Source organism: Arthrobacter sp. OV608 (assembly GCA_900110595.1).
Lineage (GTDB): Bacteria > Actinomycetota > Actinomycetes > Actinomycetales > Micrococcaceae > Arthrobacter.
In genome coordinates, this window is the sequence record FOEZ01000001.1 from 1 (window position 1) to 112,219 (window position 112,219).

Here is a 112,219-nt window from a genome sequence, read left to right on the forward strand (position 1 = left end):
TTCTTCTTTGCGTAGGTGCGGTGCTTGAGAAATGACTCCCAGCGGGCTTCCCAGGACGCGAACTCGCCCATCCACGATGCTGCCTCATCAAGGTCTGTCACGTGCGTCAGGGCCTTGGCCAGGGCCAGCAGTTCCTTGCCCGCTTCCAGTTTCGGGCGCAGCGTCAGATGCGTGCGGATGTTCTGGCGGATATGAAACAGGCACCGCTGGACCTTCGTTTCGGGCCAGTGTTCCCGCAGGGCGCTCTCGAGGCCTTTGTGCCCGTCCACGATGGCCACGCCCGGTGCCGGGATCTGCTGCAGGAGCGCTGACCAGGAGGCGTGCTTTTCCCGGTCGCACCACTGCCACGCGATGACGTGGGAACCGCTGTAAGCCACCAGCACGCACCAGCCGTTGAAGTACGTGCCGTCGAGCATGAGCACCGGATGAATCTCCCCGGTCACCGGCGCCTGCGGGACCACATTCCAGCACCAGGCACTGCGGCGCCGGAAAGTCCGTTCGGAGCCCGCATACCCGCCCTGGCGCTGCTTTCCAATGAGCCAGGACAGGAACGCCGTGAACTCAGCCTTCCTCGTGACATCAACCCGGGCCTGAGTGCTCGAAGCACCACACGATTTACACCGCCACCTCGTCCGGCCCGAACTGGTGGTCCCGTTCTTCACAAGCTTCCGAGCACATACACCACACCTGGGTTGATTCGATGGAACCGTCACTCCACATGCTTTCAAAGCATGTGCAAACCCCTACAACCCCTGTGAACACTGACAACCAAGGCCATCGCGTACACACATTTTGGCCGCTAACCCACAAAACGTGTGTAATTCGCGGGTGTGTCATGTGCGGCCTGCCCATCCTTTGCGGTGCCAGAGGCCTTCGTCTGCGCTGAGTCCGGTGCTGTAGAGCTCGGGTCCGAGTTTCTGCTCGATCATGGTCCCGGCTTCGGTCTTGGTTGGACGGTAATGCTCGGTTTTGATGAGTTTGGCCGGTGGCAGGGGTTGTTCGCTGTGGAGGTAGAGGTACCACTCGATCGCGCGTTTGCGGTGCTCTTCGCTCATGCCGCGGTGGGCCCGGAGCAGCAACCGGAGTTGGGCGTTGGTGCCGCCTTCGATGCGGTTGGTCGTTGAGGCGATCTGCAGCCCGGCGAACTCAGCGCGCAGGTAGGTGAAAAGTGTGCCGGCTTGGCTGAGTCGTTCCAGCAGCCGGTAGGCCTTACGGAGCCTGTCGTGGGTGTACCACCAGGCCTGATTCGCCCTGACCCAGCCCGGCACAATGGCACTGCCGCTCCGGTAGGTGCGGGCTTTGACCAGGTGTCCGTAACTCTGATGCCAGTCGTTCAACCCGCCCAGCCACGCGGCGGCCTCGTCCGCGGTCGTGATCCTCGTCAGGGCCCTTGCTAGCCGCAGTAGCGCCTTGCCCGCTTCAGTCCTGGGACGGCCTGTCAGGTAGGTCCGGACGTTCCGTTGGACGTGGACCAGACACCGTTGAACCGCGGTCTCACTCCAGCACTCGGACAGGGCCGCTGCGATCCCTGAGCCGCCATCGGTGACCACGACGGTGGGGGCGGGGAACCGGGCGAGCAGGGCAGCCCACGCGGCCTTCTTCTCGGTATCGCACCACTGCCAACCCAGCACGTGATCCCCGGCCACAGCGATCAGGCAGCACCACGAGCCGACATAGATCCCGTCGACCTGAATCTGGTCATGGACCTCGCCCGTGACCGGAATCTCGGGGGCGATGTTCCAGCACCATCCGGTGCGGCGGCGGAAAGAACGGGCCGTGCCGAATGAGGTTGCCGCGGACTGATTCGCCGTGCCTAGCAGCCAGCCCAGAAATGCGTCCAATTCAGCCCGGCGGCTCACATCAGGACGCTCACTCGAGCGGCTTGCTCCGCACTCCAGACACCGGTACCGCTGTTTGCCGGCGGCTGTTCTCCCGTTCCGAACCAGCCCGCGGCCACAAATCAAACATTCCAGAGATATGCAAGCACCCCAGCCACCCTAAGCTTCAAAAGCTTAGCTATCCCGGATTTCCCGCGCGCTTACTGGGAAGCAAGCCCCTCCCATACACACGTTTTGTCCTATAACCCGGCAGGCCCCCTGCGTGACAAGCTCCCCGTTTCGCCGTAGCTTTGCGGCATCTGAGGGATGGGGAAACGTATGGGCTTTCTTGACGAAATCATGGTTCCGTTCCGGTGGCTGGTGTCCGCCATCATGGTTGGGTTCCATGACGGGCTGGGCGCCTTCGGGATGCCGGCAGCCAGCGGCTGGACGTGGACCCTGTCCATCATCGGGCTGGTACTGGTGATCCGGGCCGCCCTGATTCCGATTTTCCTGCAGCAGGTGAAAGCCCAGCGCCGGATGCGGCTGCTGCAGCCGGACCTGATGAAGCTGCAGGAAAAATACCAGGGCAAAACAGACGCAGTTTCCCGCCAGGCAATGGCCCAGGAACAGATGGCACTGTACAAGAAGCACGGGACCAACCCCTTCTCGGCATGCCTGCCCCTGCTGATCCAGCTGCCCTTCTTCCTCGCGCTGTTCCAGGTCCTGTCCGGCATCAGCACACTTGCCCGCCAGGGCCAGGGGATTGGTGCCATGAGCCGCGACCTGGTGGTGCAGTTCGACCAGTCCGGCATCCTCGGCGCCCCGCTCACCGCATCGGTTTTGCACGGCGGCGGGGACCAGGCCGCCGTCGTGATCCTGACCGTCCTGATGATCCTCGCCATGACCGCGGCGCAGTTCCTCACCCAAAGGCTGATCCTCGCGCGGAATGCATCCACAGGGACGCCGGAACCGCCTTTTATGCGGCAGCAGAAGATCCTGCTCTACAGCCTGCCGCTGGTGTTCGGCCTGGGCGGCATCCTCTTCCCCATCGGCGTGCTGATCTACTGGACCGTGACAAATATCTGGACCCTGGCCCAGCAGTTCTTCGTCCGGGACCGGCAGTCCGCCGGCGGTGACGGCCGGCCGGACGCGTCGTAGGGGCCCCTGCCCTTACGCAAAGCCACCCGCACCGGCAGAATGGGCGGATGGGCCAGCTCATCTACTCGGGCATCACCTCTTTGGACGGCTACCTCGCGGACAGCAAGGGCAACTTTGACTGGAGCGCGCCGGACGAGGAAGTCCACGCCTTCGTGAACGACCTGGAGCGCGACGCCGGCACGTACCTGTTCGGCCGGCGCATGTACGAGGTCATGTCCGTATGGGACACGATGGGCGGGCCCGAGGATCCGCCGGTCATCCAGGATTTTGCCCGGATCTGGCGCGGGGCAGACAAGGTTGTCTACTCCTCTTCGCTCGCCCATGCCACCACTGCCCGCACCCGGGTGGAGCGCAGCTTCAACCCCGATGCCGTGCGGGAGCTGAAGGCGGGCACGGACCGGAATATCGGCATTGGCGGTGCCACCCTCGCCGCCGCCGCGCTCCGTGCCGGGCTGGTGGACGAATGCCAGATCTTCGTCAACCCGGTGGCGGTGGGAGGCGGTTTGCGGTACCTGCCTGACGGACTTAACCTGCGGCTCGACCTCCTCGACGAGCACCGGTTCGGCAACGGCGTGGTGTACCTCCGCTACCGTTGCCTGGGCTAAAGGGCAGAATGGGGGACATGACACGCATCGCAATTATCGGCGGCCACGGCAAAGTGGCCCTCCGTCTGTCCACCCTGCTGGCGGAAGAAGGCCACGCCGTCACCTCGTTCATCCGCAACCCGGACCATGCCGCCGACGTTACGGAAACGGGCGCCACGCCGTCGGTCCTTGACGTGGAGAATTCGACGACGGCGGCCCTCGCCGACGCGCTGCAGGGCCACGACGCCGTGGTCTGGTCCGCCGGTGCTGGCGGCGGGAACCCGGACCGGACGTACGCCGTGGACCGGGATGCCGCCATCCGCTCCATGGACGCGGCAGGGCAGGCCGGCGTCGACCGCTACGTGATGGTGTCCTACCTGGGCGCCCGCAAGGACCACGGCGTGCCGTCGGACCATGGCTTTTTCGCCTACGCCGAGGCCAAGGCAGCGGCGGACGAATACCTCCGCGGCACCGGCCTTGCCTGGACCATATTGGGTCCGGGGGCACTCACGGACAAGCCGGGCACCGGCATGATCACTGTGGACCCTGATCCTGCGGGGGAGCGGGCAACATCGCGCAGCAACACTGCCATCGTGGCGGCAGCGGTGCTGGACCTGCCGCAGACGGCAGGCAAGACCATTGAGTTCTGCGACGGTTCGCTGCCTGTCGCCGCGGCGCTGGAGTCGCTTAGCTGAGCGGTGCCGCCAGTGCCAGATCCAGGGAGTGCTTCTCCACGTAGTCAAGGGCGGCGCGGACAGCACCCACGGTGACAATCGAGTCGCCCAGCGGTGAGACCGCTACCCTCGGGGGTGTGGCTGTGAGCTCAGTCAGCCGCCGGCCGATCGGTTCCAGCAGCACGCCGGCGGAGTTGGCCACTGCGCCGCCGATCACCACCAGCTCCGGGTTCAGCATCGTGGATACCGCACCAATGATGCGGGCCAACCTGTCCGCCAGGCGGTCCAGGATGTCCAGTGCCACTTCATCCCCGCCAGCGGCGGCGGCGAACACCTGCTCTGCCTCGACCCCGCCGGAGGCAGGGGCTCGGAGGGATGTCCTGGCGTTGCCGGCCATCGCCTCGGCGGCCCAGGTCCTGGCAAGGCTCGCGATCCCGAACGTGTCGCCCACGCCCTGGACATGCTCGAGGAACGCGAGTTCGCCGGCGCCGCCGCGGCTGCCATGCAGCAGCCGCCCGCCGTCCACCACTCCCGCACCGAATCGTTCGCTGGCAAGGATTACTACGACGTCGTCGATTCCCGCGGCCGCGCCCTGCCACCGCTCGCCCAGAGCGGCAAGGTTGGCATCGTTTTCCAGCAGCACCGTCCAGCCGTGGCGGTCCCGCAGCGCCGACTTCAGCCCGACGTCGAACAATCCCCAGAAGTGCTGGGCGGCCAGCACGTCCCCGTTGCGGTCCACCGGCGCGGCGATGCCGGCGCAGGCGGCGAGCACGGCTTCCGGGGAGGCGCCCACCTGGTCCAAGGCCGCAAGGGCGGCGCGGTCGATGACCGAGATGCGCTCCTCGGCGGAGATTTCCGCTTCCGCAAACGGCTGGCTTGACCGGCCGAGCGTTTTCCCCCGAAGGTCGGATACCACCACTGTTGCCTTGGAAACGCCCACGTCCATCCCGAGGACGTAGCCGGCGCGCTCGTTGAGCTCGAACCGCCTGGCCGGGCGCCCCTTCTGGTATTCGCCGAAGGCGCGCTGGTTCTCCAGTTCCCGGATCCAGCCCCGATCCTTAAGGTCTTCGCAGACGGCGATGGCGGTAGCTCGCGTCAGCCCGGTTGCCTCCATGACCTCGGTGACCCTGACCACGGTGGCGGAGCGCATGAATTCCAGGACTGCTCCGGCGCTCACCCGGCGCAACAACTGCGGCGTGGCAGCGGTGGTTTCAGCCATGCTGTTGACCTTTCTGCGGATTGCACCAGATAATACTTGGGCAACTAAATTTAGATTCAAAATAAATATAGTCGACAAGAAGCAAAGGATCACCCCCTTGTCCACCACCGCCACCCTGGCAACCCTGTCCGATTCCGACCGCCTGGCCGATCCGAACTGGTGGCGCCAGGCCTCCGTCTACCAGATCTATCCGCGCAGCTTCGCCGACTCGAACGGTGACGGCATCGGCGACCTCAGGGGCATCACCTCCAAGGTTCCCTACCTGAAATCGCTCGGGATCGACGCCGTCTGGCTGAGCCCGTTCTACCCCTCGGCATTGGCTGACGGCGGCTACGACGTGGACGACTACCGCGATGTGGACCCCAAGCTGGGAACCCTGGCGGACTTTGACGAGATGGCCAAGGCGCTGCACGACGCCGGCATCAAGCTGATCGCCGACATCGTGCCCAACCACTCCTCGAACAGGCACCAGTGGTTCCAGGAGGCCCTCGCCTCGCCCAAGGGCTCGCCCGCCCGCGACCGCTATATCTTCCGCGACGGGAAGGGCCCCAACGGCGAGTTCCCGCCGTCGGACTGGGACTCAGTGTTCGGCGGACCGGCCTGGGAACGGATCACCGAACCCGACGGCACCCCGGGCCAGTGGTACATGCACATCTTCGCCAAGGAGCAGCCGGACCTGAACTGGTCCAATCGGGAAATCCGTGAGGACTTCCTCAAGACCCTGCGCTTCTGGTCAGACCGCGGCGTGGACGGCTTCCGCGTGGATGTGGCGCACGCGCTCACCAAGGACCTGACCGAACCGCTGCTCTCCAAGCTGGAACTGAGCGCGGCCAACACCGGTGTGGACGGGTTCGACGACGGCACGCACCCCTTCTGGGACCGGGACGAAGTCCACGAGATTTACGCCGAGTGGCGGGAGGTGTTCAACGAGTACAACCCGCCGCGCACCGCCGTCGCTGAAGCATGGGTCCATGCCACCCGCCGGGCCCGCTACGCCAGCCCGCAGGGGCTCGGCCAGGCCTTCAATTTCGACCTCCTGCAGGCCGACTTCGACGCCGCCGAGTACAAGGAAATCATCACCCGCAACCTGGCCGAGGCTGCTGCCACCGGAGCCTCCTCCACCTGGGTGTTCTCCAACCACGACGTGGTCCGCCACGCCACCCGCTACGGCCTGCCCCAGGTATCCAAAGGCAAGGCCGGCACCAAGGGCCAGGACGGCAAGGACTGGCTGCTCGCCGGCGGACCCAAGGAGGAGCTGGACGTGGAGCTCGGTGAACGCCGTGCCCGCGCCGCCACCCTGCTGATGCTCGCCGTGCCGGGCTCGGCCTACCTGTACCAGGGCGAGGAACTGGGCCTGCAGGAAGTCGCCGAGATCCCTGAGTCCGAGCGCCAGGACCCCTCCTTCTTCCGCAACAAGGGCGTGGAGATCGGCCGCGACGGCTGCCGCGTCCCGCTGCCCTGGAACGTTGAGGGAACCTCCTTCGGCTTTGGCGACGGCGGTGCCCACCTGCCCCAGCCCGACTGGTTCAGCAAATACGCCGTGGAAGCGCAGGACGGAACGCAAGGCTCCACGCTGGAGCTCTACCGCAAGGCCCTGAAACTCCGGCGCGAACTGCTGACCGGCGAGGAGCTGGCATGGGTGGAGACCGGCAGCCCGGACGTCCTGCACTTCCGCCGCCCCAATGGCTGGCAGTCCGTCACCAACTTCGGGAACACCGCCGTCGGCCTGCCTGCCGGCGAGGTCCTGGTCAGCAGCGCCCCGCTTGAAGACGGCAAGCTGCCCGCCAACACCACTGCATGGCTGCGCTGATGTCCGTCAGGCGCAAGGGGCTGTCTGCCTGATGCAGGAACTCATCTATGGCTGCATGGGCCTGGGCGGCGGCTGGTCCAACGAGCCGCATGCCGTTGAGCATGTGGACGAGGCCGCTGCCGCCGTCGAGGCCGCCCTGGATGCCGGGATCACGCTGTTCGACCACGCTGACATCTACCGCAGCGGCAAGTCCGAGGCGGTCTTCGGCGAGGTGCTGGCCGCAACTCCCGGGCTCCGGGAGCGGATCCGGCTGCAGACCAAGTGCGGGATCAGGCTCAATGAACGCGGCCTGCAAACCCACTACGACCTCAGCCGTGAATCCATCCTGGAACGGGTCAATGAAAGCCTGAAGCGGCTGCGGACGGACTACGTGGACATCCTCCTGCTGCACCGCCCGGACCCCCTGGCCGACCCGGCGGAGGTGGCTGCCGCCGTCGGACAGTTGATGGCGGAAGGCAAGGTCCGGCAGCTGGGCGTATCCAACATGTCCGGGGCCCAGATCGAGGCGCTCCAGGACCGGCTGGAAACGCCGGTGGTGGCCAACCAGCTGGAAATGAGCCTGCTTAGGCGCGCATGGCTCGAAAGCCAGGTCCTGGTGAATCACGCCGAGCATCTGGACTACAGCTTCCCGCACGGCACCCTGGAGTACTGCGTCCGGAACTCCATCACGTTGCAGGCCTACGGCTCCCTGGCCAGGGGCCTCTACACGGGTGCGGAACCTGACAGCCAAACGTCGGCCGAGGCGGCCACCGCCGGGCTGGTGGCGGAACTGGCGGGGGAGTATGGCAGCTCCGGGGAGTCGGTGCTGCTGGGGTGGCTGATGAAGCATCCTGCCGGCATTGCGCCGGTGATCGGAACGGTCAACCCTGGACGCATCCGGGCCTGTGCCGATGCTGCCCGCGTGGCCCAGGCCATGAGCCGGGCGGACTGGTACAAACTTTGGGTCACTGCGCGGGGCAGCAACATCCCCTGACCACCCCCATGGAGCAGCAGCAGGTGCCGTATGGGACTCCCATTGCGGCACCTGCTGTCACGTCCATTTGCAGAGGCTCCTGTCATATCCCGTTTAGTTCGTATTGATCCTCCCGAGCTGACCGTTTTCGGAGGCATTGGGGTTGCGGGGCGGATACGGTAGATACATGACGTCTACCATCGCCACCGAGACCGTAAGGCCGGAACGCAATATCCCAGCAGAGATCGCCCGCTCCTGGCTCCTCGTGAATGCCATGAAGACCGAGCTGTTTGACCAGTCGGCCGTTTCCCGCGCTGATTCGATCATCCTGGATATTGAAGATGCCGTGGACCCCTCGCAGAAGGACCACGCCCGCAACAACGTCATCGACTGGCTGACCTCCGGAGGCAAAGCCTGGGTCCGCATCAATGACGCCACCAGCCCCTTCTGGGCCGACGACCTCGCGGGCCTCCGCGGCACCCCGGGCCTGCTCGGTGTGATGCTCGCCAAGACCGAATCCGCGGACCAGGTCACCGAGTCCTACCACCGCATGGACGGCAAAACCCCCGTCATCCCGCTGGTGGAGTCCGCCGTCGGCATTGAGGAAGCCAACAACATCGCCAAGGCCCAGGGTGCTTTCCGCCTCGCCTTCGGCTCCGGCGACTTCCGCCGCGACACGGGCATGGCCGCCACCGCCGAGGCCATGGCCTACCCCCGCGCCAAGCTCGTCGTCGCCAGCCGGGTGGGTAACCTCCCGGGTCCCATCGACGGCCCCACCGTCGGCACGAACCACCCCATCCTGCGCGAGCAGACCGGCATCACCGTGATGATGGGTATGACCGGAAAGCTCTGCCTGGCCATCGACCAGACCCCCGTGATCAACGAGGTCATCAGCCCCACGCCGTCCGACGTCGCCTGGGCCACCGACTTCATGGCCGACTTTGAAGCCAACGGCCGGGTCATCCGTGACGGCTCCGACCTGCCCCGCCTGGGCCGCGCCGAGAAGATCATGAAGCTCGCGGTAGCCTTTGGGGTGCAGCCGGCGCTCTAGGCCCGCAGAAATTGTTTTCAGGAGACCCCGTGACCGATACGCCCTATCTGGTCCACGGGGTGTTTTGGCCTGCGGCGGAAGATTCCGCCAACGGCGCGCCTCCTGTCCTGCGGCTGCAGGCCCCGGACGGCGCCTTCCGTGAAACAGCGCTCGACGACGGGTCCCGGCTGGGCTTCCGGCTCGCCGCGGAGGGGAAGTCCTGCCTGGGGCACCACCGCGTGCACGGGCCCGGCCATCGGGACCACGTGCTGTGCAGGAACCAGTCGCCGTCTGTCCGAGGGCACCAGTGCGAGCGGTGCTTTGTAGCGGACGACTTCCGGCTGATGCACGACTTCCACCGTGGCGGCGGCGTTCCGCCCGGGCTGCGAAGCTACCTTATGCAGCCACATTGGCTGTATGTGGCCACGTTCGCGAACGGGGCAAGCAAGGTGGGGACAGCGTCAGACCTGCGCAAGTGGCAGCGGCTCGCCGAGCAGGGCGCCGTGGCCGCCAGTTACATTGCCCGCGCTGCCGACGGGCGGGTGGTGCGGATCCTGGAGGACCTGGTCACGCGCGACGGCGGCCTGCCGCAGCAGGTGCGCTCCGCAGCCAAGGCTGCCGCCCTGGCAGCACCGGCGCCCGCAGAACAGCTCACCGCCCACAACACGGCATTGGCTGACCAAGCCCGCCGGCTGCTGCCCCGGGCGGAGGAAGACGGCTTTGAGGTGGTCACGGAAACCTGGAACAGGCCGCAGCTGGCGGGAAGGTTGTGTTCCGGATCCGCCCGCCACACGGACCCTCATGGGCTGGCTGCAGGCACGCATGGCTTCACGGTCCGGTCCGTCTGCGGCAGTTTTGTGCTGGCCGCCCTTGATGACAGCGGCCTCGAGTTCGTGCTTGACCTGGGCCGGCTGAAAGGCCGCACCATCGAACCGGGTGAGCACACCTCCGAGGTCCCGGCGGTCCAGGAAGCGCTGTTCTGAAGCCCCGGTAGACTGGCAAGGTGCTGAACGAATTCTGGGCCACCGCGCCAACCCGCTACAAAGTCCTGGTTTTCAGCGCGATGGGGCTCATCGCCGTCGGCATCATTTTGAACCTCGTTGGCAACACCAGCGGCAACCAGGCGCTGGCCATGGCATCGCTCCCGCTGATCGGGCTGGGACTTGTCCTGCACGTCGCCGGCATCGTGGTCCGCGGCCAGGCCATCCGCAAGGGCTACAAGCGGTAGCCCGCACTCCGGCGGACGTGGCTGCGGGCATGCTCCACGGCGTCGGGCAGACGCTCAAACAGGTGCTTGTGGTGCCGCAGGGAACGGATCACTCCCACGTTGGTAACCAACGCCAGGTGATCCGGCCGGACACCCTTGAGCAGGACCGTGATTCCGCGCAGTTCCAGGGCAGAGATGACCTCGACCAGGGAGTGGGCGCCGGTGGCGTCGAGCATCCGCACCTGGGAGAGCCTGATGATGGCCACCTGGACGTCCTTGACCTGGCTGATTTCCTGGAGGATCCGTTCGGCGGCTCCAAAGAACATGGCTCCGTCCAGCCGGAGGACGGCGATGTGCTCATCTCCTTCGGACGGCGCCCCGGGAATGTCCTCACGTTGCACACTGCTCAGTGACGCGAATTTCCGCAGCGCGAAAAGCGCGGCCGCGGCAAGCCCGATCTGGATGGCAACAATCAGGTCGAAAGCGACTGTAATGATGGCCGTGAGAACAAAGACGGCGGCGTCCGGCCTGGTGGAACCCAGGATGGCGGTGACGGTCCGCCGCGAAACCATCCGTACTGCCGTAACCATCAGGATCCCGCCCAGCGCGGCCAGCGGAATGCGGCTGACCATCCCCGAGGCAAAATACGTGATGCCCAGCAACACCACCGCATGGATTGCTGCTGCAAGGCGCGTCCTGGCTCCTGAGCGAACATTGACCGCGGTCCGGGCGATGGCCCCGGTGGCAGGCATGCCGCCAAACAGGCCGGCCGCGATGGACGCCAGGCCCTGTCCCGTCAGCTCCCGGTCCGGAGTGTAGGGTCCGGTGGGCTTGCCGTCCGGACCGCTCATCCCGGCGGCCACCCTCGCAGAGAGCAGGGACTCAATGGCAGCCAGGCAGGCGATGGCCACAGCGGGCATCGCCAGGCTGCCCAAGGATGCCAGCTCAAAAGCGGGGATGGCAGGCGCCGGCAGGGAATGCGGAAGAGGGCCGATCCGGGGAATGTCCAGCTGCAGGAGCTCGGCAGCTGCCGTGGCCAGGAAAACCGCGAGCAGGCTCGCGGGAAGCGCCCGGGACAGCTTTTGCGCCAGAACCATAACGACGGCGACCAGCGCCACGAGTGCGAGCGTCAGCAGGACGGTTGGAGCGGCCGCCGTCGATGCCGCCTCGATGGCCGCAAGGAGTGTGTTGTGTCCCGGGGTTCCGGACGTGCCGGTGGCAAGCGGGACCTGCTGAAGGAAGATGATGGCCGCGATGCCGAGGGTAAAACCCTCCACCACCGGCCAGGGTATGAAGGCTACAGCCCGACCCAGGCCGCTGAAACCCAGCACACAGACCAGCACGCCCGCCATCAGGGACAAAAGAGCCACACTGCCGGTGCCGTGGACCGCCACCACGGGAGCAAGCACCACAACCATGGCGCCGGTGGGCCCGGACACCTGCACCGGGGAGCCGCCCATAACAGCCGCCACCAGCCCGGCCACGATCGCTGTTATAAGTCCGGTTTCAGCGCCCACCCCGGAGCTCACGCCGAATGCCAGGGCAAGCGGCAGCGCCACGATGCCTACGGTGATGCCGGCCAGCAGATCGGTACGCCATGATGCCGCGAGCCCCGCGTAGTCCTTCCGGGACGGCAGGAACCGCCGTGCCCTCCGGATCGCCGGGCCGGTGGCGGTGCGCTGGCCTGTGCTCACGAGGCTGCTCCGGGTGACAGGTGCTCGGCCGGCAACTGCTGTGCCAGCCTGAGTTGCTCGTGCGATTCAGCGAGGCTGTCCAGCAGGAACGTCCGCGCGATGGCAAGCAGCTGCGAAACTCCGGGATGCGCCAACTGATAGGTCACAGCATTGGCGGTGCGTACCGACGTCACCACCTTGTGCTTGCGCAGGGTGGCCAAGTGCTGGGAGAGGTGGGACGCTTCCAGCCCGGTTTCTGCCAGCAGATAACTCACTGGCGCAGTTTCCCTGGGCGCCGCTGCCAGCAGCTCAAGGATCCGGATCCTTGCCGGATGCGCCAAAGCCTTGAAGAGGTTGGCTTTGATCTCGTACAGCGGAGCCTGGGCGGAGGACAACATGGCAGCGCTCCTGGGCGCGGTGACTGACTCAGGAGCAAGCCCCGCCGATTGATGGATTGATGAAACCATCATACCACTGCCTGCAAGACCGCCCGGGAGATGAGGCAGCGATAGGCTTGAGCCCATGACTATCAATCCGGACCTGCAGGGCAGAAGCTACCCTGCCGCAGAGGTGTACGAGGTCGGCCGCGAGAAGATCCGCGAGTTCGCCCGCGCCGTGAAAGCAACCCACCCTGCACACTTCGACGTGGACGCCGCCAAGGCGCTGGGCCACGCCGACCTTGTTGCCCCGCCGACGTTCGCCATCATCATCGCCCAACGCGCCGACGCCCAGCTCATCGAGGATCCGGACGCCGGCATCGACTTCTCCCGCGTGGTCCACGCCGACCAGCGCTTCACGCACCACCGCCCCATCTTTGCCGGCGACCGGCTGGTGGCAGAGCTGCACGTGGACGGCGTCCGGGCCATGGGCGGGGGAGCGATGATCACCACCCGCTCTGAAGTCTTCGCACTGGGCGCGGACGAATCCCGTGAGCCGGTCACCACCACCACGTCATCCATCCTGGTCCGCGGAGAGGGACAGTAACCATGAGCCTCAGCATCCACGAACTCAGCCCCGGCCAGGAGATCGGCAGCCGAACCATCGAGGTCACCCGCACCGACCTGGTCAAGTACGCCGGCGCTTCCGGTGACTTCAACCCCATCCACTGGAACGAAGCCTTCGCCACCGGCGTTGAACTGCCCGGCGTCATCGCCCACGGCATGTTCACCATGGGCTCCGCCGTGCAGCTGGTCACCGACTGGGCAGGCGATCCGGCCGCCGTCGTGGACTTCCAGACCCGCTTCACCAAGCCCGTCCTGGTCACCGACACCACGGGAACGGAGGCGCCGGGCGCCACGATCGAGGTCAGCGGACTGATCGGAAAACTCGACGCCGAGGCCAACACCGCGCGCATCGACCTCACCGTTGTTGCGGCCGGCCAGAAGGTCCTGATGAAGGCCCAGGCCGTCGTCAAACTCAGCTGAGCCGGAAAGCGGGGCTCATGTTCGGCGATAGGGTTGTCTGGTGACTTCCACCCTGCTTTCCCAGTTCACCACGGCCGCCGTCGGAGGCCCCGCCGGCACCTTTATCGAGGCCCGGACCGAGGCTGACATCATCGACGCCGTCCGGACAGCGGACGCGGCGGGGGAGCCGCTGCTGATTATCAGCGGCGGCTCCAACCTGCTGATTTCCGACGACGGGTTCCCCGGCACGGTCGTCAGGATCGCCTCGGAGGGATTCACCGTCAACGCCGAAGACTCCTGCGGCGGGGTGGCCGTGGTGGTGCAGGCGGGCCACAACTGGGACAAGCTCGTTGAGCACGCTGTCCTTCACGCCTGGTCCGGCATCGAGGCGCTGGCGGGCATCCCGGGCTCCACCGGGGCAACTCCCGTGCAGAACGTGGGCGCCTATGGTTCGGACGTTTCGCAGACCATAGCCGCCGTGCGGACCTGGGACCGCGAGCGGAACGCCGTCAAAACCTTCACCAACTCCGAGTTGAAGTTCGGCTACCGGGATTCCATCCTGAAGCAGACCACCATCAACGGCTCGCCCCGTTATGTGGTGCTGACGGTGGAGTTCCAGCTGCCGATCGGGCGCATGAGTGCTCCCATCCGGTATGCGGAGCTCGCCCGGTCGCTGGGGGTGGAACAGGGAAAGCGTGCCTACGCCACCGACGTCCGCCGGGAAGTGCTGCGGCTGCGTGCTTCCAAGGGTATGGTGCTGGATCCGGCAGACCGCGACACCTTTTCCACCGGTTCGTTCTTCACCAACCCGATTGTCCCGGCGGAGGTGGCCGAGGCTCTGCCGGAGGGCGCGCCGCGTTATCCTGCCGGTCAGGACGGACTGGTGAAGCTCTCTGCCGCCTGGCTGATAGACCAGGCCGGCTTTGGCAAGGGCTTTGGGCTGGAGCCTGGCAGCGTCAGCGGCGGCCGTGCATCCCTGTCCACCAAGCACACCCTGGCCATCACCAACCGCGGCTCAGCCAAGGCAGCTGATGTGGTGGCGGTGGCCCGCGAGGTGCGTGCCGGCGTCGAACGTCGTTTTGGCATTGAACTCCACCCGGAACCGCTGCTGATCGGGCTGGAGCTGTAGCACGGTCCTGGCCATAGGATGGGGCCATGGCTGCGAAGGTGGGGATCCGTCTTGACCGTCGAACGCTGGGCAGGCTTCGGCTGGTGTCCCAACGGCTGCTCCCGCTCCCGTCTGTTCCCCCGCAACCGGGCCATTCTGATTCGATAGCTGCCATGGTCCGCTGGATGACAGCCACGCAGGCCCAGGACCTGCAGGCGGCACTCTGGGCTGTGGGCGCCAGGGTTCCCGGCGCGGGGGTGGCCGATGTCCGTTCCGCCCTTGATTCCGGTGCTGTGGTGCGCTCGTGGCCCATGCGCGGAACGCTGCACCTGGTGGCGCCGGAGGACCTGCACTGGATGCTGGACCTTACTGCGGAGCGTCTCACCAAAGGCATTGCGGGCCGGCACCGCGAATTGGGTATTTCCTGGGCTGACATCGAAAAGTGCCGTGACCTGGCCCTGGAGTACATCGCTGCAGGTGGTCCTGCCGGCCGGGCTGCCCTTTTCGAGGTTTTCGACGCCGCCGGGCAGTCTACCCAGGGCCAGCGGGGTATCCACATCCTCGGGACACTGTGCCGGCACGGCTGGCTGGTGCTCGGGCCGCTGGCGGGAAACCAGCAGTTGTTTGCCGTCTTCGATCAATGGATCCCGGACTCGCGCCGGCTCGAACGGCAGGAGGGCATCGCCGAGTTCGCGCTGCGCTATTTCCGAAGCCACGGGCCGGCCACCATCCGGGACTTCGCCTGGTGGACGCAGATTCCGCTGACCGAGGTCCGGGCGGCTTTTGAGGGCATCAAGGACCAGCTGGTCAATGTGGAGTTTGGGGACACCAGTTACTGGCTGTCCACGGAGACGGCATCATTGCTCGACGGCGGCGTGCCCGGGCAGCGGTCCGTCCTCCTGCTTCCCGGTTTCGACGAGTTTCTGCTGGGTTACCAGGACCGCAGCCTTGTCTTGGCTCCCGAGCACGCCAACAAGATCGTCCCCGGCGGCAACGGTGTCTTCAAGAAAACGCTGGTGGCCGGGGGAGAGGTGACAGGCACGTGGGCCCGTTCCGGCACGGGCGCGGGTGCCGCCGTCGTGCCTGAACTCTTTGATGAAGCCCGTCCCCTCGGTGTTACGGCGAAGGCTGCCTTCAACCGTGCCGCCCAACGCTACCTCGCCTTCCTCGGCGCCTAAAACCGTACGCGCGGCCCTGGGCCGCTTAACCGGTGCTGGCCACCACCGGTTGAGCGGGGCACGGCCGCTGCTGCACATTTACGGGTACAAGAGTTGTCCACACCCGGCAGCCTGCGGCTTCCCTTCACACGGTCGGCGGACGAAGTATTGGTCCATGAAGCCCGAGAAAACCCGGCAATTGATAGAGGACCGCTGGCCGTCAACGCCCCTGGCATCGACCACGGAGCTTCAGGAAGCCGGCATAGGGGACCGGCTCCTCACGTCGGCGGTGCGGTACGGCACCCGTAGTTCGTGTGCGTCGCGGCGCCTACGCACAGAACTTGTATTGGAACGGGCTAAAGCCATGGGCCCGTGACCGCCTGCTCGTTGATGCACACCATCTCTCCACTGGCGGGACTGCCCTGTACAGCCACCTGAGCGCAGCGCGGCTGCACGAATGCCAGGTGTGGAATACCGGACCGCTGATCCACGTAACAACCGGCTATGCGAATTCCCGGGCAAGCGCAGGAACGGATGTCAGGACGCATCGGGCTGCCGTCACGGAGGATGACATCACCCGGCTCGTGACCACTGACGGTAAGGTTTTCCTTGCAACCAGCCCGGAGAGGACTGTTCTGGACTGCGCGCGGATCCTGCCGCTCGAGCAGGCGGCCGTAATTGGCGATCACGCGTTGCGCAAGGGAGCCTCGCGCGACGATATCCAGCGGCTTCTCAGCATCGGTCCGGAAAAGAAAGGGAGCCGGAAGGCCCGTATCCTGCTGGACGCGCTGGACGGACGGTCCGAATCTGCGGGGGAGACCCGGACGAGGCTTCTGCTGCATGCCCTAGGTATTCGCAGCTTCATACCCCAATTTGAGATTCCAACTGCTTCCGGCCTGTTCCGGGCCGATTTCGCTGATCCGGAAGCGAGGACCGTCATCGAGTTTGATGGCGCCGGGAAGTACACGGAGTACCGGCCCACGGAACAAGTTCTTCTCGCTGAACGCCGGCGGGAGAACGCGCTGATTGAAGAGGGGTGGTTGGTACTTCGGCTCAACTGGCAGCACCTTGACCGGCCCGCAGAGTTAAAGCTCCGCCTGCAGGTTATGGCAGAGCGCTCCCGCCGGATGTCCGCCTGACACAAGAGCGGCCCTGACCCGCTTAACCGGTGCTGGGCAGCAACGGTTAAGCGGGCCAGGGCCGCTCCTGGGGAACCGGCCTACAGGTTCCCGGTGGCGATGTTCAGCATGCGGCGCAGCGGCTCGGCGGCGCCCCAAAGGAGCTGGTCGCCCACGGTGAAGGCGCTGATGTACTGCGGGCCCATTTCCATCTTGCGGATGCGGCCCACAGGGATGTCCAGGGTGCCGGAGGCGGCGACGGGGGTCAGGTCGGCCATGGAGGCTTCCTTGGTGTTCGGAACCACCTTGGCCCACTGGTTGTCCTCGTCCAGCAGCTTTTCGATCTCGGCGACGGACAGGTCCTCGCGCAGCTTGAGGGTCAGTGCCTGGGAGTGGGAGCGCATGGCGCCGATGCGGACGCAGAGGCCGTCCATGATGATCCGGTTTTCGTCCGAAGTGCCCAGGATCTTGTTGGTCTCAACCCCGGCCTTCCACTCTTCCTTGGACTGGCCGTTGCCCAGGTCGGCGTCGATCCAGGGGATCAGGGAGCCGGCCAGGGGGACGCCGAACTGGGTGGCGTCGATGTCGGTGCGCTGGTGGGCCAGGACCTTGCGGTCGATGTCCAGGATGGCCGACGCCGGGTCGTCCAGTTCCGTGCTCACCTCGGCGTTGAGTGTGCCGAACTGGCTGAGCAGCTCGCGCATGTGCCGCGCGCCGCCGCCGGAGGCAGCCTGGTAGGTCATGGAGGTGCCCCATTCGACCAGGTTGTTCTTGAACAGGCCGCCGAGGCCCATGAGCATGCAGGAGACGGTGCAGTTGCCGCCGATGAAGTCCTTGGTGCCGTTGACGAGACCCTTGTCGATGACGTCCCGGTTGATGGGGTCCAGGACGATGATGGAGTCGTCGTTCATGCGGAGGGTGGAGGCGGCATCGATCCAGAGGCCGTCCCAGCCGCGGCTGCGCAGCTCGCCGTGGACCTGCTTGGTGTAATCGCCGCCCTGTGCGGTGACGATAATGGGCAGCTTGGCCAGCGTGTCGACGTCGAACGCGTTTTCGAGCTTGCCAGTGCCTTCAGCGAAGGAAGGCGCGGCACCTCCCGCGTTGGAGGTGGAGAAGAACACTGGGTTGATGTTGGCGAAGTCGCCCTCGTCCTGCATGCGCTGCATCAGGACGGAACCGACCATGCCGCGCCATCCGACCAGGCCGACGGAAGGGGTAGCTGCTGTAGTCATTCGTACAGTTTAGACTTCGGAACCGGCACGGCGCAGTCAGTTACGTCACGCGCCCACGGGTTCCGGCTCAACGGGCACGCCGGCGCGTGTGGGACAGCCTAGTTGTCGAACTGGCGGGCGGTGGGTTCGGGTATCCCACGCTCGGCGCGCAGGCGTTTGGCCGTCGAGGCCACCTTCGCCATCCGAATGGCATACGCCGCGCCTCCCAGCCCGGCGGCCGTCAAGAACAGCCCGCCCCACATCGGATCCTGGCCTTGGCCGGTGGGTCCGGCCACCAGCAGGATAGAGAAGACTGCCGCTGCAGCGAAGAAGACAGCCATCGCCAGGAAGCCGCCGGCGGACCTCACCTGCGGGTGGGAGCTGGCCGTGACCACTCCCAGCTCGTCCTTGGCGTAGCTGTGGAGCCTGCCTTCCACCGTACGGAACAGGACTCTCTTGTCACCGCGTGCCAGCGCCTGTTCGTGGTAGGCGCGGACTTGGTCATCGGAGTACGGGCCACTGCCCGTGTTGTTGCCTGGAATGCCGTTCTGCACGCTGGTCCCCGGTCCGTATTCTTTCTCGTACTGGAGCACATTGACGGGGCTCGGACCATATTTAGTTCCGTCCGGCCAGCGGAATGCGGGGCGGTCAGCTTCCATAAGCGTTCCTATCCGAGGCGTTTTTCTTGCAGCGGAACTTACATCTCAGCCATGCCGCTTCAGTACTAGGCCTCACCAGGAAATGGGCGCGTGCTGTCTGGGAAGTTTTCGCGGGTGATGGCAATACCCGAGGGATTGGATTCAAACCAGGCCCGGGCCTGGTCATCGGTCAGGGCGAAACGCGGCTTCGGCAGCCCTTTCAGCCTGCGCTGCCTGGAAGCCCGCAATTCGCGGCGAAGATTCATGATGCCCAGTAGCCAGCCGCCGGTAAAGAGGACGGTGCCAAGTAACCCAAAAACAACCACAATCAGATTAAGGCTCGCAAGCGCGATGATCAGCAGAAGGGGTGCTCCGAGCGCAGGGATGGTCATGAGGGCTGTTACCACGAAAAGCCCGGTGGTTGTGTGGACGGAGTAGTTCCCGGTTGGCTGGGCACCGCCGATGCCCCACTCTTCCTTCGTGTAGGCATGCACGGTGCGTTCCATACCCGTCGCATAAAAGTACTGGCGTTCGACGAGTAGTTTTTGTACGGCGGGATCCATTTCCATCAGTTTTCGCCGGCTTCATGATCGAAGGCCTTCAGTACCGCCGTAAGGTCCTCGCTGGTCGTCGCAAGTTGTTCAGGTCCAACAACGTCGCCCTGCGCAATGGTGTGGGCCCAGCCGCGGGTGTCTTTGCGGATAAGGAGCTGCTGTGAGGAAGGGACCCGTCCAGATCTGATCTTCACGCCACCTTCCGGATACTTGAGCAGGTGCTCCCGAACAATGAAGGCTTCTGCCGCTTCCTTGGAGAAGTGAGCATCCTGGGGAAGGACGAACCAGCTCATCATGGTTCTCGGCTGGAAGATCAGCGATATTCTTCCGGCCTCGGCATGCAGCACCGAGTCTGCGCGCTGCGCGTCCATCAGCAGATCCAGTTGTGTCCATTTCGCCGCATGGGAAAGGGTGTAAGCAACTGCATCCACCTTTGCATCAAACTCGACGTTGGTGCCATCGACTGCCGCCAGGCGGCGAGCGATGAGCGACGAGAGGCCCGCACTGACCAGTTGCTTGTTCTCTGACTCCTCCGTTAGCCGGAGCCAGGCGGCGCTGGCGCGGGATTCGTCTGTGTCCTGCAGTTGTACGAGATAAGCCATTTCTGCAACACCGAATCCCAGGGAGGTGTCTGTCGCCGTTTGTGCCTCAGTCATGCTGTCCATCCTATGAGTCCCCATTTTCTAGAAGCCGAAGAAGTCCTTGACACCGTCGCCGACTGCTCCTACCAAATCTTCAGTCGTGTCGCCCACCCAATCGAAGGCGTCGTCGATCGCGTCCTTGGCCCCTGGGACCATCTCGACGGCGGCCCATGCGCCGCCCACAACCATGCACGTCACCCCAACAGGTGGGGGGAAGAAAGAGCCGACGCCGAGAGCGGTTTTCAGGCCGGACTTAAGGGCGTCACCTGTCTCTCCGGCGCGAATCGCGTTGACAGTGTCGAGTCCATCCAAGCCAACGCTTATCCCTCCGAGGACATGTCCCGCGGAGTTGAGCCCGAACTTCGCCCAAGGGCCGATCTCCGCTGCTCCCGTACCCCGGGCCATGTCGGCGAAGTCACCGAATTTTCCGCTCAGAAGGTCAGAAGTACCTGAGAACGCGCCCCGCAAAGGATCGGCGCGCGCCGAAGCTTCCCATAGGTCCTTATTGAAAAAGCGTTTCCATGCTGCCAAGTCCTGGCCCGCTCCGAACAAGGCTTCGATTTCGTGGCCATGCCGGGCATTAAATTGCGAAATGTCACGAAGACCCAGAGGAACACCCTTCAGCCCAAGGACTCCGTTGTAGGCGTCCCAGCCGTTCCGGAAGGGTGAGTCACCGTTGGAAAGCCACTCTGGACCCACGGGAACGAAGGGCGAGGACGGAGTTCCAGCCTCGACACCAGGACGGGAACCGCCGGAACCCGTGCCGGCGTTACTCGCCTTCTCCTGCTGATCAGCGTTGACGAGTAGCTTCTTCGACTCCTGCTGCAGCGCGAAGGCAGCCTGCTGGAGCATCGCCCGGTGGCTGCCGTTCCATTCGGAGCGGAACGCAAGAGCGTCCTGGCCCTTCCATGATGTCGTGCTGTTGATGTGGCTTGTCAGCTGCGTGGACTGCTGCAGCAGCTGATCGGCCGTCTTGCCGAACTGCTGCGCCAGCGTCCGCAACCCGGCAACGTCCGCGCCCCACAAATTTCCTGCCACCAGGCAATCCCCCCGATATTCGACCAGCGTCTTTCAAGCCGGAACCCAGCCCAGCCTATTAGCAACATGCTGCAGCCGCGATGGGGTGTCCTCCCCATACGCAGCACCGCGTGCTAGCCGCGCTTCGACTCCTCCAGCACGGCTGCCTTGCGCGCCCGCAGCGCGAAGAAGGCCCCGAAGGCGAACACCTGCGTCACCACCACCAGCACGATGGCCCCGGCGATCTTGTTGCCGCCCAGGATCATGGTGAATCCTACGATGGCGGACAGCAGCGCCAACAGGGGGAGCAGCATGTAGCCCAGCACAAAGAGAGTTTCGGGTTTCTTTAACATTCCTAGCCCTCAGTCCGTGACCATTTGGTAAACCGGTAGCGTGTGCCGTTGGCGGCCGTCAGCCAGCCGTCCGGGGGAACCGAGGCGGAAGCCTCCCACCCGGTGCCAAGCTCGGGGGCGAACGTGTCCCCGTCGGCTTCGACGTCGATGGTGGTGACCACCGCGACGTTCGCCAGCTCCGTGGACTGGCGGAAAATCTCGCCGCCGCCCAGGATCCAGACGGTTTCGCCGCCGTCCACAAACTGGGACTCAAGCAACGCGTCATCAAGTGAAGGAACCACGACGGCGCCCTCCGCCTCAGGCGTGTCGGCCCAGCTTTTTTGCCGGGTAATCACGATGTTGGTGCGGCCGGGCAGGGGGCGGAACTTGTCCGGGAAGGAAAGCCACGTCTTGCGGCCCATCACCACCGGGTGGCCCATGGTGAGCTGGTTGAAGTGCTTCAGGTCCTCGGGCAGGTGCCAGGGCATGTCGCCGTCCTTGCCGATGACCCCGTCGGGTGTCTGCGCCCACACGAGGCCCACACCGGTGACCGAGGCGGCCAGCTCTTCCGTAAAGGACTGCGGATCGGTGGAGTTCTCCGTGCTCATACGGCGATCGGAGCCTTGATCGTGGGGTGGTGCTGGTAGCCCACCACTTCGAAGTCCTCAAGGGTGTAATCGAAGATCGACGCCGGCTTCCGCGTGATCTTGAGCTGCGGGTACTCGTAAGGCTCCCGTTCCAGCTGCTTGAGGACCTGGTCCATGTGGTTCTCGTAGATGTGGACGTCGCCGCCGGTCCAGACGAATTCGCCGGGCTCCAGCCCCACCTGCTGGGCCACCATGCGGGTGAGCAGTGCGTATGAGGCGATGTTGAACGGCACGCCCAGGAACATGTCCGCGGAGCGCTGGTACAGCTGGCAGGACAGTTTGCCGTCTGCCACGTAGAACTGGAAGAACGCGTGGCACGGCGGCAGCGCCATGTCGTGGAGTTCGGAGACGTTCCATGCGGACACTATGTGCCGCCGGGAGTCCGGGTTGGATTTCAGGTTCTCCACCAGTTCGGCGATCTGGTCAATGTGGCCGCCATCGGGTGTGGGCCAGCTGCGCCACTGCACACCATAGACAGGGCCGAGATCGCCGTCGGCGTCTGCCCATTCATTCCAGATGGTGACCCCCTGGTCCTGCATCCACTTGATGTTGGTTTCGCCGCGCAGGAACCACAAAAGCTCCACCGCCACGGATTTGAAGTGGACCCGCTTGGTGGTGATCAGCGGGAAGCTTTTCGAGAGGTCAAAACGCATTTGGCGCCCGAAAACGCTGGTTGTTCCGGTCCCGGTACGGTCCGATTTGTGCGTGCCGGAAGCCAGGACTTCGCGCAGGAGGTCTTCATAAGGCGTTGGGATGCTCACGCCACAAGTCTACTGGGCCAGAGGCGGGGCTCAGTCGTCGAAGGGCCTGAACTGCTCGACGGCGACAATCCGGTTTTTCCCGCCCGGGGCCACGTGGCACACCACCAGCTCCCCGGGGGACAGGTATGGTTCGTTGGCCGGCAGGAGCGAGGCCAGTTGCTGCGGCATGTGTTGGGCCAGCTGCCCGAACACGGTGGGCAGCGCCGGACGGTGGGTGCAGACAACCACTGGCCGCTGCTTATCAAACAGGCCCTCGACCACGGCAGCGGTTTTCTTCGGGTTCCGCTGATGCCGGTGTTCGGTCAGGGCTTCCGAGAGCTTCACTTTGGGACTGGCCACCTTCGCGTAGGGGGCGATGGTTGCCACACAGCGGAGCCACGGACTCGTGACCACCCGAGGCGGCTTCCACGCCTGGAGCAGCCGGCCCACTGCCTGCGCCTGGCGGGTTCCAGTGGCGGCCAGCGGGCGCTCACCTTCGGCCTTGGACCAGGACGAGCGGGGTTTCGCCTTGGCGTGGCGGAGCACCAGGAGCGGCCAGGTGTTCAGCTCGCCGCGCCCATGGGCGTCCTGCAAGTATTCGAGCGGTGCGACGTCGGAGGGGTTGGACAGCAGCCGGGCGGCCTTTTCGGGGGCACACCACATCACGCTGTCCACCTCCTTGCCGTCGGGCACCAGCTTGTCCCCGTTGACCCTGACAGCCCAGTAGTAGACCACCTTCAGGCCGGACGCCACGTGGTAATGGATCGGGGGCAGCGGTATGCCCAGTGACGCGGACAGGCCAATCTCTTCCCACACCTCACGGATGGCGCACTCAGGGATGGTCTCGCCGTCGTCTATCTTGCCCTTGGGCCAGGACCAGTCGTCATAGCGCGGGCGGTGGATGAGGAGGACCTCAAGCTGGTCTTTATTCAACCGCCAGGGCAGCGCACCGGCAGCCGTGACGGCTACGGGTTCGCCTGGGTGGTCTGTCTGGTCTGCTACGAGTGCGTCGCTCGACAAAACCGCGCCCTTACCGTCGGCTCAGGCTGCGTTGCCGTGGCCGCGATGCCAGCAGGAAGGACTGGACGTCCTCAAGGGGCCTGCCATCGTCGCCCAGATGGTGGCGCGTCCACCTTCCTTCGTTGTCCAGGTGCCAGCTGGCGGTTTCGGGCGCCATGTAGCGCTTCATCAGGTCCAGGACATACTGGATGTCATCCGCGCTGGCCAGCTGGACCAGCGCCTCTACCCGGCGGTCCAGGTTGCGGTGCATCATGTCCGCTGAGCCGATATATACCACCGGATCCCCGCCGTTCGCGAAGGCAAACACGCGGGAGTGCTCCAGGAACCTGCCCAGGATGGAGCGGACGGTGATGTTGTCGCTGAGCCCCGGCACGCCCGGGCGCAGCGAGCAGATGCCGCGCACCACAACATCCACCTTCACCCCGGCCTGCGACGCCCGGTAGAGCGAGTCGATAATTGCCTCGTCCACCATGGAGTTGACCTTGATCTGGACCCGGCCCGGCAGCCCGGCGCGGGCGTTGCGGATCTCGGTCTCGATCCTGTCGATCAGCCCGGAGCGCACCGAACGCGGGGCGACCAGAAGGCGTTTGAACGTTGACTTGGGCGCATAACCGGAGAGCTGGTTAAACAGTTTGGACAGGTCCTCGCCCACCTGGTCATTGGCCGTGAGAAGACCGAGGTCCTCGTAGTAGCGGGCCGTCCGCGGGTGGTAGTTGCCGGTGCCGATGTGGCAGTAGCGGCGCAGACCATCCACTTCCTGGCGCACCACCAGCGAGAGCTTGCAGTGCGTTTTCAGGCCTACTATGCCGTACACCACGTGCACGCCTGCCTGCTCCAGCTTGCGGGCCCAGGAGATGTTCGCCTGCTCGTCAAACCGGGCCTTGATCTCAACCAGCGCGAGGACCTGCTTGCCGGCCTCGGCCGCATCAATCAGGGCGTCAACGATGGGGGAATCGCCGGAGGTCCGGTACAGGGTCTGCTTGATGGCCTGCACCTTGGGATCCGCTGCCGCCTGCTCCAGGAACGCCTGCACGGAGGTGGAAAACGAGTCGTAGGGGTGGTGAAGCAGGATGTCGCGGCGGCGCATGGCCGCGAAAACGTTGGCCGCCTTGGACGTCTCGGACTCGTTGAGGTACCGGGACGTGTGCGGGACATGCTTAGGGTAGTGCAGGTCCGCGCGGTCGATGCCGGCAATGACGGACAGGCCGCGAAGGTCCAGCGGTGCGGGGACCGAGTAAACCTCGGACTCTTCAACGCCCAGTTCGCGGATCAGCAGCGCCCGGATGTTGGGGTTGATGTCGTTGGTGACCTCAAGGCGGACAGGAGGGCCGAAACGCCGGCGCAGGAGCTCCTTTTCCAGTGCCTGCAGGAGGTTCTCGGCATCGTCCTCTTCGACCTCCACGTCCTCGTTCCGGGTCACCCGGAAGGTGTGGTGTTCCAGGACCTCCATCCCGGCAAACAGTTTGTCCAGGTGGACGGCGATGACTTCTTCAAGCGCGATGAAGCGGGCCACCCGGCCAGCTACGGCCCCGGCCCGCGGGCCGTCAATGGAGATCAACCGCGGCAGCTGGTCCGGGACCTTCACGCGGGCGAAGAGCTCTTTGTCGCTGACAGGGTTCCGGACCACCACGGCCAGGTTCAGTGAGAGCCCGGAAATGTAGGGGAACGGGTGCGCCGGGTCCACGGCCAGGGGCGTGAGGATGGGGAACACTTTTTCGGCGAACATCTGGCTGAGCTGCTGCTTGGCGGCATCGTCGAGTTCATCCCAGTGCATGAGGTGGATGTGCTCATAGGCCAGGGCCGGGCGGATCTGCTCTGCGAAGACCTGGGCGTGGCGCTGCTGGAGCCGGTGTGCTTCCTCACCGATCTTTTCCAGCACCTCCACCGGGCTCAGGCCGGCGGGGGAGGGGACGGCCAGTCCCGTGGCGATCCGCCGTTTCAGTCCCGCCACCCGGACCATAAAGAACTCGTCCAGGTTGGACGCGAAGATGGAGAGGAAGCTGACGCGTTCCAGCAAGTGCAGTGTAGGGTCCTCGGCCAGCTCCAGGACGCGGGAGTTGAAGCTGAGCCAGCTCAGTTCACGGTCCAGGAAACGGTCCGGCCGGATATCCCCGTCGGGCTCCAGGTTGGGCGCAAAGTCGGGGATGTCTATCCGGTCCTGCGTGGCCCGCGCCGCAGGAACCTCCGAAGAGCCGAAGCGCGCGCGCACCGGGACTGGAGTCTCTTGGGACGTGGCTGCTCCGGAAGGTTCCGGGTTCATGGCATCTCCTTTACCTGGCGCTTGATGCTGCCGTTTCCGGCCGGCGCGGTTCTGTTTCAACCTTACAAGCATTCAAGGCGGGAAGGCCCTTGATTTGGCGTCCCAAGACCCCCTGGGTCAGGCGATTGGACTAACCGGCCGCCGGGCCGTACATCACGTCCATGTCCCACCGGGAAAAGCCCAGCCGCCGGTACAGGGCAACCGCCGGCGCGTTATCGGCGTCGACGTACAGCATGACGGCGTGCAGCCCCAAGGACTGCAGGTGGTTGATGCCTGCCACGGTGAGGGCCTTGCCCAAACCTGTTCCCTGGGCTTCCGGGGTCACGCCCACCACGTAGATCTCGCCCACTGCGGGGTGGGCGCCGTGCCGGGGATGGACCTTGGTCCAGTGGTAACCCAACAGCCGGCCGTCCCGGCCAACTGCCAGGAGGAAGCCCGCCGGGTCGAACCAGGATTCGGCCATACGGGCATCAAGGTCCGCCCGGGTAAGGCTGCCCTGCTCCGGGTGGTGCGCGAAGGCTGCGCGGTTGGCCGCCAGCCAGGCCTCCTCATCCTGCCCTGGCACAAACGCGCGGATGCGCACCCCGTCCGGGAGGACGACGTCGGGAAGGTCCGCCGCCGTCGTCGTCATCCGCATTTTCCACAGTTCACGCACGGGCACGTAGCCGTAGCGGGCGGCAAGATCAGCGGCCGCTTCGTGGTTGCCGTGGGACCAGGCCTTCAACCCGGCGAACCCCCGCCGGTCCCGCAGCACGCCTACCAGGCGGTCCGCAACGCCCTGGTTGCGGTAACTGGGATGCACCGCGATCTCCACCACCCCGGTACCATCGGGCTCTTCCACCACAGCGGCGAACCCGGCCAGGTCCTGGCCGGAGGAGGGATCCGAGTCTTCATCCGGTGCGTACAGGGCCAGGGTCAGCACGTTGTGTTCGGTAGAATCCCCGGCGCGCATGCTGATCAGGGTCTGTTCGGAGATGGACGGGTTGCCGTCCGACTCTTCCGCCGCTGCCAGGAGGTTGCGGCAGTCTCTGAGCAACTGTTGGTCAACCCCGCCTTGGACTGCATGGACGGGCCACTTCTCAGGGTGTGCTGGAGTCATGAAGCAAGGCTATACGTCGAAGGCTGCAGGCGGACTGCGGTGACGCCGGTTCAGGCTTCGGTCAGCTCGTCTTCCTGCTGCCGCACCAGGGTGAGCCGGTAGCCGACGTTGCGGACAGTGCTGATGAGGTTTTCGTGGTCGGCGCCCAGCTTGGCCCGCAGGCGCCGGACATGCACGTCCACCGTGCGGGTGCCGCCGTAGTAGTCATAGCCCCACACCTCGGTGAGGAGCTGCTGGCGCGTGAACACCCGGCCCGGGTGCTGTGCCAGGTACTTCAGGAGCTCGAACTCCTTGAATGTCAGGTTCAGCGGCGCGCCGTTCACCCGTGCGGTGTAACTCGCTTCGTCGATGATGACGCCTGCAGCCCGGATCTCGGACGGTGCGTCCTCCTGGTCCGGGACGGCCCGGGCGACGGAGAGCCTGATACGGGCCTCTACCTCGGCGGGGCCGGCTGACTCAAGCACGATGTCATCAACGGCCCAGGCAGAGGAAACGGCGGCCATGCCGCCTTCAGTCAGGATCAGCACCAGCGGTGCACTGAGGCCGGTGGCCTTCAGGAGCTGGGTGAGGGACCGGGCGCCCACAAGGTCCTTGCGGGCATCGAGCAGTACGATGTCGCAGGGATCGGTCTCCAGCAGTGCTGTGGGCTCGGCGGGGAGGATGTGCACCCTGTGGTTCAGCAATTCCAAGGCAGGCAGGATGTCCACCGAAGAACCGGTGCTGTTCGTCAATAACAGGATGTGCGACATTGTTCCTCCAAGGGCCGTCCGCGCATCGTTGGGCGACTGAACCGGATTCTCACCGGCCGGTACTGGCTCCCCGCCCCGGTTTTGGGCCACTGCCATCCGCAATGATCCGGCTACCCCGGCAGGGAACTTAGCTGAGCCTTGAGTATACCCGGCGGGTCCCCCAGCGGCATGGATTGGCTTCGGACCACGGTACGTTTTGCGACATATCCCGTTCATATAAGGCAGGATTGGGGCAGGGCTGGATGCCCTGGCACTGAGGGCGGGCGCCGCCTTCCAACGTCAACGCAGGATGGGATGCAGCGCAGTGAGTGCACAGACTAAGCCCCGGCCGGGATCCGAATGACGGCGGAACTTCAGGCACCCGCGCGCTCCCTGGGTTCATGGACCATTGGCGTGGCGGGCCTTGCCGGACTGGCGGCCATCGTCGGTGGAGTCTATGCGTCCCGGGAGGCCCTTGTGGCCGTTGCGGTGGCCATCGCAGCCGGCGTCGGCATCGGCTGGCCCCACTTCCTCCGGATTCCCGCCAAAAAGACCCTTGCCGCCGTGATTGGCCTGGCCGGCGCCGGATCCGCTGTGGCCGCCGCCTACGCGCCCGCTCCCGGGTTCCTGGACTGGACCCCGCCCTTTATTGCGCTCGGAATCATGGCGGTGTTTGTAGTGCAGCTCATCCGCGGGACCGGCCAGGCGCAGCGGCTGGAGTCGACCCTCGGCTGTTCCGTGGGAGTGCTGCTGTCCTGCCTGGGCGCCGGATGGATCGCGGGCGCCAGGTTCAACGGCGTACGCGAGATGCTGCTCGTGGCGGCCATCAGCGCGGCGGTTGCCCTGCTGGCAGGGCTGATCCGCTGGCCGGACAGCATCGTGGCTCCCCTCGGTATCGTCCTGGCCGGACTTGCCGGGCCGCTTGCGGGGCTGGTTCTGTCCGACATCGCCGTGCTCCCGGCCGCGATTTTTGGTGTGGTAGTGGGTGCGGTGCTCGTGAGCTTCCGCCGCCTTGTTACCGTGCGGGGGGCGCCGCTAAATGTTCCTGCTGCCCTTAGCATGGGGCTGGCGCCTGTTTCTGCAGTAGGTTCCCTTGCCTACTTCATAGACAAACTACTCATCTACTAACGGTTAGGATGGCATCATGTCCGTACTTGCTTTTGAAATTTTCTTCCTTGTCCTGCTCGGCATCGCCAGCCTGTCCATGGCATGGTTTGCCGGCTTTGTGGTCTACCGCCTCTTCAAAGGCCAGAAGTAGACCCTTTCCGGAGCTAGCCGTTTTCCGAGGTAATTGCTGTGCCGATTGATATTCCCACAGACCTGACTCCAGAACTTGTCCCGCTTTCCTGGCTCATTGGTGAGTGGGAGGGCCGCGGCCGGCTGGGCAGCGGGGACGAGGACTCGGAGCACTTCCTGCAGCACGTGTCGTTCACGCACAACGGGCTGCCGTACCTGCAGTACCGCGCGGAGAGCTGGCTGACGGACGACGACGGCACGCGGCTGCGGCCGCTGACGGTCGAGACCGGCTTCTGGGCACTTGAGCGCAAACAGCTGGATGCCGACGGCGGCCCCGGCCTTATTCCGGCAGACATTGTGCCGGCGTTGAAAAGCGCAGACGAAGTGGAAGCCCTGCGCAACAGCGAAGGTGGCTTCGACATTTCCGTGTCCATCTCGCACCCCGGGGGCATCTCCGAGCTGTACTACGGGCAGATCAAGGGTCCGCAGATCCAGCTCACCACGGATATGGTGATGCGCGGAAGCCACTCCAAGGACTACAGTGCTGCCACGCGCATCTTCGGCCTGGTGGATGGAAACCTGCTCTGGCGCTGGGATGTGGCGGTGGGCGGCAAGGAAGGCAAAGGGCTTGAAGCCCATGCGTCTGCCTTCCTCAAAAAAGTATCCTGACCACCACAGGAACGAAGGAAGGGCGCGGCAATGGAGGATCCCGGAAACCTGCAGGCGCCGCGGCACGGGCGGGATTACAGCGACCTGAAAGCCGTTTTCTTCAACGGGACCCTCAAGAGATCACCGCAGACCTCCAACACTGACGGCCTGATCACCATCAGCCGCCTGATCATGGAAAAGCAGGGTGTCAGCACGCGGGTGATCCGCACCGTGGACCATGACATCGCCAGCGGCGTGTACCCGGACATGACCCAGTACGGCTGGCCGACGGACGAATGGCCGCAGCTGTATCCGGCGGTGCAGGAAGCGGACATCGTGGTGGTGGCCGGGCCCATTTGGCTCGGCGACAACTCCTCCCAGACCAAGAAGCTCATCGAACGCCTCTACGCCCACTCCGGTGAACTCAACAGCAAGGGCCAGTGGGCGTTCTACCCGAAGGCGGGCGGCTGCCTGATCACGGGCAACGAAGACGGCATCAAACACTGCGCCATGAATGTCCTGTACAGCCTGCAACACATTGGCTTCAGCATTCCGCCGCAGGCCGATGCCGGCTGGATCGGGCCTGTTGGTCCGGGCCCGAGCTACCTTGACGAGGGCTCTGGCGGTCCCGAAACCGACTTTACCAACCGGAACGCCACGTTTATGACCTGGAACCTCCTGCACCTGGCCCGGATCCTCAAGGACGCCGGCGGATACCCGGACTACGGCAACCTCCCCAAGGAATGGGCCGCCGGAACCCGCTTCGATTTTGAAAACCCGGAATACCGCTAGCCACTCCTGCCTGTGGTTGTGCGGCCGCAACCGGTCCGGTGGTTGAGCTTGTCGAAACCCCTGGATCTTGACACGCTCGATCACCGCCGCACCAACTCCGGAATACTCCCTGACTAAAGGACGTTGCCCCCAGTATGACTACTCCCAGCCCTCTGTTGTCGCGCCCCGGAGCCGTTGAGGCCGCCGGTGCGGACGCCGGCGTCGCGGCCCACTATGGCGAGCCGCTGCGCGAGCAGCGCGCCCTCGCAGCCGGAAGCGCCGTCGTCGACCTTTCCTCCCGCGGCGTGGTGACGGTCACCGGGCCGGACCGCCTGAGCTGGCTCAACACGCTGTCCTCCCAGCAGGTCACCGGCTTGCAGCCGGGAGAGTCCAGCGAGCTGCTCCTCCTGAGCGTGCAGGGCAGGATCGACTTCGACGCCCGGGTGATTGACGACGGCGGGACCACCTGGCTGATCGTGGAGGGCGCCGAAGCTGCCCCGCTGGCGGAGTTCCTGAACAGGATGAAGTTCATGCTGCGGGTGGAGATTGCCGACGTCTCGGCCGACTGGGCCGTTGTGGGGAGCACCAGGGCTGTTCCCGAGTGGTCGGACCGGCTTGCATGGTTGGACCCGTGGCCGCATGTATCCGCAGGCGGGTACTCCTACGCAACGGTTGCAGAGGAAAACCACCCCGGGCTCGAACGCCCGTGGTTTGAATACCTGATTCCTGCCGCCGGGCTGGAAGATGCTGTGGACGGGCGCGCCCTGGCCGGGGTCCTCGCCGCCGAAGCCCTACGCGTGGCGGCGTGGCGTCCCCGCATCGGTGCCGAAACGGACGACAAAACCATCCCGCACGAACTGGACCTCCTCCGGACCGCAGTCCACCTGGCCAAGGGCTGCTACAAGGGCCAGGAAACCATCGCACGCGTGCACAACCTGGGACACCCGCCGCGGCGCCTCGTGTTCCTCCAGCTCGACGGCTCACAGCACACGCTGCCCGAGGCCGGCAGCCCGGTGCTGGTAGGGGAGCGGAAGGTAGGGGCGGTGACCTCCGTGGCGCAGCATTACGAGATGGGCCCGGTTGCCCTGGCAGTCATAAAGCGTTCCGTAGCGGCGGATGAAATACTGACGGTCCTGGACGGGGACGAGCCATACACTGCCGCCCAGGAACTGATCGTTGCCCCCGACGCCGGCCAGGTGGTGGGGCGCCAGACCGGATTCCTCAAGGGGCCACGCTAATGACTGACAACGCCGCCGTACCGTCCAATAACACTCCGTCCCACACTGCACCGGCCAACTCTCCCGGGGCCAGCGGTGGTCCGGATGATGAAACGCTTGCCCTGGCGCATACGCTCTTCCAGGCGGCCCGGGAAGGGGACTCGGCTTTGCTGGGCGCGTATCTCGGCGCCGGTGCTCCCGCCACCTTGACCAATGCCGCCGGCGACTCCCTGCTGATGCTGGCCGCCTACCACGGCCACGCCGAGGCTGTGCAGCTGATCCTGAAACACGGCGCCGAGGCCAACGCAGCCAACGACCGGGGACAGACCCCGCTGGCCGGAGCCGCGTTCAAGGGCTACACCGATGTTGCCCGTGTCCTGCTGGACGCCGGCGCAGACCCGGACGCGGGATCACCGTCGGCCCGGGCCGCCGCCCAAATGTTCGCCCGTACGGAGATCCTGGATCTCCTGGGCTAGGATCACCGGGTCCCGCCCGGCCGCAACACCCTGACGAAAGATGCCCGAGTGGAAAACGTAGCAAAGCCCTGGCCGGCCCTGTGGTCCCTGGTGATCGGGTTCTTTATGATCCTGATCGACAGCACCATCGTGTCCGTGGCCAACCCGCGGATCATGGAAAGCCTGGACGCCGACATCAACGCGGTCATCTGGGTGACCAGCGCCTACCTGCTGGCCTACGCGGTCCCGCTGCTGATCACGGGCAGGCTCGGTGACCGGTTCGGTCCCAAGAAGCTCTATCTCCTGGGCCTTGTGGTGTTTACGCTGGCCTCGCTGTGGTGCGGACTGTCCGCCAATGTCGAGACCCTCATTGCGGCGCGGGTCCTGCAGGGCCTTGGGGCGGCAATCATGACTCCACAGACCATGGCCGTCATTACGCGGATCTTTCCGCCGGACCGGCGCGGGGCGGCAATGTCCATCTGGGGAGCAACCGCCGGCATGGCAACGCTTGTGGGGCCCATCCTGGGCGGCGTCCTGGTGGACGGCCTTGGCTGGGAATGGATCTTCTTTATCAACGTCCCGGTTGGCGTGGTGGGCTTTATCCTCGCCTGGCGCAACGTCCCCGCCCTCAGCACCCATCCGCACCGGTTCGATATCCCCGGTGTCCTGCTCAGCGCCGTCGGACTCTTCCTGCTGGTTTTTGGCATCCAGGAAGGCGAGACATACAACTGGGGCACCATCACAGGGCCTGTCAGCGTATGGGGCCTGATCATCGCGGGTATCGCCGTCCTGGTCCTGTTTGTCCTCTGGCAGCGCTTCAATAAGGGTGAACCGCTGTTGCCGCTGGCCCTGTTCCGGGACCGGAACTTTTCCCTCGCCAACCTTGGAATCACCCTCGTGGGCTTTACGGTGACTGCCTTCACCCTGCCGCTGATTTTCTATTACCAACTGGTCCGTGGCCTCACGCCCACCCAGTCAGCCCTCCTGATGGTGCCCATGGCGCTGATCTCCGGTGGCCTGGCGCCCGTGGTGGGGAAGATCGTGGACCGGGTCAACCCGAAGTATCTTGCCGCTGGCGGTTTGACCCTGATGGCTGTGTCGCTGGTCTGGAACTCGGTCCTGATGCAGCCGGACACACCCATTTGGATGTTCCTGCTGCCCAGCGCCGTCCTGGGACTTGCCAACGCGGGCATTTGGGCGCCGCTGAGCACCACCGCCACCCGCAACCTGCCGCCGCGCCAGGCCGGTGCCGGTTCGGGGGTCTACAACACCACCCGCCAGTTCGGGGCGGTCCTGGGCAGCGCTGCCATCGCCGTGCTGATCCAGTCCCGGCTGGCTGCCGAGCTTCCCTCGGGCGGACCGGGCGGAGCTGCCGGCGAGGGCATGGCTTTTTCCGGAAGCCTGCCGGAGGCCCTCCACAGCGGATTCGCGACGGCGATGGGCCAGTCCATCCTGCTGCCCGCCGCAGTGATCCTGGTCGGGGCGGCAGTGGCACTGTTCTTTGCCAAGCCGCAGCCGGTTCAGGGCTGGGGCAACGCCACCCCGTCAGCCAAGGTGGACGCTGGTCTGGATTCCGCCGGCTGACAGGCCGAGCTTCCGGGCCAGCGCCAGGGATCCGGTGTTGCTGACGTCGGTGCGCCACTGCAGCGTAAGCCCTGCCGCCAGGGCTTCATGGGCGGCAATGGACGCGGCGAGCGAGCCCAGGCCGCGGCGCCGCCACTCCGGGTCCACCAGGACCCCGAGGTGCGCCAGCAGGCCCACCCACTCGGAGTAGGCGCCGCACGCCAGGGGCACGCGGCGGCCTTCCACCTCATGGACGATGGTGTAACGGTTCTCGAGGTCCGAAAGGCCCACCTCGTTCACATCGTCCGGCGGGCAGCGGCCCTCCAGCTCAATGGCTTCCGGATTGCCGTGCGAGACGGTCATTTCTTCCGAGGGCTGCTTGAGCGGCAAGTCATCCGCGAAAAACAGCGCCGCCGCTCCCAATCCGTGGCCGCCATGGGAGCGGGTGAGCGTCAGCAACGTGACGTGCTGGGCCATCTCCTCATCCGGGATGCCTGCGGCGGCGTCAATGATCCACTGCGGACCAACCAGCGCCGAACTGCCAAAGAGCCGAACGAACTGGACGGTCCGGGCTGATTCGTCGGCGCGGACAATCCGCTCGCCGGAGGCCAGGGCAGAACTGAAGGCGTCATCGTCCAGTCCCAGGCGCCGTGCCCACGCAAGCTGGATGATGGCGGCGGAACCGGGGTCAAGTGTCATAACCCCACCCTAGGGCGGTCACGCGGCGCCGCTGGGCAGGACACCTCAGCTGAACGGGACACCTCAGCCGAAGAGGACAGCGGCTTCGTCGTAGCGCTTCTGCGGAACGGTCTTGAGCTGGCCCAGGGCCTCCTGGAAGCCAACGTGCTCGATGTCCGTGCCTTTCAGCGCCACCATGGTGCCCCAGTAGCCTTCCACCACGGAGTCGATGGCGGCCATGCCCAGCCGGGTGGCGAGGACACGGTCAAAGGCTGACGGCACGCCGCCGCGCTGGATGTGGCCCAGGATGGTGGCGCGGGTTTCGATGCCGGTACGGGCTTCGAGCTCAGGCGCGAGCTGGTCCGCGATGCCACCCAGCCGGGGCCGGCCGAAGGTATCCAGCCCGCGCTCGGAGTGCGGGGTTTCCATGTGCTCGGGCACGAAGCCTTCGGCCACCACTACCAGTGGTGCGCGGCCACGGGCGTGGGCTTCATTCACCCACTCCGTGATCTGCTCGATGCTGACCTTCTGCTCCGGGATGAGGATGGCGTGGGCGCCGGCTGCCATGCCGGCGTGAAGGGCAATCCAGCCCACATGCCGGCCCATCACTTCGGCAATCATGCAGCGGTGGTGGGATTCGCCCGTGGTCCGCAGCCGGTCGATGGCTTCGGTGGCGATCTGTACAGCAGTGTCGAAGCCGAAGGTGTAGTCGGTGGCGTCGAGGTCGTTGTCCACTGTCTTGGGTACGCCCACGATCTTCAGTCCTGCGTCAGTCAGGCGCTTGGCTGCGGCCAGGGTTCCCTCACCGCCGATAGCAATGATTGCGTCTATGCCGAGGCGGTCCATGTGCTCTTTGATGACCTCGGGCCCGCCGCCGTTTTCAAAGGGATTGGTGCGGGAAGTGCCCAAAATGGTGCCGCCCTGCTTGGCGATGCCGCGGACCATGGTGCGGGGGATATCGATGATGTCGCCCTCCACCACGCCGCGCCAGCCGTCAAGGAAACCCACGAATTCGTGACCGTGGATGGCGATGCCTTTGAGGACGGCTCCGCGGATCACGGCGTTCAGTCCGGGGCAGTCGCCCCCGCTGGTAAGAATTCCAATTTTCATGTCTCTGGCTCAAATCCTGGGGAGAAGGTGTACAGGCAGAGCGCCACGCTGAGCTCACATAGAGTCTAGTGGGGGGTGTGGGGTACGACACAAACCGGTTACATCGCCCAGCCCCGCGAAGTCCCCGGGCACAGCAAAAGGCTCCCGCTCCAAGAGAGGAGCGGGAGCCTTTGCTGTGTCGCTATGGACGGTTGATGGACCGCCGCTCAAGGAAGGTCTGGAGCGGGATGACGTTGCGCTGGTCCGGCAGGACCACCCAGGCCAGGAGGTAGAAGATGACGGCGGGTCCGGGGAGCAGGCAGAAGACCAGGAAGGCGATCCGGACGAAGGCCACGTCCACGTTGAGCTTGGCCGCGACTCCTCCCAGTACCCCTCCGAGCCAGCGTTCGGGTCCGCGTTTCAGGCCAAGGCCCCTGACGATGCTGAAAAACTTGTCCATGGTTCAAGACTTCCGTGTTGAGGAGCTGTTGTCACGTTTCCGGGCGGAGAGGAGGCCGCCCACCACCAGGGCCGCGCCGGCGCCTATCATCAGGCCGATCAGGACGTAGGTCCAGTTCAGGGTAACGATGCCGAGCTGGGCGATGATGATCAGGGCGGCGAGGGCCAGGACGATCAGGCCCCACACCACGGTGCCCACTCTCGCCCCTGCTGCGGGGGCACCAGAGGCGCCTGCCGCCGTCGTGCTTCCCGGGACATAGGGATCCGGAACATACGGGTCCGGGGCCGGATTGTTGGTGCTCATCTCAGTTGCCTTCCTCGATGGTGATGTTGCTGAAGGCGCCGTCGATCTCGATGATCAGGTGGCTGCCAGGCTGGTCGCTGTTGTAGCTGCTTTCCCTGGTGGTGACACCGCCACGGTTGCCGCCGCTTTCATGGATGTTCCCCATGGCCATGTCCGCCTTGATGTCCACGGGCATTTTGTCGGGGATGACGATCGTCACGTTGCTTGCCGCGATGTCGAGCGGAACCACGACGTCGGACGACAGCGGGGCGTTGCCGTCCAGCTGGGTAAGGTCAACAGTGCCGCGGCTGCCCGCCACGTCAAGGCCGTTGCGGGCATCTTCGATGCTCGCCGGGCTCCAGTTCAGCTGCTGGAACCGCATCCGGTCGCCGTTGTTGCCCACCACGTTGAAGATGCCGCCGACGATGAGCGCTGCCACCGCGAAGAACGAGAGGATACCGGACGTCCTGCCGCGCAGGCCCATCATGAGGATCCCGAGGCCGAGGACTGCTGCCGCGCTGGCCCACGCGATGGCATTGGCGGAATCGCCCAGGTTGATGATGTGGGTGACATCCAGCGCCTTGAGTCCGGCACCTACCAGCAGGGCGCTGCCGGCAACGATCGCGACGGCGGGAGCACCGGGACCAGCGGGACGCACCTTGGGTGCAGGCGGCGGGCCCTGGGGCGGCCTCGTGTTGTCCCAGCCGCTGCCGCCGGAACCGCTGCCACCGTAAGCACCGCTTCCATACGCGCTGCCGTTATAGCCGCTGCCGGACGGGGTGCCGGTGGAAGTGCCGGAGGAACTGCCGCCGTAGGGGCTGCCGGTGAAGGGACCGGTGCCTGCGACGTCGGAGTAGGGAGGAGTTGTTGCGGTGGGGAAACCCGCCGCGTACGCAGTGGCGCCTGCCGCTGCTGCGCCGGCCGGGACGCCGGCTGCTGCCTTGTTCCGCCGGACCAGGTAGTAGATCAGGTAGATGGCGCCGCCTACCCAGAAGATGGTCCAGAGGAAGGCGCCGAAGCCGTGGTTGCTCCAGCCCCAGAAGCCGCCGCCGAGCCCGCTGAAGCCGAGGATGGTGGCGATCAGGGAACCGGTCATGCCGCTGGTCCAGCGCCCTGCACCCGCTTCCTGGACGTGGATCCGGCCGTCAGGCTCAGGCAGGAATGCCCACGCCAGGCCGTAGAGGAGAACGCCGATTCCGGCGAAGAGGGTCAGGACGATGAAGACGCCGCGGATGATCAGCGGGTCAATGCCCATGCGATGGGCAACGCCGCTGGAGACGCCGCCGATCCAGCGGTCCTGGCCGCGGCTGATGCCGTGGCCGCGGACCCAGCCGAAGAAGTCTCCCTGCTGGCCCGGCATTCCGGCATATGCGTAGCTCCCGGAGTTCGGGGCGGAATACGATCCGGCCGAGGGGCCGGCGTAGGGGCCGCTTGAGGTTTCCTGGCTGGATCCGCTGCTGGGCCCGCGGCCGGATTCGCTGGCCGATTCCCGTGTGGATTCGCTGGCCGATTCCTGTGCCGGCTCCTGGTCCTGCGGGGAAGAGGAAGCCGCTGGCAGTGGCTCTGTTGGGTGTGTGTTGTCCCGTTCGGGGAGGGGCTCCGTGGGGTGGCCGTCATCAGGGGTGGGGGTTTGCGAGTTCATACCTCGATCCTTCCGTCCGCGGCGCTTCCGCTCTACTGGGGGACACCCTGAACGGTCCCTGAGTGGCCCCCGGTTCAGGCCGGAACGGGGTCCGGGCAACCCTGATCCGTGTTTGGATTGATCCATGACAACCGCCCCCATCCGGCCCCCGCTGGTCCGGCGCAGCGACCGCTTTATCGCGGGCGTCTGTTCCGGCCTTGCCGCGCACCTGGGCTGGCCGGTCCGCAACGTGCGGGTGGGCATGGCCCTGGCAACACTGGCGGGCGGTGCCGGCATCGTCTTCTATGCCTGGCTGTGGATCATGGTGCCCACGGCGGACGAAAGCGCCCGGCGGCAGGCGCGCCGCCCGACGTCGCCCATTGCGCCTGCTGTGAGCCAGGCCCCCGTCCAGGCAGCTGTTCGCAGCGATGTTCGGGGTTGGGCCCCTGGCCGTGTCCCGGCCGCCGGACCTGGCATGCCAACTTCAGTTATGCCAGGTGCCGGCACTTACCCGCCCGGTCCGGAAGACCCCGCGTATGCCGCGCCCGGTGACTTCGCCGGAACCACTGCGGCGGCAGCACGGCCCCCCTGGTTCCAGTTCCGTGAAATGCGGTACGGCAAGGAAATCCTGCTCGGCGCCGGGCTGCTGCTGGTGGCGGGCATCCTGATCGCCCAGATCCTCGGCGTCGACGTTCCGCTGGGCACCCTGATTCCGGCGGCAGCGGTCCTGGGCGGCGCCTCCATCGCGTGGATACAGCTGGACGAAACCCGCCGTGCAGGTCTCGTGGACAAAACCAAGGCGGACCAGGCCGGCGGGTGGGCACGGCTCGCTGCCGGCCTGGCACTGGTGGTGGCCGGCGTCCTGGTGATGGTGTCAGGCTCCGGTTCCTGGGAACAGACCTGGCTGGCTCTGCTGGCCTCCGTGGCTGTCCTTGGCGGCGTGGTGCTGGTCCTGCTCCCGTGGGCCCTGAAATTCTGGCGCGACCTTGAGGCGGAACGTGCAGGCCGGATCCGGGAAACCGAGCGGGCGGAGATCGCAGCCCACCTTCATGACTCCGTGCTGCAGACCCTGGCCCTGATCCAGCGGCGGGCGTCCAACGAGCACGACGTCGTCCGGCTGGCACGTGCCCAGGAACGGGAGCTGCGGGGCTGGCTGTTCGCCGATCCGGAGAAGGATGCCGGGCAGCTCTCGGACCGGATCAAGGCTGTTGCTGCCGAGGTGGAGGACCTGCTGGGCAATGCCGTGGAGGTGGTGAGCGTGGGGGACACTGCAGTCACTGAGGGCCACGAGGCCCTGATCCAGGCCAGCCGTGAGGCAATGCTGAACGCCTCCCGGCACGGCGGCGGGACCGTTTCTGTGTACCTGGAGGTATCCGGGGGCCGGGCTGAGATCTTCATCAAGGACCGTGGCCCGGGCTTCGAACTGCAGCACGTGCCGGAGGACCGTCTGGGTGTCCGGGAATCCATCATCGGCCGGATGAACCGCCATGGCGGCACCGCCACCATCACCAGCACTACAGACGGCACGGAAGTGCGGCTCGGTTACCCGGCCGCTGCGCAGGCCGAGAAGCCATCACAGAGTACGGAAGGCAAAGCATGAACACCACGCAGGGAGCCGCTACGGGCCCCGTCCGGCCGGCCACACCAGTACGGGTGGTGATCGTCGACGACCATGCGATCTTCCGCTCCGGACTGAAGGCGGACCTTGATCCGAGTATCCACGTGGTGGGGGAAGCAGCAACGGTAGAGCAGGCCATTGCCGTGATCGCCCGGGAACGGCCGGAAGTGGTGCTGCTGGACGTCCACCTGCCCGGCGGCCTCGGCGGTGGAGGACGGGAAGTCATCGCTGGCTCGGCCTCACTGCTGTCCAGTACCAGATTTCTTGCGCTCAGCGTTTCAGACGCCGCGGAAGATGTTGTGGCCGTGATCCGGGCCGGCGCCCGGGGTTATGTCACCAAGACCATCTCCGGGAAGGAAATCACCGATGCCGTATACCGGGTGGCCGGGGGAGACGCCGTTTTCTCCCCGCGCCTGGCAGGCTTCGTGCTTGACGCCTTCGGCACCGCCCCGGCAGACATCGCTGATGACGAACTGGACAGGCTCTCAGCCCGCGAACTCGAAGTGATGCGGTTGATAGCCCGCGGCTACAGCTACAAGGAAGTGGCCAAGGAGCTCTTCATCAGTATCAAGACGGTGGAAACCCATGTTTCCGCAGTGCTCCGCAAACTCCAGCTCTCCAGCCGCCACGAACTCACCAAGTGGGCCGCCGAGCGCCGCCTCCTCTAACCCAGCCAAACGCTCTCTCACTAACGCGCCCTTTTTCCCCACGCTCCATCACTTGATGTGCCTTAAACCGGAACGCTCTATCACTCTCCTGAAGAGAGTGATAGAGCGTTCCGGTTTTTCCAGCGTTAAGTGAGAGGGCGTCCTACTGGGCTTTGCCCAGGAAGTCCTGCAGCCGCTGCACGCCGGTAGAGAGGTCTTCGTCTCCCAAGGCGTAGGAAAGGCGGAGGTAGCCCGAGGGCCCGAACGCCTCACCCGGAACTATTGCCACCTCAACCTCATCCAGTATCAAGGCAGCCAGTTCGGCGGAGGTCTGCGGCGTGGAGGTGCCGGACGCCGTCGGGAATTCCTTACCGAGCAGCGCGCGGACGTCCGCGTACACGTAGAAGGCACCCGTCGGCGTCGGGCATTCCACGCCTTCGATGGCGTTGAGCCCGGCGACGATGGCCTTGCGGCGGCGGTCGAAGGCCACCTTCATCTCGTCGACGGCGGTCAGCGGTCCGGACACGGCCGCGAGGGCGGCGATCTGCATGATGTTCGAAACATTGGACGTGGCGTGTGACTGGAGGTTTGTGGCGGCCTTGATGACGTCCGCCGGGCCGATCATCCAGCCCACGCGCCAGCCGGTCATGGCGTAGGTCTTGGCCACACCGTTCAGGATGACCACCTTGTCGCCCAGTTCCGGGGCGGCGGTGGCGATGGAGGTGAAGGGAACGCCGTCGTAGGTCAGGTGCTCGTAGATCTCGTCCGTGACAACCCAAAGGCCCTTGGCGGCGGCCCACTTGCCGATCTCCGCCACCTGCTCCGGCAAGTAGACCGAGCCGGTGGGGTTGGACGGCGAGACGAACAGCAGGATCTTCGTTTTGTCGGTGACCGCGGCCTCAAGCTGCTCGACGGTCACCAGGTAGTCCTGCTCGGGGCCGGCGAAAACCTCAACCGGCACACCGCCGGCGAGCCGGATTGCTTCCGGGTAGGTAGTCCAGAACGGGGTGGGGACGATGACCTCATCACCCGGATCCACCAGCGTGGCGAAGGTGTTGTAGACGGCCTGCTTGCCGCCGTTGGTCACCAAGACCTGGGAAGGGTCGACGGCGTAGCCTGAGTCGCGCAGGGTCTTCTCGGCAATGGCCTTCTTCAGCTCTGGCAGCCCGCCGGCAGGGGAGTAGCGGTGGTACTTCGGCTGGCCCGCCGCTTCGATGGCGGCCTGGACGATGTAGTCCGGGGTGGGGAAGTCGGGTTCGCCGGCGCCGAATCCAATAACCGGCCGGCCTGCTGCCTTCAGCGCCTTCGCCTTGGCATCAACAGCAAGGGTGGCGGATTCGGCAATTGCAGATATGCGCTTGGAAACGCGGGCGGCAGACATGGCAGGTCCGTTCTTCGCTTGCAGCCCGGAGGCTGGAATGTGGGATTCGACGAGTTCTACTCTATGCTGTTCAGCGGACCCTCCGGGTTGCCGGTTTTGAATGTGACTGCCTTGCAGCCAGCTTCAGCAAAGGCGCCGGGAAGGGCCGGAAACGGGCCGGTTCGACGAACGCGAAGTTGTTGCGTAGACTGGTTCACCGGTGTTGAAAACACGGATGATGACGTGCGCCCCAGTACAAGCTGGCGGTTCGTTGTGGTCAGGGTGGGATTCACTCCATAGGGTAGTGGCGCAATTGGTAGCGCAGCGGTCTCCAAAACCGCAGGTTGCAGGTTCGAGTCCTGTCTGCCCTGCGCAAGCTGTCCCGGGCGAAAAGCCCGGGGCAAGCGCAGCAACCATGGTTCTGATCAGGGCCGGGTAATCCAACATTGCAAAGATGAGCGAGGACCAGGTGACCGAAACAGCTGCCAGCAGCTCCAAGGGCCGCCCAGCTAAGAAGGACGCCAAGGCAAGCTTCTTCGCCCGCATTGCACTCTTTGTCCGCCAGATCATCGGCGAACTGAAGAAGGTTGTTGCACCAACCCGCAAGGAACTGGTCAATTACACGCTCGTGGTGCTGGTGTTCGTGGCCATCATGATGGTCATCGTCAGCCTGCTGGATATCGGTTTTGGAACTGTTGTTCAGTGGGTCTTCGCCGGAACCGGCCCCGGGGACAGCTAAGGCTGAACCATCCGCAGCTGCGTGTTCCGTCCGGGAAAACCGGAGGGAACACCGGTGTGCGGAATTGAGCCATTTAAATAGGCATGTTAGGCAATGAGGAAGCAGGAGACCAAGTGTCTGAGCAGGAGCTCGAGGTAACCGAGACTGAGCTGGAAGAGTCCGCGGACATCACGGCAGAAGCCGGTGACGAGTCTGAGGTTGATTCCTCCGCGCCCGAAGCCAACGACGCCGATTCCGACGATGACGCCGACTCTGATGACTTTGACGCAGAGTCCGAGGACGAGGCCGGCTCCGGGGAAGAGTCCGCCGACGCCCTCGCCGCCGCCGCAGCCAAGGCCGATGTTGACCCCGCCGAGGAGTTCAAGGCCAAGCTTCGCCGCCAGGAGGGTGACTGGTATGTCATCCACTCCTACGCCGGGTACGAAAACCGCGTGAAGGCCAACCTGGAGACCCGCATCCAGACCCTGGACATGGAAGATTACATCTTCGAAATCCAGGTGCCCATGGAAGAAGTCGTTGAGATCAAGAACGCCCAGCGCAAGGTCATCAACCGCGTCCGTATCCCCGGCTACGTCCTGGTCCGCATGGACCTGACGGACGCCTCCTGGGGCGCCGTCCGGCACACCCCCGGTGTCACCGGCTTCGTGGGCAACGCCCACAACCCGGTTCCGCTGCGCCTGGACGAGGTCTTCTCCATGCTCGCCCCGGTCTTCGAAGAAGAGCAGGCCGAGAAGGGCAAGCCGGTCAACAAGCAGAACCAGGCCCCCGTGGACGTGGACTTCGAAGTTGGCGAGTCCGTCATCGTCAAGGAAGGTCCCTTCGAGACCCTTCCCGCCACCATCTCCGAGATCAAGGTCGAATCCCAGACCCTCGTGGTGCTGGTTTCCATCTTCGAGCGCGAAACGCCTGTCACCCTGGCGTTCAACCAGGTCACCAAGATCTGATTTCCCGAGAATTCGTCCCGGCGCTGCCTGCTTAGCAGCACCGGAACGGCCGGCCGCCTCGCCATGGCGGCCAAAAACCTGAGGCACGCTCCTGTGTCCCAGGACGTTATTGAGAGAAGGACCCTACATTGGCTCCCAAGAAGAAGGTCACCGGCCTCATCAAGCTGCAGATCCAGGCAGGTGCCGCTAACCCGGCTCCGCCGATCGGTCCTGCGCTTGGCCAGCACGGTGTCAACATCATGGAATTCTGCAAGGCGTACAACGCTGCGACGGAAGCCCAGCGCGGAAACGTCATCCCCGTGGAAATCACGGTCTACGAGGACCGTTCCTTCACGTTCATCACCAAGACCCCGCCGGCTGCAGAGCTCATCAAGAAGGCTGCAGGCGTCGCCAAGGGTTCAGCTACCCCGCACACCGTCAAGGTTGCCAAGCTGACCCAGGCCCAGGTCAACGAGATCGCCTCCACCAAGATGGAAGACCTCAACGCCACCAGCCTCGAAGGCGCAGCGAAGATCATCGCCGGCACCGCCCGCTCCATGGGCATCACTGTCGAGGGTTAGTCGCACCCGCCGCCTCTGAACCGGGCTCGGGAAACCCATCACGACGACGGGCGGCACCGCCGGGACACCGGCACCGCCGGGACACCGGCACCATCAAAACTGAAATGTTGGACATCCGGCACGGATAACGGGTCGGAGCACCAACTGTGGCAGGGCCCAGCGCGGTCCGCAGACCACAACTGCACAAGGAGAAACAAGCAGCATGGCAAAGCGCAGCAAAGCATATGAGGCAGCAGCCGCCAAGATCGACGGCGAGAAGTTCTACGCACCGTTCGAGGCAGTGACGCTGGCCAAGGACACCAACCCGTCCAAGTTCGACGCCACCGTTGAGGTTGCATTCCGCCTCGGCGTGGACCCCCGCAAGGCTGACCAGATGGTCCGCGGCACGGTCAACCTGCCCCACGGCACCGGTAAGACTGCCCGCGTCCTGGTTTTCGCCACGGGTGACAAGGCTGAGGCAGCAATCGCTGCCGGCGCCGACTTCGTTGGTTCCGATGACCTGATCGAAAAGATCGCCGGCGGCTGGACCGACTTCGACGCCGCCGTCGCCACCCCTGACCTCATGGGCAAGGTTGGCCGCCTCGGTAAGGTCCTGGGTCCGCGTAACCTGATGCCGAACCCGAAGACGGGCACCGTGACCCCCGATGTCACCAAGGCCGTCAACGACATCAAGGGTGGAAAGATCGACTTCCGCGTCGACAAGCACTCCAACCTGCACTTCATCATCGGCAAGGTGTCCTTCGACGCCATCAAGCTGGCCGAGAACTACGCAGCAGCTCTGGAAGAGGTGCTTCGCCTGAAGCCGTCCGCTTCCAAGGGCCGCTACATCCAGAAGGCCACGGTTGCTACCACGTTCGGTCCCGGCATCTCCGTTGACCCCAACGTCACCAAGGTTCTGACCGAGGCCTAAATCCTCGTCTGAAGCTCCTGCCGCGAATTTCCGCAGCAAACAAGAACCGCCCGGCGCTTGCCGGGCGGTTCTTGTTTAACTGGCGGTTCCATGTTGCCCGCGGGAACCTCTCCGGACGGGCACGTCCGACGCCTAAGCTATGGAAATGGCCGCACCGGATCCGGAACCATCCGCAGCAGAAAACGCAGTACTGACCATAACCGCCGTCGAGGTGCCGCCGGCTGCCGGGCCTGAACACGGGGGAGCCCAACTCAGTGCCGCATTCCAGGCGTGTCACAGCCTGCGGGTGGCCCATGAACTGGCCCTGTGGGGCAACCTTGACCGCTGCCCCACCTTGCCCGAGGCAATGGAGTACTGGCGTGGCAACGACTACGAGGAACGCCACCTCTACCTGGCCCGGCTTGGAACTGAACCCGTGGGCCTATGCTCGGTGACGCTGCCGTTGCGCGAGAACACCCACACCGCCGGAATTGACGTCCTCATCGCCCCCGCCCATCGCCGCCAAGGCCTTGGCCGTGCTCTCCTGGCCCACGCCGAAGGCGTTGCCAGGGCACGCGGCAGAACCTCACTGGACGCCTACCACGAAGTGCCCCTGGACCGGACGGAAGGCGGCTCCCTGCTGCCGGCCAAATCAGGGGCGGGCGGCCTGCCGGTGAATGATCCGGCCGTGGCCTTCGCTGTTGCCGCCGGTTATGAACTGGAGCAGGTGGAACGCTCCAGCCGCCTGGAGTTGCCCGTGCCGGAGGACGTGCTGGACCTGTTGGAAGCCGGGGCCGCACCAAAGGCCGGGGAATACACCTTGACCGGTTGGGATGACACCTGCCCGGAGGACCTGGTGCAGGCCTATGCCCGGCTCAAGGCAACCATGAGCACCGATGTTCCCATCGCAGGACTGGACTGGGAACGCGAGGACTGGGACACGGCAAGGGTCCATGAGGAGGAACAGACGCTCCTGCGCGGCGGTGTCCAGTCCGCCGTCACAGCTGCGGTGCACCGGACCACGGGGGAACTGGTGGCCTACACGGTCCTGAACTGGCGCCCCGGGGTCCCGGAATCCGTTGCCCAGCAGGACACCCTGGTGACGGAGGAACACCGTGGCCGGCGCCTGGGCATGCTCGTCAAAATAGCAAACCTGCGGCGGGCACAAGCGAGATGGCCAGCGGCGAGTTCGGTCCTGACATGGAATGCCAACGAAAACCAACATATGCTGGCCATAAATATCGCACTTGGATTCAAACCTGCAGGTTATGAAGGCGAGTGGCAGAAACGGCTGGGATGATGCGCCTATGGCAAGAGACGTAAAGATCGAGCAGCTTTGGATTCCCGACTCACTGGACGCGCCGGACGCAGCTGACTTCCTGGCCGCCGTCGAGGTAGGCCGGAAAGTCCGCATGCAGACCTGGGGGAGCGATGACCTCGCCTACGGCCCCCTGGAGAAGCTGCTTGAGTTCCAGGACCCTTACGAGCGGCAGCTCATTCTCGTGGCCAAGGTGGACGGGGAGATAGTGGGCACTGTCGATATTGCCCTGCCCCTCGCTGACAACCTGGACCTGGCGGAGTTCACCCTCGACATCCTCCCCGAGTTCCAGCGCCAGGGAGTGGGGCGGAGGCTGCTGCAGGCAGCGGAACAGCTGGCCCGCGAGGAGGGCCGCACCATGATCCTGGTGGACACCAACCATCCGGGCGCTTCCCTGCATGAATTTGAACGCGCCCAGCTGGTCCCCGGCACGGGGCAGGGCTTTGTGCCGCTCGAAAGCCGCGAAGTGGAGTTCGCCCAGCGCACCGGTTACACGCTGCAGCACATCGAACAGTTCAGCTCCTGCGCGTTGCCGCTGGACAGCAAGCTTGTGGCCGACCTGCAGGCGGAAGCGGATGAGGCCAACAACGGGCGGTACCGGCTGCACCACTGGACGGACCGCTGCCCGGAGCAGTGGCTGGAGGCCGTCGCGGCCTTGGAGAACCTGGCCGGGGCCGACGTCGATCCCGCCTTGGATGCGCCCGTTGAGCAGGAGATGGTGTTCGACGGCGCCATCCTCCGGGAGGCCGAAGAAGTCGCCATTGCCCAGGGCAGGCGGACCGTGGTCACTGCCGTCGAACACCTCGCCACCGGGTCCCTGGTGGGTCTGACCACCATCACTGTCCTGGCGCACCGCGCCGACGTCGTCTTCCAGGACGACACCCTGGTCCTGCAGGAACACCGCGGCAACAAGCTTGGCCTGCTGATCAAGGTGGCCAACATGGAGCGGCTTACCGAGCAGTTCCCGGACGCGCGCGTCATCTACACCTGGAACGCCCCGGAAAACCGTTACCTCCTGACCGTGAACAAACAACTGGGCTTCCAGACAGCAGGAGTCACAGGGATCTGGCAGAAGGAGCTCCCGCACCTGCACACCAGCACCAGCTAAGGCTTCGATTTGGCGGTCTCCGTGGCTCTCCCGTAGACTGGGATGACCAAAGACCGTCGGTTGTTGGAAATCCACTCTCTCGAGCATGACTCAACTCTGTGTTGTGCGCGGGAGATGCAGTGGGTTTCTGGACGAAGGACCCTCAACGCAGGGCGGCCGGCGCAGGTGAACGAAGCAAAGCTCCATGGACTGATCTGTGTTGAGCCAAGCCCCGTGCATCTGCGCGGGGCGTTTTTAGTTTTAGCTCTTTTGAGCGGGGACCGTCGCATACCGGCACTATCCCCGGAAGGAGGGTTATGGCAACGCCTACCAAGGTTTCAGCAGTAGCTGAGATCACTAACGATTTCAAGGAATCGAACGCGGCTGTCCTGACCGAATACCGCGGGCTCACCGTTGCACAGCTCAAGCAGCTGCGTGTTTCTCTCGGCCAGGACACCAAGTTCGCGGTCGTCAAGAACACCCTGACCGCCATTGCAGCCAAGGAAGCCGGCGTCGAAGCATTCGACGGCCAGCTTGCCGGCCCCACTGCAATCGCGTTCATCAAGGGTGACGCAGTTGCCGCTGCCAAGAGCCTGACGGATTTTGCCAAGACCAACAAGCAGCTGGTCATCAAGACCGGTTACTTCGAGGGCAAGGCACTGAACGCCAGCGAGGTTGCCGAACTGGCAGCCCTCGAGTCCCGTGAGCTGCAGCTCGCCAAGGTTGCCGGTGTCCTCAAGGCACCTGCCGCCGCCGCTGCACGCATCATTGACGCACTGCGCCTCAAGCTTGAAGAAGAGAACGGTGCACCGGCAGCTGCCGAAGCGCCTGCTGCTGAAGAAGCCCCCGCCGCTGAAGCAGAGGCTCCGGCCGAAGCTCCGGCTGCCGAAGAGAACTAATTCTCTTTACCCCACCAGACTCCGGTGTAACGCAACGCTTCGTGCCGCGCCGACACCACAACAGGAAGGACGCCTACCATGGCGAAGCTCACCAACGAAGAGCTCATTGAAGCTTTCAAGGAACTGACCATCATCGAGCTCTCCGAGTTCGTCAAGCTCTTCGAAGAGACCTTCGAAGTTACCGCTGCTGCTGTAGCTGTTGCCGGCCCCGCCGGTGCTGCTGCTGAAGAGGTTGAAGAGAAGACTGACTTCGACGTCGTCCTCGAAGCTGCCGGCGACAAGAAGATCGCAGTGATCAAGGAAGTTCGCGCCATCACTTCCCTGGGCCTGAAGGAAGCCAAGGACCTGGTTGACAGTGCTCCCAAGGCTGTCCTCGAAGGTGCAACGAAGGAAGCTGCCGAGAAGGCCAAGGAGCAGCTCGAGGCTGCAGGCGCCACCGTTACCCTCAAGTAACAACGCCTTTTCCTGCAAAAGCCCCGTCCACGTTTGTGGGCGGGGCTTTTGCGTTCCCCGGCGGCAGGTCAGGCGGGGTCGCTGATATCCGCCACGACGGCGCCGAGCGCACCGGTGAGGGCGTCCGCGTCTACAAAAGCGCTGTAGCCGTGGGCTCCGGCACCCATCGAGATCCTCCGGCCGGTGATGGTGGCGTCCGCATAGACCGGCCAGCTGTTGGTGCTGCCCAGCGGGGTGATGGTGCCGCGTTCGTAGCCGGTGGCGTCCAGCGCCACATCAGCCGGAGGCAGGGAGAGCTTGTTGACGCCCACGAGGGTACGGAGCTTGGGCCAGGAAATTTGGCGGTCGCCCGGAATCAGGGCGAACAGGAACGAGCCGTCCTTGTGCTTGACCACCAGGGATTTCACAATGTCCGACGGCGGGATCCCCAGGATGCCTGCTGCCTCCTCCAGGCTTTTGGCGGCGGGCCTTTCCACAACCTCGACCTGCAGGCCGCGGGCCTCGGCGTCGGCAAGGAACCTGTCCCTCCCGGCGCCGGGTGCTGCGTCGCCCATCAGTCGCGATACAGCAGGAGCGCTTCGCCCTGCCCGCCGCCGCCACACAGTGACACCGCGGCCTTACCCTTTCCTCGGCGCTTGAGTTCGTGTGCGGCATGGCCTGCCAGGCGCGCGCCGGATGCTCCGATGGGGTGGCCCAGGGCGATGGCCCCGCCATGGATGTTGCACTGCTCCAGGGGATAGTCCAGGTCCTTCAGTGACTGGACCGCCACGGAGCCGAATGCTTCGTTGATTTCGATGAAGTCCAGCTCCGACGTGCTCCAACCCGCACGCCCCAAAGCGTTCTGGATGGCGTTGGACGGCTGGGAGTGCAGTGAATTGTCCGGCCCCGCAACCTGCCCGGGCTTGCCCACAACCGCCAGGTATTCCAGCCCGTGTTCTTCCGCATAGGCCCGGGAAGAGAGGACCAGGGCCGCAGCACCGTCTGACAGGGGAGAGGAATTGCCCGCGGTAATGGTGCCGTCGGTGACGAAGGCTGCGCGGAGCCCGGCCAGCGATTCCACCGAGGTGTTGGGGCGGACGCCCTCGTCGGTGGAGACCACCAGTGCATCCCCCTTGCGTTGCTTGACGCTGATGGGCGCGATTTCGTCGTCGAACGTTCCGTTCTTGGCTGCCAGTGCGGCCCGCTGGTGGGACTGTGCGGCCACGTTGTCCTGGGAGGTCCTGTCGATGCCGAGCGTGAGGTTGCGGGTTTCGGTGGACAAGCCCATGGACTGGCCGTCGAACGCATCGGTCAATCCGTCGTGGGCCGCCGCGTCCAGGGCCTGGATGGAACCGTACGTCCAGCCCTGCCGGGACCCCGGCAGCAGATGGGGTGCCCGGGTCATGGATTCCTGTCCGCCGGCCACCACCACGGAGGCCTCCCCGCCACGGATCATCCGGGCGGCGTCGATCACGGCCGTCAGCCCTGAAAGGCAGACCTTGTTCACGGTCACGGCCGGAACGTTCCAGCCGATGCCGGCGCCAATGGAGCTTTGCCGCGCCGGATTCTGACCGGCACCGGCCTGAAGCACCTGGCCCATGATGACTGCCTCCACCTGGCCGGCATCCACGCCGCTGGCCTTGAGCGCTGCCTTGATGGCATGCGCCCCGAGGTCGACGGCGGTAAAGCTCGCCAGTTGCCCATTGATCCGGCCCTGCGGTGTGCGTACTGCTGCGAGGATGACAACGTCAGTGTTGTCCGTGGAGTTGCCCATGTGTATCTCTCCCGATCTGATTCCGGTGGTAGGCCACCAAGGCTACCGTGACGCTGCTCACCCATCTATTCAAACGCCCGGGCCGGCACAAGCATTCCGGGGAAGGCTGGCGTTCTGCGCAGGGCATCGAGGGGCAGCTGGCGGCAGGGGAGAGGCCCCCATCCGGGCGATGTGCACGACGACGGCGTCCTGCATAGGCTGGACGACGGACAGTTTTGCAAAGGGGACAGCAGGTCCGTGCCCCGGGATGGTTGGAGCAGCAGTGAGAAAATACCTGGCCCTGGCGGCCGCCGCTATCGCCGGACTCACCGCCTGTTCTGTCTCCACGCCCGATTCCGCCGACGGAAGCGGCACTCCAGGCCCGCCGTCGTCCGCTTCAATGGCCACCACGGCGGTGGCTCCGTCTGGACGGGCTTCGACGCCGACGGCTGCGCCGGCAGGAGGAACCAGGGCAGCCTGCGAGCTCTTCAACTCCCTCTTCGCCCACTACCAGGCCGTCCCTGCCGGGGACGCCGACGGCTTCGAGGACACCTACCTGCAGGCCGAAGATGCCAAGGCCACCGTCAGCGAGGACCTTGCGGGGCTCTTTGCATCGCTGAGCCTGCTCGCCATCGACCATTCGGCAGCCGCTGAGTCCGGCGGCGGCCCGGCCCAGGAGTCCAAGGACGCGGTCCGGGACGCCGTGTTCGCCAACGCCGGGACCTGCACCGCCGAAGGCGTCACCCTGCGTCTCTAGCAAGCCACTGCCGGAGGCAGCCGTGAAAACCGGTGCTTGCAATCGGACAAGATGTGGGGTAGACATGTAGGTTGTTTTGCCGTATCGTAGATATTTGCGTCTTCCCTGTTTACCTTCAGCCTTCATATAGCGGTGGGCTTTCGCCTGGCAGCTGGCAATCAACGTGCCGTCAACAACGTCACAGGATTATCGGCACCGGCCCCGGGTCATATAGCGGAACCGGATGGTAGCACTGCGGAGTCATTCCGCAGGGTGCAGCGGGGGAGATCTGAAAACGCCTGAAGGTCTGTGGAAGGATCCCTCTTGGTCGCCTCGAGCACCTCTAATAACGAAACCGCTAACACCGCCGACAGCACTGATGGTGCCACTCGCCGGCTCTCATTCGCAAAGATTCACGAACCTCTTGACGTTCCGAATCTGCTTGCCCTCCAGACGGACAGCTTCGACTGGCTGGTCGGGAACGAACGCTGGCAGGCACGCGTAGCCAAAGCTGTCGAAGAAAACGATCTCAGCGTCGCCACCACGTCCGGCCTCTCGGACATCTTCGAAGAGATCTCCCCGATCGAGGACTTCCAGGGCACCATGTCCCTGAGCTTCTCCGATCCGGAGTTCGCTGACCCCAAGTACACCATGGCCGAATGCAAGGACCGGGACGCTACGTACTCGGCTCCGCTGTACGTCAAGGCCGAGTTCATGAACAACAACACGGGCGAAATCAAGCAGCAGACCGTGTTCATGGGCGACTTCCCGCTGATGACCGAGAAGGGTACCTTCGTGGTCAACGGCACCGAGCGTGTCGTCGTCTCCCAGCTGGTCCGCTCCCCGGGCGCCTACTTCGAGCGCGCCGCTGACAAGACCAGCGACAAGGACATCTTCACCGCGAAGATCATCCCGTCCCGCGGCGCCTGGTTCGAGCTCGAGATCGACAAGCGCGACCAGGTTGGCGTTCGCCTCGACCGCAAGCGCAAGCAGTCCGTCACCGTGCTGCTGAAGGCCCTCGGCTGGACCGAAGGCCAGATCCTCGAAGAGTTCGGCCAGTACGACTCCATGCGGGCAACCCTGGAGAAGGACGCCACCGAGACCCGCGAAGACGCGTTGCTGGACATCTACCGGAAGCTGCGCCCGGGCGAGCCGCCCACCGTCGAGGCTGCCCAGTCCCTGCTGGACAACCTGTACTTCAACTCCAAGCGCTACGATCTGGCCAAGGTTGGCCGTTACAAGATCAACCGCAAGCTTGGCATCGACCGCTCCCTTGGCGACAAGGAAGCTTCGGTCCTGCACGTTGAAGACATCGTTGCCATGATCAAGTTCCTCGTTGCGCTGCACGCCGGCGAGAAGACCATCAAGGGCACCCGCGATGGCCAGGAAGTGGACCTGCGCGTCGAAATCGACGATATCGACCACTTCGGCAACCGCCGCATCCGCGCTGTCGGCGAGCTCATCGAGAACCAGGTCCGCACCGGCCTGTCCCGTATGGAGCGCGTTGTCCGCGAGCGTATGACCACCCAGGACGTCGAGGCCATCACGCCGCAGACCCTGATCAACATCCGCCCCGTGGTGGCAGCCATCAAGGAGTTCTTCGGAACCTCCCAGCTGTCGCAGTTTATGGACCAGAACAACCCGCTCTCGGGCCTGACCCACAAGCGCCGCCTGTCCGCGCTTGGCCCCGGTGGTCTGTCCCGTGACCGCGCCGGCATGGAAGTCCGTGACGTGCACCCGTCCCACTACGGACGTATGTGCCCCATCGAAACCCCTGAAGGCCCGAACATTGGCCTGATCGGTTCGCTGGCCTCCTACGGACGCATCAACCCGTTCGGCTTCATCGAAACCCCGTACCGCCTGGTCAAGAACGGCGTCGTTTCCGACGACGTCCAGTACCTGACGGCCGACGACGAGGCTGAGGTGCTGATCGCCCAGGCCAACGCGCCGCTGGACGAGAACAAGAAGTTCGCCGAGGACACCGTCCTGGTCCGTGCCCGTGGTGGTGGAGGCGAGCCCGTCCTCGTTCCCGCCGAGGACGTCGAGTTCATGGACGTTTCCCCGCGCCAGATGGTGTCCGTGGCTACCGCCCTGATCCCGTTCCTCGAGCACGATGACGCCAACCGCGCACTCATGGGTGCCAACATGCAGCGCCAGGCCGTGCCGCTGGTCCGTTCCGAGGCTCCCTTCGTGGGCACCGGTATGGAGCGCGCCGCCGCCGTCGACGCCGGTGACGTTGTCATCGCGAAGAAGGCCGGTGTGGTCACCGAGGTTTCCGCCGAGCTCGTCATCATGCTCAACGACGACGGCACCGAGACCAACTACCGCATCAACAAGTTCGCCCGCTCCAACCAGGGCAACTGCTACAACCACCGTGTCCTGGTGAACGAAGGCCAGCGCCTGGAAGTTGGCGGCATCATCGCCGACGGCCCGGCAACGGACCAGGGCGAGCTCGCCCTCGGCAAGAACCTGCTCGTGGCATTCATGTCATGGGAAGGCCACAACTTCGAGGACGCCATTATCCTCTCGCAGCGCATTGTTGCCGAGGACGTTCTTTCCTCCATCCACATCGAGGAGCACGAGATCGATGCCCGCGACACCAAGCTTGGTGCCGAGGAAATCACCCGTGACATCCCCAACGTGTCCGAGGAAGTCCTGGCAGGCCTGGACGAGCGCGGCATCATCCACATCGGTGCCGAGGTTGAAGCAGGGGACATCCTGGTCGGAAAGGTCACCCCGAAGGGTGAAACCGAACTGACCCCGGAAGAGCGCCTGCTGCGCGCCATCTTCGGCGAGAAGTCCCGCGAAGTCCGCGACACCTCCCTGAAGGTGCCCCACGGCGAGTCCGGCACCGTCATCGGCGTGCGCGTCTTCGACCGCGACAACGACGACGAACTGCCCCCGGGCGTGAACCAGCTGGTCCGCGTCTACGTGGCTGCCAAGCGCAAGATCACCGACGGCGACAAGCTCGCCGGCCGCCACGGCAACAAGGGTGTTATCTCCAAGATCCTCCCGATCGAGGACATGCCCTTCCTTGCCGACGGCACCCCCGTTGATATCGTCCTGAACCCGCTGGGTGTCCCGGGCCGTATGAACGTGGGCCAGGTGCTCGAAACGCACCTCGGCTGGGTTGCCAAGACCGGCTGGAAGATCGAAGGCGAGCCCGAGTGGGTCAAGCAGCTGCCGAACCTGCCGCGCGAGAGTGGCCAGACCACTGTTGCAACGCCGGTGTTCGACGGCGCCCGTGAAGAGGAAATCACGGGCCTGCTGGACTCCACCAACGTGACCCGCGACGGCGAACGCCTGATCAACTCCTCCGGCAAGACCCGTCTGTTCGACGGCCGCTCCGGCGAGCCGTTCCCGGATCCGATCTCGGTCGGCTACATGTACATCCTGAAGCTCCACCACCTGGTGGACGACAAGATCCACGCGCGCTCCACCGGCCCGTACTCCATGATCACGCAGCAGCCGCTGGGTGGTAAGGCACAGTTCGGTGGCCAGCGCTTCGGTGAAATGGAAGTGTGGGCGCTCGAAGCTTACGGCGCCGCCTACACGCTCCAGGAACTCCTCACCATCAAGTCCGATGACATCCATGGCCGCGTGAAGGTCTACGAAGCCATCGTCAAGGGCGAGAACATCCCCGAGCCGGGCGTTCCCGAGTCCTTCAAGGTCTTGATCAAGGAAATGCAGTCGCTGTGCCTGAACGTGGAAGTCCTCTCCACGGACGGAACCACAATTGAAATGCGTGACTCTGATGACGCAGTCTTCACGGCTGCGGAGGAACTGGGTATCGATCTGTCCCGTGCAGAGCCCAGTTCCGTAGAAGAGGTCTAGCAGGTGAGGTACGACGCCGGGTGACCGCCCGCCGTCGTACCTTGCCTCCCTCCTCCCCGCACCAAGACTTCAGAATTTAGAGAACAAGAGAGAACAGGGACCATATGTCCAGCGAATCCTCCTTCGGCCTCATGCAGATCGGCCTCGCCACCGCGGAAGACATCCGCGGCTGGTCTTACGGCGAGGTTAAGAAGCCGGAAACCATCAACTACCGCACGCTCAAGCCCGAGAAGGACGGCCTCTTCTGCGAGAAGATCTTCGGCCCGTCCCGGGACTGGGAATGCTACTGCGGCAAGTACAAGCGCGTGCGCTTCAAGGGCATCATCTGTGAGCGTTGTGGCGTTGAGGTCACCCGCGCAAAGGTCCGCCGTGAGCGCATGGGCCACATCGAGCTGGCCGCTCCCGTCACGCACATCTGGTACTTCAAGGGTGTTCCGTCCCGTCTGGGCTACCTCCTTGACCTGGCACCGAAGGACCTCGAAAAGGTCATCTACTTCGCCGCCTACATGATCACCAGCGTTGACGAGGCCGCCCGCCACGAGGAACTGCCCAACCTGCAGGTTGAGCACGACATCGAGAAGAAGCAGCTGATCGACAACCGCGACTCCGATATCGCGGCGATCGCCCGCGACCTCGAAGGCGAGATTGCCCGCCTCGAGGGTGAAGGTGCCAAGGCTGCCGACAAGAAGAAGGCCCGCGACTCCGCCGACCGCCAGATGGCGAACGTGCGCAAGCGTGCCGACGCCGACATCGAGCGCCTCGAGCAGGTCTGGGACCGCTTCAAGAACCTGAAGGTCGCCGACCTCGAAGGTGACGAAGGCCTGTACCGCGAGCTGCGCGACCGCTACGGCATGTACTTCGAAGGCTCCATGGGTGCCGAAGCCATCAAGAAGCGCCTTGAAAGCTTCGACATGCAGGCCGAGTCCGACCTGCTGCGCGACATCATTGCCAACGGCAAGGGCCAGCGCAAGACCCGTGCCCTCAAGCGCCTCAAGGTGGTCAACGCGTTCCTGACCACGAACAACAGCCCGCTTGGCATGGTCCTTGACGCCGTTCCGGTGATCCCGCCGGAACTGCGCCCCATGGTCCAGCTGGACGGTGGCCGCTTCGCGACCTCCGACCTCAACGACCTCTACCGCCGCGTGATCAACCGCAACAACCGCCTCAAGCGCCTGCTTGACCTGGGTGCTCCGGAGATCATCGTCAACAACGAGAAGCGCATGCTTCAGGAAGCTGTTGACAGCCTCTTCGACAACGGCCGCCGCGGCCGTCCGGTCACCGGACCGGGCAACCGTCCGCTGAAGTCCCTGAGCGACATGCTCAAGGGCAAGCAGGGCCGTTTCCGCCAGAACCTCCTCGGCAAGCGCGTTGACTACTCCGGCCGTTCGGTCATCGTCGTCGGCCCGCAGCTGAAGCTGCACCAGTGCGGCCTGCCCAAGCAGATGGCGCTGGAGCTCTTCAAGCCGTTCGTGATGAAGCGCCTGGTTGACCTCAACCACGCCCAGAACATCAAGTCGGCCAAGCGCATGGTGGAGCGTTACCGTCCGCAGGTCTGGGACGTGCTCGAAGAGATCATCACCGAACACCCGGTGCTGCTCAACCGTGCACCTACCCTGCACCGCCTCGGTATCCAGGCGTTCGAACCGCAGCTTGTGGAAGGCAAGGCCATCCAGCTTCACCCGCTGGTGTGTGGCGCCTTCAACGCTGACTTCGACGGCGACCAGATGGCAGTGCACCTGCCGCTGAGCCCGGAGGCCCAGGCCGAGGCCCGCATCCTGATGCTGTCCTCGAACAACATCCTGAAGCCCTCTGACGGACGCCCGGTCACCCTGCCTTCGCAGGATATGATCATCGGCCTGTACCACCTGACCACCAAGCGTGTCGGTTCGGCCGGCGAAGGCCGCATCTTCGGTTCGGTTGCCGAGGCCATCATGGCGTTCGACGCCCGCGAGCTGCACTTGAACTCGCAGGTCAAGATCCGCCTGGAAGGTTTCGTGCCGTACGCCGGCTGGGAAGCTCCGGAAGGCTGGGAGCAGGGTCAGCCCGCACTCGTCCAGACCTCCCTGGGCCAGGTTCTCTTCAACGAGACCCTCCCCGAGGACTACCCCTGGGTTGAGGCTGTTGCCGACAAGGGCGAACTGTCCCGCATCGTCAACGACCTCGCCGAGCGCTACCCGAAGGTTGTCACCGCGGCAACGCTGGACAACCTGAAGGATGCCGGTTTCTACTGGGCCACCCGCTCAGGCGTCACCGTCGCCATCTCGGACATCGAGGTTCCGGCCGCAAAGCCGCAGATCCTCGCCGGTTACGAGGAGCGCGCCGCCAAGATCCAGGGCCAGTACGACAAGGGCCTGATCGATGACGACGAGCGCCGCCAGGAACTGATCGAGATCTGGAACAAGGCAACGAACGAGATCGCCCAGGCGATGCGTGACAGCCTGTCGCCGATGAACACCATCAACCGCATGGTGTCCTCCGGTGCACGTGGTAACTGGATGCAGGTCCGCCAGATCGCGGGTATCCGTGGCCTGGTGGCCAACCCTAAGGGTGAGATCATCCCGCGTCCCATCAAGTCCTCCTACCGCGAGGGCCTGTCGGTGCTGGAATACTTCATCGCCACCCACGGTGCACGTAAGGGTCTTGCTGACACCGCTCTGCGTACCGCCAACTCGGGTTACCTGACCCGTCGTCTGGTGGACGTCTCGCAGGACGTCATCGTCCGCGAAGAGGACTGCGGCACCGAGCGTGGCCTGGTCACGCCCATCGCCGTCGCCGATTCCAACGGCGAGCTGGTCCTGGACGAGAACGTCGAGAACAGTGCCTACGCACGGACGCTCGCCGTCGACGTCGTGGACTCCGAGGGCAAGGTCCTCGCAGCCGCCGGCACCGACTGCGGTGACGTGGTGATTGACGAGCTGTTCAAGGCCGGCATCACCGAGGTCAAGGTCCGCTCCGTACTGACTTGTGAGTCCAGCGTTGGTACCTGCGCCCTGTGCTACGGCCGTTCGCTGGCCACCGGCAAGACCGTGGACATCGGCGAGGCCGTGGGCATCATCGCCGCACAGTCCATCGGTGAGCCCGGTACCCAGCTGACCATGCGTACGTTCCACACCGGTGGTGCTGTTTCCGCCAGCGGTGGTGACGACATCACCCAGGGTCTGCCCCGTATCCAGGAGCTCTTCGAAGCCCGTACTCCGAAGGGTGTTGCACCGATTGCAGAAGCAGCCGGCCGCATCACCATCGAAGAGTCCGAGCGGCAGATGCGTCTGGTCATCACCCCCGATGACGGAACCGAAGAGATCGCCTACCCGGTCCTGCGCCGTTCACGCCTGCTGATCGAGGATGGCGACCACGTCACCGTCGGCCAGAAGCTGATCAACGGACCGGTCGATCCCAAGCAGGTCCTGCGCATCATGGGTCCGCGTGCGGCACAGAAGTTCCTGGTGGACGAAGTCCAGGGCGTGTACCGCAGCCAGGGCATCGGTATCCACGACAAGCACGTCGAGGTTATCGTCCGCCAGATGCTGCGCCGCGTCACGGTCATCGAGTCCGGCGAATCGGACCTGCTGCCCGGCGAGCTTGCCGAGCGCAGCCGCTTCGAGGAGGCCAACCGCCGCGTTGTGTCCGAGGGCAAGACTCCGGCTTCCGGACGTCCCGAGCTCATGGGTATCACCAAGGCGTCCCTGGCCACCGAGTCCTGGCTGTCCGCAGCTTCCTTCCAGGAGACCACCCGCGTCCTGACGCAGGCGGCCATGGAAGGCAAGAGCGACCCCCTGCTCGGCCTCAAGGAGAACGTCATCATCGGTAAGCTGATCCCGGCCGGCACGGGCCTCCCGCGCTACACCGAGGTCACCGTGGAGCCCACTGAAGAAGCAAAGGCCAACCTGTTCACCGGCCCCAGCGCGTTCAGTGACTTCTCGTACGACACCCTGGGCGGCGACGGAGCTCCTGAGTTCCACGCCATCCCGCTGGATGACTACGACCTGGGTAACGACTTCCGCTAGCCCCTAAAGCGACGCGGGGTCACTTACGGCCCAATCCGCACCCCGGATTGGGCCCGTAGTGACCCCGCGTTGCTGTTTAACGGCGGGCTGTTGGGGGAGGAGCCCCCGATTAAGGCATGGAGGCCGTCCATGCTAGACTTGTTACCAATTGTTATTGTGGCAGTGGATGAGTGCGCCGGTTCCAGCTGAAAGGCTGAACCAGAGCGACGTTTCCGGTTTGCAGGGTTCTTGTGCAACGTATGCCACATTTTTGCATGCCTAGGGACTGTTGGCCGCGCGCCAAGCCTTCGGAATGCGATCCGACTATTAAGGCTTCGCCTTCGCCGCCCTGGAGATCTTCTTCGAGGCCCGGGCGGCGAGGCAACGCAACAAGAGAGTGGCCGGAAGCGGCCGCTCCGGATAAAACGGAGAACACGAGAGTGCCTACGATTAACCAGCTGGTCCGCAAGGGCCGCACGCCTAAGGTCTCAAAGACCAAGGCTCCCGCGCTTAAGGGCAGCCCCATGCGCCGCGGTGTTTGCACCCGCGTCTACACCACCACCCCGAAGAAGCCGAACTCGGCTCTGCGTAAGGTGGCACGTGTGCGCCTCAACGGCGGCGTGGAAGTAACCGCCTACATCCCCGGTGTGGGACACAACCTGCAGGAGCACTCCATTGTGCTCGTCCGCGGTGGTCGTGTGAAGGACCTCCCGGGTGTCCGCTACAAGATCGTCCGTGGCGCCCTCGATACCCAGGGTGTCAAGAACCGTAAGCAGGCCCGCAGCCGCTACGGCGCAAAGATGGAGAAGAAGTAATATGCCTCGCAAGGGTCCGGCCCCCAAGCGGCCGCTCGTACTAGATCCCGTTTACGGCTCCCCGCTGGTCACCCAGCTCATCAACAAGGTGCTCGTTGACGGCAAGAAGTCCACGGCAGAGCGCATCGTCTACGGTGCCCTCGAAGGCGCACGCGCCAAGTCCGGCGGCGACCCCGTAGCAGCCCTCAAGAAGGCCATGGACAACGTCAAGCCTTCCCTCGAGGTCCGCTCACGCCGCGTCGGCGGCGCCACCTACCAGGTTCCGGTTGAGGTCAAGCCGGGCCGCTCCACCGCCCTCGCCCTGCGCTGGCTGGTTGGCTACTCCAAGGCCCGCCGCGAGAAAACGATGACCGAGCGCCTCCAGAACGAAATCCTGGATGCCTCCAACGGTCTCGGTGCCGCTGTGAAGCGTCGCGAAGACACCCACAAGATGGCCGAGTCCAACAAGGCCTTCGCACACTACCGCTGGTAATACTCCCCGGGCGCCGCCGGCTCAACCGAGCCGGCGGCGAACGTGTAGTCCATCCCAAAAGGAGACCCCGTGGCACAGGACGTGCTTACCGACCTTAGTAAGGTCCGCAACATCGGCATCATGGCCCACATTGATGCCGGCAAGACCACCACCACCGAGCGCATCCTGTTCTACACGGGTGTGAACCACAAGATCGGCGAAACGCACGACGGCGCTTCGACCACCGACTGGATGGAACAGGAAAAGGAACGCGGCATCACCATCACGTCTGCCGCCGTGACCTGCTTCTGGGAAAACAACCAGATCAACATCATCGACACCCCCGGCCACGTTGACTTCACCGTCGAGGTTGAGCGCTCCCTGCGCGTCCTCGACGGCGCTGTCGCCGTGTTCGATGGCAAGGAAGGCGTTGAGCCGCAGTCTGAGACCGTTTGGCGCCAGGCTGACAAGTACAACGTTCCTCGCATCTGCTTCGTCAACAAGATGGACAAGCTCGGTGCCGACTTCTACTTCACCGTAGACACCATCATCAGCCGTCTCGGCGCCAAGCCGTTGGTCATGCAGCTCCCGATCGGTGCTGAGAACGACTTCATCGGCGTCGTGGACCTGCTCTACATGCGCGCACTGGTGTGGCCCGGCGATGCCAAGGGCGACGTGACCATGGGTGCCAAGTACGAGATCCGCGAGATCCCGGCTGACCTCCAGGAAAAGGCCGAAGAGTACCGCGCGAACCTCGTTGAGACCGTCGCAGAGTCCTCTGAGGAACTCATGGAGAAGTACCTCGAGGGCGAAGAGATCTCGATCGACGAGCTCAAGGCCGGCATCCGCAAGATGACGATCAACTCCGAGCTCTACCCGATCTTCTGCGGTTCCGCGTTCAAGAACCGCGGCGTGCAGCCCATGCTCGACGCAGTTGTGGACTACCTGCCGAACCCGCTCGACGTCCCCCCGATGGTCGGCCACGACCCCCGCGACGAAGAGAAGGAACTGACCCGCAAGCCTTCTTCCGAAGAGCCGTTCTCCGCACTGGCCTTCAAGATTGCTGCGCACCCGTTCTTCGGCCAGCTCACCTTCATCCGCGTGTACTCCGGTCACGTGGAAGCAGGCGCCCAGGTGGTCAACTCCACCAAGGGCAAGAAGGAGCGCATCGGCAAGCTGTTCCAGATGCACGCCAACAAGGAAATGCCCGTCGAGGGCGCTACCGCCGGCCACATCTACGCAGCCATCGGTCTGAAGGACACCACCACGGGTGACACCCTGTGCGACTCCGCCAACCAGATCGTGCTCGAGTCCATGAGCTTCCCGGAGCCCGTGATCTCGGTTGCCATCGAGCCGAACACCAAGGGTGACCAGGAGAAGCTCTCCACGGCCATCCAGAAGCTCTCCGCTGAGGACCCCACCTTCCAGGTGTCCCTCAACGAAGACACCGGCCAGACCATCATCGCCGGCATGGGCGAGCTCCACCTGGACATCCTGGTGGACCGCATGCGCCGCGAGTTCAAGGTCGAAGCCAACGTGGGCAAGCCCCAGGTTGCTTACCGCGAAACTATCAAGCGCGCCGTCGAACGCCACGACTACACGCACAAGAAGCAGACCGGTGGGTCGGGCCAGTTCGCAAAGATCCAGATCGCGATCGAGCCGCTGGACACCGCTGAAGGCGAGCTGTACGAGTTCGAGAACAAGGTCACCGGTGGCCGCGTTCCCCGCGAGTACATCCCGTCCGTTGACGCCGGTATCCAGGATGCGCTGAACGACGGCGTCCTGGCTGGCTACCCGGTTGTCGGCATCAAGGCCACGCTGATCGACGGCGCGTACCACGATGTTGACTCTTCGGAAATGGCGTTTAAGATCGCCGGCCGTATGGCTTTCAAGGAAGCTGCACGCAAGGCGAACCCGGTTCTGCTCGAACCGCTGATGGATGTCGAGGTCCGCACCCCTGAGGAATACATGGGTGAAGTTATCGGCGACCTCAACTCCCGCCGTGGCCAGATGCAGTCCATGGAAGATGCACAGGGTGTCAAGGTTATCCGTGCGCACGTCCCGCTGTCCGGCATGTTCGGCTACATCGGCGACCTGCGCTCGAAGACCCAGGGCCGCGCTGTGTACTCCATGACGTTCAACAGCTACGCCGAGGTCCCGAAGGCTGTTGCCGACGAGATCATCCAGAAGACCCGCGGCGAATAGTCTTTCGGACTTTCGCAGCGAACATATTCGGGTGCGCTTGCCGGCTTTCGGAAAGCACAGCCGGTGCAGGTGGCCGGGTTCGGTCGGATTCATCCGGTCAAGCCGGATCCCGGCCATCTGCACGAACAGGCTTCGGGGACTAGTATTAGTTCCTGAATCTGCAATTTCACCAATCCAAAGCCCCCCAAGTAGACTTACCTGAGTTTCTGCCGCGACAAGCGCGGTCGAAGGGTATGTCATTTGAAAACGTTCTAGGAGGAACCTGTGGCAAAGGCAAAGTTCGAGCGGACTAAGCCGCACGTTAACATCGGCACCATTGGTCACGTTGACCACGGTAAGACGACGTTGACGGCCGCCATTTCCAAGGTGCTGTACGACAAGTACCCGACTCTCAACGAGAAGCGTGACTTCGCGTCGATCGACTCTGCTCCCGAAGAGCGTCAGCGCGGCATTACCATCAACATCTCCCACGTTGAGTACCAGACCGAGAAGCGCCACTACGCACACGTAGACGCTCCGGGTCACGCTGACTACATCAAGAACATGATCACCGGTGCTGCCCAGATGGACGGTGCAATCCTCGTGGTTGCCGCCACTGACGGCCCGATGGCACAGACCCGCGAGCACGTCCTGCTCGCCCGCCAGGTTGGTGTTCCCTACCTGCTGGTCGCACTGAACAAGTCCGACATGGTTGACGATGAGGAACTGCTGGACCTCGTTGAAATGGAAGTTCGTGAGCTCCTGAGCTCGCAGGGCTTCGATGGCGACGAAGCACCGGTTGTCCGCGTTTCCGGCCTGAAGGCCCTGGAAGGCGACCCCGAGTGGGTCAAGTCCGTTGAGGACCTGATGGCTGCTGTTGACGAGTCTGTTCCGGACCCCGTACGTGACCGTGACAAGCCGTTCCTGATGCCGATCGAGGACGTCTTCACCATCACCGGCCGTGGCACCGTTGTTACGGGCCGCGCCGAGCGTGGAACCCTCGCCATCAACTCCGAGGTCGAAATCGTCGGCATCCGCCCGGTCCAGAAGACCACGGTTACCGGTATCGAGATGTTCCACAAGCAGCTCGACGAAGCATGGGCCGGCGAGAACTGTGGCCTCCTGCTCCGCGGTCTGAAGCGCGATGACGTAGAGCGTGGCCAGGTTGTCGTCAAGCCGGGTTCCATCACCCCGCACACCGACTTCGAGGCTAACGTCTACATCCTCTCCAAGGACGAAGGCGGACGTCACAACCCGTTCTACTCCAACTACCGCCCGCAGTTCTACTTCCGTACCACGGACGTAACCGGCGTTATCACCCTGCCCGAGGGCACGGAAATGGTTATGCCTGGCGACAACACTGAGATGACCGTTGCGCTCATCCAGCCCATCGCTATGGAAGAGGGCCTCGGCTTCGCAATCCGCGAAGGCGGCCGCACCGTTGGTTCAGGACGCGTTACCAAGATCATCAAGTAATTCTTGTTGAACTAAAGAACGGCCCCGCTGCATCTGCAGCGGGGCCGTTTTTTGCGTTAAGAGGCGCCTGATATGGTTGCCGGACCGAAAGGAGTTCACCATGGGATGGCTTATCTTCCTGATCATCGCGGTTGCGGTGGTGGCCGGCGTGTTCTGGGCCAAGAAGCATTTCCGCCACGAGATTGACCGCGCCAAGCGGATCAACCGGGCGAACAAGAACCAGTAGGAGGGCGGCGCGGTCAGCCGTGCAGCGCCCGCCGCGCCTTGCTCAACTCCTGGTACCAGTAGAACGACTGCTTGGGCGTCCGCTCGAGTGTCTCAAAGTCCACGTGGATCAGGCCGAACCGCTGCGAGTACCCGGCGGCCCATTCAAAATTATCCATCAGGGTCCACACGTAGTAGCCGCGCAGGTCTACACCTGAGGCAGGGCCGCCGGGAGCCGTCGCGTCCAGCGCAGCCCGCAGGTGCGAGGCCAGGTACTGCACCCGATCCTCATCCTGGAGCGGGCCGGACACCCGGTCAGGTTCCGGGAAGCTCGCTCCGCCTTCGGTGATGTATACCGGCGGCAGCGCGTCCCCGTAACGGTCTTGGAGTTCCTTCAGCAGGACGCCCAGGTGGTCGGGCGCCACCGGCCAGCCGAACCCTGTGCTGTCGTATTCCGGATATCCCACTTCGTGGAAGGGCAGCCGGGCTACCGCCTTGTGCGTGTTGGCCGGAATCGGGGTCACCCCGCGGCCCAGCGCCACCTTCACCGGGAAATAGTAGTTGAGGCCGTAGAAATCCAGTGGCTGGTGGATGGTCCGCAGGTCGGCATCGGAGATCCGCCCGATGGAGCGCAGCCACGGCCTGGCATACAACGGCAGGCTGGGGTACCGGCCCAAGAGCACGGGGTCCGCGTAGATCCTGTTCATCAGCAGGTCGTACATCCTGGCCACCAGCCTGTCGCCGGGTTTCCAGGTGGCCGGACGGACAGGGGAGTGCAGATTGGTGACTCCCACACCCCCCTTGACGCCGGCCGCGCGGAGGGCCTGCGCGCCCAGCCCATGGGCAAGGAGCTGGTGGTGGATGGACGGAAGGGCGTCAAACATCAGGGCATGGCCGGGGGCATGGACCCCCAGGGCATAACCGTTCAACGTCACTGAAACAGGTTCGTTGAGGGTGACCCACTGCGCTACACGGTCCCCGTAGCGTGCTCCGGCGGCAGCGGCATAGTCACCAAAGCGTAGCGCCGTCTCACGGTTCATCCAGCCGCCACGGTGTTCCAGGGGCAAGGGAGTGTCCCAGTGGTAGAGCGTGGCCATAGGGGAGATCCCGGCCTCCAGGAGCTGGTCTATCAGCCGGTCGTAGAAATCCAGCCCTTCTGCGTTGAAGCTTCCGCGGCCGTCCGGCTGGATCCTCGGCCAGGACAAGGAGAAGCGGTAGGAGCCCACGCCCAGGTCCTGCAGCAGGGCAATGTCCTCCGGCAGGCGGTTGTAGTGGTCGCAGGCCACGGCGGGGGAGTGCCCGTCCATGATGGCGCCGGGCTTCTCTGCGAAGGCGTCCCAGCCGGACGGTCCCCGGCCTCCCGCAGTAAGGGCTCCTTCGATCTGAAAGGCGGCGGCTGCGACGCCTAAAGTGAACGACGGCGGCATGCGGCTGGCCAGTTCGGTCACGGATTCGGTGCTTTCCAGCGTCATGCCCCTATCATCCGTTCCGGGATAGCCGTTGGCAATGACCCCTCCAGCGGCCCCCGGAATAGGCCCAATTCGCATCTGGGCCCAAATTCCGGCATACTAGATGAGTTGTTCAAGCGCTTCTTCGTGTCCCGATCCGGATAATGCCGGATGCCAGGGTCCAAGTGGAAGACCAAACATAACCCACCCCCATGGAATTGCGGATTTGTATGCGTGCCAAGCGCGACACGCCCGACCGCGGGGGTCGGTTGCGCCGGCAAGGTGAGGAACCCGGATTCATCCGGATTCAGTTTGTGCGGCGGGTGGTAGTTACGACTTCAAATGCTTCGGCAGCCATACAACACGTAAGTAAACAGAGCAGCATTTACTGAAAGAGAGTCAGGCGACATGGCGGGACAAAAAATCCGCATCCGGCTGAAGTCATACGACCACGAGGTCATTGACACTTCAGCACGGAAGATCGTTGAGACGGTCACGCGCGCAGGCGCAACGGTAGTGGGCCCCGTGCCGCTGCCGACGGAGAAGAACGTGTACTGCGTCATCCGCTCTCCGCACAAGTACAAAGACAGCCGCGAGCACTTCGAAATGCGCACGCACAAGCGTCTTATCGACATCATCGATCCCACGCCGAAGGCTGTTGACTCGCTCATGCGTCTCGACCTGCCGGCTGACGTGAACATCGAAATCAAGCTGTAGGGAGGTGCTGAGAGACTATGACCGCAACCCGTAACGTAAAGGGCCTGCTGGGCACGAAGCTCGGCATGACCCAGGTCTGGGACGAGAACAACAAGCTCATCCCCGTCACTGTGGTCCAGGCAGATTCGAACGTCATCACCCAGCTGCGCAACGCAGAAGCTGATGGCTACGTCGCCGTTCAGATCGGCTACGGCCAGATCGATCCCCGCAAGGTCACCAAGCCGCTGGCTGGTCACTTTGAAAAGGCAGGCGTCACGCCTCGCCGCCACGTCGTCGAACTCCGTACCGCAGATGCTGCTGAGTACGAGCTGGGCCAGGAGCTCTCCGTAGAGGTCTTCGAAGCCGGCCAGAAGATCGACGTCATCGGCACCACCAAGGGTAAGGGCTTCGCCGGTGTTATGAAGCGTCACGGCTTCCACGGCGTTGGAGCTTCCCACGGTGCCCACAAGAACCACCGTAAGCCCGGTTCAATCGGTGGCGCATCCACCCCGAGCCGCGTCTTCAAGGGCATGAAAATGGCCGGCCGCATGGGCGCCGTTCGTCACACCACGCTGAACCTCACGGTCCACGCGGTTGACGTCGAGAAGTCGCTGCTCCTTATCAAGGGTGCCGTTCCCGGCGCCCGCGGCCAGGTCGTCCTCGTACGCACCGCCGTGAAGGGAGCCTAGTTCAATGGCTAACACTGTCCAGGTTGACCTGCCTGCAGAAATCTTCGACGTTCAGACCAACGTGCCGCTGCTGCACCAGGTTGTCGTTGCTCAGCTTGCTGCTGCTCGCCAGGGTACCCACAAGACCAAGACCCGCGCTGAAGTTTCCGGTGCAGGACGCAAGCCGTTCAAGCAGAAGGGCACCGGCCGCGCCCGTCAGGGTTCCATCCGTGCTCCGCACATGACCGGCGGTGGCATTGTCCACGGTCCCACCCCGCGTGACTACAGCCAGCGCACCCCCAAGAAGATGATTGCTGCTGCACTGCGCGGCGCACTCTCTGACCGGGCACGCAACGGCCGCATCCACGTTGTCGCCGAACTGGTTGAAGGCGACAAGCCGTCCGCCAAGACTGCACTGGCAACGCTGCGCGGCGTGTCCGACCGCAAGAACCTGCTGGTCGTCATCGAGCGCGCCAACGATGTTGCAGCACTGTCCGTGCGCAACCTCGCCGGTGTTCACGTTCTGTACGCAGACCAGCTGAACACCTACGACGTTCTCGTGTCTGATGACGTTGTCTTCACCAAGGCTGCCTACGAAGCATTCGTTGCCGGCAAGGCAGTGGCAAAGAACGAGGAGGATGCCAAGTGAGTGCAGCCACCATCAAGGATCCCCGCGACGTCGTGCTTGCACCCGTCGTGTCGGAAAAGAGCTACGGCCTGATCGACGAGGGCAAGTACACCTTCCTGGTGGACCCCCGTTCGAACAAGACCGAGATCAAGCTGGCCGTGGAGAAGATTTTCTCCGTCAAGGTCGAATCGATCAACACCATCAACCGTGCCGGTAAGCGCAAGCGCACCAAATTCGGATGGGGTACCCGCAAGAACACCAAGCGTGCGATTGTCACCCTCAAAGAAGGCACTATCGACATCTTCGGCGGTCCGCTCTCGTAGCGGAGACCACTTTAACGAGGAAATAAATTATGGGAATCCGTAAATACAAGCCGACTACCCCGGGCCGTCGTGGCTCGAGCGTAGCGGACTTCATTGAAATCACGCGGTCGACGCCGGAAAAGTCGTTGGTACGTCCGCTGCCCAAAAAGGGCGGCCGTAACAACACCGGTAAGATCACCACCCGTCACAAGGGTGGCGGACACAAGCGCCAGTACCGTCTGATCGACTTCCGTCGCCACGACAAGGACGGCGTTGACGCCCGCGTTGCTGAAATCGAGTACGATCCGAACCGCACGGCTCGCATCGCCCTCCTGCACTACGTTGATGGCACCAAGCGTTACATCATCGCCCCGAACAAGCTGTCCCAGGGTGACTTCGTAGAGGCCGGCGCCAACGCTGACATCAAGCCTGGCAACAACCTGCCCCTGCGCAACATCCCCGTGGGTACCGTTATCCACGCGGTGGAACTGCGTCCGGGTGGCGGCGCCAAGATGGGCCGTTCCGCTGGTGCGTCCATCCAGCTCGTTGCCAAGGAGGGCCGCTTCGCCCAGCTGCGTCTGCCCTCCGGCGAAATCCGCAACGTTGACGTGCGCTGCCGCGCAACCGTCGGCGAGGTTGGCAACGCCGAGCAGTCGAACATCAACTGGGGCAAGGCCGGCCGTATGCGCTGGAAGGGCGTCCGCCCGACCGTCCGTGGTGTCGCCATGAACCCGGTTGACCACCCGCACGGTGGTGGTGAGGGTAAGACGTCCGGTGGACGTAACCCCGTCAACCCCAACGGTCAGCGCGAAGGCCGCACGCGCCGCCCCAACAAAGAGAGCGACAAGCTTATTGTTCGTCGCCGTCGTACTGGCAAGAACAAGCGATAGGAGCCTGGACACATGCCACGCAGCCTGAAAAAAGGTCCTTTCGTTGACCAGCACCTCTTTGTGAAGGTAGCCAGGGAAAACGAAAAGGGCACCAAGAACGTCATCAAGACCTGGTCCCGCCGTTCGATGATCATCCCCGACATGCTCGGGCACACGATCGCCGTACACGACGGACGCAAGCACATCCCGGTGTTTGTCACTGAGTCGATGGTCGGGCACAAGCTCGGCGAATTCGCTCCCACGCGGACATTCCGCGGCCATGTCAAGGACGACCGTAAGGGCAAGCGCCGCTAGGCGCCTGCACTTACGTCAAAGACGAGAGAAGGAAAGCAATGGAAGCCAAGGCAATTGCGCGTCACATCCGCGTAACGCCTATGAAGGCCCGGCGCGTCGTCAACCTTGTTCGTGGATTGCAAGCGAATGAGGCTCTGGCAATTCTGAAGTTTGCCCCCCAGGCAGCTTCGGAGCCGGTATTCAAGGTAGTTCAGTCGGCAATCTCCAACGCCCGGGTCCTCGCGGACCGCGACGGCGTGGCGTTTGACGAAGGCGACCTCATCATCAGCGAAGCGTTTGTTGATGAAGGCCCGACCATGAAGCGGTTCCAGCCGCGTGCCCAGGGTCGTGCATTTCAGATCAAGAAGCGCACCAGCCACATCACCGTGGTAGTCGCTACCCCGGAGAAAGAGGAGGCTCGCTAAGTGGGACAGAAAGTAAACCCGCACGGGTTCCGACTCGGCATCACCACCGATCACGTATCGCACTGGTTCGCTGACAGCACCAAGGCCGGCCAGCGGTACAAGGACTTCGTTCGCGAAGACATCCGCATCCGCCAGCTCATGTCCACGGGCATGGAGCGCGCCGGTATCGCCAAGGTTGAGATCGAGCGCACCCGTGACCGTGTCCGCGTGGACATCCACACGGCCCGCCCGGGCATCGTCATCGGCCGCCGTGGAGCAGAAGCAGACCGCATCCGCGGCGAGCTCGAAAAGCTCACCGGCAAGCAGGTTCAGCTGAACATCCTCGAGGTCAAGAACCCCGAGATGGAAGCACAGCTTGTTGCCCAGGGCGTTGCTGAGCAGCTGACTTCACGTGTGGCTTTCCGCCGCGCCATGAAGAAGGCCATGCAGTCCGCACAGCGGGCAGGTGCCAAGGGCATCCGTATCGCCTGCTCCGGTCGACTGGGTGGCGCTGAAATGTCCCGCTCGGAGTTCTACCGCGAAGGCCGTGTGCCCCTGCACACCCTCCGCGCGAACATCGACTACGGCTTCTACGAAGCCAAGACCACCTTCGGCCGCATTGGCGTGAAGGTCTGGATCTACAAGGGTGACGTCACCGCCAAGGAACTGGCCCAGCAGGCCGCTTCCGCCCCGTCCCGTGGCCGCGGTCCGAGCGACCGTCCGGGCCGCCCGGGTGGCGCTGACCGTGGTGACCGCCGCCGTCGCAACGACCGTCCGGCCGCCGAAGCAGCTCCCGCTGCAGAGGCTCCGGCAGCTGAAGCTGCTGCTCCCGCAGCAGAAGGAGGACAGGCTTAAATGCTTATCCCACGTCGAGTCAAGCACCGTAAGCAGCACCACCCGGGTCGTTCCGGCGCTGCTACGGGCGGCACCAAGGTCACTTTCGGTGAGTACGGCATCCAGGCCCTGAGCCCGGCATACGTCACCAACCGTCAGATCGAATCCGCCCGTATCGCGATGACCCGCCACATCAAGCGTGGCGGTAAGGTCTGGATCAACATCTACCCGGACCGTCCCCTCACCAAGAAGCCTGCCGAAACCCGCATGGGTTCCGGTAAGGGTTCACCGGAATGGTGGGTCGCAAACGTCAAGCCGGGCCGGGTTCTCTTTGAGATCTCCGGCGTCGAAGAATCGGTAGCACGCGAGGCCCTGCGCCTGGCAATCCACAAGCTCCCGTTGAAGGCACGCATTCTGCGTCGCGAAGGTGGTGAATAGAAATGGCAGTAGGATCCAAGGATCTGGCTCCCGCACAGCTGGACGGTTTCGACAACGAGCGTCTCGTTGAAGAACTCCGCAAGGCCAAGGAAGAGCTGTTCAACCTGCGTTTCCAGTCCGCCACCGGACAGCTGGAGAACCACGGCAGGCTGCGCGCGGTAAAGAAGGACATCGCCCGCATCTACACCGTTCTCCGTGAGCGCGAGCTGGGCATTCGTGCTGAGGTTGCCGCACCTGTTGTGGAAGCCAAAGAAGAGAAGAAGTCCAAGAAGGCTGCAACCAAGAAGGCCGAGAAGGCTGAAACGGTTGAGACCGAGGAGGATGCCAAGTGAGTGAAAAGGACCAGAACGTGACGGAAACTGCTACCGCAGCCACGGCTGAGCAGCGCGGTTACCGCAAGACGCGTCGCGGCTACGTGGTCTCGGACAAGATGGAAAAGACCATCGTTGTCCAGGTTGAAGACCGCGTGAAGCACGCGCTGTACGGCAAGGTCATCCGCCGTACCTCCAAGGTCAAGGCGCACGACGAAGAGAACACCGCCGGCATCGGCGACCTCGTTGTCATCGCCGAGACCCGTCCGCTGTCCGCCACCAAGAACTGGCGGCTCGTGGAAATCCTCGAGAAGGCCAAGTAGCACCTGCTGCTTCGCCGGAAGCCCCTGCTCCTTTCGGAGCGGGGGCTTCCTCGTTTAACCGGCGTCTCCCGTCACGCCGTCGTCCGTCCCAGACGCTCGCTCACTTAATGCGTGCTTTTGGCCAACGCTCTATCACTTCTCTCAGGAAAGTGAGAGAGCGCCGGCCGAAAAGGCACATTAAGTGAGAGAGGGTCCCATCGTGCGGGAGGGTTGATGGCGGGACGGTGGGCGGACGACGGCGGCGGTGCGGCTTGCCCGGGGGAGCGGCACGGGGGCGGGCCGCCAAGCTGCCGTGCGTGACGCCGTCGCCCGTCCCCGACGCTCGCTCACTTAATGCGTGCTTTTGGCCAACGCTCTATCACTTCTCTCAGGAAAGTGAGAGAGCGCCAGCCGAAAAGGCACATTAAGTGAGAGAGCGTCCCATCGTGCGGGCGGGTTTATGGCGGGACGCGGGCGGACGACGACGGCGGTGCGGCTTGCCCGGGGGAGCGGCACCTGGGGCGGGGCAACAGGCTGCCCGGAGTGACGCCGTCGTCCGTCTTGCGGAGGAGCCCACACGGTGATATTGGGATGGGCGGAAAACGTGCTAAGATTTTGAGTTTGTATGGCGCCTTTCGCGCGCCGTCATCAAACCTCGTAAACAAGCGTGCCAAGGCATAGTGCCTCCTTGCGCCCGGGATCAACCCGGACCGGATGGAAGCAACTGCTGTTGGCACGGGCGTTTAGGCCTGGTCTGGCAAAATCCAGGCAGGTCAAGAGACACCCCGATCAACCGTTCCGCAAGGCTCATTCCGTAGGAAGATTTTCGGTCTGAGAACCGGCGCGACGCAAGGAGTAAATAGTGATTCAGCAGGAGTCGCGACTCAAGGTCGCCGACAACACGGGTGCTAAGGAAATCCTTACCATTCGCGTTCTCGGTGGATCCGGACGTCGCTACGCAGGCATCGGTGACGTCATTGTCGCCACCGTCAAGGACGCAATCCCGGGCGGCAACGTAAAGAAGGGCGATGTTGTCAAGGCAGTCATCGTCCGTACCAAGAAGGAACGCCGCCGTGCGGATGGTTCCTACATCAAGTTTGACGAGAACGCAGCTGTGATCCTGAAGGGCGACGGTGACCCCCGCGGTACCCGTATCTTCGGACCGGTTGGTCGTGAACTGCGTGACAAGAAGTTCATGAAGATCGTTTCTCTGGCTCCGGAGGTGCTCTAGTCCATGGCTGCAAAGATCAAGAAGGGTGACCTCGTTCAGGTCATCACTGGCGCCAAGGCTGAGCGCGGCGGCGACCGCGGCAAGCAGGGCAAGGTCCTGCGCGTGTTCACCGACACCAACCGTGTGCTGGTCGAAGGCATCAACCGCGTAACCAAGCACACCAAGGTCGGTCAGTCGCAGCGCGGCACCAAGACCGGTGGCATCGAGGTTGTTGAGGCCCCGATCCACATCTCCAACGTGGCACTGGTTGACCCGTCCACCAAGAAGCCCACCCGCGTTGGCTTCCGCACTGAAACCGTTGAGCGCAACGGCAAGCAGCGCGAAGTCCGCATCCGCGTGGCCAAGAGCTCAGGGAAGGACATCTAATGACTGAGACTCTCGAGACTCCGGCAACGAAGATCGTTCCTCGTCTGAAGACCAAGTACGCCGAATCCATCAAGAGCACGCTCATTGAAGAATTCAAGTACGAAAACGTCAACCAGGTTCCCCGCCTGGTGAAGGTCGTTGTGAACATGGGTGTTGGAGATGCCGCCAAGGACTCCAAGCTGATCGACGGCGCTGTCCGCGACCTCACCCAGATCACCGGCCAGAAGCCGCAGGTAACCAAGGCCCGCAAGTCGATCGCACAGTTCAAGCTGCGCGAAGGCATGCCCATCGGTGCACACGCTACCCTGCGTGGCGACCGCATGTGGGAATTCCTGGACCGTCTGGTCACGCTCGCACTGCCCCGTATCAGGGACTTCCGCGGCCTGTCCGGCAAGCAGTTCGACGGCAACGGCAACTACACCTTCGGTCTGACCGAGCAGGTTATGTTCCACGAAATCGACCAGGACAAGATCGACCGCACCCGCGGTATGGATATCACGGTTGTTACCACTGCAAAGACCGATGACGAAGGCCGCGCGCTGCTCAAGGCGCTTGGTTTCCCGTTCAAGGCCGAAGACTAATCTAACTACGTAAAAGGTCCGGCGGTACGGCTCCCGCTTTTGGAAGCGACACCGCGGAAACCGTTATGAGGAAGGGCAAGAGCCCACAATGACAATGACAGATCCTGTCGCAGACATGCTTACGCGTCTGCGCAATGCAAACTCGGCATACCACGACACCGTGTCCATGCCGTACAGCAAGCTCAAGGCACGCGTCGCCGACATCCTTAAGGCAGAAGGCTTCATCGCCAGCTGGAAGGAAGAGGACGCTGAGGTCGGCAAGAAGCTGACCATCGAGCTCAAGTTCGGACCGAACCGCGAGCGCTCCATCGCTGGCGTTCGCCGTATCTCCAAGCCGGGCCTGCGTGTTTACGCAAAGTCCACCAACCTGCCGCACGTGCTCGGTGGCCTGGGTGTCGCAATCCTGTCCACCTCTTCCGGCCTCCTGACTGACAAGCAGGCCGGCAAGAAGGGCGTGGGCGGCGAAGTCCTCGCGTACGTCTGGTAACGGGAAAGGAAGAGAATAATGTCACGTATTGGACGTCTCCCCATCACCGTTCCTGCCGGCGTTGAGGTCAAGGTTGACGGCTCTGTCGTCAGCGTCAAGGGATCCAAGGGCGAGCTGAACCACACTGTGGCCAGCCCGATCGAGGTCACCCTGGATGCAGACACCCTGACTGTCGCCCGCCCGAACGACGAGCGCGCCTCCCGCTCTCTCCACGGCCTGACCCGCACCCTGATCTCCAACATGATCGAGGGCGTAACCAAGGGCTACGAGAAGAAGCTTGAAATCGTCGGTACCGGTTACCGCGTTCAGGCCAAGGGATCTGACCTTGAGTTCGCTCTCGGCTTCAGCCACCCGGTCAATGTCTCCGCACCGGAGGGCATCACCTTTGCAGTTGAGACCCCGACCAAGCTCTCTGTTTCAGGTATCAACAAGCAGCAGGTCGGCGAAGTTGCTGCCAACATTCGCAAGCTGCGGAAGCCGGACCCCTACAAGGGCAAGGGCATCCGTTACGCCGGCGAAGTCATCCGCCGCAAGGTCGGAAAGGCTGGTAAGTAACCATGGCCATCTCAATTAACAAGAAGCGTACGAACAAGAGCAAGTCTGCTTCGCGCAGCCGCCGCCAGCTTCGTATCCGTAAGCGCATCTCCGGTACGGCTGTACGTCCTCGCCTGGTCGTCAACCGTTCCGCACGCCACGTATTTGTCCAGGTTGTCGATGACAGCATTGGCCAGACCGTAGCGAGCGCCTCCACTCTGGAAGCCGACCTTCGTGCATTCGACGGCGACAAGACTGCCAAGGCCAAGCGCGTTGGCGAACTCGTCGCAGAGCGTGCCAAGGCTGCCGGTATCGAAGCTGTTGTCTTCGACCGCGGTGGTAACAAGTACCACGGCCGGATCGCCGCCGTCGCTGACGGTGCACGTGAAGGTGGGCTGTCACTGTGACGGAAGCAAACAAGGAAAAGGACACTGTGTCTGCAGATCAGAAGGCTACCGAAACCGTAGCTGCCGCTGAGACCACTGCTCCCGCAGCTGCCGACGACCGCCGTGGCGGCGCTCGTCGCGGCGAGCGTGGCGACCGTGGCCAGGGCCGCGGCGACCGTGGTGGCCGTGGTGGCCGCGACGGCGGCCGTGAAGCCGAGAAGAGCCAGTTCGTAGAGCGCGTTGTCACCATCAACCGCGTCTCCAAGGTGGTCAAGGGTGGTCGTCGCTTCAGCTTCACCGCCCTGGTCGTCGTCGGTGACGGCAACGGTATGGTCGGCGTCGGCTACGGCAAGGCTAAGGAAGTTCCTGCCGCAATCGCGAAGGGCGTAGAAGAGGCCAAGAAGTCCTTCTTCCGCGTTCCCCGCGTTGGCAACACCATCCCGCACCGCGTTCAGGGTGAGGCCGCTGCAGGCGTTGTTATGCTGCGTCCGGCTTCCGCCGGTACCGGTGTTATCGCCGGTGGTCCGGTCCGTGCAGTACTGGAGTGCGTGGGCATCCACGACATCCTCTCCAAGTCGCTCGGTTCCTCAAACGCCATCAACATCGTTCACGCGACCGTTGATGCCCTCAAGCGCCTCGAAGAGCCGGCAGCAGTGGCAGCACGCCGCGGCCTGCCCCTCGACGAGATCGCTCCGGCGGCACTGGTGAAGGCCCTCCTGGCTCCGAAGGCAGGTGCGTAGTCATGGCTAAGAACCTGGTCCCCTCCGACGCACAGTTGGAGATCACTCAGATCAAGTCCGCCATTGGCGGCAAGCAGAACCAGCGCGACACCCTGCGGTCCCTCGGCCTGAAGCGGATCGGACACACCGTTGTCCGCACCGCCGACGCCGTGACCGTTGGAATGCTCAACACGGTTCCGCACCTGGTTCAGGTAGAGGAGGCGAAGTAACAATGGCAGAGAACACTCCTGCAAAGGCTCAGGACGCCGCTGCTGAGAAGCAGAACGCACTGAAGGTTCACCACCTGCGTCCCGCCCCGGGTGCAAAGACCGCCAAGACCCGTGTTGGTCGTGGTGAAGCATCCAAGGGTAAGACCGCTGGTCGCGGTACCAAGGGTACTGCAGCCCGTTACCAGGTAAAGGCTGGCTTTGCCGGCGGCCAGCTGCCGCTGCACATGCGCCTGCCCAAGCTGCGCGGCTTCAAGAACCCGTTCCGCGTTGAGTTCCAGGTTGTGAACCTGGACAAGCTCAACGAGCTGTTCCCGGAAGGTGGCACAGTCACCGTCGAGAACCTGGTCGAAAAGGGTGCCGTTCGCAAGAACCAGCCCGTCAAGGTGCTGGGCACCGGCGACATCACCGTCAAGGTTGACGTCACCGCCCACGCATTCTCGACCAGCGCTGCTGAAAAGATCGCTGCAGCAGGCGGAAGCACCACCGCTCTCTAGAGCTGGTGGGTGAAAGCCCGTTGTTGAACTCCCGGTACCGGGGCCCAGGCCCCGGTACCGGGAGTTTTTCACATCCGTCGGGCGTGTTTTTCCCGCCACCTGGCGCACGTGGACGTCCACGGATTGTTCGCATGGCGCATCCAACCGTTAGACTCGGTTGTTGGGATTCTTAGATCCCCATCACACACTCTTATCCACATCACCAGGAGGACGCTTGCTTAGCGCATTTGGCCGGGCCTTTCGCACGCCTGATCTGCGACGCAAGTTGTTGTTCACGCTGGGAATCATCACCATCTTCCGCTTGGGCGCTTTCATTCCCTCGCCCGGTGTGAACTACCAGAATGTCCAGCAATGCTTGCAGAACGGTCAGACCGCAGGCGGCCTGTACCAGCTCGTTAACCTGTTCAGCGGCGGCGCGTTGCTCCAGGTGTCCATCTTCGCGCTGGGCATCATGCCGTACATCACCGCGAGCATCATCGTCCAGCTGCTCCGGGTGGTTATTCCCCGGTTCCAGGAACTGTACGAAGAGGGCGCGTCCGGTCAGTCCAAGCTGACCCAGTACACCCGGTACCTCACCATCGCCCTGGGCCTGCTCAACGCCACCACACTGGTGTCCCTGGCGCGGTCCGGCCAGCTGCTTCCCGGCTGTAACCTGCCGATCATCCCTGATGACAGCGTGATCACCACCATCCTGATCATCATCACCCTGACAGCCGGCACCGGCCTGATCATGTGGATGGGCGAGCTCGTCACCGAGAAGGGTGTGGGCAACGGGATGTCCCTGCTCATCTTCACCTCGATCGCAGCCCAGTTCCCCACCTCGCTGGGCGCCATCTGGACCTCACAGGGCCCGGGAACCTTCTTCATCGTCCTGGCCGTAGGCCTGCTGACGGTGGCACTGGTGGTCTTCGTTGAGCAGTCGCAGCGCCGGATCCCGGTGCAGTATGCCAAACGGATGATCGGCCGCCGCACCGTGGGAGGCACCAGCACGTACATCCCGATCAAGGTCAATATGGCCGGCGTAATCCCCGTTATCTTTGCTTCCTCCATGCTTTACCTGCCTGGACTGATTTCCCAGTTCAACCAGCCGAAGCCGGGCGAGCAGCTCCAGCCGTGGGTCGAATGGATCAACAACAACCTGACCCGCGGCGACCACCCGATCTACATGGCGATCTATTTCGTCCTGATCGTGTTCTTTACCTACTTCTACGTCGCGATCACCTTCAACCCTGAAGAGGTCTCGGACAACATGAAGAAGTACGGCGGCTTCATTCCAGGTATCCGCGCCGGTAAACCGACCGCTGACTACCTGCAGTACGTGCTCTCCCGGATTACGCTGCCCGGTGCTCTCTACCTGGGCTTCGTGGCGCTGATTCCGCTGGTGGCACTGGTACTGATCAACGCAAACCAGAACTTCCCGTTCGGTGGCACCTCGATCCTGATCATGGTGGGCGTTGGTCTGGAGACCGTCAAGCAGATTGATGCGCAGCTACAACAACGTCACTACGAAGGGCTTTTGCGATGACGAGAATGCTGATTATTGGACCTCCCGGTTCCGGAAAAGGAACTCAGGCGGAGCGGATTTCAGAGCGCCTTGGCGTTGTGGCCATCTCCACCGGCGATATCTTCCGTGCAAACGTGAAGGGCGAAACACCGCTTGGCGTCGAAGCCAAGAAGTACATGGACAACGGGGACTTCGTTCCGGACAGCGTCACCAACAAGATGGTGCGTGACCGCCTGAGCGAGTCCGACGTCGAAAGCGGATTCCTGCTGGACGGTTACCCGCGCACCACGGCGCAGGTTGACTACCTCGACGAGATCCTCGCCAAGGGCGACGAGAAGCTCGACGTCGTCCTGCAGCTGACTGCCGATGACGAGGAACTGGTCCACCGGCTCCTGGGCCGGGCCAAGGAAACGGGCCGGAGCGACGACAACGAAGCCGTCATCCGCCACCGCCTTGACCTGTACCACGAGCAGACTGAAGCAGTGGTGGCCAAGTATGCCGAGCGCGGCATCCTCACCCAGGTAGACGGCATTGGGCCGATCGACGAAGTGACGGACCGCGTGATGCAGGCCATTAAGACCGCACAGGCGGCCTGATCCAGGCAAGTTTTTCCGAGGCTCCTCCCGGTACACGGGAGGGGCCTCAGCCATTTGAAAGGAAGCACCATGGCCTTTGGCCAGCCCCGCATCGAATACAAAACCAACGCCCAGATGCGCACCATGCACGAGGCAGGCCTGGTCCTGAGCCGTGCCCTGGATGCCGCTGTTGCAGCCGCCGTCCCTGGCGTCACCACCAAGCACCTGGATGACGTGTTCGCCGCTGTCCTGAACGAGGCCGGCGCCAAGTCCAACTTCCTCGGCTACCACGGGTTCCCGGCCACCATCTGCACCTCCGTCAACGAGGAAGTAGTCCACGGCATCCCAGGCAGCCGGGTCCTGAACGACGGCGACATCATCTCGATCGACGGCGGCGCCATCGTGAACGGCTGGCACTCGGACTCGGCGCGGACAGTCATTGTGGGCACTGCAGACCCCGAGGATCAGCGGCTTTCCGACGTGACCCACGCGGCCCTGTGGCGGGGGATCGCCGCACTTGCCACCGGTAAGCATGTGGGCGATATTGGTGCGGCCATCGACGACTACGTATCCTCCGTGCCCGGCAAGCCGCTGGGCATCCTCGAGGACTACGTAGGCCACGGCATTGGCTCCGAAATGCACATGGCGCCGGACGTCCTGAACTACCGCACCAGCCACCGCGGCCCCAAGATCCGGCCGGGCCTTTGCCTGGCGATCGAGCCCATGCTGGTCCGCGGCGGCATCGACACCGCCGTGCTGGAGGACGATTGGACCGTCATCACCACCGACGGTGCCCGCTCCTGCCAGTGGGAGCATTCCGTCGGAGTCCACGAAAAGGGCATCTGGGTGCTTTCCGCGCCCGACGGCGGTGCGGAGCACCTGGTGCCCCTCGGCGTCACCCCGGTGCCGATCCCGTAGGTTCCGCTCTCCCAGCCCAACCAGGTAGCGCCAAGTGTCGTTTTGACCCTTCAAAACGACACTTGGCGCTACTCAGTTGGGGAGGGGGAACAATGGGTGCCATGGGAGCAATCACCGACGTGCCCGGGATCCGGGTTGGCCACGTACAGAAAAACGACGACGGCTGGCTGAGCGGGGTAACCGTGATCCTGCCGCCGCCGGGCACCGTCGGATCAGTTGACGTCCAGGGCGGCGGGCCGGCCACCCACGAAACGGACGCGCTCGACCCCACCACCCTGGTCAGCGCTGTTCACGTCGTGGTCCTCACCGGCGGCAGCGCCTACGGGCTGGCTTCGGCAACCGGCGCCCAGCGCTGGTGCGAGGAGAACGGCCGGGGGTTCCCCGTCCCCGGGGGAGTGGTGCCCATCGTCCCCGCGGCCGCGATCTTCGACCTGGGCCGAGGCGGCGACTTTTCAGCGCGACCTGCGGCGGACATGGGCTACGCGGCAACTGCCGCCGCTGCCGCCGAGAAGGACGGGCACGACGTCGAGCGCGGCAACGTGGGTGCCGGCACCGGAGCAGTCATCGCCCGGACGTACAAAGGCGGAGTAGGTACGGCATCGGTCACGCTCGATAACGGCGTGGTGGTAGGGGCAATCGCTGTCGTCAACGCTCTTGGTTTCCCGGTGGTTGACGGCGGGCAGGCGCCGCGGCCCTCCGCGCGCTCGGTCGTTCCGCCCCACGAGCCCCCTAACCTCGCAAGCTCGGCCAGGGAACCCGGCTCGCGTGGGCCCACCTTAGACGCGCCTTTGAACACCACCCTTGTCGTCGTCGCAACCAATGCCGTTCTTGATGTGGCCGAGTGCAAGCGGACTGCTTCGGCTTCGCATGCCGGGATTGCCAGGGCGCTCAACCCGAGTCATACGCTTGGTGATGGGGATACGGTCTTCTGCTTGTCCACCCAAGCTGTGGCACTTGACCGCAGCGACGAAGTTGCCCGGCAGATCAGCCTCATCACGCTGCAAAGTGCGGCAGCCGACGTCGTCCGTTTGGCCATCCTCGATGGCGTGGCCACCGCCCGGGCCGTGAGCACTCCGGCGGGTGATTATGGTGTGTACGGCACCGGGTAGGTTACTATGGCCGATTTAACTTTTACGGCGATACAGAGTAGTGTTGTTTGTTGGTTGTCTGGACTGCCACGCCCTTTTGGGGCCTGAAGCTGACAATCGATCCAACAAAAACGTTCGTGGTCATGCCCGGTGCAATCCGGCGGGACTGCGGCAACAACAGTTAGCGGAGGGTATGGCCAAGAAGGACGGGGTCATTGAGATCGAAGGCGTTGTGACTGAGGCGCTGCCTAACGCGATGTTTCGCGTTGAGCTCACCAACAAGCACATCGTACTGGCACACATCTCTGGAAAGATGCGTCAGCACTACATCAGGATTCTCCCTGAGGACCGCGTAGTGGTGGAGCTGAGCCCGTACGACCTCACCCGTGGTCGTATCGTCTACCGCTACAAGTAAATTGCTGGGCGGCCTCAGTGTGAACTGAACGCCGCTCCAGTTGACCAACTGTTACACGCAAAGGAATGCCATGAAGGTCAAGCCGAGCGTCAAGCAGATCTGCGAAAAGTGCAAAGTGATCCGCCGTAATGGCCGGGTCATGGTGATCTGCGAGAACCCGCGCCACAAGCAGCGCCAGGGCTAAATTCCCTTCATCGGGAATTCCTGGGTTGCTAACCCACGCAAGTAAATAAAGGCAGCACAAGCTGATCTGGGACGTATGGAGCCCGGACAGCTAACCCCCGGTCGGAGGCTGGGGCCGCATGGAACATGCGGGTGTACTGCCTACGACCTCCGGTTTATCAAGGAGTACTGCCACTATGGCTCGTCTCGCTGGCGTAGACATTCCCCGCGAAAAGCGGCTGGAAATTGCGCTTACTTACATCTACGGCGTGGGCAAGACCCGTGCACACGAAACCCTGGCTGCCACTGGCATCAGCGCTGACGTTCGCGTCAAGGACCTGACTGATGCCCAGCTGGTTGAGCTGCGTGACTACATTGAAGGCAACTACAAGGTTGAGGGTGACCTTCGCCGCGAAGTAGCAGCAGATATCCGCCGCAAGGTTGAAATCGGCAGCTACGAAGGCCTGCGCCACCGCAAGGGCCTGCCCGTACGCGGTCAGCGTACGAAGACGAACGCACGTACCCGCAAGGGCCCGAAGCGCACCGTCGCCGGCAAGAAGAAGGCCCGTTAAAATCCCCGCCCGGGATTTACGGACTTTCCCCCAATAACTTTCTGTAGGAGAAATAATGCCCCCGAAGACTCGTGGCGCGGTTCGCAAGCCGCGTAAGAAGGACAAGAAGAATATCGCGCTTGGCCAGGCGCACATCAAGAGCACGTTTAACAACACCATCGTTTCCATCACGGATCCGAGCGGCGCTGTTATCTCTTGGGCTTCCTCAGGTGAGGTTGGCTTCAAGGGCTCGCGTAAGTCCACCCCGTTCGCTGCCCAGATGGCTGCCGAGGCTGCTGCAAAGCGCGCCCAGGAGCACGGCATGCGCAAGGTTGACGTTTTCGTGAAGGGCCCGGGCTCGGGACGCGAAACCGCGATCCGTTCGCTGCAGGCTGCCGGCCTCGAGGTTGGCTCCATCCAGGACGTCACCCCCGCCGCCCACAACGGCTGCCGTCCGCCGAAGCGCCGCCGCGTCTAAGGCTTCCAGCGCCGCTTGAGCTTGCCCGGACCATCGATGGCCCGGGCAAGCCCAGCGCGTTAAGTCTTCAGACCGAATTTCCACCACCTGTGTTGCGTCATATAGCGGATGCTCGCCGAAAGGAAACCTAAGTGCTCATTGCACAGCGCCCCACCCTCTCCGAAGAGGTAGTCTCCGAAAACCGTTCGCGTTTCATCATTGAACCGCTGGAACCGGGCTTCGGCTACACCCTCGGAAACTCCCTCCGCCGTACCCTGCTCTCCTCCATCCCCGGTGCTGCCGTAACCAGCATCCGGATCGATGGCGTGCTGCACGAGTTCACCACGGTTCCGGGTGTCAAGGAAGATGTCACTGAGATCATCCTGAACATCAAGAGCCTGTCGGTCTCCTCCGAGCACGATGAGCCGGTTGTTGCTTACCTGCGCAAGCAGGGCCCCGGAGTCGTCACCGCCGCGGACATCGCTCCGCCGGCCGGCGTCGAATTCCACAACCCGGATCTGCACATTGCCACGCTGAACTCGAAGGGCAAGTTCGAACTCGAACTGACCATCGAGCGCGGCCGCGGCTACGTTTCGGCAGCTCAGAACAAGTCCGGCGACGCAGAGATCGGCCGTATCCCGGTCGACTCCATCTACTCGCCGGTGCTGAAGGTTACTTTCCGCGTGGAAGCAACCCGTGTTGAGCAGCGCACCGACTTCGACAAGCTGATTGTCGACGTCGAGACCAAGCAGGCCATCGCCCCGCGCGATGCTGTTGCTTCCGCAGGCACCACCCTGGTGGAGCTCTTCGGTCTGGCACGTGAGCTGAACACCGCAGCTGAAGGTATCGAGATCGGCCCGTCGCCCACCGACGCTGCCCTGGCAGCCGACATGGCACTGCCGATCGAGGATCTGGACCTCACCGTCCGTTCCTACAACTGCCTCAAGCGTGAGGGCATCCACACCGTGGGTGAACTCGTTGCCCGCTCCGAGGCTGACCTGATGGACATCCGCAACTTCGGTGCAAAGTCCATTGACGAGGTCAAGGCAAAGCTGGTTGAACTGGGCCTGTCCCTCAAGGACTCGCCTCCCGGTTTTGACCTCGCAGCACGCGCCGCAGCAATCGAAGAGGACGACGCCGCCTTCGGCGACGACGAACTCTAAACCAGACCTTGGCCGGCGGGCAGGCACCATGGTGTGCAGGGCCCACGGCTTCCATTTGAGGAGAAACAATTATGCCTACCCCCACTAAGGGTCCGCGCCTCGGAGGCGGCCCGGCTCACGAGCGCCTCATGCTCGCGAACCTGGCAGCATCCCTGTTCGAGCACAAGCGGATCACCACCACGGTGACCAAGGCCAAGCGCTTGAAGCCGTACGCAGAGCGCCTGGTGACTTTCGCCAAGCGTGGCGACCTCGCTTCCCGCCGCCGGGTCCTCGGCCTGATCAGCAACAAGGGCGTCGTCCACGAGCTGTTCACCGACATTGCCCAGGCAGTGGAGAACCGCGACGGCGGCTACACCCGCATCACCAAGATCGGCAACCGCAAGGGCGACAACGCTCCCATGGCTGTCATCGAACTGGTTCTCGAGCCGGTTTCCGCCAAGCAGGCTGTTGTAGCTGAGGCTACCGCGGCTGCCAAGCGCGATGCAGAGAAGGCTGCTCCGGCCGCCGAGGAAGCTCCCGAGGCTGAGGTTGTCGAGACCGAAGCTGATGAAGCTACGGAGACTCCCGCCGCTGAAGAAGCTGCAACAGAAGAGGCTGCAACCGAAGAGGCTCCGGCCGCTGAGGAAGCTGAAGCTCCGGCAGCCGAAGAGAAGGACGCGAAGTAATTCGCTGATTTTCTTCGCATAGACTTGAGTCTATGAACGACCAAAAACCCGCGGCCCCCGTATTGGGGGGCGGCGGGTTTTTGCGTGTCCGGCTGGATTTGTCGTACGACGGCGGCCCCTTCAGCGGGTGGGCCCTGCAGCCGGGCCTGCGGACCGTCCAGGGCGCCCTTGAAGAGGCCCTGCAGCTTCTGATCCGGCGCCCCATCCGAGTGACGGTCGCCGGACGCACCGACGCCGGCGTGCACGCCCGGGGCCAGGTGGTCCACCTGGACCTCACGGAAGCCGAGTGGCAGGGACTGCCGCGAGGGCACGAACTGGATCCCGCCGTCGCCATGCTCCGAAGGATCCGCGGCGCCCTCAGCCGCATCCTCGGCGACCTGACCGGGGCAGTGGAGGTGCACCGCATCTCGCTGGCGCCGGAAGGTTTTGACGCCCGGTTCTCGGCGCTCTGGCGCCGCTACAGCTACCGCATCGCGGACGGGCCTGCGCTCTGGGATCCGCTGGGCCGGTATTCCACGCTGTGGCACAAAAACCCGCTGGACGTGTCCCTGCTGAACGAGGGCGCCTCGAAGCTGCTGGGGCTCCAGAACTTCCTGTCCTTCTGCAAGCCGCGGGAGGGTGCCACCACCATCCGTGAGCTGCAGCGTTTTGAGTTCGCGCGCGGGGAAGACGGCGTCATAGTGGCCACCGTCCAGGCGGACGCCTTCTGCCACAATATGGTGCGCGCCCTGATCGGCTCCGCCCTATATGTGGGCGAGGGCGTGGAGGAACCGGGCTGGTTGCATGAGCGGCTGTTGGCGCAGAAACGCGATGCCAAGTCCGTGCTGGCAGCCCCGCACCCACTGGTGCTCGAGGAAGTGGCCTACCCGTCCGACGACGAGCTCCTGGCCCGCGCCGAGCTCACCCGGGCGCTGCGGGAGTACTAGAAGGACGGCGGCGGACCCTCGGCCGGCAGGGTCAGGGTGAAGGTGCTGCCTTGTCCCTCGCCGCTGACGCAGGAGATCTGCCCGCCGTGGCGTTCCACAATCATCTTGGTGATCGACAGGCCGAGCCCGGCGCCGCTGATGGCCGCGTCCCGGGCGGAATCGGTCCGGAAGAAGCGCTTGAAGACCCTCTCCCTGTCCTCGCCGCTGATGCCCATGCCGGTGTCGCTGACGCTGAGCTGCACCCACTCCCTGGTGCTGCGGGCGCTGATACGGACGTTGCCTCCGCCGGGGGAGTACTTGATGGCGTTTGATACCAGGTTGTCCAGGGCCTGGCCGATCCGGAGCGGATCCGCGTAGGCCCACAGGGGCGAGGGAACGTCCGCTGACAGGTGGATGTTGGCCAGCTCGGCCTGGGCCTGGGCGGAGCCGATGGTGGTTTCCACGAGGCTTGCCAGGTCGGTCCGCTTCGGGTGGACATTGAGCGCGGCCGACGCCGACGCCGAGAGGTCAGCCACCAGGGCCAGCAGCCGCTCGGCATTCCGCTGGACCACCAGGAGGCGGCGGGCCACCTGCGGCGGCAAGGCTGCGTCGTCGTCGAGCACCAGGTCCACGTTGCCGATGATGGAGTTCAGCGGCGTCTTGAACTCGTGGGTCACGTTGGAGACCAGCTCATGGTTGGCGGCCAGCGACTCCACCCAGCCGGTCACGTCGGTGTAGACAACGACGGCGCCGGTAAGCTGGCCGTCCTCATTCACCAGTGGGCGGGCGGCCGTGGACACTGCACGCTGGTCAGCTCCCTCGCCGGCCCACACCAGGTAGTCGGCGAAGGATTCACCGGCGATGGCACGGCTGATGGGCCGCTTTTCCGGAGGCAGCAGGGTCCTCCGGTCCGGTCCGAAAATCAGCTGGTGGCCCTGCCCGGGAACGGCGTCGTCAGCGCGGGTGGCCTGGCGGAAGTTCCGCTGCCGGCTGTTGGACACCAGGAAGTGGCCGGACCGGTCCACGGCGGCGATTCCGACGTCGGTGGCGTCCAGGACTGTCTCGAGCAGCTTTTCGCGCTCCCTGCTCGCCCGCAGCAGTTCGCGCAGTTCCCTGTCCTTCTCCGCCAGCTCACGCTGCTGCAGGCGGACGTGCGCACTCGCGAACCTGATGGCCAGGGACACCGCGAGCGTCATGAGGGGAAAGAGGAACGTACTGGTGATGTCCGAAGCGGTCAGGTTTGGGAACCGTCCGGCGAGGGTGGGGACCATGATAAACATGGGACCGAAGAAGCTCAGGACCAGGCTGCTGCGGGTGAGCATCCCCGAGGCGGAAAGCCAGATCACCGGGAATACAGCCAGGACGGCCAACCCTGGGAGCAGGGGAGCGGCGCCGTTCCGGAGCAGGCCGATGGAGACGAAGTCCAGGATGGGAATCAGCAGGTAGGGGCGGGGCGCCAGCCGCTCCCATGGGACCAGGAGGCAGCCGAGGAAAAGTGCGCCGGAAAGGATGATCCCGGCCAGATACAGCGGGCTGTGCAGCAGCGTGGGCAAGGCAAAGGGCGTGGCTACGGCGAGGGCGGCGACGATCAGGGTCAGGGGCAGCTGGCACAGAGCCACTTGCGAGCGCGGCCCGAGCCGCTGGAAAATCCGTGCGGATCGGCGGGGAAAGAGACGGTCAGCCATTAACTATCCCTGGGCCATGCCGGACGATTAATAGGACTTTCGGGCGCAGGTGCATACAAATTCCTGTAAGGCACCTTGGCACACATCCTCTCTGACTCGTAATCCACATGTTCTGTCATAATAATTGACTTTTCAAATGCCATGTTGAAACAGGTGTCATCAGCCTCGGTTCCTTGTAGCGTATAAAGGGTTGGAGTGGGAATGGCATTGGCGCTGGGTCAATGGGGGGCCATGACCGCCTGGCGCAGGGATATCAATGGACGATCTTGGTGTGGCTGTAGTTATCGAAGACGATGCCGATGTGCGGAACCTCCTGGAAGGAGTGTTGAGCCAGGCCGGCTTCGAGGTGCATACAGCAGTTGACGGACGGGCCGGCGTGGAAGTGGTCCGTATGAAGCAGGCCAACGTGGTGACGCTGGACATCGGGCTGCCGGACATCGACGGCCTCGAGGTGTTGCGGCGCATCCGCAACTTCAGTAACGCTTACATAGTGATGCTCACTGGCCGCACTGAGGAGCCGGACCTGTTGTCCGCCCTCAATGCCGGCGCCGATGACTACATTGCCAAGCCGTTCCGGCCGCGGGAGCTGCGGGCCCGTGTATCGGCGATGATGCGCAGGCCCCGGCATGAGATCACCGGGGAAAAGCCCGCGTTGGCGGGGTGGGGAGCCGCGCCCGCAGCGGCAGCCCGTCCCGATGACGGAGCAGTGCTGCACCATAATGGCCTGGAGCTGAACCACCGCACGCGCACCGTGGAAATCAAGGGGGAACCGCTTGGCCTCACCCGCAGCGAGTTCGACCTGCTGCACGTGCTCCTGCGCGGTGGCGGGGCGGTCTGTACGCGGGCAGACCTCGTCCGGGCTGTCCGCGGGGACTTCTACGACGAAGACACATACATCAGCGAGGCCGACGAGCGTGCTGTTGAGGTCCACATCGGCAACCTGCGGCGCAAGCTGAAGGAGGACCCCGTCTCACCCCGCTGGTTGCAGACTGTCCGCGGCGTGGGTTACCGGCTGGCCCCCAGCAGGCAGGACGCGGCGCAGGCCTGACTTGCTGCCGTTCAGCCGTTCTTCAGGATGTACGTGGACTGGAGCTCCGACACTGTTTGGACGCCGTCTTGGGCAACCCGCGCCATCAGGACCTGTCCTTGGCCGAAGTCACCCTGCCGGATGAGCGTCTCCAGCAGCTCTGCAAGTTTCGCCAGCCGCACTCCGCCCACCATGGCTGAGCTGATCTTCAGGCTGATGGCGGCGTCCAGGGCGGATTCACTGTCCTGGCTGTGGACGGCGGCGGCCAGCCGGGCGCAGCGCTGGTCCCACATCGCCGCGTAGTCGCGGGCGAACCTTTGGGCGAGCCCGGAGCCGGCCAGTTCGTCTTCGAGCTCCTCAAGCACGGCGGCGTCAACGAGCGGCAAGAGCCCGGCCGCTTCCTGTGAGAGGACGGAACCAGTAAGTGCTGTGATCCCGGGCCGCGGTGGCTCCGCAGCTGTGCTCCTGTCGCTGGAGCCGGGATCTGGACTTTGCATTCTTCAAGGCTACTTCCTGCAATTCGATGGTTGTCCTATTTCGGGTGATCCTGTGTAAACCTTGAGGGATCCTTGGGCCTGGTTCTGGGGCCCCTATTGTCCGCTGAATGTCGCGATGGTATTGATGACGGCCGGTCCGAGAATTGCGATGAACAGCACCGGGAAAATGAAGAACAACAGCGGGAACAGGATCATCACCGGAAGTTTCATCGCCTTTTCCTCGGCGCGCTGGCGGCGTTTTACCCGCATCACTTTCGCCTGCACCCGCAGCACCCTGCTGATCGCGATGCCGTATGTGTCCGCCTGGACCACAGCCTGAACAAAGCTGCGCAGCTCCGGAATGTTGGTCCGCTCGGCCAGGGCGAGGTAGGACTCGCGGCGGCTGCGGCCCACCTGCATGTCCTGCAGGGTCCGCACCAGTTCTTCGGCCAGGGGTCCTTTGCCGTTGTCGCCGGCCCGCGCCATGGCACCCTCAAAGCCCAGCCCTGCCTCAACAGAGATCAGCATCTGGTCCAGGGTGTTGGCGAGCTCCAACTGGATGACTTTCTGGCGCTCCAGCCCCTTGCTGTAGAGCAGCAGGTCCGGGATGAAGTAGCCCAGGAACAGCAGGAACAGCCCCGCCAGCTTCATCAGGGGTGTGCTGCCCACCGAACTCAGGTAGACACCGGCGGTAACGCCCGCAAACCCAATGCCGAGCTTGGACCCCAGCACTTTGCCCAGCGGCATGGATGCGGGCCGGCCGGCCAGGGCCAACAGCCGGTCCAGGAAGGCAACGTAGGCGGGCGGGGTCAGCCGGCGTCCGATGCCTTCGAGCAGGCCCGGTTTGGCAACGGGAGCGACAGCCAGAGGAGTGGCCCCACGGGACAGCAAGTCGTTGACCGCTACGCGGCCCTGCTTGTCTACATTCAGGGCTGACCATGCCAAGGCGCCGACGGGGAGGCAGACCAGCAGGACGGAGAGGAGAACTATCAGGTTCATGGCGTCCTCAAAACTTCAGGTCGATGATCTTGCGCATCCAGAGCGCGCCGATGGTCATGAGGACAAACGATGCACCGATCATCACCCAGCCCAGGGGATGGGTGAACATGGAGTTCATGTAGTTCGGGCTGACGGCCAGCAGCATGGCCACGATGCCGAAGGGCATGGCAATGAGGATGTAGGCAGAGAACTTGCCCTCAGCCGCCAAAGCCTTGATGTGTCCTTTGATTTCGGCGCGCTCGCGGATGGTTTCGTTTACCTGGTCCAGGACGTCCGCCAGGTTGCCGCCCACCTCGCGGTTGATCTGGATGGCTTGGGAAATCCAGACGAAGTCCTCGTTCTTCATCCGGTCAGCGGTGTCGTTGAGGGCAGCCAGCAGGTCCCGGCCCAGACTGGTTTCGGTAATCACCCGACGCATCTCTTCCGACGTCGGCTTCTGGGACTCGGCGCCGGCTGCATCGATGGCGCGCAAAATACTGTGGCCCGCGCGGAGGCCTCCCGAGAGGAGCTGGAGGGTGTCTCCGAGCTGGCTGTCGAACGCAGCACGGCGTTTTCCGGCGAGGAATCCCAGGACCAGTTTCCCCACGAAGGGCGAAAGCAGCGCCAGCAGGATTCCCACCGGCGGTCCCACAGTGACCACACCCACCAGCATTCCGACGCAAGCGCCAATCCCCACCAGCAGGAAGAACTCGGCCTGGCTCAGGCGCAGCCCGGCGTTCTCGAGTTCTGCCCGGGAGAAGAGGCGGACGTTCCGCCCGTGCAGGAGCCGTTCGAAGGACCGGACGCCGGAGAGCGCCAGGCGGGAGATCGATGACGGCGGCTCGGGCTCAAAGGGACGGCGGCGGTCCAGCGGCACGTCCGGCGTGCTCGGCAGCAGCACCGACACGCCCAGCAGGCTGACGGCCAGCAGCAGGATGACTGCTCCAACAGCGAGGATCACAGCTGTGCCTATCTTCCGGGTGTTTGGGTTGCGGGATTTTGGGGGCCGGCGAAGACGCTGGGGGAGACGTGGATGCCCAGGTCCTCGAACCGGTCGATGAACCGGGGCCGGATTCCGGTGGCAACGGGTTTGCCGAGGAAGCGGCCATGGGCGTCCACTCCGGCGGAGTAGTCGAAGACGAATGCGTCCTGGAGGGTCACGATGTCCCCTTCCATGCCCTGGACTTCGGTGACGTGCGTGATGCGGCGTGAGCCGTCGCGGAGCCTGGAGATCTGGACGATGAGGTTGACGGCCGAGGCGATCTGCTCGCGGATGGCCCGCAGCGGCAGGTCCATCCCGGCCATCAGGACCAGCGTTTCGAGCCGGGCAACGGCGTCGCGGGGCGAGTTGGAGTGCACGGTGGACAGGGAGCCGTCGTGGCCGGTGTTCATGGCCTGGAGCATGTCCAGCGATTCCCCGCCACGGACCTCACCCACCACAATCCGGTCCGGGCGCATACGCAGGGAGTTGCGCAGAAGTTCGCGGATGGTTACGGCACCCTTGCCCTCGGTGTTCGGCGGCCTGCTTTCGAGTCGGACCACGTGCTGCTGCTGGATCTGGAGTTCCACGGCGTCCTCGATGGTGACGATGCGTTCGTCGGACGGGAGGAAGGAGGACAACACGTTGAGCAGGGTAGTCTTGCCGGTTCCCGTACCGCCGGACACGATGATGTTGAGCTTGGCCTTGACGCAGGCGTTGAGCAGCTCGGCCATCTCCGGGGTCAGGGTTCCGAAGTCGATCAGGTTCCGGACCGTCAACGGGGTCTTGCTGAACTTTCGGATAGTCAGCGACGAGCCGCCCACTGCCAGCGGCGGGATCACGGCGTTGACACGCGAGCCGTCCTCCAATCGCGCATCCACCAGCGGGGAGGACTCGTCAATGCGGCGGCCCACCTTGGAGACGATGCGCTCGATGACCTTGCGCAGGTGCTCCTCGGAGCTGAACCGGGACTCGGTGAGCGTGAGCTTTCCTTTGCGCTCCACATAGATCTGGTCCATGCGGTTGACCATGATTTCCGTGACGGCGGGATCGTCCAGCAGGCGCTGGAGCGGTCCGAAGCCTAAAACGTCATCAGCCACATCCTGGACGAGACGGGTGCGCTCCTCCGGAGTGAGGGGTACCTGCTCGGCGTCAATGATCCGGGTCAGTTCCTCCTTGGCGGTGGCCCGCAGCTCCTTCTCGGTGACAGCCGCGTCATTGAAGCGCGTCCCCATCTTCTCGAAAAGGGCGCTGGCCGCGCGAAGCTTCATGGCTGCGAAGACATCCACGCTCGGTGCCTTGGGCACTGAGGGCGTGCCGGCGTCGTACGTTGGCGTCAGGGGAGCCTGCTGGGCCGGAGTGTGCCGCACCCCGCCGTCTTGGGAGGGGGGCACGACGGCGGGACGCGGCGGCTCGAGCACGGCAACGTTGCTGCCGCTCGCCTGGGCGCGGTCCTGGACAGCGCTGATCCGTTCGGAGAGCTTCATCAGATGACCACCCTTCGGTGAAGTTTGCGCTGGGCCTGGGCACGCCAGGCCGGGTTGAACCTCTCCACGAGCTGGCGGAGGCTTTTCACGGCCGGGTCCTTTTTGGATTCCTGGAGGACGGGGATGCCGCGGTTGGTGGACAGTGCCACGGCGCGGGACCGGGGAACGCTGACGTCCACGGGCGCGCCGATGGTGGATTCGACGTCGCGGACGTTGAGCCCTGCCTTGGGGTCCGCCATGTTCAGGACAACGTGGCGTGATTCGGGCATGATCTCGAGCTGGCGGAGCACCTCAAGGCCGGAGCGGAGGCCGCGCAGGCTGGGGATGTCCATGGCGCTGACCCACACCACGTCTGTGCACTGCTCCATCGCGGCGAGGCCGATTTCGGGCATGCCGGGGGCGGTGTCCAGGACCACGTACTGGAATTCGTGGGACAGCTGTTCCACCAGGCGGCTGACCTGTTCCGGGGTGATGTGGTCCGCGTCCACCGGGTTCGGCGGTGCGCAGAGGGCGTAAATGCCGGCCGGGTGCACGGTGAGGAAGGCCTTGAGGACCAGAGAGTCCTGGGCTGCTGCCGGCGTGACGGCATCCGTGACGGTGTGCTGGGGGTTGAGGTAGAGGCCGGAGGCGACGTCGCCGAACTGGAGGTCCAGGTCAACGATGACCACGCTCATGGGCGCGATCTGCCCCAGGCCGATGGCGATGTTCGTGGCCAGCGTGGTTTTGCCGACGCCGCCTTTGGGGGAGAAGACGCCGATCACCAGGCCCTTGCCGTTGGTTTCCTGGTTGCTTTCGGGGCCGCGGTGCCGGGTGGCGAAGGACTGGCAGGCCCGTTCGAGCAGCACCCGGATTTCTGCGGCGTCCGCCTGCGGGCTGAGGATGTCCCGGATGCCGGCGCGCATGGCATTGAGGAGGTGCGCGGGATCCACGTCGCTGACCAGCACCAGGCTGAGGCCGGGGACCTGGACGTCGAAGACCTTGGCGAAGCGCAGAGCTTCCTCGTAGGGCACGTCCGGTCCGATGATGAGCACTTCGGGCTGTTCCTGGTTGAGGAGGGCGAAGAGTTCATGCGGGCCGGCCGGGAGGATGTCCGAGGCGATGGTCTGGACGGAGCCGCGCAGGCCGTTGGCGACGGCGGCGCGCAGCTTCTGGTCGAAGTCTCCGTTGGGGGAGAGCAGGACGAAGCGGCTCACCTGTACACCACTTCCTTGCGTTCGATCTTGGGCCCGTTGTCCTGGGCGTCCAGGGGTTCCTTGGTGAGCCAGAGGCTGCCATTGATGGAGGTGAAGATGATCTTGCTGGCGTCCACATCGCTGACTGCGACGGTGAGCATGAGGGAGCCCTCCGGGAGGGTGGTGTCTGCGGGGTCGGTTCCGTCCGCCGGCTTTTCCGCGCTCGCGGCCTGGGGAGCGCGCTGGACGGCGGTGACCAAGACCTTGCGGAGGGTGAGCTGGGTGGAGGCGTCTCCTGCGGCGGCCTTCACGGCGCCGTTTTCGAAGTTGAGCGAGATACCCACGTGGTCACCCACGTTGATGCGCCCGCCCACGACGCGCTTGGGCTCTACCTCGAACGAGACTTCCTGAAGACCGGCCGGTACCTCGACCGCCCCCTTGGCTTTCACATCCGCCGGCGCGACGAGTCGTTCTGCCAGGAGCTGTTCACCGGGCACGAGGTCCACAGCGCTGACCGTGCCAGCCTTGTTGTCCAGGGTGCTGAGGGCACTGACCGACACTCCTGCTGAGGGGATCTTCTCTACAACCAGGGAGGCGGTCATGTCGTTTACTGGCGTTCCGGCCGGGATAGCGTTCTTTACTACCAAGACGTTCTTGGGTTCCGTGGAGGCCAATGCCCGCTGGTCCGCACCTTGGGCGTAGAAGACGATGAGGAGGGCTCCTACAATCGCCAAAGCGACCGCGGCCGTTCCGGCGAGCAGGCGAGACTTCACTTTTAACTCCTGGATAAGGGTGGTTCTAGGTGATCAGAGGGTGAGGCGGGCAATCGAAGCCCCGTAATCCGGGGTACTGCCGAGTTCAAAACCTTCGGCCAGGGAAACGAACTTCACGAAGTAGCCCCTGATGGCCTTGTTTGCCACAGCCGTCCCGGTTGTCCAGCTGATGGATGCGAAGTGGTATCCGGTGACGTGGAACGCTGCGAAACCTTTGATGTAGTACTTGCCGCTGGACCCGGTTCCCGTAGCTATGTCGTACAAGGGCAGGAGGACGGTCTGGTCGTTCATCTGGGTGAAATCAGCTGCGGCGCACGTTGAGGGGACGCTTGCTCCTGTGTCACTGGCGAACCAGATGCCCGAGTTGGTAGATACGCCCGCTGTGGCGGTTATGGAGCATTTTGCTGACGTCGTCTGGATCCAGCCGAATCCGCCAGGTATTCCACCACATCCGTTCACTGATTGCTCCAGCACCTGCTCGAGGCCCTTGACGCCCCCGGCAGGAATGTTCAGTTTGCAGTGGGCGATGGCCAACGGCAGTATAATAGGTCCTTTGGACGGAGTTCCCCACACGGCCGACGAACGGGCGCCGACTTCCTTGGTTGGGATGCCGATCGCCTTGGCGAAGAAGAGGGAAACGGAGTTGTCCTTGCCCCCGGATTCCTTGGCGGAGGTGGTGACGCTGACCTTCCGGGCTGTCTTATCGAGCTCGATGCTGTACACCTTGCTCATGCCGTCCAGGGCGTTCTGGTTGGCGAGGCTGGTAGCGAGGCTCGACGTCGTAGCGCAATTCGCATCCGCAGCGTTCCGCGCGCATTTCTGTGCGAGGGCGACGGCGGCCGCGTCAGCTCCGTTTTGGAGTTGTGCGCGTTCTGAGTAAATGACTCCGACGTCGACGGCGATCGCCACGAAGCCTAGGAGAGTTACCAGAAGGATGGCGACGATGACCGAGACGGCGCCGTGCTCCCGCCCTGCCTTGTCTGTCTTCAGCCGCCGCACAACATGACTCCCTTGCCTGTCATGGGGAAGGGCCCGGCGATGCCGGTGATGGTAGGCAGCGTGTAGCTGATGGTGAAGGTGGTCTGCGGGCTGGCCCCGGCGGGAATCATTGAAGGGCAGGCTGTGCCGAACTGTATGTTGGTGTCCTTTAACCCGGGATTCAAAGAAGCTGCAGCGCTCTTCGCAGCCGAACGTGCGGCTGCCTGGTTACCGGAAATGGCCATGACCCGGGCGCCGTCGCGGGCAGCGTTGGTCAGGGTGATTTGTGCGTTGTAGGCGCGCCCGAATTCGATGGTGCCCAGAACAAGCATTAAGAGGAGGGGCAGCAGGATTGCGAATTCGACGGCGGCCGCGCCGCGCTCCGAATCGTGTGACACCTGCTGCACCTCCTCTTCAATGTCTCGTTTTGTCGCTCCCGTTTGAGGCGGTGCGGTTCCGATATGGGGTCCGAAACCGGACTTTCTGCTTTACTACGGGGAGGGGATGGCGGTGGTGGTGGGGTGAGCGATGTCGCTCGTGACACCGGTGAAGAGGGTGCCGAGCTGGCCGCCGAGGGTGCTGACAGCGACGATGATGACAACGGCGATCAGGGCGACCATGATGCCGTATTCAACGGCGGTGGCGCCCTTTTCTTCGTTGCGAAGGCGGATCATGAGGTTGGTGTAAAGAGAAAGCATTTTGTACTCCTGAGCGAGACGGATTGGCTGGCCCTGCACCAGCACTGATACGAAGTTAGCAACCAGAATTGGCCCTAAACCTGGATCTTGGAGCATCCTGCGCAAAGGCTTTTCGGGGTGTTCTTTTCCTGCGTTTTCGCTTGGCTTTTGCTGCGCCAACACTGCGATTCGAACTTTCGCGGGCACACAAACGGACCCCCTCGGTTCTGGGTGCCGAGGGGGTCCGGTCTTTGGGGCGCCGAGCGGGCGCGAGGGGCATGAGACTACTAGGGGAGACCTAATGCCGTTCTGATGCCAGCGGTGAGAAAGCCAAATGACGAGTTCAGCGCGGTACCGAATAGACCCACACCAGCAACAATCACGATGGCAATGAAGCCGACCAGAAGGCTGTACTCAGTAGCGGTGGCGCCGCGTTCCTGGTTGCGGAAGGTGGTCAGGACAGCAGATGCGCCCATCAGAAGCCGCGTCAGATATTTCACCAGTCCTCCTAGGAAAAGGCTGCAACAATATTCATCACTGCTGGCCCTAGCAGGATGATGAAGAGGGTCGGGAAGATGAAGAAGATCAGCGGAAACAGGATCTTCACCGGGATTTTCATCGCGTGTTCCTCTGCCCGCTGGCGGCGCTTTAGGCGCATTTCGTGGGCTTGAACCTTCAGAACCTTTGCGATGGCAATGCCGTACGCATCTGCCTGGACAATGGCCCGGATAAAAGATCGCAGGTCCGGGACATCAACACGGTCAGACATCGACAGGTAGGCCTCCTTCCGGGACCGTCCAACTTGCATATCCTGCAAAGTCCGGGTCATTTCGTCCGCGAGCGGCCCGCTTCCATTCTGCGCCGTGCGGGCCATCGCGGCCTCGAACCCCAAACCGGCCTGTACGGAAATCAGCATTTGATCCAGGGTGTTGGGCAGTTCCTGCCTGATCTTGGCCCTTCTTTTCTCGGCATTGGTTCGCACCAGGAGATCGGGCGCGAAGTAGCCGAACGCAATTGCGGCGAGGAGAATGGCAAAGCGAGCTGGTTCCGGGGACGCGAGGAAGAAGAACAACCCGAAGGCCGCTGCTCCGAGCGCCAACATCGGTTTGACCACCAGGAGGCGCTCCAGCGGCCACTCTTTCGGCCGCCCCACCGCCGCAAGCTGCTTGTCCAGCCAAGCGACGTATCCCACTGGAGTGATTTTGCGGGCGATGGCGCTCGCATCTATAGAAACGCCCTGCTGGGACGCGTTCCTGGCCCTTTGGCCCAAGTTTGCCTGGATGTTGCGCATGGCAACCCTGTCGACAGCGAACACGGACCAAACCAGATAGGAGATGGGAATAACGATTGCCAGCATCGCGCCTAGTGCTATCGGTGACATGTCATTGCTCCTAGTACTTAGGTTTGATCAGACGGCTGAGCCAGAAACCCCCGGCGGTCAGCATGACAGCGGCGGCCCCCAACATCAGATAACCGGGCACAGTGCTCGTAAAAGTCTTCGAGTACGAGGGATTGATAAAGATCAACGCGAAGAAGAGCACTACCGGAAGGCCCATGAGGACCGCGGCAGACATTTTGCCTTCAGCGCTCAAAGCTTTTACTTGCCGTCTAATTTGGTTGCGGTCTCGAATCGTCTCGCCAACGTGATCCAATACCTCCGCCAGGTCTCCGCCCACTTCACGGTGGATCTCGATCGCTTGGGAAATCCAGGAGAAATCCTCACTGCCAGTGCGCGCAGACACGTCCAGCATGGATTCTCCAAGGTCCCGGCCGATCCTGGTCTCGTTGACGATTCGGCTCAGCTCTTCGGACATCGGAGCGTCAGATTCGCGGGCCGAAGCATCAATGGCCCTAAGCAGGCTGTGGCCGGCACGCATGCTGCCGGTGAGCATCTGCAGAGTATCGGGCAACTGTTCGTCAAACTTGCTCTTGCGGCGTGATGTCAAGACGGTGAGATAGGCGAGCATGCCCCCGGGAACGATCGCGAACGCCAGGATTGCGAAGAAGAGGCCACCCAACATGAATGCCAAGACGGCGCCGACCAGTGAGCCTGCCCCCATCATCAAGAGGAAGTCGGCCGGCTGGGCCTTCAGCCCCGCACGCTCAAGCCGTTCCCGACTGACAAGGAAGTCATTCTTCCCTTTCAACTTCTTGTTGATCGCGCCGACAGCAGTATCGGTGAGAAGGGTTAGCTTGGAGGCGGCCGCCGCGACGTCCGGGCGGCGCCTCTCGATCGGAATCACGTGCTTGGATTTGAGGACCACTGTGAACAGGAGGATGACTGCCGCGAAAAGCAGCAGCACTCCCAACAGCATGGGTGCTACTGAGTCCTCTGGTACGGTCATCACCGGCTCCTGACTGCCTGGGCACCGAACACAGCGGGAGAAATCTTAATGCCAAGTTCCTCGAACCTGTCAGTGAATCGAGGACGGACTCCTGTGGGTATCGGCTTCCCCATGAAGCGACCGTTGGCATCGATGCCGGCAGAGTAATCGAAGACAAAAGCGTCTTGCAGTGTGACGATGTCCCCTTCCATCCCCTGTACCTCGGTCACGTGTGTTACTCGTCGGGATCCGTCCCTAAGCCGGGAGATATGCACGATGAGGTTTACCGCCGAAGCAATCTGCTCCCGAATAGCCCGTAGGGGAAGATCCATACCGGCCATCAGCACGAGAGTTTCCAAACGGGCTACAGCATCTCGCGGTGAATTGGCGTGAACAGTTGAGATCGAGCCGTCATGACCGGTGTTCATCGCTTGAAGCATGTCCAGCGACTCACCTCCACGGACTTCGCCGACGACGATCCGGTCAGGCCTCATACGCAACGAGTTGCGGACCAGGTCGCGAATGGAAACTTCGCCTTTCCCTTCAATGTTGGCCGGCCGGCTTTCAAGCCTGACCACGTGATCCTGTTGAAGCTGCAGCTCGACTGCGTCCTCAATAGTGACGATTCGGTCCGAAGCCGGGATGAAGGAGGACAGAACGTTCAACATGGTTGTTTTGCCTGTGCCGGTACCGCCGGAGACGATGATGTTCATCCTGGCCAGCACACATGCTCTGAGGAGCTCCGCCATCTCGGGGGACAAGCTTCCGAAACCAATGAGCTTCTCTACTGTGAGTGCTTCGCGCGAGAATTTCCTGATCGTCAAGGAAGCACCGTTCACAGCCAACGGCGGAATGATGGCGTTCACACGGGAACCGTCAGGGAGCCGGGCGTCTACCAGTGGCGATGATTCGTCAATACGGCGGCCAATGCGCGTGACGATGCGCTCGATGACCCGCCGCAGGGCGTCTTCGCTGGTGAACTTGGTATCTGTAAGGAACAGCTGGCCGTGGCGCTCCACGTAAATCTGGTCTGCCCGGTTCACCATAATTTCCGTAACGCTTGGGTCGTCTAGATAACGCTGCATAGGACCGTGACCGAGGACGTCGTCTATGATTTCGCGGGTCAGCCGCTGGCGTTCACCCTGAGACAGGGGGACCTGTTCTTCATCGACGACTGCCCGCAGCTCATCCTTGACGAACTGATGAAGCTCAGTTTCTTCCAAGGACGAGTCAGTAATCCGGGAGCCGAGCCGCTCATACAACGCCTGGCTCGCCCGCTCCTTAAGCCCCGCCAGCGCTTCACTCGCGCTTCCCTCTGTGAGCTGCACGTGTGTGGAAACCTGAGACTGTTCAGCCGCTTGTGCCTGCTGTAAAGCGCTCAGTGTAGCTGTTGGAGTCTGCGGTGCCGAGGAGGAATCCGGCACGCTCGTTTCGGGAGAACCGCTCCCATCGGAGCGCAGCCTTGCAAATCGGTTTGAGAGTGTCACTGCACTACCGCCCTTCGGTGGAGCTTCTTGCGGGGAGCTTCCCAGTTTGGTTTGAAGCGCTCAACCAGGTTCCGGAGGCCTTTGGCTGCAGCGTCACGGCTGCCATCCTGCAGGAGAGGAACGCCCTTGTTTGTTGAAAACGGAACTGTCCGCGAACGGGGGAGCACGATGTCGACGGGAGCGCCAATTGTGGCCTCTACATCCTGAACGGTAAGACCAGTCTTGCGGTCAGCCATATTGAGGACAACATGCCTGTTATCCGGGAGCAGATCGAGCTCGGAGAGAATCTGGAATCCCGTCCTTAGGCCACGGATGCTTGGAATGTCCATTCCGCAAACCCACACTGCGTCCGTGGCCTGCTCGAGGGTTGCCAGGACATGCTCGCCAAGACCTGGGGCCGTGTCCACTACTACATATTGGAATTCAGCCCGCAGTTGACGCAGGAGATGGCTCACGTGTTCCCCGGTGATTCTGTCCATCTCGATGGGGTTGCGAGGGGCACACAATACGTAGATGTTTCCAGGGTGAAGAGACAGATACGTCTTGAGGACCATCGCGTCCTGGCTCGCTGCTCCCACTACGGCATCGGTGATAGTGAAATCAGGGTCGAGCATCAGACCGCTTGCTATATCGCCGAACTGAAGGTCGAGGTCCACCACCACTACGCTCATCGGAGCTATCTGGCCCAAACCGATGGCGAGGTTGCTGGCGATTGTGGTCTTGCCAACGCCACCCTTGGGTGACATGACCGCCACCACCCGGCCGCCTTCGGTAGTTGGACGCTCTGCGGTATTGGGGCTCAGTCCACGCCTGCGCCCCGCGGCTGCCAGGCTCGCCCGCTCTACCAACGCGCGGACCTGATCCATATCTGCCGAAGGTGGGATGAGGTCCCGGATACCGGAGCGCATGGCATTCAAGGCCAGTTCGCCGTCGTCATCCGCGGCCAGCACGATGCTGATTTCCGGATACTGGAGGTCCATTACTGCGGCGAACTTGAGTGCCTCGTCCTGCGGTAGGCCAGGGCCCAGAATCAGTACCTCGGGCGGTTCACCAGCCTGCTGCCGAAGGATATCGTCGGGAGATTCGGGCAGGTATGCGGCCTGGAAGAACTGCAGCGATCCGCTAAGCGGAGCAACAGAGGCCCGGACCTTCCGCTCGTAGTCAACGGACGGGGAGATCAATATGAAGCGGCTCATTTGAATACCTTTGTCTGATTGACAACACCGTTGGTGCCCTCAGTGGCATCAGCCGGCTCCTTGGAGAGGTAGACCTTTCCGAACTCCGCTGCGTAAACCAGCTTCTCGGTGTCGACAGCGTCACGTGCGAAGGTGATCAGGTAGGCATCGCTGGAAGTTTGCGCGTCCTTGTTGGCGTTCAATGAACCAGTGGAGCTCGCTTGCGTGGCCTGCGCCTGTGTCTGGGCGGCGGCCCCCGAACTGAACTGAACCGCTGTCACCAAGACCTTGTGGAATGTCAGCTGGGTCCCGTTTTCGCCAGCGGCGCCAGCCATGGAAATGAAGATGCCCACCGTGTCACCGGCCTGGATCTTGCCACCTACCACTCGTTCAATTCCAAGGCGGAGGGTGATTTCCTGCAGTCCCGCAGGTACCGCAACCCGTGATGGCCCGAGGTACGCGTTTGCGTCGACCAAACGGCTGCTGAGCAGTTGCTCGCCGGGGACGAGTGCGACTGAGGTGACCATTGAACCTACGGCGCCCAGATCTTGGACGCCGTCAGCCGCGACGGCGGTGCGCGGCACCGGCTTTGTGGTGACGTACTGCGAGAGTTGACTGGCCGGCGTTCCCGCCGGCACTTCCTGTTTAACAACCAGGACGTCCTGAGTTTCCGTATTCGCCAGGGCGCGGCGGTCGGCGCCCTGAACGTAATTGAAAAGGAGTACAGTGCCTAGAACTGCTACAACCAGCGCGGCGATGCCTCCCAGTAGGCGTGCTTTCATTACTTTCCCCTTAGTTGGAACTACTTGATGAGTCGGATTTCCGAGGTGCCGAGGTCCTCGCCGCCCGGAATGTAGTTTCCGGAGCCAATGACCGTGTACTTGACGAATTGACCGATAACGCAGCGGTCGTTGCCGCCTGTGCAGGCCAGAGAACTTGTCATCCCGGGGTCGCTGCCGGTGTTCCGGAACTCGTAGACTCCGTTATTGCCGAATTTCCAGCCCCATATCTTGAAGGTGGCGTAACCAATGACATGGAAGGAGCCGCCCTGACCGGTACCTGATGAAGTGTCGAAAACGGGAAACTCGACCTTGACTTCTCCCCCTGCCAGCAGAGTCGTCTTCCAGGTGCCAAGGATGGTGGCGCAGCCACTTGGAGGATTGTTACCGGGGTCGGAGCCCATGTCGTTGGTGCCCACTTGCGTATTGGCGACACAGGGCGAATCTTCATCAAGCCAGCCCCAACCACCTGGAATCTGTGTACCGGAGGGTCCCGTGCACGTTCCCCCGGGTTTGTAGGAAATTTTCTGGGCCTCTGCCGTCTGGCTCCCTGAGGCCAGGTTGTAGCAGTTGTCCGATAGAGCAAGAGGGAAACCAGAACCGCCACCAGGGGGACCCGCAGCTGCCGTCGCCTGGGCTCCCACAGTTACGGGGCCGGCGTTGATGGCATTTGCAAAAAGGTTGGTCAGGAAACTGGATGATCCGTTCTTGGTTGACGTTGTCACTGTCACCTGGCCGGGGACGGAAAGGTCTACGGCGGCGGTGCTCGCGGCATCATTGGAGTTCGAGTTTGCCAATCCGTCAGCTAAGGCAGGAAGGCATGTGCCGTCTTTGCAACTTTTGGCGACAGCCAAGGCACCCGCGTCGGCCCCGTTCTGCAGCTGTGAGCGTTCAGCATAAATCTGGCCAACGTCAACTGCCATGGCGCCTGCGCCTATGAGAACAAGCATCATGACGGCGACTGTTACGCCCGCCGCTCCGCGTTCGCCTTCCGCGACCCTTTGCTTTTTAACTAGCCGCCACATTGCATGGCCCCTTTGCCTGTAACTGTGAGTGTGGACCCGAAGAAGCCTGTCAACGATGAGCCGCTGTACTTGACGGTCACAACGGCGGTCGATGCCGGCGTTGCTGCTGGGCAAGCCGCCGCGGTGTAGTCGAAAGTAAGTAGCGAAGAGTTGATGGAAGGAGCCCCGGCTTTGCCGGCAGCAGTTGCCTTTGTCGCGTCCTTGGTGATGGCCATCGTCCGGGCAGCTTCGCGGGATGCTTGTGTCACCGACACCTGGACGTTGTAGGCGTTGGAGAACTCGACGATCGCGATGATCAAAGCGATCAGGATCGGAGCAACAAGGGCGAATTCGACGGCTACTGCGCCTCGCTCGTCATGCTTCCGGGTTTTATGGCTGCGTTTCAACGGGTCCCCCTGGACGGTTGCAGCGTGGACTTTAAGTGCGGTGTGCCGCGCTGATAAAGCGCGGCACACCGGTTTTCGTTTACTTACCAGCCGCCGACCGTGGCGCCGAGGCTGCTGAAAAAGGTGTTCAGGTTTGTGCCGAATAGTGTGACGCCGGCGACAATGACCAGTGCGATGAGCCCTACCAGCAGCGAGTACTCCGTTGCGGTAGCTCCCTTTTCAGAGGTAAACATCGTGCGAATGGTCACTACCAGTTGCTGGAGAGTGGAATTGATACGGGACATGATTTACCGCCTTTCGTCTTGATACGTTCCGTCACCAGCCGCCGACGCGGACGGCGAGGCTGCTGAAGAAGGTGTTGAGGTTGCCGCCGAAGAGTGTTACGCCTGCGACGATTACGAGGGCGATGAGTCCCACGAGCAGTGAGTATTCGGTCGCCGTTGCGCCCTTTTCGGAGGAGAATCGATCCTTGATGCCGGCGACGAAAGCCATCATCGAGACCATGAGAGAAGTCATTGTATTTTCCTTAATTCGGTGAAATGGATTGAAATGATTTCAACGAATTTCCAGCTGCCCCCATAATTCCTTAGCGGCTGGACTTCGCTAAGAAGAGATTGTCAGTAGGGGTGCAGAGGCAACAATGCGTAGTGGTACTCGACTTTTTCAAAGCGCAGCAGGAGTACGTACTCGGAGGAGGGCAGTAGTACTCAGCAGGTGAGCTGAGTACACGGCTGACTACTTAGAGTGAGCGTTTGGCGGACTGGGCATAGGGGAAGCCCGGTCGTGGACGAGCTAAAGAAGTAAGAGGGTGACGGCCGCGGTAGCGCCCAGCATTGAGGGGCCGTGGGCCACCTCTGCCACTGTTTTTCGACCTTTTCTGTTGAGAAGTGCAGCAGTGACCAGGCCGTTGAGTATGAACCCGAGGAGGCCGCCATAAAGCAGCTGACTCCAACCTAGGTACCCGAGGTAAAGGCCGATGGGCGCGGCAAGCTTCACGTCACCCATCCCGATGCTTCTTGGGGAAATTAGACCCAAAATGAGGTAGCTTCCGAACAAAATAACGGCACCAGCCAGTGCGCGCAGCAGATCGTCAGCATACTGATTAAGAATGGCTGGCGTTATAAACAGCAAGAGCCCGCCGGCTAGGAGCATTAGAACGAGTGGATTCGGCAGCAAGTGCAGTGAAATATCGATGCGGGCGAGCTGTACGCCGACTACTGCAAGGAATAGAAATGCGGGGAAGTCAAAAGCAATTCCCAAACGCAGTGCAAAAGCTAGGCATGAGATTCCGGTGACCGCCGCCGTCGTAATCCGCACTGGCGGGCCGGGAAGTCCGCCAAGTCTCGGAAGACATTTGGCGATGAGGATCTCAGCTGCGGGGGAGAGCATCAACCCTAGAAGGCCCGCCCCAAGGGCGAGGAGCCACTCGGAACCGACATTACCCGCTGCAAACACCGCGACCCCCTGCGTCCATGCCGGCGGGAGCTGAGACGCCGTCCGGCTACCCCATTTTGACCCTGAACGCCTTAACGCGCTAATCTTGGTAGTCGTTGTGCGTGTCCTATTCCGATGGTGCGTGCCCGCTTGAGAATCCGGTTGCAGGATGACTACTCAACGTGCACATTCGGAACCTCAGGATGACTGGTTACATAGAGCCCTCACCTCTGTTCCGGTAGCGCGCAGACAGTAGGTGCACGAGCTAGTGACACCTAAAAAAGAACGCCAGAACAAGAACGAGGCAAACACCGTGCGTACGTACACCCCGAAGCCCGGCGATATCAACCGCCAGTGGCACGTCATTGACGCCACAGACGTTGTCCTTGGTCGTCTTGCAAGCCAGACCGCAATCCTGCTGCGCGGCAAGCACAAGGCCACCTTTGCGTCCCACATGGACATGGGCGACTTCGTCATCATCATCAACGCTGAGAAGGTAGCCCTGACCGGCGCCAAGCTGGAGCAGAAGCGCGCATACCGCCACTCCGGCTACCCGGGCGGCCTGACCTCCGTCAACTACGCGGAGCTGCTGGAATCCAACCCGGTCCGCGCCGTGGAGAAGGCCATCAAGGGCATGCTCCCCAAGAACTCCCTCGCTGCCCAGCAGCTGGGCAAGCTGAAGGTGTACCGCGGTGCAGAGCACCCGCACGCCGCACAGCAGCCCAAGACTTTCGAAATCACCCAGGTCGCCCAGTAGTCCTGGCCACCAAACAACTTATCTATACAAGGAGAATCGTGGCTCAGAACGAAGAGACCACCGAGGCCGTCGAGGCCGAGGAAACCCTGACCAGCTACACCTCTGAAAGCTCAGCTGCCGAAGCTGCGCCCAAGAAGGAGCGTCCGGCACTGACCGTTGCCGGTGCTGCAGTTGGCCGTCGCAAGGAAGCCGTTGCACGCGTTCGCGTTGTCCCCGGCTCCGGCAAGTGGACCATTAACGGCCGCGCGCTGGACAACTACTTCCCGAACAAGCTGCACCAGCAGGACGTCAACGAGCCCTTCAAGATCCTCGATCTGGAAGGCGCCTACGACGTCATCGCCCGCATCCACGGCGGCGGCATCTCCGGCCAGGCCGGCGCCCTGCGCCTTGGCATCGCCCGTTCGCTGAACGAGATCGATGTCGAGAATAACCGCGCCACCCTGAAGAAGGCCGGTTACCTCTCCCGTGACGCCCGCGTCATCGAGCGTAAGAAGGCCGGTCTCAAGAAGGCCCGCAAGGCTCAGCAGTACTCCAAGCGCTAAACCCGCTTGCACAGAAAGCCCGTCCCGCCATTGGCGGGGCGGGCTTTCTGCGTGTAGGCCCAACCCTTATCTGTCCTTAATGCTTCAAGCATCCGAGTAGAGGGTGTCTTCGGTCAGTACGATCGGACGCAGAAACAATTACTTCCCGCCTTCTATCAGCTTGGGTGGTGGATTCCCGCCTGCGGAGGGCAGGCACGCAAATGGATGCACCGTTGACGAATATTTGCCGAAAGGGTAGACGCAACCGCAAAGGAGGGGCCGCTGCTGCGCCTCCACCTAAGCGGACTCTTCGGTAAGAGGACCGTTCGGAAATGATGTCTGATATTAGGGAAACGCTGGCGAAGCCGCCCTTCCTGGCGGATGCATGCAAAGCAGATGAACAATCGACCACTCGGCAACGTGTTATTGCATGCCATGAGCAGGATGAGCAAGACACATCGTTCATCCGCGCTTGTTGAGCTCCTTGCCCGAAGGCAGCTCGTGTTTACCCAGACGGCGTTCCTTCCTCTACGGCCGTGCCGCAATAGCACTAGCTGTGCAATTGACCTGTCAGCCAAAGATGCGGAATGCCATGACAATGAGGATTCCCATCGCGATGAACACACTATGATAAGGACCCGGGCTCTGCGCCACCAATAGCCAGCCGTGGGCTGTATAGGTAGGTGAACCACTGGTCCGGTGGGACAAGCGCTGATTGGCTCAGAATTGTCTACTTTCCCTACTTACATCGCGAATCACGCTCTTTCTTTTTGATGCTGCACAAATGTGTCCGTCATTGTCATGGTCCTGCCAGTTTGAGCTGAAAACGCGGCCACCGTATCCAAGTCGGAAGATATCCTAACGATTGGATGCAAGTACTGTTCCACACTTTTAGCACCGTAGAGCGGCCACCTGAACTGCTGTAGGCGCCCTCAATGTACTCTGGGGCTCATATGAGTCGAATGAGCGCCTTGCTAGGGCTGGATGAGGGGATACACCGTAGTGCTCCCAAGCTTTTCGGATTCGAAATTAGTCTCTACCCATCTAGAAATTGCTGCCGACGTTGATTCCGGGTCTTGGACCTCTGTGAATGCTTCCTGTTGGACGAAGTAACAGATTTGTCCCGCAGCCACACTGTCCCTGAATCGGTCAAGAGTTGGAGAGGGGTCGCTCCCAGAAAAACCTCCTACTGGCATAACTGGGCGACCAGATTCCAACTGAAGACGTGCTGCGGTTTGACTTGCGTAAGTGGCGGCGGCCCACGTGCAGCCGCTCGTGTCGGATAACACCTCGACTACCTGGGGATCCGGGGCACGGCCGACGACGACATCGTGGCCCCACGCTGGGTCGTTATGTTCTAGCGAGTTCAAGAGGTGACTGATACTGGCGGGATTTCGGGTCAGCATTCCGGAGATCGGATTCGAACCATGGAATTCTTTGGTGACGTTATGAAGTGACGTAGCTACCGGCGCGAACAGCAGGGATGCGGCCAGGACAGTTGCAGCGCCCAGTTCCATATTCCGTGTCGGTGGTCTCACTATCAGCGCGGCCACGGCCCCTATGCCAACTCCAAGGACAGCATTCGGCATCCACTCAGGCCATCCCGTTGTTCCTGAAAGAATCAACCACGATGAGAGTAAGGCCGTAAGAGCAGTAGCCGCCCCTGATAGGCGAGTGCGCAGAGATGCTCGGTTCGCGATGAGGATCTCCAGTGTGAGACCGAGCAGTAGGGCAAGTGGCGGAGCAATCGCGGCGGTGTAATAGGTGTGAATTTGATCACCCATAAAGCTCAGCAGCAGGAAAGCAGTCACAAGCCAGACGATGGACACTAAAGTTGCAGCTTTTAGGACGGGAGTTTTGCAATTCGACCACCAGTGGGCCGCCAGCAGGATGACAGCTAGGAGGCCTGCGAACAAGAGCCAAGATGCCTCTTGATTGTAGTTAACGTTCAGCAATCGAAAAAAACCCGCGTCGCTGTCAACTGGGCGGAATTGGCTGGGAGCTTGCATCGCTTTGCTTATCGTCCCCCCACCAGCAATCCGCTCGATGCCGTTGTAGGCCAGGGTCAGTTGAAGGACACTGTTTGAGGGCGAGCCGCCGACGTAAGGCCGCTGATCACTTGGAATTAAATCGACAACGGCCATCCAAAGGCCACCCGTTACTATCAATGCGCTAGCGCCGACTGCTGCAGTTCCTAACCGACTTTTCCAGGGCTGGGGGCTGAACAGGAGAAAGGCAAGTCCCAGTGCTGGCACATTTAGCATTCCCTGAAGTTGTTTTGTCATGAAAGCCATCCCCAACAAAGCGCCTGCCACGACGAACAGGCGCCCGCGTTGAGTCTCAATGCTCCGCAGAACGAACCAAGCTGCGGCAGTCATAAGCATCAGCATGAGTGGGTCCGGATTGTTGTAGCGGGACATCAGGGTGACGATAGGAGTGGTAAAGAAGACGATTGCCCCAAAAATGGCAGGGACAGCGGAGACGCAGCGCCGCAAGATGAGGTAGATCAAGAGCGTCGTTCCCACGCCCATAAGAACCTGAGGTAGCACGACAGCAGTCGGACTAAGTCCGAGCAATCTCGTCGAAAGGCCCATGACCCAGAGGCTGAGGGGCGGCTTGTCCACGGTAATGGAGTTGCCCCAGTCGGATGAGCCGTAAAAGAACGATGTCACGTCCAAATTTCCGGACTGAACGGCTGCAGAGTAGTAGTAATTCGCCCAGCCATTCGCGCTTAGATTCCAGCCATAAAGAAGTAAATTTGTTGCCAATACTATGAGTAAAGCTGGCCGCTCCCATGCTGGGTCCTGAACACGTCCTCGCCATAGGCTCCGGACCACGCCGGCCACCCGCTTTCCGACGGCCCTGCTCGTCGATGGTGCCCCGGAGTTTCCGGCTCGCGTGTTACGAGTCGAGGTCGTAAATTCGAACGCCATCAACGGTCTCTTCCTTGAAGTTTTCGTGCACCCAAAGTGAAATATCAATAGTGTCTTGGCTCAGCTCCCCCCTTTCCAGGAGATCCTCCTGCCAGATGAAATACCCTACTTTTCTCTCCGTTACCAACCGCTGGAACTGAGAAAGTGTCGGGGCTGGATCCGTACCGAGCCATCCTCCTAATGCAATTACGGGCCGGCCCGATTCGAGCTGGTACAAAGCCGCGTTCTGGGCAGAGTACGTGGCTGCAGTCCATTCATTCCCCTGCTGGCGTAGCAGTTCCGCTACGTGTGGTGATGGTTCAGCGCCGAAGGCTATTTGGGCAGCCCATGCCGGTGTCCCTGCCCTAGCAGATGCCAACAGGCGTGACATAGCCATGGGATCGTTAGCGATAGGACCGGACTGAGGATTAGTGCCCTTCTGCGGCATGGCAAGGGTGTAAACATTTGCACCCATCGGTGCCAGTATCAATGAGATTGCAACCCCGCCCGCTGTCATCAGTGTGCCGCGCTTTGAACTGCAGATTAGCCACCCTGCAGCGCATAAGATTCCACCGGCCACAACGAGGATTCGGAACCAGATGGGCCAGACATCGCTGTAGTTGAGAACGCGGAAACACATATACGTTCCGGAGGCGATGACCAGTCCACCCACTGAACGTGGCACCACCCGATCCCGCTTGCGCCAGAGTTCGTATAGGCCAATGGGAACGACTAGAGCCGTAGGGGCAGCGAGGGAATAAGTGTAATAGGTGTGAATCATGGAACCCATGAAGCACAGCAAAAGAAGCGTCGTTGTAAACCAGGCAACGCCTAGCACTGCGGCGCTTCTTTTGCGGGTGCTGAGACTCAACGTTCGGTGAAGCACAATCATGACGATTGAAAGCGCTATAGCCGGGAATAACACCCACGCGATCTCTGGCGCAAAATTACCGTCGAAAATCCGGGTGAAACCGCCGTTGTAGGGAGCAAGTTCGTCGTGCGCAGCGGCTCGATTTCCATCTGCTTGGGTAGGAATGCGGATAAATCTTGCAAGCCCGTTGTAGTCGAGAGTGAGTTCGAGGATGCTGTTCGTGGCTGACCCGCCGACGTAGGGTCGCGCTGCTGCCGGAGTGAGCTCGACTAGGGTCATCCACCAACCACCGCTGATGATCAGGGCTGCGAGGGCTGCAAGGAGTCGTACGAGGCGCGCACCGAGGGTACCGGCGCCGAAAATCAGAACTACCAGGACGAGCGCGGGGATTGGCAGGAACGCCTGGATTTGCTTGGCCATGAAACCCAGGCCCAGCGAGGCGCCAGCGAGCAGGTACCAGGCCCAGCGGTTGTCCTCAATAGCACGGAGGACGAAGTACACGGCTGCCACTGTCAGGAGCCCCATGAGTGGTTCTGGGTTGTTGTAACGGGACATGAGTACTACCACGGGGGTGGTGGCGTAGATGAGTCCGCCCAACAAGGCCGGAGCAGCCGAGTGGCTGCGGCGGATAATTTTGTAGATCAGCCAAGTAGTGGTGACGCCCATAAGCGCTTGGGGGACGAGCAAGGCCCACGAGTTCAGTCCGAAGAGCCGGACTGAGAGGGACATGATCCAGATGCTAAGGGGTGGTTTGTCCACCGTGATGAGATTGCCGGCGTCCAGGGAGCCGTAAAAGAAGGCTTTCCAGTCCTGTGAACCGGCCTGTGCGGCGGCGGAGTAGTAGGGGTTGGCCCACCCGTTTCTGTCCAACCCCCAAAGGAACATCGACGCCGTAGCGGCCAGGAGGACGGCAAGTCCAACTTGCTCCCAACGCCAAAGCCGAGTGCTGGCACGGCCTGATATCGGAGCCACTGAACGGCTCGCCTGAGCCACACTCATCGCGCAGATTCTCCGGCAGGACGAAATGCCGCCAGGGCTGACCGTTCTTCACTGCGGCCAGATCGGAAGACCCAAAGTCGCAGGAGGACGAACCTCATCAACGTCGCGAAGATGTTGGCTGCAGTCAGTGCCAAAAGCTCCAAATTCGGTGCTGCGTCTGGATTTGCGGCATGCAAAATCAGAAGGGAAGAGGACGTAATGGTCCATGCCAGGAGGAATACCATCAGGCCTTGGAACTGCTGCGTGAAGAGTTTGTCCGGCCCACTAATGCCAAACGTGAACCGGCGGTTGGCCGCTGTGTTACCTACTGCAGTCAAAAGCAGAGACAGGAAGTTCGCCTCCTGCGCGCCGAAGGGTCCTTGGAGCACGAGATACAGCAAAGCGAAGGCAAGAGTCGAGACCCCTCCCACCAGGCCAAAGCGCAACACCTGGCCAAAAAAGCTTGGCCGTCCCACTGGCACAATCGGCCGGCGTCCCAGTTCGGCGTATATCGCCTGAACTGGTATCACTCCCTTAACCAAGGACCCGGTTACCCGCACCATTCCCCGAAGATCGGCAAGGGCCGTCTGCTTGATGTCCACCCGGCTATCCGGGTCATCTACCCAATCGACAGGGATTTCATGAATGCGAAGACCTGAACGTTCGGCAATAATCAGTAGCTCTGTATCGAAGAACCAGCCGTTGTCTTCAACGTGAGGGAGCAGGCGCTTGGCAACGTCGGCCCGAATCGCCTTGAAGCCGCATTGGGCATCGGAAAAACGCACCTGCATCGTGCGGCGGAGCAGGAAATTGTAGGACCTGGAAATGAATTCCCTTTTCGGGCCTCGGCTAACGCGAGAGCTTTGCCCCAGTCGAGTGCCAATGGAGATATCGGAGTGCCCGGACAGAAGCGGAGCCACCAGAGGCGGCAAGGCTGCAAGGTCAGTGGACAGATCCACGTCCAAATACGCAAGAACCTTGGCTTCGGAAGCGCCCCAAGCGTCTCTCAGCGCGTATCCCCGTCCTTTTACCTCAAGACGGCGGTATTCAACGTTCGGCATGTGCTCGCTAAGTCGAGCGGCAATCACCGGAGTCCGGTCGGTGCTTGCATTATCGGCGATGGTTATTTTCCACGTCGACGGCATTTCGTGCGTCAGATATTCGGCGAGCCTACTGATGCTGTTTTCGAGTACCGCTTCTTCGTTGAAGACCGGTACAACAATTTCGAGCGCCAAGCCCCCATAGCTAGGTGTCATGCATGGATCGTAGAGGTGCCGAAATCTGGCTGGCGAGGCTTTTGGGCAAAGACAGGTAGCACCGAAAAAAATCAAGTAGTCCCAGTAATTACCCTGGGCTAAGGGCAGGTACTCACCAAGTAGAAGCAGCCGTGGGCGGCCGCCTACGCAGGTGCCCGCATCCCCATCCTCTAGACTTGACCGGTGTCTAGATTATTTGGAACTGATGGTGTCCGGGGGCTGGCGAACGGTCTGTTGACTGCGGAGCTTGCCATGCAGCTGGCCCAGGCGGCCGCCGTCGTACTCGGCCACGACCGCAACTCCAACGGGTCGCGGCCGCGCGCCGTGGTGGCCCGTGACCCGCGTGCCAGCGGCGAGTTCATCGCCGCCGCCGTGGAGGCAGGGCTCTCCAGCTCAGGTGTTGACGTCTACGACGCCGGCGTCCTTCCCACGCCCGCAGCGGCCTACCTTGTGGCCGACCTGGACGCCGATTTCGGTGTGATGATCTCCGCCTCGCACAACCCGGCGCCGGACAACGGCATCAAATTCTTCGCCCGCGGCGGCCAGAAGCTCCCCGATGACGTGGAGGACGCCATCGAGGCCCAGATGACCAAGGAGGCTGTCCGCCCGGTCGGTGCCGACGTCGGGCGCATCCAGCGCTTCTCGGACGCCGAGGACCGCTACATCGTCCACCTCCTGCAAACCCTGCCGCATAACCTCGAAGGACTCACCGTCGTCCTCGACTGCGCCCATGGCGCCGCGAGCGGCTGTTCGCCCCAGGTGTTCAAGGACGCGGGCGCGAATGTCATCGTCATCGGTGCGGACCCGGACGGCCACAACATCAACGACGGCGTCGGCTCCACCCACCTTGGCCCCCTCAAGGAAGCCGTGGTGAAGTACGGCGCAAACCTGGGAATCGCCCACGACGGTGACGCCGACCGCTGCCTCGCAGTGGACCACGAGGGCAACGAAGTGGACGGCGATCAGATCATGGCTATCCTCGCCGTCGCGCTGAAGAAGTCAGGCAAACTCAAGGACGATGTCCTGGTTGCCACCGTGATGAGCAACCTCGGCCTGAAGATCGCCCTCCGCGAAGCCGGCATCAGCATCCGTGAAACGGCGGTAGGGGACAGGTACGTTCTCGAGGAAATGCGCGACGGCGGCTTCAACCTTGGTGGCGAACAGTCCGGCCACGTCATCTTCGCTGACCACGCCACCACAGGCGACGGCGTCCTCACCGGGCTGCAGTTGGCCGCCCAAATCGCACTGACGGGGACCCCGCTCAAGGAACTCGCCACCGTCATGACCAAGCTTCCCCAGGTCCTCATCAACGTCAAGGGCGTGGACCGCACCAAGGTGGGCAGCAACGACGTCCTGGCCCAGGCAGTAGCATCGGCGGAAGCCGCACTGGGCGATACCGGCCGCGTCCTGCTCCGCCCGTCCGGAACCGAGCCCGTGGTGCGTGTGATGGTGGAAGCCGCCGACGAAGAGACGGCGCAATCCATCGCCGAGCACCTCGCCCAGGTGGTCCGGTCCGAGTTGGCCCTGGAGCAGCTCGTCAGCGAGTAACCAGGACAAAAACAGTGGCCCGCCTCCGTACGGAAGCGGGCCACAGGTTTAGGAGCAAACGTTAGGACGCGCGCTCCCTCAGAGCGTCCCGGATCTCCGTCAGGAGCGCGATCTGCGGATCCTCTGCGGATTCTTCCTTCACGTCCTGCTTGATCCCGAG

General features: G+C 63.2%; 123 protein-coding genes and 1 tRNA gene (1 of these 124 cut by a window edge). 73 read left to right on the forward strand and 51 right to left on the reverse strand.

The genetic code is table 11. The features are described from left to right. A partial coding sequence (locus tag BMX78_RS22665; RefSeq protein ID WP_353615414.1) for an IS1249 family transposase occupies positions 1-713 on the reverse strand: 713 nt, incomplete at its 3' end. Between the two features lie 120 nt (positions 714-833). After that, positions 834-1,964: an IS1249 family transposase gene (locus BMX78_RS00010; protein ID WP_170850641.1), complete on the reverse strand. Its 1,131-nt coding sequence runs from the start codon at positions 1,962-1,964 to the stop codon at positions 834-836. A gap of 192 nt (positions 1,965-2,156) precedes the next feature. Here BMX78_RS00010 and yidC point away from each other — a divergent pair, with 192 nt between their 5' ends. Genes yidC through BMX78_RS00025 form a run of 3 tightly spaced genes read left to right on the forward strand, consistent with a single transcriptional unit; the run spans position 2,157 to position 4,257 of the window. After that, entirely contained in the window at positions 2,157-2,978 is an 822-nt protein-coding gene (yidC, locus tag BMX78_RS00015; RefSeq protein ID WP_091414946.1) for a membrane protein insertase YidC, read from the forward strand. A 47-nt stretch (positions 2,979-3,025) separates the two neighbouring features. After that, positions 3,026-3,583 (forward strand): dihydrofolate reductase family protein, encoded by a 558-nt coding sequence (locus tag BMX78_RS00020; RefSeq protein ID WP_091414949.1) that lies wholly within the window; start codon positions 3,026-3,028, stop codon positions 3,581-3,583. A 17-nt stretch (positions 3,584-3,600) separates the two neighbouring features. Next, positions 3,601-4,257 (forward strand): SDR family oxidoreductase, encoded by a 657-nt coding sequence (locus BMX78_RS00025; protein WP_091414952.1) that lies wholly within the window; start codon positions 3,601-3,603, stop codon positions 4,255-4,257. Here the strand turns inward: BMX78_RS00025 and BMX78_RS00030 are convergent. After that, the gene (locus tag BMX78_RS00030; RefSeq protein ID WP_091414954.1) at positions 4,250-5,455 is read right to left on the reverse strand and encodes an ROK family protein; all 1,206 of its coding nucleotides are present in this window, start codon (positions 5,453-5,455) and stop codon (positions 4,250-4,252) included. The two genes, BMX78_RS00025 and BMX78_RS00030, sit on opposite strands and share 8 nt — an antisense overlap. A 97-nt stretch (positions 5,456-5,552) precedes the next feature. Between BMX78_RS00030 and BMX78_RS00035 the strand changes: the two genes are divergently transcribed. From BMX78_RS00035 to BMX78_RS00055, 5 genes are all read left to right on the forward strand, one after another. Then, the gene (locus tag BMX78_RS00035; RefSeq protein WP_091414955.1) at positions 5,553-7,265 is read left to right on the forward strand and encodes a glycoside hydrolase family 13 protein; all 1,713 of its coding nucleotides are present in this window, start codon (positions 5,553-5,555) and stop codon (positions 7,263-7,265) included. Between the two features lie 31 nt (positions 7,266-7,296). Next, entirely contained in the window at positions 7,297-8,238 is a 942-nt protein-coding gene (locus BMX78_RS00040) for an aldo/keto reductase (protein WP_091414958.1), read from the forward strand. A gap of 166 nt (positions 8,239-8,404) precedes the next feature. Beyond that, positions 8,405-9,268, forward strand: coding sequence for an HpcH/HpaI aldolase/citrate lyase family protein (locus tag BMX78_RS00045; protein WP_091414960.1), 864 nt, complete (start codon positions 8,405-8,407; stop codon positions 9,266-9,268). Positions 9,269-9,297: 29 nt separating this feature from the next. Then, positions 9,298-10,230 carry a DUF2797 domain-containing protein gene (locus BMX78_RS00050; RefSeq protein ID WP_091414962.1) on the forward strand — a complete coding sequence of 311 codons (933 nt, stop codon included), beginning with the start codon at positions 9,298-9,300 and terminating at the stop codon, positions 10,228-10,230. 20 nt (positions 10,231-10,250) lie between these two features. Then, a complete protein-coding gene (locus BMX78_RS00055) occupies positions 10,251-10,475 on the forward strand; it encodes a DUF3188 domain-containing protein (protein ID WP_091414964.1) in 225 nt (74 codons plus the stop codon). Here the strand turns inward: BMX78_RS00055 and BMX78_RS00060 are convergent. Together BMX78_RS00060 and BMX78_RS00065 are read right to left on the reverse strand one after the other, a co-directional pair. Next, the gene (locus BMX78_RS00060) at positions 10,463-12,148 is read right to left on the reverse strand and encodes a SulP family inorganic anion transporter (RefSeq protein ID WP_286138728.1); all 1,686 of its coding nucleotides are present in this window, start codon (positions 12,146-12,148) and stop codon (positions 10,463-10,465) included. The two genes, BMX78_RS00055 and BMX78_RS00060, sit on opposite strands and share 13 nt — an antisense overlap. Further along, the gene (locus tag BMX78_RS00065; protein WP_091414967.1) at positions 12,145-12,525 is read right to left on the reverse strand and encodes an ArsR/SmtB family transcription factor; all 381 of its coding nucleotides are present in this window, start codon (positions 12,523-12,525) and stop codon (positions 12,145-12,147) included. Before BMX78_RS00065 ends, BMX78_RS00060 begins: the two co-directional genes overlap by 4 nt. Positions 12,526-12,649: 124 nt before the next feature. Here BMX78_RS00065 and BMX78_RS00070 point away from each other — a divergent pair, with 124 nt between their 5' ends. The 5 genes from BMX78_RS00070 to BMX78_RS00090 all read left to right on the forward strand — a co-directional run bounded on the left by BMX78_RS00070 (position 12,650) and on the right by BMX78_RS00090 (position 16,934). Beyond that, the gene (locus tag BMX78_RS00070; RefSeq protein ID WP_091414968.1) at positions 12,650-13,111 is read left to right on the forward strand and encodes an FAS1-like dehydratase domain-containing protein; all 462 of its coding nucleotides are present in this window, start codon (positions 12,650-12,652) and stop codon (positions 13,109-13,111) included. 2 nt (positions 13,112-13,113) lie between these two features. Next, the gene (locus BMX78_RS00075) at positions 13,114-13,551 is read left to right on the forward strand and encodes a MaoC family dehydratase (protein WP_091414971.1); all 438 of its coding nucleotides are present in this window, start codon (positions 13,114-13,116) and stop codon (positions 13,549-13,551) included. Positions 13,552-13,591: 40 nt separating this feature from the next. Then, positions 13,592-14,659 (forward strand): UDP-N-acetylmuramate dehydrogenase, encoded by a 1,068-nt coding sequence (locus BMX78_RS00080; protein WP_091414973.1) that lies wholly within the window; start codon positions 13,592-13,594, stop codon positions 14,657-14,659. 26 nt (positions 14,660-14,685) lie between these two features. Continuing rightward, complete coding sequence (locus BMX78_RS00085) at positions 14,686-15,816, forward strand: winged helix DNA-binding domain-containing protein (RefSeq protein ID WP_091414975.1); 1,131 nt, start codon at positions 14,686-14,688, stop codon at positions 15,814-15,816. A gap of 320 nt (positions 15,817-16,136) precedes the next feature. Continuing rightward, entirely contained in the window at positions 16,137-16,934 is a 798-nt protein-coding gene (locus BMX78_RS00090; RefSeq protein WP_139204853.1) for a PDDEXK family nuclease, read from the forward strand. 80 nt (positions 16,935-17,014) lie between these two features. Here BMX78_RS00090 and asd read toward each other — a convergent pair whose 3' ends face one another. The 12 genes from asd to BMX78_RS00150 all read right to left on the reverse strand — a co-directional run bounded on the left by asd (position 17,015) and on the right by BMX78_RS00150 (position 27,821). Then, the gene (asd, locus tag BMX78_RS00095; RefSeq protein WP_091414980.1) at positions 17,015-18,145 is read right to left on the reverse strand and encodes an aspartate-semialdehyde dehydrogenase; all 1,131 of its coding nucleotides are present in this window, start codon (positions 18,143-18,145) and stop codon (positions 17,015-17,017) included. Between the two features lie 98 nt (positions 18,146-18,243). After that, a complete protein-coding gene (locus BMX78_RS00100; RefSeq protein ID WP_286138729.1) occupies positions 18,244-18,783 on the reverse strand; it encodes a hypothetical protein in 540 nt (179 codons plus the stop codon). A gap of 65 nt (positions 18,784-18,848) precedes the next feature. Further along, positions 18,849-19,325, reverse strand: a complete 477-nt coding sequence (locus tag BMX78_RS00105; protein WP_139204854.1) for a hypothetical protein — start codon at positions 19,323-19,325, stop codon at positions 18,849-18,851. Positions 19,326-19,330: 5 nt separating this feature from the next. After that, a complete protein-coding gene (locus BMX78_RS00110; RefSeq protein ID WP_091414985.1) occupies positions 19,331-19,972 on the reverse strand; it encodes a hypothetical protein in 642 nt (213 codons plus the stop codon). Positions 19,973-19,999: 27 nt separating this feature from the next. Continuing rightward, on the reverse strand, positions 20,000-20,983 hold the full coding sequence (locus BMX78_RS00115; protein ID WP_286138730.1) for a WXG100 family type VII secretion target: 984 nt from the start codon (positions 20,981-20,983) through the stop codon (positions 20,000-20,002). 125 nt (positions 20,984-21,108) lie between these two features. Continuing rightward, on the reverse strand, positions 21,109-21,327 hold the full coding sequence (locus tag BMX78_RS00120; RefSeq protein ID WP_091414989.1) for an NF038396 family protein: 219 nt from the start codon (positions 21,325-21,327) through the stop codon (positions 21,109-21,111). 2 nt (positions 21,328-21,329) lie between these two features. Beyond that, a complete protein-coding gene (locus BMX78_RS00125) occupies positions 21,330-21,914 on the reverse strand; it encodes a dihydrofolate reductase (protein WP_091414992.1) in 585 nt (194 codons plus the stop codon). After that, positions 21,911-22,714: a thymidylate synthase gene (locus BMX78_RS00130; protein ID WP_091414994.1), complete on the reverse strand. Its 804-nt coding sequence runs from the start codon at positions 22,712-22,714 to the stop codon at positions 21,911-21,913. Before BMX78_RS00130 ends, BMX78_RS00125 begins: the two co-directional genes overlap by 4 nt. A gap of 30 nt (positions 22,715-22,744) precedes the next feature. After that, complete coding sequence (locus tag BMX78_RS00135; RefSeq protein WP_091414996.1) at positions 22,745-23,713, reverse strand: NUDIX hydrolase; 969 nt, start codon at positions 23,711-23,713, stop codon at positions 22,745-22,747. 10 nt (positions 23,714-23,723) lie between these two features. Then, a complete protein-coding gene (locus tag BMX78_RS00140) occupies positions 23,724-25,973 on the reverse strand; it encodes an RNA degradosome polyphosphate kinase (protein WP_091414999.1) in 2,250 nt (749 codons plus the stop codon). A gap of 130 nt (positions 25,974-26,103) precedes the next feature. Beyond that, the gene (mshD, locus tag BMX78_RS00145) at positions 26,104-27,072 is read right to left on the reverse strand and encodes a mycothiol synthase (RefSeq protein WP_091415001.1); all 969 of its coding nucleotides are present in this window, start codon (positions 27,070-27,072) and stop codon (positions 26,104-26,106) included. Between the two features lie 50 nt (positions 27,073-27,122). Continuing rightward, positions 27,123-27,821, reverse strand: a complete 699-nt coding sequence (locus BMX78_RS00150; protein ID WP_091415003.1) for a winged helix-turn-helix transcriptional regulator — start codon at positions 27,819-27,821, stop codon at positions 27,123-27,125. A 339-nt stretch (positions 27,822-28,160) separates the two neighbouring features. Between BMX78_RS00150 and BMX78_RS00155 the strand changes: the two genes are divergently transcribed. From BMX78_RS00155 to BMX78_RS00180, 6 genes are all read left to right on the forward strand, one after another. Continuing rightward, a complete protein-coding gene (locus BMX78_RS00155) occupies positions 28,161-28,928 on the forward strand; it encodes a permease (RefSeq protein ID WP_091415006.1) in 768 nt (255 codons plus the stop codon). 168 nt (positions 28,929-29,096) lie between these two features. Then, on the forward strand, positions 29,097-29,705 hold the full coding sequence (locus BMX78_RS00160; protein WP_050054283.1) for a nitrobindin family protein: 609 nt from the start codon (positions 29,097-29,099) through the stop codon (positions 29,703-29,705). A 30-nt stretch (positions 29,706-29,735) separates the two neighbouring features. Then, positions 29,736-30,476: a flavodoxin family protein gene (locus BMX78_RS00165; protein ID WP_091415009.1), complete on the forward strand. Its 741-nt coding sequence runs from the start codon at positions 29,736-29,738 to the stop codon at positions 30,474-30,476. Positions 30,477-30,610: 134 nt separating this feature from the next. Then, positions 30,611-31,693, forward strand: a complete 1,083-nt coding sequence (ygfZ, locus tag BMX78_RS00170; protein ID WP_170850642.1) for a CAF17-like 4Fe-4S cluster assembly/insertion protein YgfZ — start codon at positions 30,611-30,613, stop codon at positions 31,691-31,693. Then, positions 31,693-32,148 carry an ankyrin repeat domain-containing protein gene (locus tag BMX78_RS00175; RefSeq protein ID WP_170850643.1) on the forward strand — a complete coding sequence of 152 codons (456 nt, stop codon included), beginning with the start codon at positions 31,693-31,695 and terminating at the stop codon, positions 32,146-32,148. The genes ygfZ and BMX78_RS00175 overlap by 1 nt, the downstream gene beginning before the upstream one ends. A 48-nt stretch (positions 32,149-32,196) precedes the next feature. Further along, the gene (locus tag BMX78_RS00180; protein ID WP_091415016.1) at positions 32,197-33,711 is read left to right on the forward strand and encodes a DHA2 family efflux MFS transporter permease subunit; all 1,515 of its coding nucleotides are present in this window, start codon (positions 32,197-32,199) and stop codon (positions 33,709-33,711) included. Here the strand turns inward: BMX78_RS00180 and BMX78_RS00185 are convergent. From BMX78_RS00185 to BMX78_RS00205, 5 genes are all read right to left on the reverse strand, one after another. Further along, positions 33,673-34,389 carry a GNAT family N-acetyltransferase gene (locus tag BMX78_RS00185; protein ID WP_091415019.1) on the reverse strand — a complete coding sequence of 239 codons (717 nt, stop codon included), beginning with the start codon at positions 34,387-34,389 and terminating at the stop codon, positions 33,673-33,675. The two genes, BMX78_RS00180 and BMX78_RS00185, sit on opposite strands and share 39 nt — an antisense overlap. Positions 34,390-34,452: 63 nt before the next feature. After that, positions 34,453-35,478 carry an ATP-dependent 6-phosphofructokinase gene (locus BMX78_RS00190; RefSeq protein ID WP_091415021.1) on the reverse strand — a complete coding sequence of 342 codons (1,026 nt, stop codon included), beginning with the start codon at positions 35,476-35,478 and terminating at the stop codon, positions 34,453-34,455. Positions 35,479-35,659: 181 nt separating this feature from the next. Next, on the reverse strand, positions 35,660-35,917 hold the full coding sequence (locus BMX78_RS00195; protein ID WP_091415023.1) for a PspC domain-containing protein: 258 nt from the start codon (positions 35,915-35,917) through the stop codon (positions 35,660-35,662). Between the two features lie 3 nt (positions 35,918-35,920). After that, entirely contained in the window at positions 35,921-36,220 is a 300-nt protein-coding gene (locus BMX78_RS00200) for a hypothetical protein (RefSeq protein WP_170850644.1), read from the reverse strand. Between the two features lies 1 nt (position 36,221). Then, positions 36,222-37,841 (reverse strand): PspC domain-containing protein, encoded by a 1,620-nt coding sequence (locus BMX78_RS00205; protein ID WP_091415025.1) that lies wholly within the window; start codon positions 37,839-37,841, stop codon positions 36,222-36,224. Positions 37,842-37,965: 124 nt separating this feature from the next. Between BMX78_RS00205 and BMX78_RS00210 the strand changes: the two genes are divergently transcribed. Both BMX78_RS00210 and BMX78_RS00215 read left to right on the forward strand, forming a co-directional pair. Next, positions 37,966-39,420, forward strand: a complete 1,455-nt coding sequence (locus BMX78_RS00210; protein ID WP_091415028.1) for an ATP-binding protein — start codon at positions 37,966-37,968, stop codon at positions 39,418-39,420. Next, entirely contained in the window at positions 39,417-40,106 is a 690-nt protein-coding gene (locus BMX78_RS00215) for a LuxR C-terminal-related transcriptional regulator (RefSeq protein WP_170850645.1), read from the forward strand. The genes BMX78_RS00210 and BMX78_RS00215 overlap by 4 nt, the downstream gene beginning before the upstream one ends. A gap of 142 nt (positions 40,107-40,248) precedes the next feature. On the opposite strand, the gene BMX78_RS00220 is transcribed toward BMX78_RS00215, so the two are convergent. After that, the gene (locus tag BMX78_RS00220) at positions 40,249-41,466 is read right to left on the reverse strand and encodes a pyridoxal phosphate-dependent aminotransferase (RefSeq protein ID WP_091415030.1); all 1,218 of its coding nucleotides are present in this window, start codon (positions 41,464-41,466) and stop codon (positions 40,249-40,251) included. Between the two features lie 277 nt (positions 41,467-41,743). Here BMX78_RS00220 and BMX78_RS00225 point away from each other — a divergent pair. The 9 genes from BMX78_RS00225 (at position 41,744) to rplL (ending at position 48,334) form a co-directional block, all read left to right on the forward strand. After that, positions 41,744-41,816 (forward strand) — tRNA-Trp (locus BMX78_RS00225). 83 nt (positions 41,817-41,899) lie between these two features. Next, positions 41,900-42,184 carry a preprotein translocase subunit SecE gene (gene secE / locus BMX78_RS00230; protein WP_091415032.1) on the forward strand — a complete coding sequence of 95 codons (285 nt, stop codon included), beginning with the start codon at positions 41,900-41,902 and terminating at the stop codon, positions 42,182-42,184. Positions 42,185-42,297: 113 nt separating this feature from the next. Beyond that, positions 42,298-43,128 (forward strand): transcription termination/antitermination protein NusG, encoded by an 831-nt coding sequence (nusG, locus tag BMX78_RS00235; protein WP_091415034.1) that lies wholly within the window; start codon positions 42,298-42,300, stop codon positions 43,126-43,128. Positions 43,129-43,256: 128 nt separating this feature from the next. Continuing rightward, positions 43,257-43,688 (forward strand): 50S ribosomal protein L11, encoded by a 432-nt coding sequence (gene rplK / locus BMX78_RS00240; RefSeq protein WP_003803853.1) that lies wholly within the window; start codon positions 43,257-43,259, stop codon positions 43,686-43,688. Between the two features lie 202 nt (positions 43,689-43,890). Next, positions 43,891-44,598, forward strand: coding sequence for a 50S ribosomal protein L1 (gene rplA, locus BMX78_RS00245; RefSeq protein ID WP_091415037.1), 708 nt, complete (start codon positions 43,891-43,893; stop codon positions 44,596-44,598). 145 nt (positions 44,599-44,743) lie between these two features. After that, positions 44,744-45,877, forward strand: coding sequence for a GNAT family N-acetyltransferase (locus BMX78_RS00250; RefSeq protein WP_091415040.1), 1,134 nt, complete (start codon positions 44,744-44,746; stop codon positions 45,875-45,877). Positions 45,878-45,884: 7 nt separating this feature from the next. After that, positions 45,885-47,003, forward strand: coding sequence for a GNAT family N-acetyltransferase (locus tag BMX78_RS00255; RefSeq protein WP_091415041.1), 1,119 nt, complete (start codon positions 45,885-45,887; stop codon positions 47,001-47,003). A gap of 296 nt (positions 47,004-47,299) precedes the next feature. Next, the gene (gene rplJ / locus BMX78_RS00260) at positions 47,300-47,881 is read left to right on the forward strand and encodes a 50S ribosomal protein L10 (protein ID WP_079596662.1); all 582 of its coding nucleotides are present in this window, start codon (positions 47,300-47,302) and stop codon (positions 47,879-47,881) included. A 78-nt stretch (positions 47,882-47,959) separates the two neighbouring features. Beyond that, positions 47,960-48,334, forward strand: coding sequence for a 50S ribosomal protein L7/L12 (rplL, locus tag BMX78_RS00265; protein WP_066277893.1), 375 nt, complete (start codon positions 47,960-47,962; stop codon positions 48,332-48,334). 68 nt (positions 48,335-48,402) lie between these two features. Here the strand turns inward: rplL and BMX78_RS00270 are convergent, their stop codons facing one another. Together BMX78_RS00270 and BMX78_RS00275 are read right to left on the reverse strand one after the other, a co-directional pair. Beyond that, on the reverse strand, positions 48,403-48,888 hold the full coding sequence (locus tag BMX78_RS00270) for an aminoacyl-tRNA deacylase (RefSeq protein WP_091415044.1): 486 nt from the start codon (positions 48,886-48,888) through the stop codon (positions 48,403-48,405). Then, positions 48,888-50,087, reverse strand: a complete 1,200-nt coding sequence (locus BMX78_RS00275) for an acetyl-CoA C-acetyltransferase (RefSeq protein ID WP_091415046.1) — start codon at positions 50,085-50,087, stop codon at positions 48,888-48,890. The genes BMX78_RS00270 and BMX78_RS00275 overlap by 1 nt, the downstream gene beginning before the upstream one ends. A gap of 262 nt (positions 50,088-50,349) precedes the next feature. Between BMX78_RS00275 and BMX78_RS00280 the strand changes: the two genes are divergently transcribed. From BMX78_RS00280 to BMX78_RS23330, 8 genes are all read left to right on the forward strand, one after another. Next, complete coding sequence (locus BMX78_RS00280) at positions 50,350-50,823, forward strand: hypothetical protein (RefSeq protein ID WP_286138731.1); 474 nt, start codon at positions 50,350-50,352, stop codon at positions 50,821-50,823. 303 nt (positions 50,824-51,126) lie between these two features. Then, positions 51,127-54,636: a DNA-directed RNA polymerase subunit beta gene (gene rpoB / locus BMX78_RS00285; protein ID WP_091415051.1), complete on the forward strand. Its 3,510-nt coding sequence runs from the start codon at positions 51,127-51,129 to the stop codon at positions 54,634-54,636. Between the two features lie 104 nt (positions 54,637-54,740). Continuing rightward, positions 54,741-58,640, forward strand: coding sequence for a DNA-directed RNA polymerase subunit beta' (locus BMX78_RS00290; RefSeq protein ID WP_091415054.1), 3,900 nt, complete (start codon positions 54,741-54,743; stop codon positions 58,638-58,640). A 419-nt stretch (positions 58,641-59,059) separates the two neighbouring features. Then, complete coding sequence (rpsL, locus tag BMX78_RS00295; RefSeq protein ID WP_009358312.1) at positions 59,060-59,434, forward strand: 30S ribosomal protein S12; 375 nt, start codon at positions 59,060-59,062, stop codon at positions 59,432-59,434. A 1-nt stretch (position 59,435) separates the two neighbouring features. After that, a complete protein-coding gene (gene rpsG, locus BMX78_RS00300; protein ID WP_026531948.1) occupies positions 59,436-59,906 on the forward strand; it encodes a 30S ribosomal protein S7 in 471 nt (156 codons plus the stop codon). Positions 59,907-59,975: 69 nt separating this feature from the next. Further along, positions 59,976-62,090 (forward strand): elongation factor G, encoded by a 2,115-nt coding sequence (gene fusA, locus BMX78_RS00305; RefSeq protein WP_091415057.1) that lies wholly within the window; start codon positions 59,976-59,978, stop codon positions 62,088-62,090. 264 nt (positions 62,091-62,354) lie between these two features. After that, entirely contained in the window at positions 62,355-63,545 is a 1,191-nt protein-coding gene (gene tuf / locus BMX78_RS00310; RefSeq protein WP_050054308.1) for an elongation factor Tu, read from the forward strand. 100 nt (positions 63,546-63,645) lie between these two features. Next, complete coding sequence (locus BMX78_RS23330) at positions 63,646-63,771, forward strand: hypothetical protein (RefSeq protein WP_255470686.1); 126 nt, start codon at positions 63,646-63,648, stop codon at positions 63,769-63,771. Between the two features lie 13 nt (positions 63,772-63,784). Here the strand turns inward: BMX78_RS23330 and BMX78_RS00315 are convergent, their stop codons facing one another. Then, on the reverse strand, positions 63,785-65,221 hold the full coding sequence (locus tag BMX78_RS00315; RefSeq protein WP_091415059.1) for a GH1 family beta-glucosidase: 1,437 nt from the start codon (positions 65,219-65,221) through the stop codon (positions 63,785-63,787). 384 nt (positions 65,222-65,605) lie between these two features. Between BMX78_RS00315 and rpsJ the strand changes: the two genes are divergently transcribed. The 31 genes from rpsJ (at position 65,606) to BMX78_RS00470 (ending at position 84,395) form a co-directional block, all read left to right on the forward strand. Then, the gene (gene rpsJ, locus BMX78_RS00320; protein WP_043119398.1) at positions 65,606-65,914 is read left to right on the forward strand and encodes a 30S ribosomal protein S10; all 309 of its coding nucleotides are present in this window, start codon (positions 65,606-65,608) and stop codon (positions 65,912-65,914) included. Positions 65,915-65,931: 17 nt separating this feature from the next. Next, the gene (gene rplC, locus BMX78_RS00325) at positions 65,932-66,582 is read left to right on the forward strand and encodes a 50S ribosomal protein L3 (RefSeq protein WP_013601833.1); all 651 of its coding nucleotides are present in this window, start codon (positions 65,932-65,934) and stop codon (positions 66,580-66,582) included. 4 nt (positions 66,583-66,586) lie between these two features. Next, positions 66,587-67,210, forward strand: coding sequence for a 50S ribosomal protein L4 (rplD, locus tag BMX78_RS00330; protein WP_050054311.1), 624 nt, complete (start codon positions 66,587-66,589; stop codon positions 67,208-67,210). Beyond that, entirely contained in the window at positions 67,207-67,512 is a 306-nt protein-coding gene (gene rplW, locus BMX78_RS00335) for a 50S ribosomal protein L23 (RefSeq protein ID WP_009358306.1), read from the forward strand. The genes rplD and rplW overlap by 4 nt, the downstream gene beginning before the upstream one ends. A gap of 29 nt (positions 67,513-67,541) precedes the next feature. Beyond that, complete coding sequence (gene rplB / locus BMX78_RS00340) at positions 67,542-68,381, forward strand: 50S ribosomal protein L2 (RefSeq protein ID WP_009358305.1); 840 nt, start codon at positions 67,542-67,544, stop codon at positions 68,379-68,381. A gap of 12 nt (positions 68,382-68,393) precedes the next feature. Further along, the gene (gene rpsS / locus BMX78_RS00345) at positions 68,394-68,675 is read left to right on the forward strand and encodes a 30S ribosomal protein S19 (RefSeq protein WP_003803803.1); all 282 of its coding nucleotides are present in this window, start codon (positions 68,394-68,396) and stop codon (positions 68,673-68,675) included. Between the two features lie 38 nt (positions 68,676-68,713). Further along, positions 68,714-69,079: a 50S ribosomal protein L22 gene (gene rplV / locus BMX78_RS00350; RefSeq protein ID WP_009358304.1), complete on the forward strand. Its 366-nt coding sequence runs from the start codon at positions 68,714-68,716 to the stop codon at positions 69,077-69,079. After that, positions 69,080-69,913, forward strand: coding sequence for a 30S ribosomal protein S3 (gene rpsC / locus BMX78_RS00355; protein ID WP_091415061.1), 834 nt, complete (start codon positions 69,080-69,082; stop codon positions 69,911-69,913). Further along, the gene (gene rplP / locus BMX78_RS00360; RefSeq protein WP_050054315.1) at positions 69,914-70,330 is read left to right on the forward strand and encodes a 50S ribosomal protein L16; all 417 of its coding nucleotides are present in this window, start codon (positions 69,914-69,916) and stop codon (positions 70,328-70,330) included. It begins immediately after the preceding gene. A gap of 2 nt (positions 70,331-70,332) precedes the next feature. Next, complete coding sequence (gene rpmC, locus BMX78_RS00365) at positions 70,333-70,662, forward strand: 50S ribosomal protein L29 (RefSeq protein ID WP_018760452.1); 330 nt, start codon at positions 70,333-70,335, stop codon at positions 70,660-70,662. Next, complete coding sequence (gene rpsQ / locus BMX78_RS00370; protein WP_091415064.1) at positions 70,659-70,964, forward strand: 30S ribosomal protein S17; 306 nt, start codon at positions 70,659-70,661, stop codon at positions 70,962-70,964. The genes rpmC and rpsQ overlap by 4 nt, the downstream gene beginning before the upstream one ends. Before the next feature lie 841 nt (positions 70,965-71,805). Then, a complete protein-coding gene (gene rplN / locus BMX78_RS00375) occupies positions 71,806-72,174 on the forward strand; it encodes a 50S ribosomal protein L14 (protein WP_009358299.1) in 369 nt (122 codons plus the stop codon). Positions 72,175-72,177: 3 nt separating this feature from the next. Continuing rightward, entirely contained in the window at positions 72,178-72,540 is a 363-nt protein-coding gene (rplX, locus tag BMX78_RS00380; RefSeq protein ID WP_013601824.1) for a 50S ribosomal protein L24, read from the forward strand. Next, a complete protein-coding gene (rplE, locus tag BMX78_RS00385) occupies positions 72,540-73,121 on the forward strand; it encodes a 50S ribosomal protein L5 (RefSeq protein ID WP_050054317.1) in 582 nt (193 codons plus the stop codon). The genes rplX and rplE overlap by 1 nt, the downstream gene beginning before the upstream one ends. An 88-nt stretch (positions 73,122-73,209) precedes the next feature. After that, positions 73,210-73,608 (forward strand): 30S ribosomal protein S8, encoded by a 399-nt coding sequence (rpsH, locus tag BMX78_RS00390; RefSeq protein WP_090950922.1) that lies wholly within the window; start codon positions 73,210-73,212, stop codon positions 73,606-73,608. An 18-nt stretch (positions 73,609-73,626) separates the two neighbouring features. Then, a complete protein-coding gene (gene rplF, locus BMX78_RS00395; protein ID WP_050054319.1) occupies positions 73,627-74,163 on the forward strand; it encodes a 50S ribosomal protein L6 in 537 nt (178 codons plus the stop codon). Between the two features lie 2 nt (positions 74,164-74,165). Then, positions 74,166-74,549, forward strand: coding sequence for a 50S ribosomal protein L18 (gene rplR, locus BMX78_RS00400; protein ID WP_091415067.1), 384 nt, complete (start codon positions 74,166-74,168; stop codon positions 74,547-74,549). Next, complete coding sequence (gene rpsE, locus BMX78_RS00405) at positions 74,546-75,268, forward strand: 30S ribosomal protein S5 (RefSeq protein WP_091415069.1); 723 nt, start codon at positions 74,546-74,548, stop codon at positions 75,266-75,268. The genes rplR and rpsE overlap by 4 nt, the downstream gene beginning before the upstream one ends. A gap of 2 nt (positions 75,269-75,270) precedes the next feature. Continuing rightward, complete coding sequence (rpmD, locus tag BMX78_RS00410; RefSeq protein ID WP_050054322.1) at positions 75,271-75,477, forward strand: 50S ribosomal protein L30; 207 nt, start codon at positions 75,271-75,273, stop codon at positions 75,475-75,477. Positions 75,478-75,479: 2 nt separating this feature from the next. After that, entirely contained in the window at positions 75,480-75,971 is a 492-nt protein-coding gene (rplO, locus tag BMX78_RS00415) for a 50S ribosomal protein L15 (protein ID WP_091415072.1), read from the forward strand. A 214-nt stretch (positions 75,972-76,185) separates the two neighbouring features. After that, a complete protein-coding gene (gene secY, locus BMX78_RS00420) occupies positions 76,186-77,496 on the forward strand; it encodes a preprotein translocase subunit SecY (RefSeq protein WP_091415074.1) in 1,311 nt (436 codons plus the stop codon). A 5-nt stretch (positions 77,497-77,501) separates the two neighbouring features. Beyond that, positions 77,502-78,071, forward strand: a complete 570-nt coding sequence (locus tag BMX78_RS00425; protein ID WP_170850646.1) for an adenylate kinase — start codon at positions 77,502-77,504, stop codon at positions 78,069-78,071. Between the two features lie 69 nt (positions 78,072-78,140). Beyond that, positions 78,141-78,968 (forward strand): type I methionyl aminopeptidase, encoded by an 828-nt coding sequence (gene map / locus BMX78_RS00430; RefSeq protein WP_091415079.1) that lies wholly within the window; start codon positions 78,141-78,143, stop codon positions 78,966-78,968. Positions 78,969-79,069: 101 nt separating this feature from the next. After that, entirely contained in the window at positions 79,070-80,077 is a 1,008-nt protein-coding gene (locus BMX78_RS00435; RefSeq protein WP_091415975.1) for a P1 family peptidase, read from the forward strand. A gap of 172 nt (positions 80,078-80,249) precedes the next feature. Then, positions 80,250-80,471 (forward strand): translation initiation factor IF-1, encoded by a 222-nt coding sequence (infA, locus tag BMX78_RS00440; protein WP_009358723.1) that lies wholly within the window; start codon positions 80,250-80,252, stop codon positions 80,469-80,471. A gap of 70 nt (positions 80,472-80,541) precedes the next feature. Beyond that, positions 80,542-80,655: a 50S ribosomal protein L36 gene (gene rpmJ, locus BMX78_RS00445; protein WP_009358722.1), complete on the forward strand. Its 114-nt coding sequence runs from the start codon at positions 80,542-80,544 to the stop codon at positions 80,653-80,655. A gap of 175 nt (positions 80,656-80,830) precedes the next feature. After that, entirely contained in the window at positions 80,831-81,205 is a 375-nt protein-coding gene (gene rpsM, locus BMX78_RS00450) for a 30S ribosomal protein S13 (protein ID WP_003803743.1), read from the forward strand. 55 nt (positions 81,206-81,260) lie between these two features. Then, the gene (gene rpsK, locus BMX78_RS00455; RefSeq protein WP_018760435.1) at positions 81,261-81,662 is read left to right on the forward strand and encodes a 30S ribosomal protein S11; all 402 of its coding nucleotides are present in this window, start codon (positions 81,261-81,263) and stop codon (positions 81,660-81,662) included. A gap of 131 nt (positions 81,663-81,793) precedes the next feature. After that, entirely contained in the window at positions 81,794-82,804 is a 1,011-nt protein-coding gene (locus BMX78_RS00460) for a DNA-directed RNA polymerase subunit alpha (RefSeq protein WP_013601812.1), read from the forward strand. Between the two features lie 71 nt (positions 82,805-82,875). Then, positions 82,876-83,469, forward strand: a complete 594-nt coding sequence (gene rplQ / locus BMX78_RS00465; RefSeq protein ID WP_091415082.1) for a 50S ribosomal protein L17 — start codon at positions 82,876-82,878, stop codon at positions 83,467-83,469. A 32-nt stretch (positions 83,470-83,501) separates the two neighbouring features. Continuing rightward, on the forward strand, positions 83,502-84,395 hold the full coding sequence (locus BMX78_RS00470) for a tRNA pseudouridine synthase A (protein WP_170850647.1): 894 nt from the start codon (positions 83,502-83,504) through the stop codon (positions 84,393-84,395). Here the strand turns inward: BMX78_RS00470 and BMX78_RS00475 are convergent. Next, positions 84,392-86,059: a sensor histidine kinase gene (locus BMX78_RS00475; RefSeq protein ID WP_091415085.1), complete on the reverse strand. Its 1,668-nt coding sequence runs from the start codon at positions 86,057-86,059 to the stop codon at positions 84,392-84,394. The genes BMX78_RS00470 and BMX78_RS00475 overlap by 4 nt on opposite strands. Positions 86,060-86,315: 256 nt before the next feature. Between BMX78_RS00475 and BMX78_RS00480 the strand changes: the two genes are divergently transcribed. Next, complete coding sequence (locus tag BMX78_RS00480; protein WP_091415087.1) at positions 86,316-87,107, forward strand: response regulator transcription factor; 792 nt, start codon at positions 86,316-86,318, stop codon at positions 87,105-87,107. A gap of 11 nt (positions 87,108-87,118) precedes the next feature. Here BMX78_RS00480 and BMX78_RS00485 read toward each other — a convergent pair whose 3' ends face one another. The 20 genes from BMX78_RS00485 to BMX78_RS00580 form a co-directional block, all read right to left on the reverse strand. Continuing rightward, positions 87,119-87,583, reverse strand: a complete 465-nt coding sequence (locus tag BMX78_RS00485; RefSeq protein WP_091415090.1) for an Hpt domain-containing protein — start codon at positions 87,581-87,583, stop codon at positions 87,119-87,121. Between the two features lie 93 nt (positions 87,584-87,676). Continuing rightward, complete coding sequence (locus BMX78_RS00490) at positions 87,677-88,561, reverse strand: type II secretion system F family protein (RefSeq protein ID WP_091415093.1); 885 nt, start codon at positions 88,559-88,561, stop codon at positions 87,677-87,679. A 7-nt stretch (positions 88,562-88,568) separates the two neighbouring features. Continuing rightward, positions 88,569-89,501 (reverse strand): type II secretion system F family protein, encoded by a 933-nt coding sequence (locus BMX78_RS00495; protein ID WP_091415095.1) that lies wholly within the window; start codon positions 89,499-89,501, stop codon positions 88,569-88,571. 8 nt (positions 89,502-89,509) lie between these two features. Beyond that, entirely contained in the window at positions 89,510-91,006 is a 1,497-nt protein-coding gene (locus BMX78_RS00500) for a TadA family conjugal transfer-associated ATPase (protein WP_091415097.1), read from the reverse strand. Then, positions 91,006-92,199, reverse strand: a complete 1,194-nt coding sequence (locus BMX78_RS00505) for a CpaE/TadZ family protein (protein ID WP_091415099.1) — start codon at positions 92,197-92,199, stop codon at positions 91,006-91,008. Before BMX78_RS00505 ends, BMX78_RS00500 begins: the two co-directional genes overlap by 1 nt. Further along, on the reverse strand, positions 92,196-92,951 hold the full coding sequence (cpaB, locus tag BMX78_RS00510) for a Flp pilus assembly protein CpaB (protein WP_091415101.1): 756 nt from the start codon (positions 92,949-92,951) through the stop codon (positions 92,196-92,198). Before cpaB (BMX78_RS00510) ends, BMX78_RS00505 begins: the two co-directional genes overlap by 4 nt. A gap of 33 nt (positions 92,952-92,984) precedes the next feature. Then, positions 92,985-93,950 (reverse strand): TadE/TadG family type IV pilus assembly protein, encoded by a 966-nt coding sequence (locus BMX78_RS00515; protein ID WP_091415104.1) that lies wholly within the window; start codon positions 93,948-93,950, stop codon positions 92,985-92,987. Next, positions 93,938-94,327: a TadE family protein gene (locus tag BMX78_RS00520; protein ID WP_091415979.1), complete on the reverse strand. Its 390-nt coding sequence runs from the start codon at positions 94,325-94,327 to the stop codon at positions 93,938-93,940. Before BMX78_RS00520 ends, BMX78_RS00515 begins: the two co-directional genes overlap by 13 nt. A 93-nt stretch (positions 94,328-94,420) precedes the next feature. Beyond that, the gene (locus BMX78_RS00525) at positions 94,421-94,627 is read right to left on the reverse strand and encodes a Flp family type IVb pilin (RefSeq protein WP_091415107.1); all 207 of its coding nucleotides are present in this window, start codon (positions 94,625-94,627) and stop codon (positions 94,421-94,423) included. A gap of 266 nt (positions 94,628-94,893) precedes the next feature. Further along, positions 94,894-95,106, reverse strand: coding sequence for a Flp family type IVb pilin (locus BMX78_RS00530; RefSeq protein WP_353615415.1), 213 nt, complete (start codon positions 95,104-95,106; stop codon positions 94,894-94,896). Between the two features lie 8 nt (positions 95,107-95,114). Beyond that, a complete protein-coding gene (locus tag BMX78_RS00535) occupies positions 95,115-95,987 on the reverse strand; it encodes a type II secretion system F family protein (RefSeq protein ID WP_091415109.1) in 873 nt (290 codons plus the stop codon). 10 nt (positions 95,988-95,997) lie between these two features. Beyond that, a complete protein-coding gene (locus BMX78_RS00540; RefSeq protein ID WP_091415111.1) occupies positions 95,998-96,951 on the reverse strand; it encodes a type II secretion system F family protein in 954 nt (317 codons plus the stop codon). Continuing rightward, positions 96,951-98,312, reverse strand: a complete 1,362-nt coding sequence (locus BMX78_RS00545; RefSeq protein WP_502686261.1) for a TadA family conjugal transfer-associated ATPase — start codon at positions 98,310-98,312, stop codon at positions 96,951-96,953. The genes BMX78_RS00540 and BMX78_RS00545 overlap by 1 nt, the downstream gene beginning before the upstream one ends. A gap of 101 nt (positions 98,313-98,413) precedes the next feature. Next, complete coding sequence (locus BMX78_RS00550; RefSeq protein WP_091415116.1) at positions 98,414-99,613, reverse strand: CpaE/TadZ family protein; 1,200 nt, start codon at positions 99,611-99,613, stop codon at positions 98,414-98,416. Beyond that, entirely contained in the window at positions 99,610-100,374 is a 765-nt protein-coding gene (gene cpaB / locus BMX78_RS00555; RefSeq protein ID WP_091415118.1) for a Flp pilus assembly protein CpaB, read from the reverse strand. Before cpaB (BMX78_RS00555) ends, BMX78_RS00550 begins: the two co-directional genes overlap by 4 nt. Positions 100,375-100,394: 20 nt before the next feature. Next, positions 100,395-101,396, reverse strand: coding sequence for a TadE/TadG family type IV pilus assembly protein (locus BMX78_RS00560; protein WP_091415121.1), 1,002 nt, complete (start codon positions 101,394-101,396; stop codon positions 100,395-100,397). Continuing rightward, entirely contained in the window at positions 101,384-101,782 is a 399-nt protein-coding gene (locus BMX78_RS00565) for a TadE/TadG family type IV pilus assembly protein (RefSeq protein ID WP_091415124.1), read from the reverse strand. Before BMX78_RS00565 ends, BMX78_RS00560 begins: the two co-directional genes overlap by 13 nt. An 83-nt stretch (positions 101,783-101,865) precedes the next feature. After that, entirely contained in the window at positions 101,866-102,015 is a 150-nt protein-coding gene (locus BMX78_RS00570) for a Flp family type IVb pilin (RefSeq protein WP_502686262.1), read from the reverse strand. A gap of 82 nt (positions 102,016-102,097) precedes the next feature. Beyond that, on the reverse strand, positions 102,098-102,298 hold the full coding sequence (locus BMX78_RS00575) for a Flp family type IVb pilin (protein WP_091415128.1): 201 nt from the start codon (positions 102,296-102,298) through the stop codon (positions 102,098-102,100). Positions 102,299-102,574: 276 nt separating this feature from the next. Next, entirely contained in the window at positions 102,575-103,171 is a 597-nt protein-coding gene (locus tag BMX78_RS00580) for a prepilin peptidase (RefSeq protein ID WP_091415983.1), read from the reverse strand. Positions 103,172-103,529: 358 nt separating this feature from the next. On the opposite strand from BMX78_RS00580, the gene rplM reads away from it, so the two are divergent. Together rplM and rpsI are read left to right on the forward strand one after the other, a co-directional pair. Beyond that, positions 103,530-103,973 carry a 50S ribosomal protein L13 gene (gene rplM / locus BMX78_RS00585; RefSeq protein ID WP_015937805.1) on the forward strand — a complete coding sequence of 148 codons (444 nt, stop codon included), beginning with the start codon at positions 103,530-103,532 and terminating at the stop codon, positions 103,971-103,973. 38 nt (positions 103,974-104,011) lie between these two features. Continuing rightward, complete coding sequence (rpsI, locus tag BMX78_RS00590; protein WP_050054349.1) at positions 104,012-104,515, forward strand: 30S ribosomal protein S9; 504 nt, start codon at positions 104,012-104,014, stop codon at positions 104,513-104,515. 953 nt (positions 104,516-105,468) lie between these two features. Here rpsI and BMX78_RS00595 read toward each other — a convergent pair. From BMX78_RS00595 to BMX78_RS00605, 3 genes are all read right to left on the reverse strand, one after another. After that, positions 105,469-107,262, reverse strand: a complete 1,794-nt coding sequence (locus tag BMX78_RS00595) for an ArnT family glycosyltransferase (protein WP_170850648.1) — start codon at positions 107,260-107,262, stop codon at positions 105,469-105,471. A gap of 133 nt (positions 107,263-107,395) precedes the next feature. Beyond that, entirely contained in the window at positions 107,396-109,147 is a 1,752-nt protein-coding gene (locus BMX78_RS00600) for a glycosyltransferase family 39 protein (RefSeq protein ID WP_286138733.1), read from the reverse strand. A gap of 125 nt (positions 109,148-109,272) precedes the next feature. Then, on the reverse strand, positions 109,273-110,511 hold the full coding sequence (locus tag BMX78_RS00605) for a bifunctional glycosyltransferase family 2/GtrA family protein (protein WP_091415135.1): 1,239 nt from the start codon (positions 110,509-110,511) through the stop codon (positions 109,273-109,275). A 183-nt stretch (positions 110,512-110,694) separates the two neighbouring features. Here BMX78_RS00605 and glmM point away from each other — a divergent pair, with 183 nt between their 5' ends. Further along, positions 110,695-112,059 (forward strand): phosphoglucosamine mutase, encoded by a 1,365-nt coding sequence (gene glmM / locus BMX78_RS00610; RefSeq protein WP_091415137.1) that lies wholly within the window; start codon positions 110,695-110,697, stop codon positions 112,057-112,059. 61 nt (positions 112,060-112,120) lie between these two features. Here the strand turns inward: glmM and mscL are convergent, their stop codons facing one another. Beyond that, positions 112,121-112,219: the final stretch of a large conductance mechanosensitive channel protein MscL gene (mscL, locus tag BMX78_RS00615; RefSeq protein WP_091415140.1), read on the reverse strand. The gene runs 291 nt beyond the window's last position; 99 of the gene's 390 nt are visible here — the last part of the coding sequence; its start codon lies off the right edge, out of view — the gene reads right to left on this strand; the stop codon is at positions 112,121-112,123.

What these genes read in the sequence shown, in the direction of transcription:
- BMX78_RS00570 (WP_502686262.1), bottom strand. Translation starts at nt 102,015, where the DNA reads ATGTTTACCTCTGAAAAGGGAGCTACCGCAACGGAGTACTCGCTGCTG.
- BMX78_RS00425 (WP_170850646.1), top strand. Translation starts at nt 77,502, where the DNA reads ATGCTGATTATTGGACCTCCCGGTTCCGGAAAAGGAACTCAGGCGGAG.
- BMX78_RS00535 (WP_091415109.1), bottom strand. Translation starts at nt 95,987, where the DNA reads ATGTCACCGATAGCACTAGGCGCGATGCTGGCAATCGTTATTCCCATC.
- BMX78_RS00210 (WP_091415028.1), top strand. Translation starts at nt 37,966, where the DNA reads ATGACAACCGCCCCCATCCGGCCCCCGCTGGTCCGGCGCAGCGACCGC.
- asd (WP_091414980.1), bottom strand. Translation starts at nt 18,145, where the DNA reads ATGACTACAGCAGCTACCCCTTCCGTCGGCCTGGTCGGATGGCGCGGC.
- rplP (WP_050054315.1), top strand. Translation starts at nt 69,914, where the DNA reads ATGCTTATCCCACGTCGAGTCAAGCACCGTAAGCAGCACCACCCGGGT.
- rpsK (WP_018760435.1), top strand. Translation starts at nt 81,261, where the DNA reads ATGCCCCCGAAGACTCGTGGCGCGGTTCGCAAGCCGCGTAAGAAGGAC.
- BMX78_RS00075 (WP_091414971.1), top strand. Translation starts at nt 13,114, where the DNA reads ATGAGCCTCAGCATCCACGAACTCAGCCCCGGCCAGGAGATCGGCAGC.
- BMX78_RS00580 (WP_091415983.1), bottom strand. Translation starts at nt 103,171, where the DNA reads ATGCTCTCCCCCGCAGCTGAGATCCTCATCGCCAAATGTCTTCCGAGA.
- BMX78_RS00485 (WP_091415090.1), bottom strand. Translation starts at nt 87,583, where the DNA reads ATGCAAAGTCCAGATCCCGGCTCCAGCGACAGGAGCACAGCTGCGGAG.
- rplE (WP_050054317.1), top strand. Translation starts at nt 72,540, where the DNA reads ATGACTGAGACTCTCGAGACTCCGGCAACGAAGATCGTTCCTCGTCTG.
- BMX78_RS00205 (WP_091415025.1), bottom strand. Translation starts at nt 37,841, where the DNA reads ATGAACTCGCAAACCCCCACCCCTGATGACGGCCACCCCACGGAGCCC.
- cpaB (WP_091415118.1), bottom strand. Translation starts at nt 100,374, where the DNA reads ATGAAAGCACGCCTACTGGGAGGCATCGCCGCGCTGGTTGTAGCAGTT.
- rplV (WP_009358304.1), top strand. Translation starts at nt 68,714, where the DNA reads ATGGAAGCCAAGGCAATTGCGCGTCACATCCGCGTAACGCCTATGAAG.
- BMX78_RS00220 (WP_091415030.1), bottom strand. Translation starts at nt 41,466, where the DNA reads ATGTCTGCCGCCCGCGTTTCCAAGCGCATATCTGCAATTGCCGAATCC.
- BMX78_RS00140 (WP_091414999.1), bottom strand. Translation starts at nt 25,973, where the DNA reads ATGAACCCGGAACCTTCCGGAGCAGCCACGTCCCAAGAGACTCCAGTC.
- BMX78_RS00070 (WP_091414968.1), top strand. Translation starts at nt 12,650, where the DNA reads ATGACTATCAATCCGGACCTGCAGGGCAGAAGCTACCCTGCCGCAGAG.
- BMX78_RS00125 (WP_091414992.1), bottom strand. Translation starts at nt 21,914, where the DNA reads ATGAGCACGGAGAACTCCACCGATCCGCAGTCCTTTACGGAAGAGCTG.
- BMX78_RS00435 (WP_091415975.1), top strand. Translation starts at nt 79,070, where the DNA reads ATGGGAGCAATCACCGACGTGCCCGGGATCCGGGTTGGCCACGTACAG.
- BMX78_RS00605 (WP_091415135.1), bottom strand. Translation starts at nt 110,511, where the DNA reads ATGACACCTAGCTATGGGGGCTTGGCGCTCGAAATTGTTGTACCGGTC.
- rplB (WP_009358305.1), top strand. Translation starts at nt 67,542, where the DNA reads ATGGGAATCCGTAAATACAAGCCGACTACCCCGGGCCGTCGTGGCTCG.
- BMX78_RS00490 (WP_091415093.1), bottom strand. Translation starts at nt 88,561, where the DNA reads ATGAACCTGATAGTTCTCCTCTCCGTCCTGCTGGTCTGCCTCCCCGTC.
- BMX78_RS00290 (WP_091415054.1), top strand. Translation starts at nt 54,741, where the DNA reads ATGTCCAGCGAATCCTCCTTCGGCCTCATGCAGATCGGCCTCGCCACC.
- BMX78_RS00165 (WP_091415009.1), top strand. Translation starts at nt 29,736, where the DNA reads ATGGAGGATCCCGGAAACCTGCAGGCGCCGCGGCACGGGCGGGATTAC.
- BMX78_RS00315 (WP_091415059.1), bottom strand. Translation starts at nt 65,221, where the DNA reads ATGACGCTGGAAAGCACCGAATCCGTGACCGAACTGGCCAGCCGCATG.
- yidC (WP_091414946.1), top strand. Translation starts at nt 2,157, where the DNA reads ATGGGCTTTCTTGACGAAATCATGGTTCCGTTCCGGTGGCTGGTGTCC.
- rplX (WP_013601824.1), top strand. Translation starts at nt 72,178, where the DNA reads ATGGCTGCAAAGATCAAGAAGGGTGACCTCGTTCAGGTCATCACTGGC.
- rplA (WP_091415037.1), top strand. Translation starts at nt 43,891, where the DNA reads ATGGCAAAGCGCAGCAAAGCATATGAGGCAGCAGCCGCCAAGATCGAC.
- rplL (WP_066277893.1), top strand. Translation starts at nt 47,960, where the DNA reads ATGGCGAAGCTCACCAACGAAGAGCTCATTGAAGCTTTCAAGGAACTG.
- rplC (WP_013601833.1), top strand. Translation starts at nt 65,932, where the DNA reads ATGACCGCAACCCGTAACGTAAAGGGCCTGCTGGGCACGAAGCTCGGC.
- BMX78_RS00110 (WP_091414985.1), bottom strand. Translation starts at nt 19,972, where the DNA reads ATGACTGAGGCACAAACGGCGACAGACACCTCCCTGGGATTCGGTGTT.
- BMX78_RS00475 (WP_091415085.1), bottom strand. Translation starts at nt 86,059, where the DNA reads ATGGCTGACCGTCTCTTTCCCCGCCGATCCGCACGGATTTTCCAGCGG.
- infA (WP_009358723.1), top strand. Translation starts at nt 80,250, where the DNA reads ATGGCCAAGAAGGACGGGGTCATTGAGATCGAAGGCGTTGTGACTGAG.
- BMX78_RS00155 (WP_091415006.1), top strand. Translation starts at nt 28,161, where the DNA reads ATGACGGCGGAACTTCAGGCACCCGCGCGCTCCCTGGGTTCATGGACC.
- BMX78_RS00480 (WP_091415087.1), top strand. Translation starts at nt 86,316, where the DNA reads ATGGACGATCTTGGTGTGGCTGTAGTTATCGAAGACGATGCCGATGTG.
- BMX78_RS00190 (WP_091415021.1), bottom strand. Translation starts at nt 35,478, where the DNA reads ATGAAAATTGGAATTCTTACCAGCGGGGGCGACTGCCCCGGACTGAAC.
- BMX78_RS00175 (WP_170850643.1), top strand. Translation starts at nt 31,693, where the DNA reads ATGACTGACAACGCCGCCGTACCGTCCAATAACACTCCGTCCCACACT.
- rpsS (WP_003803803.1), top strand. Translation starts at nt 68,394, where the DNA reads ATGCCACGCAGCCTGAAAAAAGGTCCTTTCGTTGACCAGCACCTCTTT.
- BMX78_RS23330 (WP_255470686.1), top strand. Translation starts at nt 63,646, where the DNA reads ATGGGATGGCTTATCTTCCTGATCATCGCGGTTGCGGTGGTGGCCGGC.
- rplO (WP_091415072.1), top strand. Translation starts at nt 75,480, where the DNA reads ATGGCAGAGAACACTCCTGCAAAGGCTCAGGACGCCGCTGCTGAGAAG.
- secE (WP_091415032.1), top strand. Translation starts at nt 41,900, where the DNA reads ATGAGCGAGGACCAGGTGACCGAAACAGCTGCCAGCAGCTCCAAGGGC.
- BMX78_RS00020 (WP_091414949.1), top strand. Translation starts at nt 3,026, where the DNA reads ATGGGCCAGCTCATCTACTCGGGCATCACCTCTTTGGACGGCTACCTC.
- rplR (WP_091415067.1), top strand. Translation starts at nt 74,166, where the DNA reads ATGGCCATCTCAATTAACAAGAAGCGTACGAACAAGAGCAAGTCTGCT.
- BMX78_RS00200 (WP_170850644.1), bottom strand. Translation starts at nt 36,220, where the DNA reads ATGAGCACCAACAATCCGGCCCCGGACCCGTATGTTCCGGATCCCTAT.
- BMX78_RS00120 (WP_091414989.1), bottom strand. Translation starts at nt 21,327, where the DNA reads ATGTTAAAGAAACCCGAAACTCTCTTTGTGCTGGGCTACATGCTGCTC.
- rpmC (WP_018760452.1), top strand. Translation starts at nt 70,333, where the DNA reads ATGGCAGTAGGATCCAAGGATCTGGCTCCCGCACAGCTGGACGGTTTC.
- BMX78_RS00270 (WP_091415044.1), bottom strand. Translation starts at nt 48,888, where the DNA reads ATGGGCGACGCAGCACCCGGCGCCGGGAGGGACAGGTTCCTTGCCGAC.
- BMX78_RS00470 (WP_170850647.1), top strand. Translation starts at nt 83,502, where the DNA reads ATGAACGACCAAAAACCCGCGGCCCCCGTATTGGGGGGCGGCGGGTTT.
- BMX78_RS00215 (WP_170850645.1), top strand. Translation starts at nt 39,417, where the DNA reads ATGAACACCACGCAGGGAGCCGCTACGGGCCCCGTCCGGCCGGCCACA.
- BMX78_RS00540 (WP_091415111.1), bottom strand. Translation starts at nt 96,951, where the DNA reads ATGACCGTACCAGAGGACTCAGTAGCACCCATGCTGTTGGGAGTGCTG.
- BMX78_RS00255 (WP_091415041.1), top strand. Translation starts at nt 45,885, where the DNA reads ATGGCAAGAGACGTAAAGATCGAGCAGCTTTGGATTCCCGACTCACTG.
- mshD (WP_091415001.1), bottom strand. Translation starts at nt 27,072, where the DNA reads ATGACTCCAGCACACCCTGAGAAGTGGCCCGTCCATGCAGTCCAAGGC.
- BMX78_RS00065 (WP_091414967.1), bottom strand. Translation starts at nt 12,525, where the DNA reads ATGTTGTCCTCCGCCCAGGCTCCGCTGTACGAGATCAAAGCCAACCTC.
- rpmJ (WP_009358722.1), top strand. Translation starts at nt 80,542, where the DNA reads ATGAAGGTCAAGCCGAGCGTCAAGCAGATCTGCGAAAAGTGCAAAGTG.
- BMX78_RS00275 (WP_091415046.1), bottom strand. Translation starts at nt 50,087, where the DNA reads ATGGGCAACTCCACGGACAACACTGACGTTGTCATCCTCGCAGCAGTA.
- BMX78_RS00105 (WP_139204854.1), bottom strand. Translation starts at nt 19,325, where the DNA reads ATGGATCCCGCCGTACAAAAACTACTCGTCGAACGCCAGTACTTTTAT.
- rpmD (WP_050054322.1), top strand. Translation starts at nt 75,271, where the DNA reads ATGGCTAAGAACCTGGTCCCCTCCGACGCACAGTTGGAGATCACTCAG.
- BMX78_RS00250 (WP_091415040.1), top strand. Translation starts at nt 44,744, where the DNA reads ATGGCCGCACCGGATCCGGAACCATCCGCAGCAGAAAACGCAGTACTG.
- BMX78_RS00040 (WP_091414958.1), top strand. Translation starts at nt 7,297, where the DNA reads ATGCAGGAACTCATCTATGGCTGCATGGGCCTGGGCGGCGGCTGGTCC.
- rpsJ (WP_043119398.1), top strand. Translation starts at nt 65,606, where the DNA reads ATGGCGGGACAAAAAATCCGCATCCGGCTGAAGTCATACGACCACGAG.
- rpsH (WP_090950922.1), top strand. Translation starts at nt 73,210, where the DNA reads ATGACAATGACAGATCCTGTCGCAGACATGCTTACGCGTCTGCGCAAT.
- BMX78_RS00085 (WP_091414975.1), top strand. Translation starts at nt 14,686, where the DNA reads ATGGCTGCGAAGGTGGGGATCCGTCTTGACCGTCGAACGCTGGGCAGG.
- rplJ (WP_079596662.1), top strand. Translation starts at nt 47,300, where the DNA reads ATGGCAACGCCTACCAAGGTTTCAGCAGTAGCTGAGATCACTAACGAT.
- BMX78_RS00025 (WP_091414952.1), top strand. Translation starts at nt 3,601, where the DNA reads ATGACACGCATCGCAATTATCGGCGGCCACGGCAAAGTGGCCCTCCGT.
- rpsM (WP_003803743.1), top strand. Translation starts at nt 80,831, where the DNA reads ATGGCTCGTCTCGCTGGCGTAGACATTCCCCGCGAAAAGCGGCTGGAA.
- map (WP_091415079.1), top strand. Translation starts at nt 78,141, where the DNA reads ATGGCCTTTGGCCAGCCCCGCATCGAATACAAAACCAACGCCCAGATG.
- BMX78_RS00045 (WP_091414960.1), top strand. Translation starts at nt 8,405, where the DNA reads ATGACGTCTACCATCGCCACCGAGACCGTAAGGCCGGAACGCAATATC.
- rplQ (WP_091415082.1), top strand. Translation starts at nt 82,876, where the DNA reads ATGCCTACCCCCACTAAGGGTCCGCGCCTCGGAGGCGGCCCGGCTCAC.
- BMX78_RS00150 (WP_091415003.1), bottom strand. Translation starts at nt 27,821, where the DNA reads ATGTCGCACATCCTGTTATTGACGAACAGCACCGGTTCTTCGGTGGAC.
- BMX78_RS00195 (WP_091415023.1), bottom strand. Translation starts at nt 35,917, where the DNA reads ATGGACAAGTTTTTCAGCATCGTCAGGGGCCTTGGCCTGAAACGCGGA.
- BMX78_RS00550 (WP_091415116.1), bottom strand. Translation starts at nt 99,613, where the DNA reads ATGAGCCGCTTCATATTGATCTCCCCGTCCGTTGACTACGAGCGGAAG.
- rplD (WP_050054311.1), top strand. Translation starts at nt 66,587, where the DNA reads ATGGCTAACACTGTCCAGGTTGACCTGCCTGCAGAAATCTTCGACGTT.
- rpsG (WP_026531948.1), top strand. Translation starts at nt 59,436, where the DNA reads ATGCCTCGCAAGGGTCCGGCCCCCAAGCGGCCGCTCGTACTAGATCCC.
- BMX78_RS00500 (WP_091415097.1), bottom strand. Translation starts at nt 91,006, where the DNA reads ATGAAGCTCTCCGAACGGATCAGCGCTGTCCAGGACCGCGCCCAGGCG.
- BMX78_RS00560 (WP_091415121.1), bottom strand. Translation starts at nt 101,396, where the DNA reads ATGTGGCGGCTAGTTAAAAAGCAAAGGGTCGCGGAAGGCGAACGCGGA.
- BMX78_RS00030 (WP_091414954.1), bottom strand. Translation starts at nt 5,455, where the DNA reads ATGGCTGAAACCACCGCTGCCACGCCGCAGTTGTTGCGCCGGGTGAGC.
- BMX78_RS00525 (WP_091415107.1), bottom strand. Translation starts at nt 94,627, where the DNA reads ATGCTTTCTCTTTACACCAACCTCATGATCCGCCTTCGCAACGAAGAA.
- ygfZ (WP_170850642.1), top strand. Translation starts at nt 30,611, where the DNA reads ATGACTACTCCCAGCCCTCTGTTGTCGCGCCCCGGAGCCGTTGAGGCC.
- BMX78_RS00575 (WP_091415128.1), bottom strand. Translation starts at nt 102,298, where the DNA reads ATGACTTCTCTCATGGTCTCGATGATGGCTTTCGTCGCCGGCATCAAG.
- rplF (WP_050054319.1), top strand. Translation starts at nt 73,627, where the DNA reads ATGTCACGTATTGGACGTCTCCCCATCACCGTTCCTGCCGGCGTTGAG.
- BMX78_RS00185 (WP_091415019.1), bottom strand. Translation starts at nt 34,389, where the DNA reads ATGACACTTGACCCCGGTTCCGCCGCCATCATCCAGCTTGCGTGGGCA.
- BMX78_RS00100 (WP_286138729.1), bottom strand. Translation starts at nt 18,783, where the DNA reads ATGGAAGCTGACCGCCCCGCATTCCGCTGGCCGGACGGAACTAAATAT.